Genomic DNA, 115,343 nt, shown 5'->3' on the forward strand with positions numbered 1-115,343 from the left:
TAAGGATTTCGTCGTGCCTTTGGCACTAGAAATCCAAACGTACAAAGCAAAAAAAGACTACCTTGCCTGGTAATCTTTTAAAGTATAATTAGATTTAATTTTTAAAGGGACAAAAGGGTATCCTAGCGATATGCTAGGATACATTAGAGCTAGACGACGTAGCCTTTTCCTACGCATTTCAAGCACTCTTTTGCCAAAAAAATTAGTTTAAATTCTTGTTGTATGTGTTGTTTAGTTGTGTGTGTATGTAGTATGTTATTGTTGTATGAAAAATTTTTATTAAACTAATTCTATAATAGCTGTTTCTGCACCATCACCTTTACGTGGTCCAACACGTAGAATACGAGTGTATCCACCGTTACGGTCAGCATATTTAGGTGCTACTTCTTCAAATAATTTTTTAAGAGCTAATTGACTCTTACCTTCTTCAGTTGCTACTGCAACAGGTTGGATGAATTTAGCTGCATTACGTCTTGCTGCTAGATCACCTTTTTTACCTAATGTAATCATTTTTTCTGCTAATGAACGAACTTCTTTCGCTCTTGTAACAGTTGTTTCAATTCTACCGTGTACTAGTAGAGCAGTTACTAAGTTTCTTAACATCGCTTTACGGTGAGCTGATGTACGTCCTAATTTTCTGTAACCCATTAGTGTGCCTCCTTGTTAGTATTATTCTTCTTTGAATCCTAGTTCTAACTCTTGAAGTTTAATTTTAACTTCTTCTAGAGATTTACGACCTAAGTTTCTTACTTTAATCATTTCTTGTTCTGTTTTGTTAGCTAATTCTTGTACTGTGTTAATTCCTGCACGTTTTAAGCAGTTGTAACTACGTACTGATAAGTCTAATTCTTCAATTGTCATTTCTAACATTTGAACTTTATTATCTTCTTCTTTAGCTACCAATATTTCAGCAGCTTTTGCTTCTTCAGACATTTCCATAAATAATTCTAAGTGCGAGATTAGAATTTTAGATGCTAATGCTAAAGCGTCGTTAGCTGTAATTGAACCATTAGTAGTAACGTCTAAGATAAGTTTATCAAAGTCAGTGCTTTGTCCTACCCTAGTTTTTTCTACTGTATAGTTAACTTTTGATACTGGTGTGTAAATTGAATCGATTGGAATAACTCCGATTGGTAAGTCACGCTTTTTGTTTCCATCAGCTGGTACAAATCCACGTCCTTTTCCAACGTAAATAATCATTTCAAATTGTCCACCTTCAGATACTGTTGCAATGTGTTGATCAGTATTTACTACTTCGATATCTGAATCGATAGCGATGTCTGCTGCTGTTACAACTGCAGGACCTTTAACACTGATTGATACTTGTTTTTCTTCTTCAGAATGAACTACAAACGCAATGTTCTTAACGTTCATAATGATTTCAGTAACATCTTCTACAACACCTTTAATTGCTTGGAATTCGTGTTGAACTCCTTCAATATCGATGCTTCTTGCTGCTGCTCCTGGTAATGATGAGATTAACATTCTTCTCAATGAATTACCTAATGTAGTTCCATAACCACGTTCAAGTGGCTCAACTACAAAGCGACCAAATCTTTTATCTGATGATTCTTCAATGATTTGAATTTTTGGTTTTTCTATTGCTAACATTATGTTAAACCTCCTAAATTTTGTCTATGTTATTATTATACACGACGACGTTTAGGTGGGCGACATCCATTGTGAGGAACTGGAGTTACGTCTTTGATTGATGTAACTTCTAATCCAGCAGATTGTAATGCACGAATAGCTGCTTCACGTCCTGCACCTGGACCTTTAACTGTTACATCTACATATTTCATTCCGTGTTCCATAGCTTGTTTAGCTGCTGCTTCACTTGCCATTTGTGCTGCGAATGGAGTAGATTTTCTAGAACCTTTGAATCCTAGTGCTCCTGCACTTGACCATGATACTGCATTACCATGTTCATCTGTAATTGTTACGATTGAGTTGTTGAATGTAGAACGAATGTGTGCAACACCATTTTGTATATTTTTTTTCACACGACGTTTACGTGATTGTTGTTTACGAGCCATAGTTGTGTTTCTCCTCCTATCCTAATTATTTTTTCTTGTTCGCAACTGTTTTCTTAGGACCTTTACGAGTACGAGAGTTGTTTTTAGTGTTTTGCCCTCTTACTGGAAGTCCACGACGGTGACGAATTCCTCTGTAACATCCGATTTCCATTAGACGTTTGATGTTTAATGAAACTTCACGACGTAAGTCACCTTCTGTTTTGTAGTTATCTACGATTTCACGAATTTTATCTAATTGATCTTCTGATAAGTCTTTAACTCTCACATCTTCAGAAACTCCAGCTTCTTTTAAGATTTTTTGAGAAGTTTTTAAACCTATACCATATACATAAGTTAGAGATATAACAACGCGTTTTTCACGTGGAATATCTACTCCTGCTATACGTGCCATTAAGTTTGCACCTCCTAATTAATTATCCTTGTTTTTGTTTATGTTTTGCGTTTTCGCAAATCACTAATACTTTACCACCACGACGAATTACTTTACATTTGTCACAGATTTTTTTTACTGATGGTCTTACTTTCATCGTTATTTCCTCCTTGAGTTTATAACTTACTTGAATCTATAAGTTATTCTACCTTTTGTCAGGTCATACGGACTCATTTCTACTGTAACTTTATCACCTGGTAAAATTCTTATATAATTCATTCTGATTTTTCCAGAAACATGAGCTAAAATAATATGACCATTTTCTAATTCTACTTTAAACATTGCATTCGGCAAGTTTTCTACTACTAAACCTTCTACTTCAATGACATCTTTTGCCATACTTTTCCTCCCTGACTATTTCAGTTTGTCTAATATATTTTGTACGTCTTGGAAAACTACTTTGATGTCTTGGTCACCATTAACATTTTCAACTACGCCTTCTTTTTGACTGTAGAAGTCTAAAAGAGGTTTTGTTTGTTTAATGTTAACTTCTAAGCGATTAGCAACTGTTTCTTCGTTGTCATCACTTCTTTGGTATAGTTCACCACCATCATTATCACAAACACCTTCAACTTTTGTAGGGTTGAAAAGTAAGTGATAAGTGTTTCCACATTGTTTACAGATTCTTCTACCTGTTAAACGAGGTAACAGAATAGCTGGATCTACATCGATATTTAGTACTTTATCGATTTTTCTATTAGTTTTTGCTAAAATTTGATCAAGGGCTTCAGCTTGTTCTACTGTTCTTGGAAAACCGTCAAGTAAAAAGCCTTCTTTTGCATCTTCTTGATTCAATCTTTCTTCAACTAATCCTATAGTTACACTGTCAGGAACAAGTTGTCCTTTATCAATATAACTTTTTGCTTCTTTTCCAAGCGGAGTCTCATTTTTAATAGCAGCTCTAAACATATCTCCAGTAGAAATATGCGGAATTGGATAATTCGCTTTAATTTGCTCTGCTTGAGTACCTTTACCCGCTCCTGGTAATCCCATTAAAATAATATTCATCATGATTATTTACCACCTTTTCGTCCTGTAATGAAACTTCTATAGTTCTTCTCTGTTAATTGAGTATTAAGTTGTTTAACTGTCTCTAGCGCTACACTGACAACAATTATTAAACTTGTACCACCAATTTGAACAGATGCTGGTAATTTAGCAATGCTTGTGAATATTGTTGGAAGAACCGAAACAGCTGCTAGGAATATTGAACCTACAAACGTTAGTCTGTATAAAATACCTGTAATGTATTGTTCAGTTTTTTTACCTGGTCTAACCCCTGGAACAAAACTTCCTTGTTTTCTTAAATTATCAGCCATTTTTTCTGGGTTAACTTGCACCATTACATAGAAGTAACAGAACGCAATAATTAATACTACGTATAATGTTAATCCTAGAACATGACTGAAATCGAAATATGATACAATTTTTTGTAACTTTTCGTTATTAGGTGCGAATATCGCAATAGTTCTAGGTAATTGTAAGAATGCGATAGCGAAGATTACTGGGATAACCCCGGCACTGTTCACTTTAAGAGGCAAGTAAGTTGATCTTGCTCCTAACATTCTACGACCTGCTCTCGCTTGAGAGTATTGAATAGGAATTTTACGAATTGCTTCTTGCATGTAAACAACAGCAGCAACAATTCCTATAACAATGATTGCTACAATAACAATTTTTAAAATTGCTAATGCAAGGTTTTCAGCATCTTTAATTTGAGATTCATATACTTGAATGAATTCCATTGGTAAACGAGCGATAATACCCGCTAAGATAATGATAGAGACACCATTACCTACACCATATTGTGATATCTGATCCCCTAGCCATAGTAATAACGCTGTACCAGCAGTTAATACTAAAGCTACTGTTATGAATCCTATAACTGATGTGTCTTTAATTAATCCTTGGTAAGCATTATTAAATCCATAAGACATAATAAGCGATTGGATAAATGCTAAGACAATAGCTAAGACTCTTGTTAATTTTTGTGTTTTCTTATGTCCTACTTCACCTTGTTTTGACCACTCAGTTAATGTAGGAATAACATCCATTTGCATAAGTTGAATTACGATAGATGCTGTAATGTATGGCATGATACCCATAGCGAATACAGAAAACTGTTGTAAAGCCCCTCCTGCAAATGTATTAAATATTCCGAATAGTCCAGATGCATCTTGACTTTTAAGAACATCTGCATCTACTCCAGGTATCGGTAAGTAAGAACCGATACGGAATAGGAATATACCAAATAAGGTAAATAAAATTTTGTTACGAGTTTCTTTAACTTTAAATAGATTTAGTGATGCACTAAACATATATTATAGCACCTCGCAAACTCCTCCAGCTGCTTCGATAGCTTCTTTTGCTGAAGATGAGAATTTGTGAGCTTGTACAGTTAATTTTTTCTCTAATTTACCGTTAGCTAATACTTTAACACCTGAAAGTTCTTTTTTAATAACTTTAGTTTCTAATAATAGAGCAGGTGATACTACAGTACCATCTTCAAATTTATTTAAGTCGTTAAGATTTACAACTGCAAATTCTTTTCTGTTTACATTGTTAAATCCACGTTTTGGAATACGTCTGAATAATGGGTTTTGTCCACCTTCAAATCCTGGGCGAACTCCACCACCACTACGTGCTTTTTGTCCTTTTTGACCACGTCCTGAAGTTTTACCATTTCCTGATCCAATCCCACGACCTACTCTGTTACGCTCTTTACGAGAACCTTCAACTGGTTGTAATTCATGTAATTTCATTTAGACTAGCACCTCCTTGTATTAATAATTCTTATTTTTCTTCTACTGTTACTAAGTGTGAAACTTTGTTGATCATTCCACGAATCGCAGCGTTATCTTTGTGTTCTACTGTTTGGTGCATTTTTTTAAGACCAAGAGCTTCAACAACTTTTCTTTGATTCTTTGGACGACCAATAGTACTACGAGTTAGGGTTACTTTTAATGTCATGTTCTTTTCCCTCCTCTTATCCTAATAATTCTTCCACAGATTTACCACGTAAAGCTGCTACGTGTTCTACTGTTTGTAATCTTGTTAATCCTTCGATTGTAGCACGAACCATGTTAACTGGTGTGTTTGAACCTAGAGATTTTGATAAGATATTTGAAATACCTGATAATTCTAATACGGCACGAACTGGTCCACCAGCGATAACCCCTGTACCAGGTGCAGCTGGTTTAATTAATACTGAACCTGCTCCAAATTGTCCGATGATTTCGTGAGGTATTGTTCCATTAACTACTGGTACAGTAATTAAGTTATGTTTAGCAGCTTCAACTGCTTTTCTGATTGCATCTGGTACTTCTTGAGCTTTACCTGTACCAAATCCTACGCGACCATTTTTGTCACCAACAACTACTAAAGCAGAGAAACGGAAACGACGTCCACCTTTAACAACTTTAGCTACACGGCGAATGGCAACTACGCGTTCTTCAAATTCTTTTTTGATTTCTTCTTGACGCATCTACTTATTTCCCTCCTTATTAGAATACAAGTCCGTTTTCACGTGCTGCTTCAGCTAATGCTTTAACACGTCCGTGATATAGGTATCCTCCACGGTCGAAAACAACTTTTTCAATTCCTTTAGTTTTAGCTACTTCTGCGATTAATTTTCCAACTTCTTTAGCTGCTTCTACACTTGATTTAGAAACGTTTTCAAGTTTTAATGAAGAAGCTGATGCTAATGTAACACCTTTAGTGTCATCAATAATTTGTGCGTAAATGTTTGTGTTTGAACGGTATACGTTTAAACGTGGAACTTCTGTAGTTCCTTGAACTTTAACACGTACTCTTGCGTGTCTTTTTTTACGAACTTTATTTTTATCAAGTTTCGTAATCATATTTGAAACACTCCTTTCTGTTATCTATTATTTACCAGTTTTTCCTTCTTTACGGCGAACATATTCACCAACGTAGCGAATACCTTTACCTTTATAAGGTTCTGGAGGACGTACTGCACGAACTTTAGCTGCATATTGTCCTACTACTTCTTTGTTAATACCTTCGATACTAACTTTAGTGTTTCCTTCAACACCTAATTTAATTCCATCGATTTCTTCGAATTCAACTGGGTGAGAGTATCCAACACTTAGTACTAATTTTTTACCTTGCATTTGAGCACGGTATCCAACCCCGATTAATTCAAGTTCTTTTTTGAATCCAGTTGATACACCTTCAACCATGTTTGCTAAGATAGCACGAGTTGTTCCGTGTACTGTACGGTGACGTTTAGAGTCAGATGGACGTACTACTGTGATTTCACTTCCTTCAATGTTGAAAGTCATGTCTTTATCAAATTGTTGTTTTAATTCACCTTTAGGTCCTTTAACTGTTGCGAAGTTATCAACGATGTTAACTTCAACCCCTGCAGGTACTGTAATAACTTTATTACCTATACGTGACATTTAATTGGCACCTCCTTATAATATTACCAGATGTAAGCTAATACTTCTCCACCTGTGTTATTTTTACGAGCAACTTTATCAGTTACAACTCCAGTTGAAGTTGATACGATTGCTATTCCTAGTCCGTTTAATACTCTTGGCAGTTCATCTGCTTTAGCGTATACACGTAAACCAGGTTTTGAAATTCTTTTAATTCCTTTAATTACTCTTTCACCTTTTGAGTATTTAAGAGTAAGTTTAAGTTTTCCTTGTTTGTTGTCTTCGATGTATTCTACATCTTTAATGAAACCTTCTTGTTTTAAGATTTCTGCAATTTGCTTTTTAATATTTGACGCAGGTAATTCTAATGTTTCGTGTTTAACCATGTTAGCATTACGAATACGTGTTAGCATATCTGCGATAGGATCTGTCATTGTCATTAGGATAAATCCTCCTTTCTTCTACTAATATATTACCAACTTGCTTTTTTAACTCCAGGAATTTGTCCTTTGTAAGCTAATTCACGGAATTTAATACGGCTGATTCCAAATTTTCCAATGTATCCGTGAGGACGTCCAGTAATGCTACAACGATTGTGTAGACGAGCTGGAGCTGAGTTTTTTGGAAGTTTGCTAAGTCCGATGTAATCACCTTTAGCTTTTAATTCCGCTCTTTTAGCTGCATACTTGTCAACTAATTTTTGGCGTTTTAATTCACGCTCTACCATTGCTTTTTTAGCCATGTGTCTTTTACCTCACCTTTCTTATTTTGCGAATGGCATTCCACATTGTGTTAATAACTCACGAGCTTCTTCATCAGTGTTAGCTGTAGTTACTATAACGATGTCCATACCACGTACTTTACTTACTTTATCGTAATCAATTTCAGGGAAAATTAATTGTTCTTTAACACCTAGTGTGTAGTTACCACGACCATCGAATGCTTTTTTAGAAACACCGTGGAAGTCACGTACACGTGGAAGTGCTACAGTTACTAATTTATCGAAGAATTCATACATTCTTTCTCCACGTAAAGTAACTTTAGCCCCGATAGGCATACCTTCACGAAGTCTGTAAGTAGCGATTGATTTTTTAGCTCTTGTTACTAATGGTTTTTGACCAGAAATTAAAGCTAATTCTGCTACTGCGTTGTCTAGGGCTTTAGAGTTTTGCACAGCATCACCTACACCCATGTTAATTACGATTTTTTCAATTTTTGGTACTTGCATTACACTGCTGTACTCAAATTTTGTCATTAATTCTTTTGTTATCTCAGATTTAAATTTATCTTCTAAACGAGCCATCTAAAATAGTGCCTCCTTTCTTCAACTATTATTATATTTCTTTTCCTGATTTTACTGCGATACGTACTTTCTTACCATCTTTTGTTTCGAAACGTACTCTTGTCGCTTTTCCAGTTTCAGGATCTTGTAACATTACGTTTGATACGTGAATTGCTGCTTCTTTTTCAACGATTCCACCTTGAGGTGCATCTTGAGAATTCTTAACGTGTTTTTTAATGATGTTAACACCTTCTACAACAACACGATCTTTTTTAGGTTGAGCTTCGATTACTGTACCAACTTTACCTTTGTCTTTACCAGTAATTACTACAACTTTATCACCTTTTTTAATGAACATTTCTTGTTAACCTCCTTCTTTACTGTACTTTTTATATTATAATACTTCTGGAGCTAGTGATACGATTTTCATGTAGTTACCGTCTCTTAATTCACGAGCAACTGGTCCGAAAATACGTGTACCACGTGGGCTCTTATCATCACGGATAATTACACAAGCATTTTCATCAAATTTAATATATGAACCGTCGTTACGACGAGCTCCTGTTTTTGTACGAACGATTACGGCTTTAACTACTTCACCTTTTTTAACAACTCCACCTGGTGTTGCTTTTTTAACAGAACATACAATTACGTCACCAATGTTAGCAACTTTGCGTCCTGAACCACCTAGAACTTTAATTGTTAAAACTTCTTTTGCTCCTGAGTTATCAGCCACTTTTAAGCGTGTTTCTTGTTGAATCATGCGCTTTTTGCCTCCTTCTTAGGGTTTATCCTAGTTTTATTAGATTATAACTGCTTCTTCTACTACTTCTACTAAACGGAAGTTTTTAGTTGCAGATAATGGACGAGTTTCCATTATTTTAACGATATCATTTAATTTAGCAACATTGTTTTCATCATGTGCTTTGAATTTTTTAGAATATTTAACACGTTTACCGTATAGAGGGTGTTTTTTGTAAGTTTCTACTAAAACTGTGATTGTTTTGTCCATTTTATCAGAAACTACTTTTCCAACGTAAACTTTTCTATCATTTCTCTCAGTCATGTTTGCCTCCTATATTATTTATTCGCTAATTCTCTTTCGCGAATAACAGTTTTCATACGAGCGATTGATTTTCTAACTTGACTAATACGAGCTGTATTTTCTAATTGACCAGTTGCCAATTGGAAGCGTAAGTTGAAAAGCTCTTCTTTTAATTCTTTGATTTTTGTTTCTAACTCTTGTGAAGTTAATTCTCTAATCATTGATTTGAATTCATTTGTTTTCATTATGCTTCACCACCTGTTTCTTCACGTTTTACAAATTTACATTTAACAGGTAACTTGTGAGATGCAAGTCTTAGAGCTTCACGTGCAACTTCTTCACTTACTCCAGCAACTTCGAACATCACTCTACCTGGTTTAACGATTGCAACCCATCCTTCTACTGCACCTTTACCAGATCCCATACGAACTTCTAATGGTTTTTTAGTGTAAGGCATGTGAGGGAAGATCTTAATCCAAACTTTACCACCACGTTTCATATAACGAGTCATCGCTATACGAGCAGCTTCTATTTGACGAGAAGTAACTCTTGCTGCAGTAGTAGCTTGTAATCCAAATTCACCGAAATCTACTACGTTTCCGCCTTTAGATTTACCTTTTGTTGATTGTCTGTGTTGACGACGATATTTAACACGTTTAGGCATTAACATAAATTAGTTACCTCCTTTTTCAGATTTTCTAGTTGGTAATACTTCACCACGGTTAATCCAAACTTTAACTCCAAGTTTACCATATGTAGTATCTGCTTCTTCGTGAGCGTAGTCGATGTCTGCTCTTAATGTGTGTAGTGGCACTGAACCTTCTGAGTAGTGTTCTGCACGAGCGATATCTGCTCCACCAAGACGTCCTGATACTTGAGTTTTAATTCCTTTAGCTCCTGCTCTCATAGCTCTTTGGATAGCTTGTTTTTGAGCACGACGGAATGATACACGAGCTTCTAATTGACGAGCAATGTTTTCAGCTACTAATTTAGCGTCGATATCAACTTTTTTGATTTCAACTACATTAATGTGTACTCTTTTTCCAGTTAATTTGTTTAATTCTAATCTTAATTTATCGATTTCAGAACCACCTTTACCGATAACCATACCTGGTTTACCAGTGTGTACTGAAATGTTTACTTTCTTATCAAATCTTTCAATTTCTACTTTAGAAACTGAAGCGTCTTTTAATTGTTTACTGATGAACTCACGGATTTTGAAATCTTCGTGTAAGTTAGCAGCGAAATCTTTCTCCGCATACCATTTTGAATCCCAATCACGAATAACTCCAACACGTAAGCCTATTGGATGTACTTTTTGACCCACAGTTTGTAGCCTCCTTTAACTAGTTTAGCTTTTATAATTTCTTAATTTTTATTATTTGTTATCACTTAAAACGATAGTGATGTGACTTGTTCTTTTGTTGATTGAACTTGCAGCACCTTTTGCTCTTGGACGGAATCTTTTAAGAGTTGGTCCTTCATTTGCAAATGCTTGTGATACTACTAAGTCTTCTACATTCATTCCATAGTTGTGTTCAGCGTTAGCAGCAGCTGATTTAATAACTTTAGCTACTGGTAAAGAAGCTGATTTAGTTGTGAATTCTAAAATTCCTAATGCTTCGCCCACTTTTTTCCCACGTACTAAGTCTAATACTAGTCTTACTTTACGAGGAGCGATGCGGACTGTCTTAGCGATTGCTTTTGACTCCATGAATGTGCCTCCTTGATTTTACTAATTTCTAAATTATCTTCTTGTTTTTCTGTCGTCTGCAACGTGACCTTTGTAAGTTCTTGTTGGTGCAAACTCACCTAATTTGTGTCCTACCATATCTTCAGTCACATATACAGGTACATGTTTTCTTCCGTCATATACTGCAAAAGTAAGTCCTATGAATGTTGGGAAGATTGTTGAACGACGAGACCAAGTTTTAATTACTTGTTTCTTTTCTTGTTCGTTCATTTTTTCAACTTTTGCTAATAAGTGGTGATCAGCGAATGGTCCTTTTTTTAAACTACGAGCCATTGTGTTATCTCCTTTCCGATACTTTGCATACTTAAGGCTTTGGTAAAGAGCACTTGCTCCTCACCAACTAACCTTTGTTTAAATTTATTATTTAGTTCTAGCACGTACGATAAATTTGTTTGAACGAGCTTTTTTAGAACGAGTTTTCTTACCAAGAGTAGGTTTACCCCATGGTGACATTGGTGATTTACGTCCGATTGAAGTACGTCCTTCACCACCACCGTGTGGGTGATCGTTCGGGTTCATAACAGATCCACGTACAGTTGGTCTTTTACCTAACCAACGAGTTCTACCGGCTTTACCGATATTTACTAGTCCGTGTTGTTCGTTACCAACTTCACCGATTGTAGCACGGCAAGTTGCTAAGATCATTCTTACTTCTCCTGATTTAAGACGTACTAATACGTATTTACCTTCTTTACCAAGTACTTGAGCACTTGCTCCAGCAGAACGTACTAATTGTCCACCTTTACCAGGTTTAAGTTCGATGTTGTGAATTAATGTCCCTACAGGGATATTTGCTAGTGGTAATGCATTACCAACTTTAATATCAGCAGTTTCACCAGATACTACGATTTGTCCTACTTTAAGTTCTTTAGGAGCGATGATGTATCTTTTTTCTCCATCTACATAGTGTAATAGAGCGATGTTCGCTGAACGGTTTGGATCGTACTCGATAGTAGCAACTTTTGCTGGTACGTTGTCTTTATTTCTCTTGAAGTCAATAATACGGTATTGTTTCTTGTGTCCTCCACCGTGGTGACGAACAGTGATTTTACCTTGGTTATTTCTTCCCGCTTTTTTCGGTAGCGGCGCTAATAATGACTTTTCTGGTTTGTTAGTTGTAATTTCCGCGAAATCTAATGACGTCATGTTACGACGACCGTTAGTTATAGCTTTATATACTTTAATTGCCATTTGTCATTTTTCCTCCTTAATGGTATTTGTTATTCTTAAGCGAATAATCCTTCGATTGTTTGTCCTTCTGCTAACTTAACGATAGCTTTTCTACGTTTGTTAGTGTAACCACCGTATCTTCCAACACGACGGAATTTTGGTTTGTAGTTCATTACGTTTACTTTCTCAACTTTAACTCCGAAGATTTCTTCGATAGCTTGTTTAATTTGAGTTTTGTGAGCGCGTGTGTCTACTAGGAAAGTGTATTTATTTTCTTGCATTAATAAATAACTTTTTTCAGTTAGTACTGGGCGTTTGATAATATCGCGTGCTTCCATTATGCTAATACCTCCCCAACTTTTTCTACTGCATCTTTAGTGAATACAACTTTGTTGCTTCCTAAGATGTCTAATACGTTAAGACCAGTTGTTTCTACGAATTCAACTCCTGGAATATTTCTTCCTGATAAAACAGTATTTTCTTCTAGTTCAGTAACTACGAATAATACTTTTTTCTCTAGGCTAAGGTTTGATAACATTTCTTTAAAGTTTTTAGTTTTAATTGTATCAAATGATAAGCTTTCTAATGCAAATACTTCGTTAGCTGCTACTTTAGAAGATAAAGCAGAACGTAATGCTAAACGACGCATTTTACGAGGCATTTTGAAGCTGTAGCTACGTGGTGTAGGTCCGAATACAATTCCACCTCCACGCCATTGTGGTGAACGGATAGATCCTTGACGAGCACGACCTGTTCCTTTTTGACGCCATGGTTTGCGACCACCACCTGAAACTTCAGAACGTCCTTTTGTTTTGTGTGTACCTTGACGAAGTGATGCTCTTTGTAAAGTTACAGCTTGGAATAAAACGTGTTGATTTGGTTCAATTCCGAATACTGCTTCATTAGCTTCAACTGCACCAACTTTAGTACCGTCTTGTTTAAATAAATCTAATTGTGGCATTATCTAATTTCCTCCTTCCGTATATTTTCCGATTATTTACCAGATTTAACTGCTGATTGGATTTTTACGAAGCTTTTCTTAGATCCTGGAATACATCCTTTAACTAGGATTAATCCATTTTCTACATCTACGCTTACGATTTCTAAGTTTTGAGTAGTAACTGTAACTCCACCCATTTGACCTGGTAATGCTTTACCTTTAAATACACGGTTAGGTGCTACAGGTCCCATTGACCCAGGACGACGGTGGTAACGAGAACCGTGAGCCATTGGTCCGCGGCTTTGTCCATGACGCTTGATTGCCCCTTGGAATCCTTTACCTTTACTTACTCCTGTTACGTCAACTAAGTCCCCTGCTGCAAAAATATCAACTTGGACTTCTTGACCTACTTCATAATTAGCAACTTCTGCATCTCTGATTTCGCGTACGAAACGTTTTGGAGCAGTGTTTGCTTTATCTGCGTGACCTTGTTCAGGTTTGTTCGCAACTTTTACTAAACGGTCTTTACGTTCTTTATCGTAAGGGCGTTTGTCGTCGAATCCTAATTGGATTGCGTTGTATCCTTCAACTTCTTCTGTTTTCTTTTGTAATACGACGTTACCTTTCGCTTCAACTACTGTTACTGGAATTAATTCTCCATTTTCAGCGAAGATTTGAGTCATACCTACTTTTCTTCCTAAGATACCTTTGGTCATCGAAAGTCACCTCCTATAATTATAATTTTAATTCGATGTCAACACCTGATGGTAAGTTTAAGCTGATTAAAGCGTCAACTGTTTTTTGTGTTGGTTCAATAATATCGATTAGGCGTTTGTGTGTACGTTGTTCGAATTGTTCACGGCTATCTTTGTAAATGTGAACTGAACGTAAGATTGTGTATACTGCTTTTTCCGTTGGTAATGGAATTGGTCCAGAAACTTTTGCTCCAGAACGTTTTGCAGTTTCAACAATTTTCTCTGCACTTTGATCTACTAATCTGTGATCATATCCTTTAAGACGAATACGAATTTTTTGTTTTGCCATCATTTCTCCTCCTATACATTTATTCGCCGCTATCTAGTAGCGACTTCTCCACGAAAGTTCTCCAGCACGCCATGCCATGGCAAAGCGGCCGGGCGTGTCAGTAACCTTTCGCTTCAACGCAAGTCTTTTGCAAGACCAACATTTATTATTATACATGGTTAAAGCATATAATGCAAGAGTTTTGACGAAAAAATTTTAAAAAAATTTATGAATATGTTTTCTATTTTTTTATTCATTTTTCTCTTGCTAAAATAATCTATATTATATAGAAGAAATAATTTATTTTCTTCACCAAAAATAAAAAAACTTAGAGTTTTTTGACCCTAAGTTTTTCATTTATTTATTTTATTTTAACGGTAAAATATTATATTGTATTTCTAAATCAGAAGATAATAAGTGAGATACTTTACAACGTAGTTTAATATTATCTAGTACACCTTGTCTATCTCCAGAAGCTAGTTGCTCTTCTGTTCTATCTACATGAACATTAGCTACAATTTTTCTATTATCGTAATCAACAACCAATTCAGTTTCAATTACTAAATCTACTAATTCGTATGCTCTGAAGAAATATCCTTTTGCACACATACTAATGCATCCATTGTATGCTGTAGCAAATAGATCCATTGGACCATCTTTACTTTCTTCTATAAACATTTTATATTCTCCACCAAGCGGTGTAGTTGCATGTGAAGTAAATCCTTCTTTAATTTTTAAATTAGACGTATACATAACTGTCTCCCTTTGTATATTCGATTTTAAGATTTCTCTTAATAATTTTATTATACTCCTCTGATTAGTTTTTGTATACTATTTATTCTCAACAATTTCTTTAATTGTTTCAACTAAATCTACATCTTTATATTTATAATCCACTCCTGTGAAGTCCATATGTTTTGTAATATCATTTGTTTGTAGGATTAATGTTGCTCCTGAGGCTACTGCCCCTAAAGCACCTGGACGTGAGTCTTCTATAGCTATAGAATTATTTATGTTTGCACCTAACTTCTCAGCAGCTAGCAAATAAATATCTGGAGCAGGTTTCGGATTACTTACTTCCGCTTTTGTTGTAATAGCAGAAATATATTTCTCAAAACCTTTTCTTTGTAGCCCAGTTTCTATATGCTCTCTCTTCCCATTTGATGCAACTGCCATCTTAATTCCTTTGTTATACAGATATTCCATAAGTTCTGCAATTCCTGGTAATACTGGAGCATTATGATAATTATCTAGAATACGCTTTGTAATCTCCGCTTCGAAATCATCATAATCTTCACTCGACATACCATATTTTTCTTTATAATATCTTTTACTTGTTTCTTCATTCGTTCCAGAAACATTTTGAATGTAATCCATCTTATCAAGTTTTTGACCTAGTACCTCTTTAGTTAGATCTCTCATATTTTCATAGTACACTTTCTCTGTGTCTACAATAGTTCCATCAAAATCAAATATTACCGCTTCTAATTTTTCCACTTTATTTCTCCTTTTTTATACATATATTTACTATTTTATAATGTATTTCCTAAAATTCAAAATGATTTGGACGAAATAAAGAGCAACTTTGAAACTGAAACTTCAAATTTCACATAGTTGCTCCTTTTTATATTTTTGATATTTATAGAAAAAGTACCATTATATTATTCAAATCTTACTAATTTTTCAGCCTTAATTCTTACAGACGGTCTTCCATCTTTTTCTTTTTTACCTAATGCGATTAGCATCACAGGCACTAAGTTTTCTTCTAACTCAAATAGTTCAGCTACTTTATCTCTCATAAATCCACCAATAATATTAGTGTCATACCCCTTAGCATAAGCTATATTAGTAAATTGCATCGTCCATAATCCGCAATCAAAGTAAACACCTTCTCTACTTTTATCAACTGGGATTTTTTCTAATTGAGGGACCATACCTTTTTCAAAGCCATCTTTGACTTCTTGAGTCATATAACCTTTTTCTACAGCTTCCCCATATATCTCATCAAACTTATTATAGTAGTTCAAATCTCCTAGTACGATAATCATCGCTGCAGAAGTGTCATTTTGAATTTTATTGTAGTTAGCACTACCTAACTTCTCTTTTCCTTCCGGAGTATCTACAACGATATATCTCCAAGGTTGTAAGTTACAAGATGAAGGAGCAATATTTGCTTCATCTAACATCTCTATAATTTCTTCACGTTTAATTTTAACATCAGCATCAAAATACTTAACTGATTTTCTTCCTTTTATCACTTCAAAAAACTCTGGACTTTTCTTACCTAATAGTGCATTAAAAAAGTTTCTCACTTATCTTCTCCTTCTACAAATTTTTTCTTCTTATATTCTCTATATAAAATTACCTTCTGATTTTAAACAACTTGTAAATTATACTATACTTGATAATTTCTATCAACTAATACAACTTGCAATATAAAAATTAAACAAGTAGCTAATAGTATTTCAATCAGCTACTTGCTTTAATCAATAATTTTATATCGTAATGATAATGTGTTCCTTTTACACATAATCGAATTTTCCATTATAAAATTTATCATAATTCTCTATTTCCCTAATAATATATCCAAGATCATCTGTGGTTTAGTTACCATAAGAAGATGATCTGACTCCTCTATTTGCGTATAATTCATCCCTATTAACTTGAAGTAAGAAAAAACTGAAACTTTATTAAACACAGTCCTACTTCTTTTTAATAGTTCTAAATTATCTACCCCCGCATACAAAGATAAATAATCATACTCTGTTTGCGAGCTCGGCCTTACCATATATTCACTACCTTCTTTTATGAGTTTTTTAAGAATTAACTCCACTAAAAACTCATCCCTCATCTCTTCTACACTAAGTGTCTTTGATAGATATTCTTCTTTACTAGTGAACTTTATCTCTGGTTCAAAATATGTTTTTAACACCGATTCAGGAGGTATAGGTTCTAAGCCCTCGATGATGATTAAATTAACGCCATCAAGGTATTCACTAAAAATCTCTAAACCGTTAAGTAAAACGACCGTACCATAAGAAGCAGTTACAATATAACCTCCTCTTTTTACTTGTGTCATTTTATTTAATAGTACCTGCTCAATTTCTTTTTTTGATATAGATTTAAAACTCTCTTCGGTAAATTCAATAAAATCAAAGGTTTGGTCTGGTATATTTTCTAAGACTCTCGCCCAAATACATCTATCCCAACCTAGTGGATTAATAAACAAGATATCTGTCATAGTAATCATCCTTTCAAATATCTATACTAAAATCCTAATTCGTCACCAAAATCCTCTAATTTATTTACAAGTATCGCCCCCTCTTTAATGTACTCGTTCATTGCATAACTCATCTTATCGCCAAATTTCCCCGGTAGGCAGAATACATCAGAACCTACATCTAGGGCGAAATCCACCGTTCTCTGTGTACCACTCCTTTTCGCTGCCTCAGTTACTAATAAAGCACTAGAAAGACCAGCGACAATCCTATTTCGTTCTAAAAACTTATATTTTCTTATAGGCGAAGTTGGAAAATACTCAGATATAATAAGATGGTTTCGTTCTAGCTCCTTATAGAGCTTATAACTTTGTTCCGGATAAATAATGTTGTGCCCATGAGCTATTACACCAATAGTGTACCCTTTACTTTTTAAAGCTCCCTCATGAGCAAGGCTATCAACACCTGTAGCAAGACCACTTACTATCACAAAATTATTCATCGTTAAATACGGTATTATACTCTCGAGAGCTTCTTTTGAATATGAAGTATTATTTCTACTACCTACTATAGAGATTTTTCTCCTAAACAACAGCAGATCCTTGTTACCTCTATAAAAGATAACGTACGGATAATCATAAACCCTAAAAAGCTCCTTAGGATAATAAATATCATCACAAAACATATACTTCACATTATAAAATTCAAAATAACTCTCGAAATCAAACTCCATATTATTATGAAGTTTGGTATAGATTTCCTCAGCATTACTTCCAAAATATACAGCTAACTCTGGTATAGATAAATCTAAAATCTTCTCTATACCATTTAAATCATTAAATACCCTATGTAATTTAAGAGTAGTAACCTTCTCAATTGCTACTAATGAAAGTAGCACTCTTTTTTGTTCTTCTGTAAAATTTCCACTATACTCCCACATAGCTTTATCCTCTTACTTGTCATTTTCTACTAACAAAGTATAATAAGTTTTGAATACTTTTAAGAAAATTTCCCCTTGTTGAATATTATTTATATAAATACTATCTTTAAATTCTATAATATTACTCATTATTCTTATAAGTTCAGAATAACTTTTACCTTCTTTATAAAATCTATACATTAATCCTTGCCAATAGACAAGCGGCGTTCTAATAAGCACCTGCTCTAACATGTTAACACCAATTACTTCAGGAATATTATTCAACTCTATATGTTGATTATAAAACATGCTTAAAACTTTATTTTTCACAGTCTTATCAAACTTAATTTGTTCATAGACATAATTCTCAACATCTGATGGATATAATTTCGACGTTAAATCTTTGTCCAGTAGTTTTAAATCAAGTGGTACATCAAACTCATCAATACTTAATGAAGTTTTTATACAAACAGCATTTCGTTTTTTTAGATTATGAGCCCAGATTTGATAGAATTCAAATCTTTTGTTTATATTATCCCAACCGTAGAAGAATACTTTCCCTTGATAATAATTCAAAAAATTATCCACAAATGGCGAATATCTAATATAACTTATACCATCGTAACTTTTTAATTCTTTTATAAATTTGTTTGTATCAATTAACCAAATTAGCTTTAAGCCAGCCCTCATATACCCTCTCGTTCTAGCTTTAATAAGGTCAAAAGGAATAACTGATCTTTGATACTCAAAAGCAATGCTATTATCTTTAATAAATACATCAGCTATTTGAATATCATTTCTTTCCCCTGTTTTAAAAATATGTTCGACTTCCACATTACGATATTTTTTTCTGAAATGCTCGTAAAGATCTTTCTTCGCTTCTAAATGCTCACTACTCTCCTTCTTATAAGTTTCAAACTCACAAGAACAATTTTTAGCATGAGCAAAATGTGATTGAATCTTCACTCCCTTTTTGAAAATTACTTTCCCCCCACATATCGGACAGTGATACTCCTTATTTTTTTCTATATCCTTATCCAATGCATTAAAAACTTCGTCTTTACTATCGTATGCTACGTACATAATGTTTCTCCTCTTTTTTTCTGTACTACACTTTCAAACTACTTCTAACACCTCTTATTCAATTGTCAATTTACTTTAGATACCTATATTTTCTATAAACAGAATCATCTACTTCTACTTCTATAAAATTCGTAAGATCCATCCACGTAATCTCATTTTCATGATTATCACTGTCTACTAAGTAAATCTTACTACCTTTCTTACATAAGTAAAAGTTTTTCTGTCTGTCATACATCCCTTGCATAAAGTCCATATCCTCTTCTAACGAAAAGTCAAGACATCTTTTATACCAAGGTACCTTCGCATGTTTTTTTACCTCTACTACATGATCGTATTTACTTGCGTTCATAATATCTCCTCCTTCATAATTTTCCCCTTTATTAAACTTATATTACCTTTTACAAACTAAAAGCTCCAAATCTATCGTAATTTCTTTTAGTTTATCTATATCAGCATCTGTGATAACTTTAGAAAATGTTAAAGGTGTCATTTTTAGAAAACTCGCTGCTTGAGCCTGTGTTAATTCAAATGTATCACTCACCGTTATCCTCTCCACGATAGTACAATTCTCCTCGATCAAACTCACAGTATCACTATTCGTATATTCCTTACCACCGATCAATTCTCTAATTTCTCTTAGATAATTAGCATTCGGAATAACCTTAATCAAATATCCTTCATCTCCAAGCACTCTGAAAAATTCTTCATAATTCGCTGGTGTTAATATGTTCAAGATGCACGAAACACTACCATCTTTAAACGGGAGATTAGCTAAGTTAGCGACCATGTACGGATTTAACTTATCCTCTCTAACAGCTAACTCTATCGCGTCCTTGCTATTATCTAGACCATAAAAATATTTCTCAGGAAATACCGTCTTTAACTTCTTGATGTAATAACCTTCTCCACACCCGATATCCAGCACAATATCTCTAGCATATTTTTCAACTAAATTTTGGATATTTTTTAAAACATTCACATAAAAATCATTACCAAAAACTTCACTACGAGCTATAAACAACTCTTCACTATATTTTGTAGGCTTATAATTATTTATTAAATGGATATATCCTTTTTTAGAAAAATCATAACGATGATTATTACTACAAACCAAGCTAATATTCTCTATACAAGATTCTGATAAACACTTTGGACAAAGGTATATTTTTTCTTGATTAAACTTCTTTATTACATTCTCTATCTTCATTAAAACGCCTCTATACTTTCTAAGTTTATTGTATCAAATTTTTTAAAATATTGGTAGCAAAATACAGCTAAAATATTAGAAAATTTCATCTTTTTCAGTTTTCTTCTAAACTTTATTTTTATTAGCTAATTACCGATTTCATTCCACTATTTTTAAATAAAAAATGACGACAGTTTCCTACAGAATGTTTTTATCGTCATTATATTTATATATTAATATTTTTTATTATTTCATAGTTGAGATTTTATCATTTTAAGCTTTATGAATATATTAAAGTATTATTTCTTTTTCTTCTCTCTTAACTCTTTAAAAAAGTTCTTCATTAGCATAGAGCACTCTTCTTCAAGCACCCCAGAGATAACCTTAGCTTGGTGATTAAATTTGTTTTCACCTACTAAATCAATACAACTTCCGCAGCAACCGTATTTAGGATCACTCGCTCCATAAATAACATTTTCAACTCTAGCTTGAACAATTGCCCCACTACACATAACACACGGCTCTACCGTAGTATATAAGTAACTATTATCAAGCCTCCAAAAACCTTGTTTTTCACAACCTTCTTTAATAACTAGCATTTCCGCATGATTTAATGCCTGTTGATTTTCTTCACGAGTATTATGAGCCTTTGCGACAACCTTATCATCAATAACCAACACAGCTCCAATCGGAACTTCTCCTTTAGAGTACGCTCTCCGCGCTTCTTCTAACGCCAACTCCATATAATAAGAATGACCTTTCACACCACTACATCCTTCCACAAATACTTTTTTTCATCTTATTATATCATATTTAGAAATTAATAGGGATGGTAAGTTGCATATAACAATTAAAAAGGAGTGACCCAAAAATTGATTTCTCCAAAATCACGATTTTCAGATCACTCCTAATCAAATTAAAAATATTGGCTTCTTACCTATAATTAATCCAATAATATATTTCCACAAATAGAACAGCTGCTATAAAGAAGAATGTCAAGATACCTAAGACTATAGCGTGTATTTTTCTTTTGAAATACAGATATCCTATAAATTCTCTAATAAATGCATTAAGACTGAAATAGAACTTTGTCGGAGCCCCATAACCAATACATCTAAATCCTAGAGTTCTTGCTTGAACCAATGCTCGGTAGACGTGATAATAATTCGTCACCACAGCAAAACTTTTATCAGCTGGAATAAATTTCTTTGAAAAAATAATATTTTCTTCAGTACGCGTCGATTTATCTTCCAGGATTATATCTTTTTCATCAACCCCCTGCTCGAGAGCATAATTTTTCATCGCGAATGCTTCAGGTACTACTTCATCAGGACCTTGACCTCCTGACATTATCAATTTACTTCCAGGATTAGCTTTATAAACTTTTATCCCTTTTCTAATTCTGCTAGCAAGAAGTGGAGTTACTCTCTCACCAATCAATCCTGCACCTAAAACTACTACATAATCAATCTTTCTCGGCAAGATATTAATGAAGTTTAAAACACTTGATACCAAGTAAGACATTGCTATACATAGAAAATATAAAACTACTAAACTAACATAAACATAAAGTGTATTTAACGCAATATTGTCACGTGTATAAGTAGCAACACGTGGCCAATAAACTATATAACCTACAAGCAAGAAAAACGTAGCTAAACTCAGTAAGTTACCTACTCTTAAACCTTCTCTTCTAATAAGCATAAATGAATTATATAAAAACATTATTACTACTGCAATTGGTAATAATGTGAATATTACAATTGCAATGACAAGTAATACTACACCTAAATTATAAACAAAGTTATTATCTGTTGCATTATTAGTAATAAGAGTCATTACATAAAAAATAAAACTTAAACCTGTCGCTATAAAAAATATTCCTAAAAATAGATTTCTTCTATCGAAATACAAAACAAATAAAAACAGCAACAGAAATACTGTAAAACTTATAAAAGAACCTATTACCATAAAAACCTCCTTCTTGCATATGTATATTATAAATTATATTGCAAAATTAGTATACGTGTCAATCATACCTAAGAATAACCTATATCTTCCTCTCGAAGTTACCTTCACATTAAATATAAAAACGAGGAATATTAGATTCATTATAATAACCAAAAGTTACATTTTTTCACAACTTCCCGATTAATACACAATCTGCTATTCCTCATATTATTTTTTATTCAGTTCTCAACGCTTCTACCGGATCTTTCTTCGCAGCTATTCTCGATGGAATAATACTAGCAATAAGCGTCAGTATTAAACTAAGCAATATTAGTCCAATTGATGATTGAGCATTTAGCGATGCAGTAAATGCTTCCACTTTTAGCGCCTTAGCAATACTTCCACTTATTGGAACAGATAAAAGCATAGTCACCCCTACACCTACAGCACCAGAAATAAATCCAATTAATCCTGCCTCTGCGATAAAGATTCTTGTAATATCTTTTTTACGAGCACCAATCGCACGTAAAATACCAATTTCCTTCGTTCTTTCTACTACAGATACATATGTTAATATCCCGATCATAATAGATGATACGATTAGCGAAATTCCCGCAAAAGCTGATAATATTAATGAAATTGTATTAATCATCTGCGACATAATCGTCGTCATTTGCTTAGCTAAATCTGCATATGTGATACTATACTTGTGATAATCTGAGCTATTCGGACCATATTTATCCGCTACTTTCTTGTTAAAATCATTAATAACTTCCGCTATTTTATCACGATCATTGAAAGATTTTGGATAAATATTAATTGCACTCGGAGCAGTTTTTGCTCCTAACGTTGCAAGAATTTGTTCCGCAGTGTCACTATCCATCTTCTGATTAGTTATAATATTTCTAGTTTTGTCTTTTTGTTGAGCTACTACGATATCCGACTTCGCTTCTTTTTCAATCATCGCTTTTTGTAAAGCCCTTGTGTAACCAATCGTCATCTGTGGTCTAGTAAAACTATCTTTAGCTTTTAAAATAGCCACTACCTTAACCTTAGTTCCAGAATCATACATCTTAGCATCCACATCACGTGGCACGAATCTATCTGCTATTTTTCTGTAATAGTTGTTATTTTCTACAACACTGAACTCTTTTCCGATAACATCTTCATACTTAACTTTCGCATTTTCATCAAAGCCTAATGCCTTTATCGTAGCTTTGTCAATTTCGTTATTCTTAGCAGTAAATAACACAACTTCATTATTGCTAGGATATTCAAAACTATCTTTAGATGATTTCACCACTTCATATTGATTCATAATTAGGTTCTTATCTTCTGGTAACACTCCAAAAATACTATCATTAAATGAAGTTTGTTCTTGTTTTACAGCAACTACTTCGCCTTTTGCATTTTTAGTTAGTGCTTGTAATTTATAACCTTCTGCAAAATCAATCGCAGAGTAATAATCCTTAGCGTTATTTTGAATATAGTTTATAAATGTTTCTCCATTCCCTAATGAATCAACTGAGTATAAATTTCTATGTACATCTCGACGCGATTTTGGTACCAATTCTGAGCCATTAGAGTCTTTTTCTGAATTGTCATCATCAACACTAAGACCAAAGTTTATCTGATTCGCACTTATCATAATTGGCATTGATGATAAATTTTCATTTTGCATCGTTTGAATATACTTATCCATTCCCGATGAAATAGCTAATACTAAACCTATACTAATAATCCCTATACTACTTGCAACAACAGTCATAAGCGTACGGAATTTTTTCGTAAGAAGATTTTTAAAACTAGATTTAATCGCACTACTAAATACCATGGCTGTTTTTTTCAAAACAAAGCCATCATCAGTAACCTCTTTAGCTACATAAGGATTTGTATCTTCTTGAATCTCACCATCTTTAACTCGTACTATTCTATCACTGTACTCTTTTGCAAGTTCTGGATTGTGCGTTACCATTATAACTAACTTCGTCTTACTAATTTCTTTAATAAGTTCCATAATCTGAACACTAGTCTTACTGTCTAGCGCTCCTGTAGGCTCATCAGCAAGAATAATCTTTGGATCAGTTACTAATGCACGAGCAATCGCAACCCTTTGCATCTGACCACCAGAAAGCTGATTAGGTTTTTTATAAAGATGCTCCGCTAATCCAACATCTTCCAGTACTTTTTTCGCTTTCTCATCATTTTCTGCATTCGAATGACCTGAGATAGATAAAGCTAATTTTACATTTTCAATAACACTTAAGTGAGAGATTAAATTATAACTTTGAAAGACAAAACCTATAGTACCATTTCTATAACTATCCCAATCTCTATCTTTAAATTCCTTAGTAGAGCGTCCCATAAGAGCCATATCACCCGATGTGTATTTATCCAAACCACCTATAATGTTTAATAGCGTCGTTTTTCCACTTCCACTAGCACCTAAAATCGAAACAAATTCATTTTCTCTAAAATGAATATTTACAGATTTTAGTACTTCTACTTCACTACCACCAGTATTATACTTCTTAACTATATTTTTAAGTTCTAACACTCTATGTCCTCCTAATTTATTATTAGACAAACTTAAACTTTTCTTTACATAAAACTTCTCGTGTATGTAATTATAGCATACAACATATCCCTATTAAAAGAATACTCTCTTCTAAGGATACGTGTATGCTATAACATTTATTTAATTACTACTTTTATATTTATTAACCAAGTAAAAAGGTAAAACTGTAGAGAAAATCGCAATAACAACTATTAAAACTAGCGCTACTGTTGAACTAAAGAATCCACTGATGAATATAACAACTCCACTAAAAGTCATATACAACGCGTAAGCTCTAACTACTTTTTGTTCATTAACACCTTTTTCTAAACCAAAAAGATTAAAATTGTATTTTCCCCAAAACTCTTTTTTAGGAAGATAGTTACCAAGTATAATAAGCACTATTCCGATAACAAACACTGTTAATTGTGGTACATTGAAATTATTATCTAAAGCATATGCTACTATGCCACCTTGAACTAGAACACTTATCAAAGGTATAATTCCCTTAGCTATTAGCGCACCTTTTTTCGGAGTTTTATCAAAATCAACTACTAGCGAAATTATGACCTGAACTATAGCAAAGAATATAGGAAGTTCGATAATCGCACGAGTTCTACTTACAAAATTATCCGGCTCTCCGCTAACATTGAAGTGCACAGCTATTTGTTCAGGTAATGCATCATAATAATAAACTCCTATTAATATCGGCAATAAACAAATAGCAACACTTAGAAACAAACTTTTTTTATCTACTCTCATTGTCTTTTCCTCCTAAACCATAGATCCAAACCAGAACTTCCTCGAATACACTGGAGTTTAATTCATAGTATATGAAATTCTTATGTCTAGATTCTAATATTAAACCTGCTTTTTTTAATTGTGTTAGATGATACGATACAGTAGCACCAGATAGATTAAATTCCGAAGCTAATTCTCCAGCGCTTTTCTTATCTTCTTTCAACATTTCTAGTATATTTCTTCTTACTGGATCAGATATCGCTTTTAAAGTTTCACTCATCCCATTTTTATCACCCCTTTAAAGATTTGAATTGCAATTCTATTTAGATATCTTTCTAAATAGATTATAACTCTACTTTATATTTAAGTCAATAACTATTTAGAAAAATTTCTAAATAGTTATTATAATTTGTTTAACACACCCTGTTAACTGTACTACAAATTAAAATATTTTTATAATCGTATTTTTAATAAATATAATAATATTTATTTCTATAATTATTAATTTAATGTTCTTTTTCAAAACTACAATCTTTATCAATCAACTTTTCATTCAATATTTTCATATTATTTTGACTATCTAGTTTTAAACAGATGATTATTATTATTTAATATATTTTCTGTATCATATTTCTATTGCTGTTGACAAAATTTGCTATTCTGTTAAAATAAAAAATGTAAACGTTATCTTTTTTGAGCTGTATATTTCCCTTAACTTTATATTTTAGCTAAATACTAGATACTCTTAATTTTTAATTTAATACAATATTCTAATCTAATATTCAGCTAAAATATAAAAAAATTAAAAGGAGATTTATTATGAAATTAGCACTATTTAACTTGAGAGAAGATGAAAGACCATTTGTTGACGCATGGTTAAAAGAACATCCAGAGGTGGAAGTTGATCTACACGAAGGGGAGCTTCAAGCAGAAACAAAACACCTATTAGAAGGAAAACAAGGGGCAGTAATGTTCCAAAATAGACCATTCGCAAAAGAAGTTTATGATTACGCTAAAGAGCAAGGTGTAAAAGTTATCGCAAACAGAATGGCTGGATTTGATATTTACGATATTAAATACATGCGTGAGTTAGGAATTAGTATGACAAACGTTCCACGATACTCACCTAATGCAATTGCAGAGCACGTTGTGACAACTGTTTTATACATAAGCAGAAATATTAGAAAAATTTTAAATAACGTTGAAAAACATGATTTCACATGGAATAAAAATATTATTTCTAGAGAGCTACAAACTCTTACTGTAGGTGTCCTTGGAACAGGGAACATTGGACGTCAAGCAGCAACTTTATTCAAAGGATTAGGTTGTAAAGTTATTGGTTATGACTTATACCCTTCTGATGCAGCTCGTGAAGTATTAACGTATGTTGATACTATCGATGAATTATTAGCTCAATCTGACGTTGTGACACTTCACGTTCCAGCTACAAAAGAATACACACATATGGTAAATGACGAATTCTTTAGTAAAATGAAAGATGGATCTATCTTCGCTAACGCTGCTCGTGGTATTCTAGTTGATACTAAAGCTGTTATTCGTGCTTTAGACAGCGGAAAATTATTAGGAGCTAGTCTTGATGTATACGAAAATGAAGGAAATTATGTTCCAAAAGACTTCTCTAATAAAAAGTTTGACGACAAATTAATGCAGGAATTAATTGACAGAGATAATATCGTCTACACACCACACACTGCCTTCTACACTGAAACAGCAGTTAAAAACCTTGTAGAAGGAGCTTTAAATGCTGCAGTAGAAGTAATAACTACTGGAGATTCTCCTAATATTGTTAATAGATAATATAGAAATTAAAAATCACTGCAGATCCTATAACACGAATCTAAATTGATTTTGTAATATTTAAACATACCACTCTCTATACGAGGAGAGACCAGAAACTGAGTTCTTAAATTTATGCTTCTAGTCTCTCCTCTTCCTTATTTTTTATCATATTCCAACTTATAAATTTTATAATTTTATTATTTTGTAAATACCATTATTTGTTAGTTTGCATATACTACATATTTTTATTTATTCTTTAAATTTCAGCTTTTTAAAATGTATATACATATAAAAGAATAAGAATATATTATTTCAACTTAATATTTACATCCTTGACGAACGCTTACAATATGATAAAATAAAAATATAAACAGTTAATAAGATAATTTTATCATTAAAATATTTTGGTATAATTAATATTATTTAATTTCTTTTCAATTATACTATTTGTTGCATTTGATATTAATTATTACTGAAGTATCTATATTGTGGGAATAATTCAAATTAAATAAATTAACCAATATTTCAAGAGTTAACCATTTTCCCAAACAATATGTGGTATTATTACATGAGTTAATAGGTAATGGAGATATATCTATATATCTCATACAATCAATTTGGTTGTTCTTAAAACTGCGGAAGACTCTTTCAGCTTCCATTTTAACGACTATAATACTATAGTCATATATTTCCTTTTGATTGTTAAATTTATTTAACAATAAACTTTTAATTTAATGTCGGAAGAAATTCCGATCAATACTACAAAATAACAATTTACCCTAAATTTTATTTTGTGTTCATATAACGAAAAGCGGTCCATTACGGGCCACTTTTTGTTTTTACTTTATATTTTCTTATATTTTTGAAATTACAAAGAAATATATATAAAAAGAAGAAATAGGATTTCCTCCTACTTCTTCTTTAATTTTATATTAGTCGATTACAGAAACTTTTAAGAAGTTTGTAGTTCCAGCGTTACTTACTGAAGTGTTGATACCACCAGTAATTACGATAGCATCTCCAACTTTAGCATATCCTGAAGATTTAGCAATTTTCGCTGCTGTTACTAACATTTCATCTGTAGATTTAGCTTGTTCTGAGATTTGAGCATCAACTCCCCATACTAAGCTTAATCCACGAGCAACTTTAGCACTTGGAGTTACAGCTAAAATAGACGCGTTTGGACGGTATTTAGAAATTAATCTAGCTGTTTTTCCTAATTCAGTGTAAGTTACGATTGTGTGTAAGTCTAAGTTTAGAGCTGTGTATCCTACAGATACCCCAATTGCGTTTGTAATATCTTTAGATACAACTTTCTTAGAACGTTCTTTTAAGATACGAGAGTAATCTTGCATTTCTTCAGTACGTTTAGCAATTGTAGCCATAGTACGAACTGATTCGATTGGGTAAGCACCCGCTGCAGATTCTCCTGATAACATGATTGCATCTGTTCCATCGTAAATTGCGTTAGCTACGTCAGATACTTCGGCACGTGTTGGACGTGGATTTTTTTGCATTGAGTCTAACATTTGAGTAGCTGTAATTACGAATTTACCAGCTTCGTTACATTTAGCAATGATATCTTTTTGCATAATTGGTACTTCTTCAGCTGGTACTTCAACCCCAAGGTCTCCACGAGCGATCATAATACCATCAGATACTGAGATAATTTCATCGATGTTATCGATAGCTTCTTGACATTCGATTTTAGGGATGATTTGAACGTGTTCACATCCTTCTTCTTTAAGAATACGTCTAACTTCTAGTACGTTTTCTTTTGTACGAACGAATGAAGCAGCAACGAAGTCGATATCTTGTTTACATCCGAAACGAATATCCTCTTCATCTTTTGGAGTAATACCTGGTAATTTTGTAGATACACCTGGTACGTTAACTCCTTTTTTGTTTTTAAGTACTCCACCGTTTTGAATAGTAGTGTAGATTAATCCACCTTCAGCATCAACTTTGTTTACAGTTAATCCGATTAATCCGTCGTCAAGTAAGATTGTATCTCCAGCTTTAACGTCGTGTACTAGTTCACCATAAGTGATTGAGAATTTTTCTGTTGTTCCAAGAACTTCTGTCATAGAAACGATAACGTCTTTTCCAGTTTCTAACATGATTGCATCATTTTCCATGTTGTGAGTTCTAATTTCAGGACCTTTAGTATCTAAAAGGATAGCTAAATTAGTTCCTGTAGCTTCTCTAACTTCTTTGATTGTTTGAATTCTTGCACCGTGCTCTGCGTAGTCACCGTGTGAGAAGTTAAGACGACAAACGTTCATCCCTAACTCTACCATTTGAGTTAATGTTTCTTTAGCTTCAGACTTAGGTCCAATAGTACAAATAATTTTTGTTTTTTTCTGTATCATAATATACCTCTTAATTTTTAATCTTTTATTATTTTAACTTATTTCCAATAAATTTTCAAATACTTTCCTAAAAAATAGTTGTTTTTAAGAATGAAAACGTTTTTCAAGGCTAGATTGAAAGTTGTTTAGACACTTCATAGATATTTAAATCTACATTGTGAACATCACCAAATACATCTTCAAATTTAGTACTTACAAGTTTATTATTTTGGATACCTACAGCACGCCCTGATTTACCAGCTAATAATAATTGAACAGCATAGTTACCTAATCTTGAAGCTAATACTCTGTCTTGAGCTGATGGAGTTCCACCACGTTGGATGTGTCCTAGAATAGTAGCTCTTACTTCTTCTCCAGTACGTTCTTTTAATTCTTTAGCTAATTCTTGTCCACCCATAACACCTTCTGCTAGAACGATGATTGAGTGTTTTTTACCACGATCTTCCCCTGCTTTAATACGAGCAACTACTTCTTCGATATCTTCTTTTTTCTCAGGGATTAGAAGACTTTCACTTCCTCCAGCAATACCAGCAAATAATGCTAAGTCTCCTGCGTTACGTCCCATAACTTCGATAATAAATGCACGCTCGTGACTTGATGCAGTATCACGAACTTTGTCAATTGCGTCTACGATAGTGTTAAGTGCAGTATCGAATCCAATTGTGAAGTCAGTACAGCAGATATCGTTATCGATTGTTCCTGGTACACCGATAGTTTTAATGTTCATTTCATTACTTAAAGCCATAGCTCCACGGTATGAACCATCTCCACCGATTACTACTAGTCCGTCAATTCCTAGAGCTTCTAAGTTTTTAATAGCACCTTTTCTAACTTCTGGGTTAGCGAATTCTGGTAGACGAGCTGAGTATAGCATTGTTCCACCACGGTTAATGATGTTACCAACATCCCCAACTTCAAGTTTTTTAATGTTGTTTTCTACTAATCCTTTGTAACCTTGATATACTCCATAAACTTCTAATCCATTGTAGATTGCTGTTCTTACAACAGCACGCACAGCTGCGTTCATTCCCGGTGCATCTCCACCACTAGTTAAAACTGCGATTTTTTTCATGTAGTCTTACCTTCCTCATAATTTATTATTAATTATTTTTAAATTTACCTATCAACAATATCATATTTCTAGGATTTTTTCTAGTAAAAACAGAATTTTGTTTTGTTTTTGTTCGATTATTTTTGTTTTTTTATTTATATGAGATTTTTATGCGTTTTCCAGGGAATTCTTCCAAAAATTTCTGAACAAATTCTTGTTCGTTATTGATTGTTATTGTTTTTCCTTTTGTAGAATCATTATCAAGTAAAGCTATTACTTTAGCTTCTCCATTATCGATTTGATATTTTCTTAAAAGTTCTAATATCTCTTCATCAATGATTGTATAAATAATTTTTATATTACTTAAGCAGTACTCTCTATAATTTCTTAAACTAGCGATTTTTTCTAAGATATATTGCTCTCTGCCATTACGAAGTTGTTTTTTCAAGGTCATAACAGCAAAACCACCTACTTTTATAAATACATTAGCATACTTAAATACACTTGGAAAAACAGTGACATCATAATCATTTTTCCCATCATTAACGGTCAGAAATGCCATAGAATCACCATTCTTTGTTCGAATTTCTTTTCTAGTGATTATCTCCACATAACTATCACTCACTTCTCCACCGACATACTGCAATGGTAAATACGAGTATTTCTCTTTTTCTACTTGGACTGGATGTTTTAAGAAATATGTCCCAGTAACTTCTTTTTCCATTTGGATTCTTTCTGTGATTGAATAATCTTCTACCTCTTCTACCTTTAATGTTAGGCCACTCTCAGCAGACAACGCAACACGTACATTGTTTATAAACTGTCTATTATCTGAATAATAGTCATTTACCTTTTTCATCAAAGTAGCTCGATTATAACCAAAAGTATCTAAAGCTCCTGCTTTAACTAATGAAATTGCGGCCTGATGGTCAACCTTCTTATTCATTCGTTTTAAAAAATCATCGATATCTAAATACGGTCCGAAATTGATTCTGTCTTGAACTATCTCATAACCACTTCTATAACCAACATTTTTTATCGCGGTTAATGCAAATACTATATCATTTTTGAATACTCTAAAGTTTGATAAACTTCTATTAACATCAGGTTTTACAAGATTAATTCCTAGATTCATAAGCTCTTGTTTATACTCATTAATCTTCTTCTCACTGCTTATTACGTTATTTAATAAGGCTGTCATAAAATACTTAGTATAGTAAACTTTTAAATACGCTAAGCGATAAGCTAACATACTATAAACAACAGCATGACTCTTATTAAAACCATAATTCGCAAAGGTAACGATAAGATCAAACAGTTTCTCGGCGACTTTTATGTCATAACCAGCAGCAACACTTTTTTCTATGAAGATTCGCCCATAATATTCAAGGTCTTCTTTTTTCTTCTTACTTACCGCTCTTCTCATATTATCCGCTTCATTAAGACTCATATGAGCAAAGTTCACCGCAATTAGCATAATTTGCTCTTGGTAGACTATTACCCCATAAGTATCTTTTAATATTTTTTCTAAATGAGGGTGTGGGTATACTACTTGCTCTTCTTTATTTTTTCTACGTACATAGACCTCTATCTGAGCCATTGGCCCCGGTCTATAAAGAGCATTCATCGCAACAATATCGTTGAATTCAGTAGGTTTTAATAGATTTAGCTTCTCTTTCATCCCACTTGATTCAAACTGGAAGATACCTTCTGTCTTACCTTTTGCAAATAGTTCATAGACCTTCGGATCTTGATAGTTTATTTTTGTTATATCAAATGTCGGGTTCTCTTTTCTAATTTCTTCAACAATACTTGATACCATAGTTAGATATCTAATACCTAAAAAATCTATTTTTAATAAACCTACACTCTCTACGTCGTCCATCGTCCACTGTGTTAAGTACTTCGTCATATTCGATTCAGCAAGTGGAGCATAATTAACGAGTGGCTTATCATCACTTATTACTATCCCAGCTGCGTGAACAGATGGATTCTTCGGTAAATTCTCTAAACTCAGCGCTATACTGAACCAACGTTTATTAATATTACTCTGATTAATAAAACTTCTAAGAGCTTCTGAAATTTCATAGCACTCTTTTAAAGTTCTAGTAGAACTAATATTACTACTAATAAATTTCAATGTCTGCTCATCGAATTGTAGTATTCTTGCCGCTTCTCTAGCAGCACTTTTCGATTGGAATGTTGTAAAAGTAATAATCTGTGCGACTTTATCCGAGCCATACTTTTCTTCTACATATTTTATAACTTCATCACGTCTAGTATCTTGGAAGTCTATATCTATATCCGGCATAGATATACGTTCTTTATTTAAAAATCTTTCAAACAGTAGATTATATTCCAACGGATCCGCTTCTGTTATATCTAGTAAATAACATACTAAACTCCCAGCGGCACTACCACGTCCTGCTCCTACTAAAATCCCATTATCTTTGGCGTATTTTACAAAGTCATGTACTATTAAGAAATAGTCGTTGAAGCCCATTTCATCAATAATCTTCAGCTCATAGCCATAACGTTTTTGATACTGATATACATCTTTGCCTACTAACTTTTCCTTAACACCTTTTTGAACTAAGTAATACAAGTACTCTTTAGAAGATAACTTTTCGAATATCTCTTCTTTTTCTCCGTAGATATACTTAGGCAAATGATATCCCGAAAAATTCAATTCATATTTACAGCTATCTATTATTAATTTTTGATTGGCAAATGACTTTTCAAAAATAATGTGTAATTCTTCATCACCAAGAGCTAAAATCTCTTCAAAATCCTTTTGTTCTCTGACAAAGTCTTCTCCTGAGATAGTCGTAAGTTCCTGTATATTAAGTTTTTTGTTATCGCGAATAGCACGGCTAACAATGACTTGCTGGTAGTGCTCTTTATTTAAATAATAACTTGACCTTGTGTAGACAATATTATCGTAATCACTATAGATACTAACCTGGAAACTCTCATTAAAACCGAAATAAAAATCATACTTACTTAGTAAATTTTTTAAATAAGAAAATTCCATGCTATCCCTAAGTTCATCAACAACAATCAAGACAAAGTCTTCTCTATAATCGATCATGTCATTAGAAAAATCTTCAACAGTCCACTCTTCTCCGTTCATAAACTTCGTTGAAATCTCTAATAATTTATAAAACATCTTCTCCGTCTTACAAAGTAAATTGAATTTTAAAAGCCCTATACCGTATCCTAAGTTAACTTCTAGACCTTGAATTAAGTTTACTCCTGCTTTTTTAGAAGCTTTATACGCTTTAATAGCACCGTACATATTTGGATCTACTATAACAACTGAATTTTGATTATCTTTCACCAGTTTTGAAAATAGACTCTCGTACTTAATTGTACTATTCAATAAGTCATATGCACTATGTACTTGCATATTGTAATACATACTAATATCCTCCTTTCTTCGTTATTTTTATACCATCTATAAGATATTATCCGCAAAGTGGATTATATTCATCCTCATCTGAAGAACAACCCATATTTTCTCCATGGTTTTTGCTCGCTTCATTGAAATAACGATATACTCTCTTGTTATCATCACCCATAAAGTAAATTGGATTAAACTGCGTATATTTCATATTTCCATCTTCATCTAAAAGATTTTCACACACTACTCTACGTTTTATAGATGCTACAAAATTTGTATATTTCCCATACTCTGAGATATTTTCAACTTTACACTCAAGTGACAATATACATTCATCCATAATCGGAGCATCAATATATTTTGCTGGATCATATGTCATATCAGCCATACCAATTTTATTCTGACCTGAATGGAAACCAGCAATCTCAACCTTACTAAGTATTTGTTGACACGGTACGTTAACAGTGAACTCTCCATATTCTTTAATATTATCTACCGCATTACTATCTGTTGTAAGGCCAACTGTAATCATATCACCTAATGAATATGATGAACTACACGCTGTCACATTGTACTTCCATTTTTTATCCTTATAACCTATTAATATTACAGGAAATCCGTAATATAACTTACTGGTTTTAGTTTCTAATTTCATCTTCTTCTGTCCTTTTTCTTATTTTCCTTTTATATTTAACCTTCCCTATTTTATCTTTTCGCTATAAAAGCCAATGTCTTTTCATCTGAATTTTTTTCGTTATATTCAAAACCATCAAATTTGATCTGTTTCATTTCGTCTACCGAAGAAACTTTATTTTTTACAAGCTCAGTTAAGAACTTACCTCTAGCTTTTTTCGATATTGTAGAGTGGACTTTTAACACTCCTTCTTTTTCTTCCATAAAGCTAATTCTAGTAAACCTATCCCTCTGTTCTTTTGAAAATACCTCTTCAAATTCACTAGAAAGTAATGACACGATTAATTCTTCATCCTTAATACTCTTATCATAATCTTCACGCCAGAAATTTTTCAATGACTGATTTGCGATTTTTATATTTTGTAAAAAGTCTAATCTATGCTCTTGGATTAAATCGTAAGCACCTATTACGCCATATAAAGATGTTGTAATAAATACATTTTCTTTTATATATTTTTTATCCGTCTCATCAAAATCAGCACGAGCTATATTTCTATACATTAGACCATTAAATAGCTCTAACGCCTCAAAACTTTTTGCTGTTTTGTTATTTATTTTTTCCCAACGAGAAAATTCTTCCACAGCCTTTTCTTCTTTGATTTTGTAGGCTTTCGCCAAGTCTTCTATACTTAATTTAGCTATTTGGCTTACTATTTCAGTACTTTTGTCACTTAGACATACTGTATCATTTGGAATAGCTTTCTTATTTAATTCTTTGGCTGTTGGTATTAAGATTTTCATTATTATTCCTCTTCTTCTGGTAACTCTAAGAAGCTATTTTCGATTAAACTTTCTACTTCCATTAGTACAAAGTTGTACTCTGTTGCTTCTATAGCTGGATCGATAATTAATGTGTTAAAGTACCCTACTACGAAATCACGGTTAGCAATCTCTAGTTTGAACATATATTCACTGATTTCATCTACTAAAAATGCTGTTTCTTTAAGTACTTTATCTTCATAAGTGTTAGCATAGTGAACTGTTTCTAAAAGTCTGCGAATTTCTAAGTCTGCGTGCTCTTTAGCAAAGCGATCACGAATGTGTTTTGCAAGTTCCTCAGCTTTAAGGTCTTCTGTGTTAATATTTTCTTTTTTTAGTACGTCTTTCTCTTCTAATTTTGCTAATAATGCTGTTAAAGATTGGTGTAATGTTTTCATTTAATTTTCTCCTATATTTACAATAAATTTTTTAAAACTTCTTCTATATATTTTATAAGAAAAACTTGAAAAACGCTAATAATACGCTACATACACAACTACGCTAGATTTCAAAGAAAACTATATTATCTACTGTTATTTTATTATTGTAGTAGAACTGATCAGACCTAAAAACTACTACTGAAAATTATCACATAAATAAATACATTTCTCACTTTTTATTGTTTTGACAACGCTTTCTTTAAATGTTATAATATAAGTAAGATATAATATATTTTACTATACATTTAACATTATTATAAGATAGATTTGCTATAAAAAAAAATTTATTATCAACAAATTAAAATAATCTAAAAAATTATGGAATTAATTAGGGAGCTTTAACTATAAGTTAATTTCAGGAATTTTAAAAAGGGGGATTTTATATGAGCAATGATGATAGATTAAAAACAACAATAATAATATTATTAGTAATTCTGATTTTAACGATATTTTTTTGCACAATAGCTATAATTGAAAAATTAGACTTGGTCCAACACACTCCAAGTCTTGTGAGAATTGTAGGATAAACGATGTCCTTAAAGCACTTAAAAACGCAGATAAAACATAATTTTTGTCTGCGCTTTTATTATAAAAGATGGTATAATATTAACGAAATAATTATTCGAGGTGAAGTATGAAAAAATATGTAATGGCAATTGATCAAGGCACTACAAGTTCTAGAGCGATAATATTCAATAAAAAAGCAGAAATAATAACAAGTAGCCAAAAGGAATTCCCCCAAATTTTCCCTAAGTCTGGTTGGGTTGAACACGATGCTAATGCAATCTGGAATTCAGTACAATCAGTCATTGCAGAAGCATTCATCGAAAGTGGTATAAAACCGAATCAAATAGATAGCATTGGAATTACAAACCAACGTGAAACTACCGTTATTTGGGATAGAGAAACTGGACTACCTATTTATAATGCAATAGTTTGGCAAAGTAGACAAAGTGCTGATATAGCTAATAAACTAGTTAGTGATGGTTATAAAGATATGATTCATCAGAAAACTGGTTTAGTCGTCGATGCCTATTTCTCTGCTACTAAAATACGTTGGATATTAGATAATGTCCCTGGAGCACAACAACGTGCCGAAAATGGTGAGCTACTATTTGGAACTATCGATACATGGCTAGTTTGGAAGCTTACAGGTGGAAAAACTCACGTTACCGACTATACAAACGCAGCGAGAACAATGTTATTTAATATTAAAGATTTAACTTGGGATAAAGAAATATTAGAAATTCTAAATATTCCAGAATCTTTATTGCCAGAAGTTAGATCAAACTCTGAGGTGTACGGAAAAACTACAGATTATCATTTTTATGGTGGCGAAGTAACAATAAGTGGACTAGCTGGAGACCAACAAGCAGCGCTTTTCGGGCAACTTGCCTTCGATAAAGGAATGATAAAAAACACATACGGCACAGGTTCATTCATTATCATGAACACAGGTGAAACTATGGAACTTTCAAAAAATAATCTATTAACTACTATAGGTTTTGGAATTAATGGAAAAGTTTATTATGCTTTAGAGGGATCAATTTTTATCGCTGGAAGTGCAGTTCAGTGGTTAAGAGATGGATTACGTTTAATTAAAAAGTCATCAGAAACACAAGCATTAGCTTACAATTCTAAAAGCAATAACGAAGTATATCTAGTGCCCGCCTTTACAGGACTAGGTGCCCCATATTGGAATCCAGATGCTCGTGGAACTATCTTCGGTTTAACACGTGCTACTACTAAGGAAGATCTAGTAAAGGCTACATTGCAGTCAATCGCCTATCAAGTACGAGATATTATCGATACTATGAAAATCGATGCTAAGGTAGAAATTCCTCTTCTTAAAGTCGACGGCGGTGCTGCAAACAACGATTATCTCCTAGAATTTCAAGCAAACATCCTGGGTGTTAAAGTAGCTCGTGCAGAAAACTTAGAAACTACAGCTCTAGGTGCTGCATTCTTAGCGGGACTAGCTACTGGATACTGGGAAAGCTTAGATGAGCTTAAGAATCTAAACACTGCAGGAAAACTATTTGTTCCTACTATGGAAAAAGAAGAACGAGAGAAACTTTACAAAGGCTGGAAACGTGCAGTAAAAGCTACGCAAATTTTTGCGGAAGAATAGTTACCAATAAAATAAAAGCTAAGAATTATAAATTTTACAGAAATTTATTTCTTAGCTTTTTTTATAAATATAACTTTAACTACACCTATGAATAACCTAGCCAATTTCTTGAAATAACATTTTCACAGTGCTATAATTAAAGTTATAGGTGAAAACGTTTGCCTTAAATTGTTAAACTAACCAAGTTATGATTTTTATAGAAGAGGTGGTTTTATGAAGATAAATAATTTTACAAAATGCACACTAGCTGTTGCATTAGGCTTTGGCCTTAACTCTCTTACTGTTGCAGAAGCAGCAGATAACAATGTGGAAAGTCCAGCAAGCGATAAGATAAACAAAAGTTTTATCGAACAGTTTCCTTTCGCTGAAAAATTCACAGATAAGGATGGAATTACAGCCGTAAGAATGAAGAGTCCTGACGTACCTTTAGTTAACAAAGAAAAGGGTTATTCTAGAGAAATCGTTAGGGTTATTAATTATAAACAGGGAACAGATAAAACTGTAATTAACAGAATTTATCAATATGTTAGATTCTACGGCGCACCTGTACACGAGATTCCAAAAGACTCTCCAGTTAATGATGTGCCAGAATACAATGGTGGGGCTAATCCTATCGATCCACCTATTTTGGAAAAATCGGAATATAACGGTGGGGCTAATCCTATTGACCCACCTGTTTTGGAAAAACCGGAATATAACGGTGGGGCTAATCCTATCGATCCACCCGTTTTTGAAAAACCAGAACTAAAAGTTCCAAATACTCCGGAAAAACCAAAAACACCAGGAATATCTACACCAGAAAAACCAAAAGCAGATACTCCTAGCAATTTACCTAAACCAAATCCAAAAGAGAACAATCCACAAAATAACAATAAAGTTCTCCCAAATACAGGTTTAGAAACAAGTTCAAGCATGACCATTATCGGAACTTTAGCTTTATCAATTATCGGACTTACAATTTTAAAACGAAGAAATAATTAATAATTCTTTTTTACTCAATATCAGAAAAGAAGATTATAAGATAGCCTCATCGCCTTTGATGAATCTCATTCTTATAATCTTCTTTTAATATTCTTATCCTAATAACTCTTCGTATATTTTTTTATCTAAATCTTTAAACACATTGAATACTACTTTTAAATCAGCAGCAGGGTTTTCTCTAAAGAATTTCTTAATCTCAGCTACCGCTATTTCAGCAGCAAGATCATTTGGAAATCTAAATTCTCCCGTACTTAAACAGCAAAAAGCAATGCTCTCAAGATTATTCTCCAAAGCAAGTTTTAAACAATTTCTATAAGATAATGCGAGTAATTCCTTATCATCGTCTTCAACAACACGATATATTATTGGTCCAACTGTATGAATAACATGTTTAGCTGGTAAGTTATAGCCAGCTGTTATCTTAGCTTGCCCTGTTTTTTCAAAACTTCCTTGCTCTTTTATTATTTCATCACATTCTTTTCTAAGTTGTAATCCTGCTTGCGTGTGAATAGCATTATCGATACATCTGTGTAGCGGAATTAAACATCCTAATAGAGCTTTGTTCGCAGCATTAACTATAGCATCTACTTCCAATGTAGTAATATCACCTTGCCAAAGGTAAATATTCTTATCAATTTCAGTTAAATCTTCTAATCTTGTTATTCCTTTAGCACTTAGAACCTCTTGCAAATATTCATCTTGAACTTCATAAAATTCACTCGGTAACTCCGAAACTTTCCACGTGTTCATTAATGATCTAAATAAATCTCGCTTTTCTTGTTCCGTCTCCGGTATTTCTATTTCTGAATTTAGTGTTTTTATTAAATAATCTAGTTTTTCCATAATCTAAATACTTCCTCCATGTCACTTATTATTATATACCTTACTTAAACATGTGTCTATAATTGAGACATGCTATAATTTTTTCAGAGGTTAACGAAAAAGCTCCAGATTTGTAAATAAGTTCGTATGAGAACTCTTAGCACCACTGATTTATTAATAAAAATACGACTTCAAAAATTAGAGAATACACTCTAACTTTTGAAGTCGATATATTTTATCTTATTTTTGTCTACGACGTTTTACGTAAACAGTTAGTCCTACTAAAGCTAGAACTGCAATTCCAGCATAAGCTGTTGCATTATTATCTAATCCTGTTTTTGGTAATAATGAATTAGATTTTGAAACTTTTCCGAAATCTTCATCTACATTAAATGTGTTTTCTTTCTTAGTTTCTTTTCCAACAAAACCACCTAGGATATCTTTGATTGATTTTTTAGAAACTTTTTTCTCCGCTTCTTTCAACGCTTCTAATGCTTTATCTACTTCTTCTTGAGTAGCTGTTGCTGAAGCTAATAGTTCTTGTGCTTTTTGAACTGCATCTAGATAAGCTTTCTTATCTTCCGCACTTGCACTTTCAAAACTATCTTTCTCTTTAACTTCTGCTAAATGACCTAGTTGTTCATTTAGTTTTTTCTTATCTACTTTTGGTGCTTCAGGTTGCGGTTTGTTTCCTTCTTCTTTCTTAGGTTCTTCAGTTGTTGGTTTCGGCTCTTCTTTCTTAGGAGTTTCAGTCGCTGGTTTTGGTTCCTCTTTCTTAGGTTCTTCAACCGCTGGCTTCGGAGCTTCTACTTCTTTACCATCAAGAGCATTTTCAGCCTGTTGTAATTTTTCTAGCACAGCTGTAACTTCTTCTACAGTTGCATCTTTGTTATCAAGAACTGCTGTCGCTTCTTTTATAGCATTTACGAAGTTATCTTTTTTATCTTGTCCTGAATTTTTGAATTTAACCTCAGTTTGAAGTTTTTCAGTTTCTTTTAATTTTTCAATTAATTTAGCTTTGTCTACTTCTTTTTTCACTTCTGGTTGTTGTGAATTAGCTAATGTTACTTTAGCTGCGTTTAGGCTTGCTACCGCACTGTTTACTTCTTCTTGAGTTGCATTTTCGTTTTCAAGAACTTTCTTAGCTGCCTCTAATGCTTTGTTATATGCATCTTTAGCCTCGATAGTTGCATTTTTGTACTCTTTAGTTTCATCTAACGCTTTGTCCGCTTCTATTGCTTTTTGAAGCTCTGCTTTATTCACTTCTGCTTTTTTCTCTACTGGGGCATCTTTTGGAGTCAATGCTACGAAGTTACTGAAGCTATCAGTAGTAAATGTTAGCTTACCATCTGCATAATTAACACTGCTTACAGCTGTTAATTTTCCATCTTTTTCGTGGAAGAAACGCTCTGGAGCTTTCGCTAAATCTAAAGTTACACTTCTATCACCAGGAACTTTAACTTCTTTTCCTGTTGCATCTACAATATGAATGTTAAAGTATTCAACATCATATTTGCTTAAGTCTACATTACCTTCTGTTAATTGTTTTTGGATATTTGTTTTCTCTTCTGCAGTTGGTTCTGTTACAACAAGTTTGTAATTATTGTAAAGTTTTTTCTCAGTGAAATCCACTGTACCTTGTGCTTTAGAGTTCTCTGTAGTTCCTACACTTGCTACTTTTTCTGCAATATTTAGAACAACTTGTTTCTTATTGTGTCCATCTTTTACTACTAATTCAAAATTATTTTCCGCTGGAGTATATCCTTCAGGTGTTACTATTTGAATTGTGTATGTTCCATTTTCTAAGTTTTTCTGGAAGGCATTTTTTCCATATAAACTTGCTGGAAGTGATATTTTAGTACCATCTTGGGCTACTGCATAAACTTTTGTTCCTGCTGGAACTGGTTTATCAAAGCTGATTTCTGTGGCATTTCTGCTGATTTCATCTACTCTAAATTCAACCTCTTTTGTTGGTTTATCTTTAGTTATTTCGAAGTCAACTTTTGATGGTGTAAGTAGTTTGTACTCTCCATCAACCATAACTACTTCCACAGTATATTTACCGAATGGTAATGCTTGATATGTACGTTTGTTTCTAGAGAAATCTTCCCCTACGATTTCACCTTTTTCATTAGTGATCTTGTAACGCAAGCGACGTGAATTGTTTCCAGTTCCATCACCTTTTTTAACTTCTACTTCAAGACTTCCTTTACCATTACCTTCAACATTTGATAAGTTAATACTGTCTTTGTTATCTGCAAAGTCTTTTACTTCAAAAGTAAGATCTTTTAATTCTACACCTTCTGGAATTGTATAACTTCCATCTTCATTTGCCGCAATAGTATTTTTACCATAGCTTAATTTTTTGTAGAATACTCCACTTCCATCTTCTAATACTGGATATGGTGTGAATTTACGAGTTGCTTCATCGTAGTAACCACCGTTAGCACCCGTGATTTTCGGAGCTTTTCTATCGATTACTACATTGAATGTTGTTTCTTGCATATCTGCACCACTTACTGCTGCACTATAAGAAACTACATATTGATACTCACCGTCTGGAAGAGGGTTACCGTTATTGTCAACACCTTTCCAGTTTGTCATAGTTAATGATGTGTATTTTTTACTTGTGTTGTTGTAGAAGTTTTTGTTACCAGAACCATTACCATTTTGGTAAAGTGGGTTCTTACGTTCTACATCGTCTTTAGCATATACTGAAAGTTTTAGGTTCTCGAAGTTTCGGTAGAATACCCCTCTCATTCCTATTTCATCATAATTCTCATCACCGTTTGGCGAGAAGAAAATTTTATCAGTAAAGAATCTCTCACCAGTAACAGGATTTACATACGCTCCCGCTAGTGTTCTCTTGTCTTTTTTATCTTCTTTATAAGTTGTTAACACTCCTGTGAAGTTCATTTCTGTTAATGAATCCCAGTTATTAGGGTTAGAAGTATAACCATACTCATATGTTGGTTTTTCTCCATTTTTCATAGAATAAATTGGTTTTTCTAATACTGGTAGATTTTGGAACTGACCTTTAAATCCTACGAATGGAATGTTTGCTTTTAATGCACTTTCTTCATCATAGAAAGTTACAAATCCTTCTAGATAATATCCATTAGTAAATACTTTTTCTAGTTCTCCTTTGAAGTCCGTAGCATCAACTGTGATTTCTACTTCTTTTTCACCTTTTGCAGGAACTTCAACTGAAGCCCAAGCAGTCGTCAATAACTTCTTAGGTGTCATTGTCAGTCTTCCACTCCAGTCAGCACCAGCATCTTCACCATAATAGTTATCAGTAGTTAAGTGAGCTGCATATTGTAAGTTTTGAGCTTTGTCTGATAGATTATGTAATACTAATTTAAAAGTAAATTTATCGCCAACATTTCCTAAAGAAACACTTCCGTAGTTGTTTTCTCCAGTTACATAAAGATCTCCATATGCTGCTTTATTAGCATCGATTAGACCTGCACCTTGAAGACGTGGTGATCTATATGCTGTTGTGTATCCATCAGAATATACCTGTGGATTGGCCGTACTCATGATTAATCTCTTCGCTAAGCCTTGAATTTCTTCTGCACTTAAGTTCGGGAATCTTTCTGATAATACTTGTTTCACAAGAGTTATAGCTCCCGCAACGTGTGGTGAAGCCATACTTGTTCCACTATCTAGACCATATCTTCCATCATTATAAGATGATAAGATATCTCCTCCTGGTGCTGTTACGTCAGGTTTTAAGTATCCATCAACACTCATTCCCCAACCAGTAGATTCATCAAATTCACCTTTTTTAGGATTATCTTGTTTATCCCAAGTACCATTAAATGTTATTTTATATTCCCCTTCATGTGCAGAAAGTTCATTACCGAATTTGTAGTAAGTTGTAACTACAGGGAAATCTTTATCTTGTCCATTTAATGTCAGGTTGTAAATAGTATCTCCTTCATTGAAGTAGATTACCGCTCCAGCTGCCCCGTATTGTTTAGCTAGTTTAACTTTTTCTTCAAAGCTATTACCACCACGTTGGATAAGGGCGATTTTTCCAGTTAAATCTTTATCAGCGTAGTTCTCAGCTTTACCAACTCCAACATACACATAGTCGTATGCTCTCTTCTCGAATTGTTTAGTATAGCTGAAAATTGGCATTTTCCCATTATCAAAGTCAGCGTTGTCTTTAAGCTGCTCGATATTCGCCACTTCTCTGTTAAGAACGCTGTTGCTTATGTTCGCTACAGAAATCGCATCTTCAGAAACAGATGGTCTTCCTACAGTTCCGTAATCTGGGTTAGCTGCACTTGGGTTTGTTTGTCCACTAGCGAAGAATGCATTGTTTCCAGCTGCTGCAACTATATTAACACCAGCTTTTTTCGCAACATCCATCGCACGAACTAAACCGTCACCTACTTCTACTACTGAACCGGCTGGAGAACCTAAACTTAGGTTTATCGTATCAGCTCCAAGTTTAATAGCATCTTCTATCGCTTTTGTATAGATATAAGATTCTGTTCCTGCATTTTTAGTATCCGAGAATACACGCATGAAAATCAGCTGTGCTTCTGGCGCTATACCTGTTACGTAATCACCATTTGTGAATTTCTCCTTAGGATTACCTACTGCAGTCCCAGCAACGTGCATACCATGTGATTTATAGGCACTTTGTTTGATATCATTATTCCAGTCGTTATAGTTGAATGCAAATGGTAATTTTTCACTATACCACTTACCGTAGTCTATACCCGCTTCTTTTTTTATTTTTTCAATTTCATCTTTAGATTTATATTTAGATTTTGAATTATCTGATAATCTAAGTACTGGATGATTAGGATCAAGCCCAGAGTCTAATACTGCAACAACTTTCCCTTGTCCTCTATATCCTTTATTCCAAAGAGGTTGTATATTAATAAGATTATAACTATCTAAAGCTTTAGAAAAATCATTAGCTTCCGTGCTTTCTTTTTTCTCTTCTTCGCTCGCTACATTTTCTGGTTTATTGTAGCTAACACTCATTTCAACAGTATCTACAAAGTCTAACTCTTGAATTTTTTTAGCATTTGAGAATGTAGTTTCTAAGGCAAAACCATTCATTAATGTATCGTATTCAAACAGTTTTTCATAATCGATACCTTTGTCTTTAATCTCTTTTAATGCCTTTTCCCTAGGTGCTTTTGTTGATTCTGTAACTTCTTTAATTCCTTCTTTAGTTTTTAACTTATTAGGATCAACATCACCTTTTAATTTAACAATAACTTTTACCTTATCATCATTTTGAAACTTATGTTCTTCACTTTTTGAAACATTCGATAGCTCATCTTTTTTTTCTTCTTGGGCTAGTGTTATTTTTGATGATACTCCATAATTAAATGTACTGATATTTCCTAGTAGTAATGCTGCACTTAGCACACTTACGGCTGTCTTTTTAGTCAGTGTCATTCCTTCTTCTCCTATCTTTTCTAAGTGTATTTAAAGTATATTTCTATATTCTAACATATATTATCTGAAAAACAAAGAATATTTTCAGATAAAAACGCTTTAACACATCAAAATAGATTATGTTTTTTAATATTTACAATAAGCTCATTAGAGAAAATTAAAAAACCAAGCACATCTTCTATGCCTGGTTTTATAATAAAAAAGTTAATAAACGACTTGTAATACGATTTTTTAATCATTTAATACTTTAGTTAAACTAAACACTGTCGTTTATAGTGTAACTATATAAATTAATATTAACAATATATACATCTTAATTATTTCATATTCTTTGAACTTTGTCAAAGCCTAATCTAACAGTATAATTTAAATTATACTCCACCTGATAATAAATACAAATTGAATTGTTATCTTCAACTTATTTTCCTAAACAAAGATACCTTTATCCCCATATCTTATAGAATTGGAAACAGTATTCTTCTCAAAAAAATACAACAATATTATTTATTAAGATTTTTTAATACTCAAAAAGATATTTCCTAGGAAATTAGCCACACTTTAATTTCACAAACTATAATAAAGTATGTTAAAATAAATACTAATTAAAAATATAGTTATGACGGAGGTAAAATGAAATATTTAACTAGTGAAGAAGTAACTAAAGCGAAAAAAAATATTAGTGAAATAAAACCTTATAAAACTACTAAAGAGATTATCTTTTCTAATATTTTTACTTTTTTCAATGCTATGAACTTAGTTTTGGCAGCATTTATAGCTACAACACTTAGATTTGAAAATATGTTGTTTTTAGGTGTAATTACTATAAATACTGCAATTGGTATCTTTCAAGAAGTTCGTTCGAAAAATGCCCTTGAAAATTTGAGTTTGCTAGGTAGAAGTAAATATCGAGTAAACCGTGATAATGAAACAATAAATATAGATTCTGAAGAAATCGTCCTTGGAGAATATCTACATTTAAATCTTGGTGATCAGGTTCCTGTTGATGCTGAAATCATTGAAGGTAGTATCGAGGTCGATGAATCACTATTAACTGGTGAAAGTGATAATATCTTTAAGACTGCTGGTGATAAAGTAATGAGTGGGAGTAACGTAGTTAGTGGTAGTTGCTTAGTAAGAGCTATTGCTGTCGGAGAGGATAGCTATATTAACAAGCTTGCTAAAAGTACTAAAGAATTCAAGAAATATCCATCTAAACTTCGTGACTATATGGATAAAATCTTAAAAGTTATATCTATTCTGTTAGTTCCTGTTGCAATTATGCTATACATGCGTGGTGCTAGTCTGGGACGTGGTTATGTGGAAATAGTTCTCCGTAGTGCTGGAGCTTTAGTAGGTATGATCCCAGAAGGGCTAATCCTTCTTGTCAGCGTCTCTCTTGCGGTTGCTGCGATGAAACTTGCTAAAAAGAAAGTTCTAGTTCAAGAATTATACTGCGTAGAGACTCTTGCTAGAGTAGATGTCCTTTGTTTTGATAAAACTGGAACTATCACTACAGGTAATATGAACGTTGTAGAAATTGATGATGAAGTTGCAGAAAAATTATCAAGTTACCTTGCATATTTCGATGATGAAAATGCAACATCTAGAGCCTTAAAGAATCATCTAACGTGTAAAAAACAATGGGATGTAGAAGAATTAGGTGCCTTTTCTAGTAAAAATAAATATTCATTTATAAAACTACAAAATGGTGGAACATATTTCTTCGGAGCATATGAATTTTTAGGATTCTCAGACGAAATGGATGGGTATTATGAGAATCTAAAAAAAGAGGGTTATCGAATTTTATCGCTAGCTTATACTGAAGATAGTACAAATGTTCCTACTAATATGAAACTCGTAGGACATGTCGTTCTATCAGATGAAATAAAAGAAAACACAAAAGAAACATTCAAATACTTTGAATCACAAGGTGTTGAAGTGAAAATAATCAGTGGAGATAACCATATAGCCGTATACGGTGTCGCTAAAAAAGCTGGTTTCAAAGAAGATGCTAAGGCTATCGATATGACTAAAGTGACTGATGAAGAGTTTGAAAAAACTGTTCTTGAAAATGATATTTTCGGACGTGTTACCCCTGAACAAAAACAAAAAATGGTAGCAGTACTGCAAAAATCTGGAAAGACTGTCGCTATGAGTGGTGACGGTGTTAACGATGTTCTTGCCTTGAAAAAAGCTGATATTAGTTTTGCTATGAATGGTGCTACTAGTGCCGCAAAAAGTGTATCAAACATTGTATTCTTAACGGATGATTTCGGAGTATTCTACGACATACTTATGGAAGGTCGTCGTGTTATTAATAACATTCAGAAGGTAGCTTCACTATTCCTAACAAAGACATTCTTCTCGATTGTCTTCTCAATACTTAGTGTAATCTTTGCCTTGGAGTTTGCATTTATACCGATTCAATTCACGATAATTTCAGCGATAACAATCGGTATCCCATCCTTCTTCCTAACTTTCGAAGCGAATAAGGAAAAAGTAAGCAATAACTTCATGAAGGACATACTGACAAATGCTGCGATTGGTGGTGGTATATTAGTAGCTACAGTACTACTGACAAACCTTGCTATCACAGACAATTCACAAGCCAAATTCATCTGTTTCCTTCTTGCGTTAATAAATGGATTATGCATGGTTGCGAAGGTCAGCTTACCTCTAAATAAATACAAGATTGCACTACTTTCTATGTTAAGTATCGCTGCAATTATAGGTGTAGGAGTTAATATATTTATCTTGAAAAATCACTTTACACCATTAGTATTTTCTCAAGTGATTTATATAATTATTCTCGCAATAGTGATTTCAACACTTCACTTCTTTACGAGAAGAAAAACAAGATAAAAAAATAAAAGATATCAGAAAGTTAATTAAATCTAGATTCGATTTTTATGTTTCTCTCTGATATCTTTTTATTTATTTTTTTAACGAGTATCTTCTATCTCTATTTTCTCCATGAGATTCCAGTAATTCATACTCAACAAATTTTGCAATATATCTTCTAACAGTTGGCTTAGACTTTTCGATTAGTTCACAAACTGTTGCTACCGTAATATATTTCTCATTTTTCAAATACTCTTTTATCTTTTCAAAAAAATATTGTTCTGCTTTAGACAATTCTTTTGTCTTATCATCAGACTCCTTATATGCCAGTAATGTTTCTAATATGACACCTAACATAAATTCAATGAACACTGTTGAATTATTGTTTCTATCTGCCTGTGCTAAAGCCTTATAATACTGTTGTTGATTTTCATATATTATTGTTTCGATAGGAATCCAACTAAACAAGGGATTCCAATTAGCTAATATAACATTTTGCCATAATCTTCCCATTCTTCCATTTCCATCTTCAAAGGGGTGAATCATCTCTATTTCATAGTGAAATACACAGCTCTTAACAAGTGCTGGAGTGTCATCTCTACCTCCCCATTCAAATAATTCACCCATTAAATCACCAATAAACTGAGGTCTTGCACCTAGATGAACCATATTCCCCTGTTCATCGAAAATCCCTACGTCTGAATTTCTATATTTTCCCGATTGTCCCACTATTTCTGTAGTTAATAATTTATGAGCAAGTAAAAAATCCTTCTCACTATAGGGGTCTAAATTCAATATCTTTTCATAAGCTTCATACGCATTCTTTACTTCTTTTATTTCTTTTGGATCTCCTAAGACTCTCTTCCCATCAATAATCGCTGTAATTTGTTCTATTGATAAACTATTATTTTCTATTGCTAAAGATGAGTGAATAGATTTTATTCTATTTTCTTTTCTTAAATGTAAGTTTTTCTTTGTTTCTATCTCAAGATTACCTAATACTTTAGAAATCTCTATAAGATAATTAAGAATAGTACTCGTAATGGTAAATGGTGGTTTCATAGCCTTCTCCTATCAATGTCTTATAATTATTATATCATAAATAAAAATTTATCGCTCATTTATCGCTCATTTATCGCTCACTTTTCAATGTAAACACCGATTAAATATTGCTATAATAGCACTTCAAAAGAGTATAACAAAACCCTAGACTTGGTCAATTCCAAATCTAGGGTTTATTTTTTTATTCTTCGTCAGAAGGTTTATTTTCTGGTTTTTCGTCTTCTAGGTCTTTTTCTTCAACCTTTTCAACTGTATCTTCCTCGTTTTCAGCCTCTTGTTGAGCTTTTTTCTCAGCTTCTTCTTTAGCCTTACGAGCTTCTTCTTCGTAGTATTTCTTATTAACTACTTTATCTAGTTGATCTGCTTCTCTTTCATCTAAGTCTTTTGGCATTTTTCCAAATTGGTAAAGAGCAACGATTTCTTTTCTATCGATTGTTTCAACTTCGATAAGTGTTTGTGCGATAAGTTCTAATTGATCTCTGTGAGTCTCGATAATGTGAAGAACTTTTGCATAACATTCGTTAATAATTTTACGAACTTCGTTATCGATTTCTTTCAGCATTTCTTCTGAATAGTTACCGATACTTGAAAGTTGACGACCACCATATGGATCGTGGAATGGGGCTTGCATTGGTCCTACAGCATCACTCATACCGTATTCTGTAACCATCGCACGAGCAATAGCTGTTACTCGTTCGAAGTCATTGTGAGCTCCTGTAGATACTTCGTTAAAGAAGATTTGCTCAGCAGCACGTCCACCAAGTAATCCACAGATTTTGTCGATTAAATCTGTACGAGTTTGGAAGTACTTTTCTTCTTCCGGAATCATAAGGTTATATCCACCAGCATCACCACGTGGGATAATAGTAACTTTTTGTACTTTATCAGCACTATCAAGTACCATACCTACGATTGCGTGACCTGCTTCGTGGTAAGCTACTAAACGTTTTTCTTTTGGAGTGTATACTCTACTACGTTTAGCTGGACCACCGATTACTCTGTCCATAGCTTCATCTAGATCTTCTTTATCGATACTAGATTTATTTTCACGAGCTGCTAATAATGCCGCTTCGTTAAGGATGTTAGCAAGATCAGCACCAGAGAATCCTGGAGTTTTTTCTGCTAATGAACGAAGGTCAACACCTTTAGCAAGTGGTTTGTTTTTAGCGTGTACTTTAAGAATAGCTTCACGACCTTTTACATCAGGTGTAGAAACTTTAATTTGTCTGTCGAAACGACCTGGTCTTCTAAGGGCGTTATCTAATACATCAGCACGGTTAGTAGCTGCAATTACGATAATACCTTTTTCACCATCAAATCCGTCCATTTCAACAAGAAGTTGGTTAAGAGTTTGTTCACGTTCGTCATTTCCTCCACCTACTCCGCTTCCACGTTTACGTCCTACAGCATCAATCTCATCGATGAAAATGATACATGGCGCATTTTTTTCAGCTTCTTTGAATAGGTCACGAACACGACTTGCCCCAACCCCTACGAACATCTCAACGAAATCAGATCCTGAGATTGAGAAAAATGGTACTTTTGCCTCACCAGCTACAGCACGAGCTAGTAAAGTTTTACCAGTCCCTGGAGGCCCCTCTAGTAGGACACCTTTAGGGATTCTAGCACCCATCTTAGTGAATTTACGGTGATCTTTTAAGAACTCAACCATTTCAGCAAGTTCTTGTTTTTCTTCATCAGCTCCAGCTACATCATCAAATGTAACTTTTGCTTCTCCACCATCGATTTTTTTAGCTTTAGATTTTTGGAAGCTCATTACTTTGCCTCCACCGCCACCTTGCATTTGTGTCATAAAGAAAACTAAAACACCCATAAACAAGATAAGTGGAATAATGTTACCTAAGAATGATAGAATTGCTCCAGTTTTTTCAGCTGGTTTATATTCTACTACACTTAATTTTCCATCTTTAGCTTTTTCATTAATTTGTTTTTGTACTTCAGAATCAGATGCTGCAACTACACTCTCGAAGTTCTTATTACCATCTGTGTAAGTACCTTTAACATTGTAGTTCTCATCTTTTCTTTGTAGACTTATTTCTTTAACCTTGTCATCTTTAATAGTCTGAACAAGTTTAGCATAGTCTATTTTTTCAGTTGTCCCAGGTAAATCTTGCTGCCAATATGCAAATAATCCGATCGCGATTACGATTAACGCAAGCATACCAAGGATAGGGTTTTGTCTTTTTTTATTATTCATATAGACATTCTTCCTCCTATCATTTTTCTAAACATAATTTATTTTACCATATGTAACTAAAGTTTGACTAATATTTTGACCTTTTTTGATTAAAATATTATTATGAATAAATCTCTTCTTTTAGAATACCGATATAAGGTAAGTTTCTATATCTTTCATCATAATCTAAACCAAATCCTACTAAGAATTCGTTTGGTGAAACAATACCGATATAATCTGCTTCAACATCAACTACACGAGTTTCTGGTTTATCTACTAATGAAGCACATGCTACAGAAGCAACATTTCTTCCTTTTAAGTTTTCAATAAGAGCTTTAAGAGTTCTTCCTGTGTCTACGATATCTTCAACGATAATTACGTGACGTCCTTCAATATCCATTCCACAATCTTTTTTGATTTTGATTACACCAGAAGATTCAGTTCCTCCGTGATAACTAGATACATCCATAAAGTCAGTAACTACATGAATATCAATGTGTTTCATAAGTTCTGCCATAAAAGGTAATGCACCTTTTAATGTACAAATTAGAACAGGACATTTATCTTTATAATCCTCTTCAATTTGTTTAGCAATTCTTTTACTAGCAACTACGATTTCCTCGTGTGTAAATAGAACTTTCTCGATATCTTTTAATAAATTTTCCACTGTTTTATCCTTTCGTGTTTATATAATAATCATATTTTTTGTTTTTGTTAACTTTAGTATTTATTCCTAAAACTCCTAAAATCCCATCTTTGTTGCGAATTACTGGAAGTTTGTCCCTAAGTTCCTTGGGAATCTTTTCATCGATAAAAAGACGTGAAAGTTTTTTGCTAACCTTACCTCTTTGAATTCTATCGCCATCCCTCTTAGTCGTAACTATTAAAGGCAAATCTTCTTCATTAAATCCAACCTCAGATGAGTTGTTAGTTGTCGTTATTAGAAAATTACTCTGATGAAATGTATAAACTTTATTAATATCCACTTCATCTATTATTAATTCTATCTTATCATTATACCATTTTTTTTCGATTTTATGAATATAAATACTATTATATTCGCTAATAATTTTTAAATTATTTTTCAAATCATAACTTTTATTGTTATTTCCACTTTTTAAGTCATCTATTATTGTAAAAAGAGCCCTTTGTTTTACATCAAAAATACCGAAATTATTTGCTAATATGTCTCTTAGCAAGAAATAAATTTCTTCTTTTGTATTTTTTAATAATTTTTCTTTGTTTAATGCGAACTTACCTTCTATTTCAGAAATCACATAGTCAGCTTTGTTTTCTAATACTTTATTTTTTAACTCAGCATTAATATTTTGATAATAACTAGAAAAATTGATTAAATTATCAAAACTCGCAGCATTTACATCATTCAACAATGGTACAATATTGTGCCTTATATTATTTCTTGTATAATCAGTATCGAAGTTTGTTGAATCTACATAATATTTTAAGTCATTTTTATCTGCATATTGCTCAAGATCTGATTTTAATACATTTAATAATGGACGATAAACCGCTAGCTTCCCAATAGTCTTCTTCTCTTCTATCATCAAGTTATAATCCATACTGCGTCCACTAAGGAGCCTCATAAGGATATTCTCTACCTGATCATTTTTGTGATGAGCAGTTATTAACTTCACACCACCTTCTAATGAAGACATCTCCTCGAAAGCTTCATAACGTAGTTTTCTTGCGAGCATTTCCTCTGATGTATGGCTATCTCTTATCAGCTCATTCATGTTCAGCTCTTTTTTGTAAAACTTAACATTATAGTTTTTGACAAAATTCTCTACGAACTCGGCTTCTTCATAAGACTGCTCTCTTAGACCATGATTTATGTGAAACGCCACTAATTCTTTATAACTCTCTTTGTACTTTGTAACAAGTAGATGAAATAAAGCTATAGAATCCACGCCTCCAGATAGACCTAGTGCTATTTTATCAGTTTTTTGCCATAAAATATTAATGTCCATCTAGATAACCTCTCTCTTGAAGACCTTTCTTAATTTTTTCGAACTTATCTTCAGCTTGCTTTGTCGTCGCAATTATGTCTTCTAGTAATCCTTCTGGTGCTGGTGGAATTTCTTTTTTCTCTTCTTTCTCCTCAGATAGCTCGGTAATATTACTCTTCTTACCTTTTCCTACAGAAATCTTCATATTCCCTATGAATTGAAGTTTTTTCAAATCTTTTAGAGTTTTTGTCTCCTGTTTAGGTTCCTGGTTTTCTTCCTTCACTTCTTGTTTTTTCTGAACTTCAGGTTGTTCTTTAGCTTCTTTTTTTATTGGAGATTTCGGTTTATTTTTCTTTTTATTCTGTTTTTCTTTAGAGTTTTTCTCTACTTTTTTCTTCTCACCTTCAGCTTGCTTCAACTCTTTTTGTGTTAAAATCACTAAAGAATCCTTTGTACCTTTCTCCTCAGCTTTAATAACAAAACCAACAGAGAAAATCTCCTCTAGTTTCTTCTTTTTACCTATAAACATATTTTCCTTCGGTAAAAATGCATCTTTGCCATTTTCTAGTTTGATATATAATCCTTTGCTTTCAACTTTTGTTACCTTACCTGCAACTTTACTCATTTAATCACCTCACTACCAATTTAGATGTAAACTATGTAATCTTAATAGTTTAAACCTCTTAAATCATTCCTATTTATTTCACTTAAATATTATACCACACTATATTCTTCTATTGAAATAGCAAAGACAATCCGAGGTAATAATATACCTACAACCTAATCCCGATAACTAAAAAACACCAACTTCAAAAAGTTATTCTTCCTGAAATCAGCGCTCAATTATTAAATCTTCTTCTACAATAATGTTATGTTAACTATCTTTAGTAAAAAAACACTACTAACCTTTATTATACCATAAAAATAAACAATTTATCAGTCTTTAATTTTTAAAATTTTTATGTTATGTTAAAGATACTAAAGGTGTATGTTTCATATCATATATACTTATTTCATAGTAAATACGCAATACGCGATTTCAGGGAGGTTACTATGTTAAATGAAGAAAAAATTAAAAAAATCAAAAAAAGATATCTTATATTTATAGTATTCTATGTTTTATTTGGTATCGCACTATCATCAATATTACATAGAGAACTTAGTTCAGATTTCAAACAAAAATACAAAATCATATTATTTGTGATTGAAGTTTTTTTTATGAATTTACCTATGTTGTTAGCTTTGATTATAAATAACTATATAGCTAAAAGAACTAAAACCGTAGAAAAATAAGAAATTACACTCTCTAAAACTAGCTATACTAAAGTTCCCTTGTGTAGCTAGAAAGAGCGACTCAAAAATAATTTTGAATCGCTCTTCTTTTTTTATCCGTTATAACAATTTATTATCTCAAATAACTTGCTACGAATTTCTTCATTTGTTGAATGTCCTAGCATTGATTTCAACTCTATTAGTTTTTTGTCTAGTTCTTCTACATCAATGTCTAAGGTTGTATTTTTATAAATCATTTTGTTATCAGTCTTTTCACTACTTTCGTAATCAAGAGATAACTCTTCATACATTTTCTCACCAGGTCTTAAACCAATCTCTTCGATATCTATATCTTTATACGGTTCTAATCCTGATAGTTTAATTAAGTTTGTCGCAAGATCTATAATCTTCACAGGTTCCCCCATGTCTAATAAGAATATTTCTCCTTCACTTGCATAATATCCTGCTTGTAGTACTAATTGCGCCGCTTCTGGAATCGTCATAAAGTAACGAATAATATTTCTATGTGTAATTGTGATAGGTCCACCTTTTTTAATCTGTTCTTTAAAGATAGGAATTACAGAACCATTTGAACCTAATACATTACCAAATCTAACTGCAGCAAATTTCGTTTTGTACTTATTACCTTTTGATTGTAAGATAATCTCTGTTAGACGTTTTGAAGCACCCATCGCATTAGTTGGATTTACCGCCTTATCAGTAGAAATCATAATAAATCTTTCTACTTCTTTTTCAATAGCTACATCCATAACATTTTTCGTTCCGAAAACATTATTTTTTATAGCTTCTTGTGGACGACGTTCCATTAATGGTACGTGTTTATGAGCTGCAGCATGGAATACAACGTTCGGTTTATACTTATCAAACACCTCAGCTAAAGCATCTTTCTCACGAATACTTACTATTTCAGAGATATAGCTTATATCATCATAGTCCCTACTGTGTGACTTTTCAAAATCTAAATCACGCTCTAGCATGTATAAGGCATTCTCGTTAACATCTACTAAAACAAGTTGACTAGGTTTGAATTTGAATATTTCTCTTACAATCTGGCTTCCAATCGAACCACCAGCACCAGTAACAAGGATACTCTTTCCTTTAATGTAAGAACGAATCTCCCCTTGAGAAAGTTTCACTTCTCCACGTCCTAATAAGTCTTCGATTGATACATCTTTCAAGTGTTTAGAAATACTCTCCCCGTCTTCTACAGCAATTCCAGAGCTCATTACCTTAACACTAACATTGGCTTCTTTCAGAACATTTAATATTCTATTTTTATTATAAGCACTAATCGAAGGAATCGCCAAGAATACTTGCTCTACTTCATATTTCGGAATAAGTTTTAGTATTTCATAAGTCGTACCAACTACTGTAACTCCACTGATTACAGAATTTTTTCGATTATCATCTATAAGTCCAACTACATTAGCACGGAAAATATTATTTTTAGATAATTCTTTTAATAATATGTATCCCGCATCCCCTGCACCAATAATAAATGTATTTTTATAAGTGCTAGCTCCATACTTACCAGCTTCTCTTTCACGTAAGGCACGATATAACATTCTTGTAAACATCATACCCGCTATTATTAATAAAGGTGAAAAGATAGCAAATCTGACATTTGAGAATGTATCAGGTAACATATACTGATACAGAATACTCGTAATCAAATCCCCTAGAACTACTGAGATACAAATATTTACTATCTCATTAACACCCAAGTATGACCATAATGATTTATTAGTACCAAATAAATAAAAACTAATTGCATATACAATAAGTGAAATCACTAAAAATTCTAATATCTCAGAATGATGGCCATTGAGCATCGCAAATGGATCCGATGCCTTACCTAAAAATATCGATGCTACTACACCTAATGCAACAGTCAATAAGTCTAGCAACATAATAAGTTTAAATCTATGATTTATATATATTTTTGATGAAAATAGTCTATCCATAACATCTCCTACAAATTTACCAAAGAGCATTAGGGTCGACTAAACCCAAATTCTAAGTAATCACAATAGTTTATCCACATCTAAACATCTAATAAAGATGTTTGTGACAATCAATAAACTATGTGGGGAACAACTCGAAAAAAATTTTTTCGAGTCGCTCCCTCTGCTCTTCTACATATTTTAAAACAATCTATAACCAAAGTAACATGTTGCAGCAATAATAATACATAATATTAAAATGCTGATTTTTCTAGTCTCCTTGATTACTTTTATCTCTACTATTTTTTGAACTATTAATATAGTTATAGCTACGAAAATCGCAGTAGTTTTAACCCTTTGATTTTCTATAAACATCGTCGCAATTATTATAGCTAAACTAAAAACTGTAATAAGCATATTAACAGCCATAAATATTAATTTTTTATCCGCCATATTTATTTTTTCCTTATCTTGATTGTTACTTTAACAATCGGTGTATCCGTCGCAATTCGAATGTTTTCTTTAGGATAAATCTTCAAATTACTTCGTTCTTCTGTTTCTTCTTTAACATCACTTAAATCGACATCAACGAACATCTCTGATACTCTAGCCAATGCAGCTTCATCTTCTGCCCTAATAGCTACTTTCGAAACATCAGCAGTCGCACTAATCAACTCAAATCCTGAAGGAAGACTACCTATAGTATTCACTTCTAGTGGAACTTCTTTTTCTATATTTTTAAGCTCTATATTCATAACTGTTGAATTTGGTTCTATTTGAATATCTTCGATTTTATTATAGTCACTATCGTAAGCCACTAGTTTTGCTTCTTCTCTAGTATTTCTATTAAGTTTCGTACGAGTATCACTCTCAGCACGAACCTCGTTTATTCTATTAAGACTCTCTATCGCACCAGAAATCTTAACAGTTTCATTTGTCACACTAAGATTATCTACTTCATATCCAATCAATAGACGTTCTTTCTTAACTACCGGTGTAACTTTAAATTCTTTTGTTGCTTTTTCTCTAATAGATATCGTTATAATAGAGGGTTCTGCGGTACCATCAACACCTTTTTCTAAACCATCTATCTCAATTCTAACCTTTTGATCATCACCTATTTGAGCATTTCTAAGATTCAACTTTGCCTTAAAGTTTTTAGCAACACTTTCTTTCTGAACTTTCGTTTTAGTTCCAGATAATTTCACAGATACGGTATTAGGAATACCTACTACATAAAGCTTATCTCTATCATAATCAACATCCAATGGTACATCACTTACCCAAGCTGTTGTATTATCACTAGTGTTATCTCCAAGAACCGAAAGGTTTTTAAAATTCTCATTCACCGATAAGAACAATAGTATCGCTATTAAAAATGATATTAACTTTAACTTATTATTTTCTTTTAGTTTCATAATATCACCTCTTATTTAATTATTTTTTCTTGTTGTTTCCAATTTTTCGTCAAGTAGTCCGTTAACTCGTCCGTTGTGTAATCTGAAGTTAAGATTCCATTTTGACAAACACTAATCTTCCCTGTTTCTTCAGATACAGCGATTATTATAGCATCTGTCACTTCAGATAATCCTAGAGCCGCACGGTGTCTTGTTCCATAACTACTAGCTATCGATCTATTATCCGAAAGAGGAAGTACACAACTTGCAGCGCGAATCTTATTCTCATCGATTATCATAGCACCATCATGCAAAGGTGTATTTGGAATAAAAATATTAATTATAAGTTCATTTGTCACCTCGGCATTGACCGTAATACCACTTTCAACGTATTCGTCAAGACCTGTATTATTTTCTAGTACGATAAGTGCACCTATTCTTCGTCGTGCCATATGTCTAGATGAATCAACAACAGCTTTTATTATATGTTCGGTCGAATCTTTTTCAACATCTTTATAATTAATATTGAAGATATTAGACAGCTGTACCCTTCCTATATATTCAAGAGCTCGTCTCAATTCTGGTTGGAATATAATCATTATTCCCAATACTCCCCAAGTTACTGCTTGTTCAAATATATATGTCATCGTTCTAAAACCGATGAAGTTAAAGAATATTTTTAATCCTATGACGATTAATATACCTTTAACAAGTTGCATACCACGAGTACCTTTTAATAAACTCAATAGTTTATAAACTAAGAACCAAACTAATAATATATCCAATAAATGAATAATTAATGTCAGTGTACTTACCCCTGATAAGTATTCAGCTATCATAAATATTCTCCTTCCTTTAATTAATAATATCGTTATTACACATAATACTCCTATAGTTATACGTATAACAATCCACACTTAATTATATCATAAAATGCAAGCGTTGTGCTATTTTTTATGGAAGAAAGAAGAAGATATTTTACAATTAATACATGTAAAATATCTTCAATATAATTTTTTATAATTTTAGATTTTAGTTACACCTCACTAAATAGTAGGTTATAACCTTTGTAGTCTTAGGTTTTTCACTTATAAACTATTATTAATTAACTAGTCAACCTTACTTACATATACAAAATCTGTAGGTGGTACAGTACCTTTTCCTGTATCTGGTTGTCCTGCAGTTATCAAGATAAGATCACCAACTTCCGCTAATCCAACTTTTTTAGAATATGAAGAAGCGTTACTTAGCATCTCTTCCATGCTTAACATCTTAGGTTCAATATACGGTACTATTCCTCTAGTAATAACTAACTTTCTAGCACTTTCTCTATCAGGTAAAACGGCTAGCACAGGTACATTTGGGCGATATCTCGCAATGAAACGAGCTGTTGTTCCTGATTTCGTGTAAGTTACAATACTTTTTACATCGACTGCTTCTAAAAGATGTTTTGTCGTCATAGAGACAGCGTGTGAGATACTCATTTTATATCCTTCCACTTCGAATCTTTCAGCATCAACAGCATTATTTTTTTCAACAGTTCTTATAATTCTATCTACTGTTTCTAACGCTTCACATGGATAATCACCAATCGCAGTCTCCTCTGTTAACATTACAGCATCAACACCATCAAAAATTGCGTTCGCAACATCAGATACTTCGGCTCTAGTCGGTCTTGGATTGTAAACCATAGAATATAACATTTGAGTAGTTAAGATAACGACTTTCGCAGCTTCATTAGCTCTTCTTACTATTTCCTTTTGAATTCCAGGTAGATCTTCATATGAAATATCTACACCAAGTTCATCACGATTAATCATAATCGCATCCGCAATTTCTAGTATTCCATCAAGATTGTCATAACCATCTTTACAATCTATCTTAACAATAATCCCTATATTTTTTCCATGAGACTTAATAAGCTCTTTCACCTTCGTAATCTCTTCTAGGTTCCCAACAAAAGGACACGCAACAAAATCTACATCATTTATGCAGGCAAAATTTACATTCTCCTCATCTATTCTTATAAGTTTATACTTATTTTTTGCATAAATATGATCCACATCATAAATTATAGCTAAGTCTCTTTCCACTTCTTCTCTTAGAGATTTAACCTTCTCTATTCTTTCAACATTTTGTTCATTATTCCCATAATAAGAATCTATCAATACAGCATCCGCTGCACCTCCCACTATTTTTCGTAATACTTTATCTGTAGCATCACCTAAAGTAGCTATTATTTTAGAATTTCTAATCATAATCATATACCTATCCATATTTTAATTTTCATTTTTATTATAGCACAGCAAATTGTAACATGCCACATCCTAAAAATTATAACAGATTTTCACGGTATTTATTAATATAATAAATATTTTTACTAAAGAGCAATAGTTTAGTTATATTAAAATTCTATAATTACAATAACTTTATTTTCAAATTCCATTTCAAATTATTATAAATTAAAAAAATATAACTATATATATCGTTTTCACCGAGAAATTTAGTCAACTAAATAAAAGAAAAATCCTTACCTATTTTGTAAGGTTTTTTCTTACATTTTAGCCTACATTTGTAGCTGTTTTCAGATGAAAATTATGAAAAATATTTACAAAGTTTATTTTCATAAAAATGCTGTATTTTACTAGAATACAAACATCTATAAATTATGTTCTAAGAAAAAAATAATATTACCTAATATTTAAAAAACTATTGACAACCTCCACTCTGTAGTATATAATTTTACATGCTGATATAACACATAGTTTTCAGTTATTAAAATTTATATATAAAATAATTTTAGGAGGAACATATTTTATGTTATCATTTTTAAAGCCTAAAGCTAAATCATACACAGTTCCTGCCGATAAAGTTATGCCAACATATAAGAAATTAAGATTTATTTCTTTCCTTGGGGTATTCCTTGGATATATGGCATTCTACATTGTTAGAAATAACATCAGTTTATCGAGTAGTGACCTTAAAGCATCTTTAGGAATTTCTAAAACTCAAATGGGTGCAATCATGAGTTACATGTTACTTGCATACGGATTAAGTAAAGGATTTATGAGTAGTTTATCGGATAAAGCAGATCCTAAAAAATATATGGCTCTTGGTCTTTTCCTTTGTGCAACTGTAAACTTAGCACTTGGAGTTAGTCACTCTGTATTCTTAGTATCAATCTTAGTTATTTTACTAGGACTTTTCCAAGGTATGGGAGTTGGGCCAGCATTCATCACACTTGCAAGCTGGTACCCTAAAAAAGAACGTGGTCGTATGACTGCTCTTTGGAACATTTCTCACAACGTTGGTGGAGGAATCGTAGCAAGTGTTGTTACTTTAGGATTCTTCATCTTTGGTAAAGAACACTGGAAATTAGCATACTATGTATTCCCAGCGATTATCGCTATTATCTTCGTTGTCATCATCCTTGCTTTAGTTAAAGGAAAACCAGAAAACGAAGGTCTACCAACTATGGAAGAAATCACTGGTGAAACACAAAAAGTAGAAGTAAAACACGTACCAGAAGAAGCTGCAAACTTAAGTGCAAGACAAATCTTCGTAAACTACGTATTAAAAAACAAACACGCTTGGTATGTATCTCTAGTTGATACATTCGTATACTTAATCCGTTTCGGATTAATCTCTTGGCTTCCAATTTACTTATTAGAAACTAAAGGATTCACAAAAGGACAAATGGGTATCGCCTTTACATTATTCGAGTGGGCTGCTATTCCATCAACACTTCTTGCTGGATACCTGTCTGATAAAGTATTCAAAGGTTACCGTATGCCTCCAGCAATCGGTGCAATGGTTATCATTTTCTTCTGTCTAATCGGATATTGGGAAAGTACTTCTCTAGTATGGGTAATCGTATTTGCCAGCCTTTCTGGATGTCTAATCTACGTACCACAATTCTTAGCATCAGTTCAAACTATGGAAGTTGTTCCATCATTTGCTGTTGGTAACGCAGTTGGTCTAAGAGGATTCATGAGTTATATCGTGGGTGCTTCATTCGGTACTTGGTTCATCGGATTCGTTGTTGACCGTGTAGGATGGTCTGGAGGGCTTTACGTACTTCTAGCATCTGCAGTTCTTTGTATCGTATTCGCAGTACTAAGTCACCGCGGAGCTAAAGAATTAGCACACAAATAATTAACAATTGAAAACATCAAAAAGCACTGAACAAATCGTTCAGTGCTTTTTCTTCTAGCTATGTTAATATCCTTACTTACGTATTATATAGTTTTCGATATTATAATCTTGTGGATCTAATTCTATATCATTACCTAAAATAATATTCGCTATACTATAGCCAATTATCGGACCTGTAGTTAACCCTGAAGAACCAAGACCGCTAATCGCATAGACATTTTCCAATGTTGGAACTTCACCAAAGAATGGAGAATAATCACTAGTATAAGCCCTGATTCCAACACGTTCATTTATTATTTGTGCATTTTTCAATTCACCTAAGAAGTTCTCCGCTTCTTCACCAAAAGCATCAAGTTGCTGTTTATCAACAGTTAAATCAAATCCCATATCATTTTCGTGTGTCGCTCCAACACTAACAACACCTTTTTCAAATGGAATAATATCCAATTCACCCTCAGGCATAATAACTGGATAAGATCCTGTATTTTCATCAGAAACTTTATAATCCCTTAGTTGACCTTTTTGCGGACGAACATCAACTTCAAATCCAAGAGGCGCTAGTATATCTTTTAACCACGCACCAGTCGCAAGCACGACTACATCAAAAACCTGTCCATTAATCTCGTATTTATCCCCCACAACCTTTAGACTAACTTTCTCTTTAACAACATTAGCTTTCGAGGCATTAAGTAAAGTATTAACGAATCTCTCTCCTTCTACTCGTCCTCCACCACTCGCATACAATACGTCTCCATTGTTATCAAAGCTAGGAATAACCTTTTGTACCTCTTCTTTTGAGATTATCTCTAAATCTCCTATCATCGGTGATAATTCTTTACGACTTTCAGCAAGTTCTTTTAACTCAGGTAGCTTATCTTCATTTTTTTTCAATAAATACACTCCACATTGTGAATAAAAGTCAGTATTGTAGCCATCATCTTCTAAATCTTTAACTAATTTCAAATAAAAATCAGCACCTAGTCTAGCCATCTTATACCAAGGTTTATTACGTCTTTTAGAAAACCACGGACTTATAATCCCAGCCGAAGCTTTTGTAGCTTGACCTACACCATAATCAAAAACTACTATTTCATTTTTTTGTTCTTTTGACAAATAATAAGCACATGTAGCTCCTACTATTCCCCCACCTACTACTGCTATTTTCATAAGATACCTCGCTTTTTTTAATAAATCTACTAATTAAAATTATAACCTAAAAAATTTGTAGAGTAAACTTTAACTTTAACCAATATTTCTCAAATCAACTTATATTAACGCTGTGGAAACTTTACTTCTATATAAATTTCTCAATAGTCTTTATAGCTATCAATATTATATAGACTTATACTACATATCATATTATAATAGTATTTAAGTCAAACGACTATATAATTATAATTTGCAGGAGGTAAACTATGACTGAAATGAAATTAATACCAAGAAATGAAGTCGAAGAGAAATATACTTGGGATATGACTCTTCTATACAAAACTGATGAAGATTTTAAAGCAAGCCTTGAGAATATTAAAAAGGAAATCTTAGATTTCAAGGCTGCTTACGAAGGAAAATTAGCGGATCACGCGACTTTAGATACTGCCGTTAAAAAATATGAAGAACTATATGAAGAATATTATAAACTATCTCACTACGCTGAATTACCAATGGCGGTGGATAGATTTAATGACAATGTTGTACAAAATGTAACACTATTTGAAGATGTTTCTACTTTATGGGCGGGGAATTTAAGTTTCTTCGATACTGAACTTGTAGAACTAGATGAACAATTCATCAAAGATTTCGTGAAAAACTATCGTCCTGATTTAGAATACTACTTCGAAAAAATCATTCAGGAGAAAAAACATACATTATCAAAAGAAGCTGAACAAGTAATCGCAAACTACGAGAGTCTTCCTGGTTACTACAATCTATACGAGGTAACTAAGCACGAAGATATGCAATTCGACAGCTTCGAAGCAAATGGAAAAACTTTCGAAAATAGCTTCGTACTATACGAAAACTTACACGAAATGGACAACGATACTGAAGTGCGCCGCAATGCTGCGAAAAGTTTCTATAAAACATTAAATACTTATAAAAACACTTCAGCAAATGAATATATTTCACAAATCAAAAAAGAAAAAATGCTAGCTACAATGCGTGGTTATGATAGTGTTATCGACTACCTATTAGCAGAGCAAGATGGTAACCGCGAATTATATGATCGTCAAATTCGTACTCTTATGACAGATTTAGCACCTCATATTCGACGTTACATTAAGCTTCTAGCTCGCGAACACAAAATTGAAGATATGCAGTTTGCAGACTGTAAAATTAACCTTGATCCAGATTTCGAAGTTGATATGACTATCGACGAATCTCGTTCTTACCTTAAAAAAGCACTTGGTGTTCTTGGTGAAGACTACGTTAAAATGATCGATGAAAGTTATGATAAACGTTGGACTGACTTCCCTCAAAACATCGGGAAAAGTACTGGTGGATTCTGCGCAACAGTTCCTAATGTAGCTGGATTTATCCTACTTTCTTGGACTGGAAAAATGAATGAAGTTTTCGTTCTTGCTCACGAACTTGGACATGCGTATCACTTCATGAGTACAGGTAAACACCAAACAATGTTAAACAACGATTGCCCACTATACTTCGTTGAAGCTCCATCAACTTGTAACGAGGTTATCGTATCTAACTACCTACTAAAAACTAACACTGATGCTCGTTTCAAACGTTGGGTTATCAGCAACATGATTAGTAGAACGTACTTCCACAATATGGTAACACACTACTTAGAAGCTGCTTATCAAGATAGAATCTACAAAATGGTAGATAACAACGAAATGTTAACTGCTGATGTTCTTTCTGAAGTAAAACGCAACGTTATGGAAGAGTTCTTCGGAGATAGTTTAGTAGTAAATGAAGGGGCAGAACTTACTTGGATGAGACAACCTCACTACTACATGGGACTATATCCATACACTTACTCTGCAGGATTAACAATCGGTACAGCTATCGCTAATAAAATCGATAATGATAGTTCTTATGCCGACACTTGGTTAAATGTTCTTTCTAAAGGAAGCAGCATGTCAGCACTAGATCTTTCTAAACTTGCAGGTTGTGATGTAAGTACTGATGAGCCACTTAAAGAAGCTATCGCTTATGTTGGTCACCTAGTAGATGAACTTTACAACTTAACAGATGAATTAAATAAATAAGGAGTGACTCAAAAATCGTTATTTCGTAGAAATCGATTTTGTCGAGTCACCCTCGCACAGTTTATTAGATATCTAAAAAGCTTCTATAAAGCGAATTTAGATATCAATAAACCACTGCGTTTATAAGGAGTGACTCGATAATATTGATTGTAAAAAATTAATTTCATCGAATCACTCCTATTTTATTATATATTTAACTATGATATACTTTAACAAAGTAGTAATTTAAAGGAGTTTTATATGCATAACAGTTGGAATGAAGTAATAAAAAATTATCCAAAAATAGATGAACTTAATAAATTGATAGAAAAAATAGATGAAAAACGTCTTACTACAACAATCTACCCTACAAAAGAGCAAGTTTTTAGGGTTTTTGACTTAGCATTAGAAGATATTAAAGTCGTAATATTAGGGCAAGATCCTTATCATAATCCCGATCAAGCTTGTGGATTAAGCTTTTCTGTAAATGATGGTGTGCCACTTCCTAAAAGTCTTATAAACATTTACAAAGAGCTTCATGATGACTTAGGTATAAATCCAGCAAAAACAGGAAATCTCGAATCTTGGTTTAATCAAGGGGTCTTTCTTCTTAATGCGGTTCTTACTGTTGAAAAAAATTCTCCTGCGAGTCACAGCAAGATGGGCTGGGAAAATTTTACGGATTACATAATTGAAACTATTTCTGAAAAAAATGAAAATGTAGTCTTTGTTTTATGGGGAGCTTACGCAAGAAGTAAAAATAAACTAATTGATTCTTCTAAACATTTGATTATTGAATCAGCACATCCGAGTCCACTATCCGCATACCGTGGCTTTTTCGGAAGCAAAGTCTTCTCTCAAATCAATGATTATTTAGTCTCTCACAACAGGGGAAAAATAGACTTTGAATTAAAAATGAAAACAAACAAGCAAATTTCATTTTTTTAAAATATTTTTAAAAAATTTAAAGTATATTTTAAGTAAGAGGTATATAATGAGTACCTAAACAAAAGTAATGAAATTTCATTCTTAACGACACTTGTCGTTTCTCCCTTTTAAGTTTGAAATTATTTTTGTTTAAACCAATATTTCGGTTAATTCTTTATGATATTAACAGATAATAAAACTTTTTAATTTTTTTCATAATGTGGCTTGTCGCTCCCTAGGCAAGCCATTCTCCCTTTTAAAGAGTTGAAAGACTCTTTTGTTATTTGTATATAAGATTAGATATAAACAAGCAAGAAATTGCTTAGAACTTAATTTAGTTCACCCGAAAAACGTGTTCCCCAAACACGTTTTTTTATTTTTATTGAAAAAAAGACCTCAGACATTTCATCTGAGATCTTTCGTCTATTATGCAGCTCTTCTATACCCTGCTTTTTGAGCAGCTTCTTCTGAATTAAAGACCAATAGGTTGGTAGCTGCAACATTGTTATAAGAAGGGTGTGTTGGAGTATAGTAGTAACCACTCTTTTTACTAGCTCTAACGATAACCTTTCTAGGTTGTTGTAACTGTTGTTGAGGTTGTTGGTTTTGAGCTACTTGAACAACTTCTTTTTTCTCATTATCACTTTCATCTATTCTTTTTTTAGATGGAGGTGGTGGAGCTATTTGTTGTTCTTTATTTTCTGTTGAATTTTCTTCTTTTTTCTCTTCAGAAGATTGTTCTTCTACTTTTTTATCACGTTCTTCTTTTTTCTCTTGGAAAGTTTTTCTTTGTTCTTCTTTTCTAGCTTCACTAAAATGATTTGTCATTAGCATTGTTAACATCATAACAAGCGCACTTACAGCACCTAATACAACTTTTTTCAAACGCGTTTTTCGTTGAATAAGTTTTACAATAGGTGGACATAATAGTATAAAACTTAATACAAATACGACAATAGCGTACCTAATACCATGAGTAAACACCATGCTAAGTGATATTATCATAAATACTAAAAAGATAAACCACAAAATAACTTGTCCATGTTCTTTCATGAATTTATTCACAATATTTCTCCTTAAAAATAATCACTTGTCTATTTTAACACTTTCTTAGCTAATAGACAATTATTTTTATAAAGAACTTTAACTTTCATGAGATTTAAGCCTTTTCATACGGAGCTGAACCTAATATTTTGGCTTTTTAAAAAATTTCATAGTAATCAACAGTTTATAGATATCTAAATTTGTTTTTAAAAGTTTTTCAAATATCTAATAAACTTTGCGGAGGATAATTCGAACAAAATCGATTTCTACAAAATCACAATTTTCGAATCACTCCCTGTAATTATTTTCTAGAAACAACCATAGAGATACCTTGACCCCCACCTATGCAAAGTGAGCATAGTCCTTTTTCTTTGTTGTCTTTAATTAGTGCATGAACTAATGTAACTAAAACTCGACAACCGCTCGCCCCTATTGGATGCCCTAGTGCTATTGCACCACCACGCGTATTAACCTTAGTCGTATCTAGGTTTAATAAACGTGTTACAGCTATAGATTGTGCCGCGAAGGCTTCATTCATTTCAAATAAGTCAATATCTTCAATATTTAAACTTAATTTTTCTAGAACTTTTTGTGTTGCAGGTACTGGCCCTAGTCCCATTACTTTATTATCTAAACCTGCAGAGGCATAACCTTCAATGTAACAAAGAACATCTAAACCTAGTTCTTTGGCACGTTTTTCATTCATTAGAATTACACAAGCAGCTCCATCATTAATTCCTGAAGCATTCCCCGCTGTTACAGTTCCATCTTTTTTGAAAGCTGGACGTAGTTTAGCTAGGGTTTCTAATGTTGTATTTCCTCGGACATATTCATCTGTATCGAAAACAATCTCCTCACGTCTTGTTTTAATAGTTATCGGAGCAATTTCCTCAGAAAATAGATTATTCTCGATTGCTAAAGCTGCCTTTTTTTGACTTGCTAGAGCAAATTCGTCTTGTTCTTCTCTTGTAATTTCGTATTGTTCTGCGATATTTTCGGCAGTAATACCCATGTGATAATTCTCAAAAGCATCAGTCAGACCATCATTGATTATAGTATCTTCTAATTCAAAGCTACCTAGTTTTTGACCAAAACGAGCATTTTTCGTATAGTGTGGCGCCGCACTCATATTCTCTACTCCACCGCAAACTACGATGTCATTATCTCCTACCATAATAGATTGAACTCCAAGAACAACGCTCTTTAGTCCTGATCCACAAACCTTATTCACAACAAAGGCGCTTTTCTCTTTTGGAATACCTGCATTAACAGCAATTTGTCTTGCTACATTCTGACCAAGACCAGTCTGTAAAACATTACCGAATATAATTTCATCAACAAGATTTGGATCTAAATTTACACTTTCTAATGCTTGTTTCACAAGATCTCCACCGATTTTCGCAGCAGAAACATCTTTTAAACTTCCTCCAAAACTTCCTATAGCAGTTCTTTTTGCACTTACAATAGCAACTCTATTCATGTTTTTTATCTCCTAAATTTATTTTACTAGTATATTTTACTATAAAAAATAGACTTCATCAAATAATGCAACAAAACTAGGCTGATCCAAAAAATTACACCATTGTAACATTCATTAAATATCTTTGTAATAAAAATGTAATATTTTTGTAATAAAAGGTTGTTTTTTGTAATTTAGAGATGTATAATATGAATATAAAGAAGTTATACAAAAGAAGGTGGAGAATATGAACAAACTTCTAAAAACAACAGGTATATTTATTTTAGGAATCGGACTTATGACTGGTTGCACAGACAAGGTTGCACAAAAAATTGATAACAACAACAATAATAATGCAACTAGAGAAGTAGCAACTACTGAAGAAACACCAACTTCTTTAGCTAACCTACAAAAAGAAGTTGATCATATTAAACAAACACATACCAACGTTAATACAAATATTATTAATAACAAACCTACAGATCAGATAGCAATTCCTACTAGAAAAAACACTACAAGCCAACAAATTACTCAAAATGGAAAACACAACCTAGCTAAAGCAGGGGAAATTCTACAACCTATGGCATACGGAATGTTAAATCTAAAAGGTAGCAGTCCTGCCAATGTAGTAAGATTTATCGCTAGTAACGACGGTAGCAATAACGTAGTAAAACAAATAAACTTAACTAAAGTATTAGATTTACTAAATACATACAATGCACAAACATTCCATAAACAAGATGTGCTACAAAGATTACAAAATGATAAAGACATAGAATTTGTTCAATTAAATAATAGAGTTACTGATTTCAGCAAACAAAACTTAGAAAAATTGATGAATCATAAAAATAAAGTTGTATACTTCGCTAAAGATCAAGTCTTCTTAACTAAAAGTGATATTGGTTACGGTGGAGCTACTGATGCAATCTTTATGCCGGTGGAAAAATGGGAAGTTAAAGGTGACAGAGTCCTTATCCCATACGTAAACATAGCTACTAGAAAACCTGTGGGTATGATGACACTTCGCTTGAACAATAAAAACTACGAAAGCGGAGCAAATAGAACTATGTACTACGTAGAAAGATTCGAATTATATTAAAAAATAGAACATCGTCATTTCACATGGCGATGTTTTTTGTGTTAAGTTAAAATCGATATCCAACGGAGTCCCTTTACTAAAATTATATAAAAATAGGTAACCGACTTAAGTTCTACTTTTGCCAGTTACCTATATAGATTCCTATTTAATATTGCTTAGATTTACTAATTTTCTAAAAAAATTCAATAAATAATAGTCTTATTATTTAACCATTTTCTTTACATCTTCAATAGCATCTTCAGCAGCTTCTTTTACATCTCCTGCCACTTCTTTCACTTTAGAAAATAGTTTTCCAGCAAACCCTTCTTCTTCAACAACTTCTTTAGCATCCTCTGCTTTTTCTTCTACAGCATCTTTTACGTCTTCTGCTTTGTCTTCTGCTTCATCTTTCACGTCTTCTGCTACTTCTTTTGCGTCTTCTACTTTATCTTCTACAGCATCTTTTACATCTTCTGCTTTGTCTTCTGCTGCGTCTTTTACGTCTTCCGCTACTTCTTTTGCGTCTTCTACTTTATCTTCTACAGCATCTTTTACATCTTCTGCTTTGTCTTCTGCTGCGTCTTTTACGTCTTCCGCTACTTCTTTTGCATCTTCTACTTTATCTTCTACAGCATCTTTCACATCTTCTGCTTTGTCTGCTACTGCGTCTTTTACGTCTTCCGCTACTTCTTTTGCATCTTCTGCTTTATCTGCTGCTGCGTCTTTTAATTCTGATGCTTTTTCTACTACTGCATCTTTAACGTCCGCTGCTTTATCAGCTACTACACTAGCTACATTTTTTACACCGTCAAATGCATCTCCTGCTGCTTCTTTTACTTTTGAAACTACTTTTTCTGCAAATCCTTCAACTTGTAATTTTTCATTACCTGTTAATTTTCCTAATCCTTCTTTTACTGAACCTTTTAATTGATCAAATTTGTTTTCTAATGACATAATAGTGCCTCCTAAATATTACTTTTTATTTATCTTTTTTTACCATGTTTTTTACGCCGTCATAAGCATCTTCTACGGCATCTTTAGCATCCTCTGCTGCTTCTTTCACTTTTGAAAATAGTTTCCCCGCGAATCCTTCAGCTGACTTATCTGATACTACTTCTTTCGCTTCTTCTACTTTGTCTGCAGTTGCTTCTTTTGCATCTTCTGCTTTTTCTACTACTGCTTCCTTAGTTTCTGTTGCTACTTCTTTCGCTTCTTCTACTTTGTCTGCAGTCGCTTCTTTTACGTCTGATGCTTTTTCTACTACTGCTTCCTTAGTTTCTGTTGCTACTTCTTTCGCTTCTTCTACTTTGTCTGCTGCTGCATCTTTTACGTCTTCCGCTACTTCTTTTGCTTCTTCTACTTTGTCTGCAGTTGCTTCTTTTGCTTCTTCTGCTTTTTCTACTACTGCTTCCTTAGCTTCCGATGCTACCTCTTTCACTTCTTCTACTTTGTCTGCAGTTGCTTCTTTTACATCTGATGCTTTTTCTACTACTGCCTCTTTCACATCTACAGCTTTGTTTACCACTGCATCTTTTACATCTACAGCCTTCTCTACAACTACTTCAGTTGCATCTCCGACTTTCTCTTTAACTGTTGAAAATCCATCACTTATACCTGCTTTAGCTGATGTAAAGGTATCAGATGCGAATTCTCCTGTTGATTCAACAACATTAGACACACGATCTTGTAAACTTACTGAATCTGCTTCATGTTGTTCTTTAGTTTTAATATCGATTACATTGACATTAACTTCTACAACTTCTAATCCAGTCATTTTGTTTATATCAGTTGTAATCACTCGTTTAATTTCCTCAAAGATTTCAGGAACATTTTTTTTATATTCTACTATGATATTTAAATCAACAGCTACTTGTTCCTTACCTACTTCAATATTAACACCTGATGTAACATTATCAGTATTAATTAATTTATCTGTTAAATTTGAGAAAAAACCTCCATCAACTGCTAGTAATCCTGAAACATTTTCTAAAGCTTGACCGATAATTTTTTTAATTACATCATTATCAAATGTCAATTCTCCTCTAGCTTCACTATTACTTGTAGTTGACTCTTTTTTTTCTACGTTATTTTCATTTGGATTAGACATATATCTTTTCTCCTAATTACAAATTTTTATATTTTGTTCTTTATATAATATCCTGTTACAATTCCTAGTACAGTGAAAATCAAAACAAAAATAGTTTTGAAAAATCCTAAGAACAGAATTAAAAAAGCTAGAAATGCTCCCAATAATCCTGATACAACAGTGTATTGATGTTTTTTTAGCCATTCCATAATTTATGTCCTCACTTTACACGACTTGTACTCTTTTTAGCTACTTTTTTCTGAATATCTGAAACAGAAATCTTAAGTTTTACAGCTTTATCTATACCGAAAAACTCAACCAATCCATCTTTTATTCCTTCTCGAATCTGATCACTCTTCTGAATAATACTCTCTGAAGATGCTGATTCTCCTTTTACATTAATAATGCATTTATTTCTTCTATTATTTATTTTTATCGATGGATTATTAATTAATCCTTGCTCAATAACTAAATTTTTAACAAATCCTTCAATAGCTGAATTTGTTAGTGATAATTTACCACCTTTATCAGATAGTTTTACTTCTAAATGTTGTTTAGGATAAAATGCTATTACTAATATTGAAAGAATTATCAATGTTGATAATACTAATGCTCCCCAGAAAATATATCTAGAAAGATAAAATTCTAAGAAAGAAAATTGTTTCCAATCGAATAATTGTAAATCTAAAAATTGTGGATCTAGTCCGCTAACATTATGATACTCTATCATAATAGGAACCATAACCGTTAAAGCTAATAGACAAACAATAATAGAAATTATTTTTTTTGTTTTAGACATTTTAAACCTCCTTTCAAAAATTGACTATTCATTTTAGAAAAAAATTATTTAAGATTTTTTCCCAAAGAATATTGATACTATAGTTACTACAATTGCCGCACCTAAGATAGAAGGAATTAACGCCATTCCACCTAGGCTTGGACCCCAAGCTCCAAATAATGATTGTCCTACTGATGAACCTACTAAACCTGCGATAACATTAGAAATAATACCCATGGCCCCGCCTTTTTTTGTGATTCCTCCAGCTACAAACCCTATGAAACCACCTACTATAATTGACCAAATCATATTTATTTCCCCTTTCTTTAATTATTTTATATAAATATTTATACACTAATAACAAATATTTATTATAGATATGATATATCACTTTTAATTTTAAATCAATATAACTGCTCACAAAATTTAAAAAAGTTTTATAATTTATGTTGAAACATTAATTAAACTTTGATTAAAACAGTTTTTATCATAAATATATATTTGAAAAAATAAATCAAAATTTACTATAGAAATAAGATTTATACAACTTTAAAATTATTATTTTTAATATTTTAATTAGAAACAAATAATAAATATTAATATAAAACAGTTTTATTGATTTTAATTTATAAATATTTTTTAGGAATATTTGTGATTAACGTAATTATTTATTACCCTTTAAAAATTTGTATAAAAAAATAGGTGATCGGCCAAGTGTTCTTTACTTCCGCCAATCACCTATAGTACAAAAATATTGAATCTCTTCCTTCGTTACTTCAATTTATCCATATCCTAACAAAAGAATTCAATAAACATTCGTCTTATTTTAATTTATCTTTAACGCTGTCAATAGCGCCTTCTACTGCATCTTTAGCACCTTCTGCAGCTTCTTTCACTTTAGAAACTACTTGTTCTGCTAATCCTTCAACCTCTATTGATTTATCTCCAGTTAATTTTCCTAAACCTTCTTTAACTGATCCTTTGATTTCGTCGAATTTGTTTTCTAATGACATTATTTTGCCTCCTGTATATTACCTATCAATTTTTCTATAAATCGAAATTAAATATACTTTTCTTTAAATATTTTTCATAGATATTAATTTGTTAATTTCTATATTTTATATAATATATCATTTTTAATCATTAATCAAAGTAACTGCTCACAAATTTGAAAAAATTTTATTATTTATCATAAAACAGAGTAAAAAGTTAGTAAAAACAGTATTCTTACCACATTAATGCAACAACAAAAAATCTTACAACACCGGCAATTCCAATTTGTATTTTAAATATTTCTACTATAAACAGATTCCTCTATTCTTTTTTAACAGTTTATTGAGATTAAATTTATTAATCTTTTTTAGGATTATTCATAAAGAAGATAGTTCTTACTAGAATTATCAAATAAGAGAGACTAGACATCCTAATCTCTCTTGAATATTATTTATTGTATTTCTCTACTATTTTCTTAGCACTAGCTAAGTTCATATATTTTTCTTTTCTAAGTTCTTCTACGATTAATTCAATATTATCATTAGTAGCTCCAGCTAAAATCGCTAAAGATTTTGCGTGTAGTTTCATATGACCTTTTTGAATTCCGTCTCCCACCAACGCTTTTAGCGCCGCTAGATTCTGAGCTAATCCGGCAGAAACGAGTATACTCGCTAATGTTTTCGCGTCAGGATTGTTTAGTAATCCTCGTGCTACTTTTACAGTTGGATTTATTCCGATAGAGCCACCTACGCTGGCAACCGGCATTGGTAAAGTGATCTCACCTTCAAGCACCTTAACTTCTTCATCACAACGCCATGTAGATAACCCTTGGTACTTACCATCTTTGGCTGCGTAACTCTGACATGCCGCTTCTATGGCTCGCCAGTCATTTCCGCTAGCTATTACGACACTATCGATACCATTGAAGATACCCTTGTTGTGAGTAGCTGCTCGGTAAACATCAGCTTTAGCAAATTTACTAGCCAGTTCGATTCTTTTCGCAAGATACTCTCCATTTTCTCCTAAGTTTTCAAATGGAATAGTACATCTCGCTGTAACTAGAGAGCGTGTCGCGTAATTTGATAAAATCGCCATTAAAGCTACACCCTCAGTTAGTGATTCTAACGAAACTTTAAGTGCCTCTAGCATAGTATTTAGCATATTCGCCCCCATCGCCTCTAAAGTATCAACGATAAGGTAAACAACTACGAAGTCTGTCCCATCTTCTGATAGAACTTTAACCTCAATATCACGAGCACCTCCACCACGAGCTACGATAGACGGATAAGCCTCATTCGCTGTTTTTAAAAGTAAATCTTTACTTTGTAAAATACGTTCGACCGCTTCATCAGTGTTAGCTATATTATATAAAGCTACATGTCCTACCATCTTCCTATCTAGGACTTCTGTTTTAAAACCACCAGACTTCGCTACGATTTTTCCAGCATTACTACAAGCAGCAACTACCGATGGTTCTTCCGTAACGAATGGTACCACATATTCTTTATTATCAACGACAAAACTTGGCACAACACTAAAAGGTAGCGAGAAAGTTCCTATTACATTCTCAACCATATTATTAGCCGTATCAAAGTCTAAAACCTCATTATTTTTTAAAACAGAAAGATACTCTTCACTTAAAATATCAGCTTGTTCAATAACCTCTAAGCGTTCATTAATATTTTTTTTATAAAAGCCACTCCAAATTTTTCCCATGATTTCCTCTGTTAAAATTGTTTTTTATATACTCGCTTGTGATTTTCTATTTTTTCTAAGACAAATCTGCTTTCATCTTTAATATCAGAAATATCTAAGTTTCCTTCTGCGTCAACTGTAGTATCTCTGAAGAATATTTTTTCATATTCATCTACTGAAATACGAGTTCTCTTATCAAAGTCTTCAAAACGATCATTTCTTAGTTGGTCTTTATAACCGTCAACTAGAGTTAAGCTGAACACTTCCGAAACAGCTCCACTTCCATAACTGTATAAAGCAATTTTATTACCCGCTTCTAAAATAGTATTATTTTCAAGTAATGATAATAATCCCAAGAATAAAGATCCAGTATAAATATTACCTACACGTTGGCTATATAAAATAGATTCATTAAAACGAGCAAGTAATTCTTCTTTTTTATCCTCATCGGCTTGTTCCAATAACAAACTTAACCCTTTTAATCCTAATTTAGGATATGGTAGGTGTAAACAAACTGCTGAGAAATCACTAAGTTTATTCTGAGATTTTTCAACAAATCTACCCCAAGTCGTTGTTAAACAATCAAGGTATTGTTCAGTAGAAAATCTTCCTTCTACAAATGCATATTGTGAATAATTTGGACGCCAGAAATCCATAACATCACGAGTTAAACAAACATTATCATTGTTGAACTCTAAAATTCTTGGATTACTGCTTACTAACATCGCACAACTTCCTGCACCTTGCGTAGATTCTCCAGAAGATTTAACACCGTATTTCGCAATATCACTAGCGATAACTAATACTTTTGATTCTGGATTATTCATGACATGATTTTTAGCGAAATCTAATGCCGCAGTCGCTCCGTAACACGCTTCTTTAACTTCGATAGCACGCACGAATGGTTGAATATCTAATAGGCCATGAATAAATACTGAAGAAGCCTTACTTTGGTCAATACCTGACTCTGTTCCCACGATAATCATATCAATTTTTTCTAAATCTTCTTCATCTAAAATTTCATATGCAGCTTGCGCTCCAAGCGTTACTATATCTTGTGACACAGGAGGAATACTCATCTCTAGTTGTAATAAACCTTTTGTGAATTTATCAGGTTCAATTCCTCGAGCTGTCGCTAAATCACGAATATCTAAATAATAATTTGGCATAGCAAAGCCAATCTTATCAATTCCTATTTTCATTATCAAATTCCTTTCGATTAATTTCGAATTATTTCTAATTATCTATCTATACAAATTTTCCAATTTTATTATACTATTAAATATTTAAAAATTAAAGTTTAATAGCTATAAACTTCCTATCATGATTAAAAATTCTCATGCAATACTATTGTATAAAATTTTTTCAAATTAGTCTATAGATATCATTAAAAATTGAAACTCTTAATGATATCTATTATAAAATATTACATATAATATAAGTAATTTCTCTTCCTGTTTAAAATTTTAATACTAATATCCAGCATTTAGATAAAGTGAAAAATAGTTTCTATACAATAAAAAAAATTTTTTGTAAGCATTTTTGTTGTTTATTTTTAATATTTTTCTTATAATTATAATATATTTATAAATAACCCTGGGAGGACTATTACTATGACATTTAAATTACCTGAATTACCTTACGGATTCGATTACTTAGAACCAGTTATCGACGCTAAAACTATGGAAATTCACCACGACAAACACCACGCTGCTTACGTTAACAACTTAAACGCAGCTTTAGAAAAACACCCTGAATTCGAAGCTAACTGCATCTGTGGTCTATTAAAAAACATCGATAGCGTACCTGCTGACATCCGTCAAGCTGTTATCAACAATGGTGGTGGACACCACAACCACAGCCTATTCTGGCAATCACTAACTAAAGCAGATTCTTCTGAATTCGCTGGATTAGTTAAAGAAAAAGTTGAAGCTGAACTTGGTGGATACGAAGAGTTCGTTAAGAGCTTCTCAGCTGCAGCTGCTACAAGATTCGGTAGTGGTTGGGCATGGCTAGCTTTAGATAAAGAAGGTAAACTAGTTGTTACTTCAACAGCTAACCAAGACTCTCCATACTTAACAGGTCTTACTCCAATTCTTGGATTAGACGTTTGGGAGCACGCTTACTACCTAAACTACCAAAACCGTCGTCCAGACTACATTAAAGAATTCTTCCGTGTTGTAAACTGGGATTTCGTTAACGAACGCCTAGCTAAACACTTAGAAAAATTAGGTAAATAATTACATAGATAAACAAAAAGCTGTTGTATGACGGCTTTTTGTTTTTTTCTTTTTACTTATCTCATCTCCTTACCAACCTAATTTAATGACAATTTAAGCTAGATAATGTATAATGAAAAGCACTCTGTTAGGGCTGACCCAAAAGTCCTAAATTTTAAAAAAGTGTATATGATAATTCATAGCCTCAGCAGTAGACACAATCCAATCAGTTTCGTCTTATGACTCACTTCTTGGTGTGTCCTTGCATACGTTATACGTAAGAATTTTAACGTGTCTTTGGCACTAAAAATTCTAACGTACAACGCAAGTGGTTTATTCATATCTAAATTCGCTTTATAAAAGCTTTTTAGATATCTAATAAACTGTGCGAAGGTGACTCAGCAAAATCTTGTTTCTTAAGAAATCATGATTTTTGAGTCACTCCCTTACATTTGTTATTAAATAGATTAAAGGAGAATTGATATTGAATAATTGGAAATTTATCGCCGGCTTTATCGGTGTATTCGCAGTATATGAAATACTTGTATTTCTGATGTGGCTAGGCTTAAAATGGATGATCTCACCTTTTGTTCCCTCTAAGGTTAAGCTAGCTATTGCTATTGCACTATTTATCATTGCTAACTTTTCTATTATAGCTTATATGTTAAGATTAGGAGCACCTTGGGTAAACTACGGAAACGTTTGGTACTTTTACTTCCTAAACGGTGCTGTTATAGGTGTTATCTTATTAGTTGCTAAGTTATTACTGAAAATCTTTAAATTAAATCTTTCTCAAGGAACTAGTTTAAGTATAACTGTTCTATATTTATTGGGTATGACTGCTCTTGGATTATTCTGGGCATACTCACCTACTGTGATTAATAATACTATCAAGGTGGATAAACACATTGAAAAACCTATTAAAATCGCCATGGTCTCTGATCTTCATCTAGGGACATTTTTCTCAAATCCTCAACTTGAAAAACTAAATGATATTGTTGATGAAGAGAAACCAGATGCTGTAGTTATCGCAGGAGACCTTATGGACGATGATATGGTTATGTACAAAAAACGCAACATGCAAGAAAATCTAAGTAAGCTAAAAGCTCCGCTAGGCGTTTATACTACAATGGGAAATCACGACCGTGATGCACTAGAAATAGTAAACGAGGTTAAAAAGACTGGGATTATCCCACTATTCGATGAAAGTATTACACTTAATAATGATATAACTCTAGTTGGTCGTAAAGATAAGAGTGTCAGTCGTGATAGACTTGATACTGCCGACCTGCTTAAGAACGTTGATTTAAATAAGACTATCGTTCTTGTCGATCATCAGCCTGATGCTGTCGATTATCACGCTACATTACCTATAGATATTCAACTCTCTGGGCATACTCACCGCGGACAACTATGGCCGTTAAACTTTATCACAGATGTAGTTTATACTCTAGATCATGGCTACGCGAAGATTAATGGTAAACATTTCTTCACTTCTGCGGGTTATGGTTTCTGGGGTCCACCTTTCAAAACTTCAGCTCGTAGTGAAGTATGGATGATTACTATTGAAGGAAAATAAAATATAAAAAATACCCCAAAAGTTAGTATATTCTAACTCTTGGGGTTAAATTTTATTCATATCTTGAAATATTATTGTTTAACCTCGTCTCTGATGCTATCCCATAGTTCTTTTGCTTGCACTAAATCTAAACCATAGTGCTCTCTAATAATTTTAATATTTGCAATATCACCAACATCTGGATTAACAACTTCTTTTATATCAGTATAATCACTAGCAATTGACTTTTTAACTTGTAATGCACGTCTGTTTAAAGCATCTTCTTTCATAGCTTCCCATAATGCTTTTGCATCATACAGTACTAGATCTGTATATCTATCTCTTATCATCTTAACATTATGAATGTCTCCTTTAGAAGCATCGACTACTGAAAGTACTTCTTCTCTATTAATGTCTTTTACAAGCTCATTAAATTTTTCTTTACTCACTTTTTGTTTTTCTGCCCATTCTTCTTTTGACTTACTGTTCCTAGTTGAGAAGAACATAAAAATCGCTATTGCTAAAATAATAATTAATGCTATCTTCATAATTAAATCCCTTTACTTCTTTTTACAATCTCTATCAGTTTTTTCGCATCTTTTCCATTTAAAAAGTATGCTTTTCTTAATGCTGCAATGTTAAATGCATCATCTTGGCTTAAGTTTATAACCTTTTCTAATTCTTTTTTATAAGCAGGACTCTGTAGTCTTTCAAATGCTTCTTTACTCTTTTCATCACGCTTTTTTATCTTGTCTCTTGTGCTAGCAATCATGGCATAGACAAATATAAATCCTAGCATAATGTACAATGTATTCATGTTCATCGCAATTACTTCCTTTTTTTATTCTATATAAACATTATATAGGTTTTGTAGACGCTTGTAAACCTTTTAATTAACTTATTTATCGTCCATTTCTTCTAAAAATTGATTTTTCTACTATAATTTGTTATGATTAAGTGTACTTTAGTTAAAGGATTATTGAATAATGAAATTTTTAACAAATATTAACGATGAAAAATATACTGAATTTATAAAAAATCACAAACATGGTAATATGATGCAAGCTATCGAGTGGTCTCACATTAAAAATACTTGGGGGGCTGTAAGAGTAGCTGTCGCAGATGAAAATGATAATATTGTAGCTGCTGTACAGATTCTAACTCGTCAAGGATTATGGTATGCACCACGTGGTCCAATTCTTGATTATACTAATACTGAGCTACTTAATTTCTTTTTAACTAACCTTAAAAAATTCGCCAAAGACAAAGGTGCTAAAATGGTTAAATTAGACATCCCTACTGCGGTAAAAGATGAGAAGTTAGCAGTGTTTAAGGATGTTGAGGTAGATAGAGAGAACAACAGTCTTATTAAAGTATTCAAGGAGAATGGCTATAAACACAAAGGTTTCAACCTTGATATGAGCAGTACTATCCAACCACGTTTTAACACAGTTACGAAACTTGAACAAGAAGTCCCTGATCTTTTCCCAAAAGATACACGTCGCTTAATTCGTGATGCAGAGAAAAAATTCGTTGAAGTTAGACGTTGTGGTAAAGAGAATCTTGATGACTTTCTTTTCGCACTAGCTTGTACTGAAAAAAGAAAAAACATCTCTCTTCGTGGACGTGAGTATTTCGAAAACTTACTAGATACATTTGGTGATAATGCTTTATTATACATTTCATATATAAATGTAGAAAAAGCTGTAAAAGAATGCCATTCTAGAAAAGAAGCTCTTGAAGATGAAATTGAAGCTCTTGGAGAAAAATCACCGAAGAAAAAACGTACTCTTCTTGAACAAGTAGCTGGAATTGAAAAACTAATCGTTCTATTTGATAGCTTAGAGATAGAAGATAAGAGCAAGGATCAGGTTATAAGTGCTGCGATTACTATTGCCTATGGTAACCATGCAGAAATTATTTACGCTGGTATGAATGAAGATTTCGCGAAGCTTCCTGCCCAGTATAAAGTCTTTTCTGATACGATGAAAAAAGCTCAAGAAATGGGTGTTAAAGAAGTATCTATGGGTGGTATCGAAGGAGATTTAAACGACAGTTTACTTGGTTTCAAATCAAAATTCGCTCCTAATATCGTAGAATACTACGGAGAGTTCGATTTAGTAATCTCTCACGTATTCAATTTAATGTACAACTACGGATTACCACTAAGAAGAAAAGTATTAAAACTAATAAAAAGATAAAAAACAAGTCTGTAAATCACTATGGTTTACAGACTGTTTATTTTAATCTACTGTTTTTAGGGTAACTTATGACACTTTGTTATCACAATTTCCAAGTAATTTTGTTCATTATCCATCCTAATATAACGGCAACTGCTGCAATAATAAAAATTATATGTAATCCTTGATATGAGTGTTCTATACTGTTAATGCCATTAACTTGGCTAGCATATACTAAACCATAAATTGATGCCATAAGAGTTTGGCCTAATGTTCTTAATAATAAGCTAAAAGTAGTTGCTATATTAAGTTGTTCTTTAGGTACAACTTCTTGGAATGCTACTTGGGCTGATGGGAAAATCAAACCATGGCCGAGTCCAAGGAAAGCACCACTAATCGAAATATAGTAATAAGAAACACCTATTGGTGCAAAGGCCATCATAAATACTGAAACAGACATCGCTATAAAACCTATATTTATAAGTTTTTCAAACGACCATTTACTTATAAATTTAGCAGAAAATCTCGTTGCTAACATAACTGCGATAGAACTAAAAATCTGTGTCCCACCAGCCATAGTTGCACTAGTTCCTAATACAACCTGCGCCCACATTGGAGCGTAGATACTATATCCGATAGCAAAAGCATAGACCAAAACCATAATTAGATTTTTCGTAATGTAAGACATATTCTTTAACAAACTGATCGGAAGAATCGGTTCTGTTTCCTTCTTTTCCCACTTCCATAGTATATAACCACTAACAATTACAAATATTGCTAGTAAATTATTCATAAATATATTAAGCTTCGGAAGATTACTAATCCAATAAAGAATAACACCCGAAATAATCACTAATAACCCACTACCAATGTAATCAACTCTTGGTTTTTGTGAAATTACAGTTTCCTTATAAAAAATTTGGATTAACACTAAAGAAACTACTGAAAATGGAACAAGGCTAAAAAATATCCAAGACCATCCTAATACATCAACTACAAAACCTCCAGCAATAGGACCTAAGATACTTGCCACACCATAGAAGGCTGTAACCCATCCCAAGGCAACCGCTCTTTCTTTAGCATCAGGGAAAAGCTTAGCATATATTACAAAAGGAATTGAAATCATTCCTCCTATACCGATACCCATTAGCCCTCTAGCAAATACCATCATCCAGATATTCACAGAAAATCCTCCTAAGATAGAAGCTATTGTGAAGATTAAAATTGATAATTGAAATGCTTTTTTATTACCTATAACTTCTCCAAGCTTACCCCAAAGAACCGTTGTCATAGCTATAAAGAATAATAACATAGAAGTTAATAGACCTAATTGATTTATACCATCTAAATCCTTTATAATTTGCGGTAATGCTGTATTCAACATTGTTGTATCTAGTCCACCTATAAAATTAGCTAAAAGTAAAGCTATCATAGATAAATGTTTTTGAATTTTCGTCATTGTATTTCCTTTCATTCTTTTCAATTTATTTTCAAAACATTTATTTATTATATACTATATTTTCTATTTTCGGAAGATTAAGCATATATAATAGGAAATGACTCAAAATCGTGATTTCATAGAAATCGATTTTATCGAGTCATCCTCGCAAAGTTTATTAGATACCTAAAAAGCTTTTATAAAGCGAATTTAGATATCAGTAAACCACTTGCGTTGTACGTAAGAATTTTTAGTGCCAAAGACACGTTAAAATTCTTACGTATAACGTATGCAAGGACACACCAAGAAGTGAGTCGTAAGACGAAACTGATTGGATTGTGTCTACTGCTGAGGCTATGAGTTCTCATATACACTTTGTTAAAATTTGGGTCTTTTGGGTCAGCCTTTTCCTCGATAAAATGCAACAGCATTTTATTTCTACCACTATAAAGAACAAATGAAAATATATAAATTATAAAATTGTTAGTTATCTACTATAATAATGTGCTAGCAAATTAGAATCCTTTTTTAATAATAGAAAACTTTGTATTTAGTTTAAATTTTAACTTATTTTTCGCTACTGTTTTGGAGTAGCTGAAGTAAAATACTTTAGTGTTTTACTAGGAAAATTCGAGATTACAAGCTCGAATTTTAACTGGAAAATCCTTTTGTGATAACAAAAGATTTGGAAGTGTCCTAAGCTACATTAAAAACAGTAGAATTTAAAAAATGACGCCTCACATATAAATTAAAAGAGCTGTCCTCTTTAGTGATTTCATCAAAATCATACTATTGAGTCAGCTCTCTTTGTATTATATTTTTTTAACGAATTCAGATTTTAGTTTCATAGCTCCGAAACCATCAATCTTACAATCGATGTTGTGGTCTCCATCAACTAATCTGATATTTTTAACGCGAGTTCCTTGTTTTAATGTAGAAGAACTACCTTTAACTTTTAAATCTTTAATTACAGAAACTGTATCTCCATCTTGAAGTACATTTCCGTTAGCATCGCGGTAAACTTTTTCCTCTTCTGCTCCACTAGTATCTTCTGGTGACCACTCGTGAGCACACATAGGACATACTAGCATATTTCCATCTTCATAAGTATATTCACTTTTACATTCTGGACAATTAGGTAATGTCATTTGTTTCCTCCATAAAATTTCATATTTGTACAAAGGATATTATACCATAATGAGAAGCAATATCAAAATAATATCAAAAAATTATTTTCTTTAAAACGTTGATATTACAACGATTTCATCCAACAACATATTCAATAAAAGAATTTTTTTTGAAAAATCGTCTACTTTTGTAGGCAAAGTACTTGAAATTTTAAAAAAGTAAGAGTAAAATATGAATTAAATAGTTTTCATTTATATTTATTATACAGATATAAAAAATAAACAATAAAAATTTAATGTAAAAGAGGAATCAAATTATGGTTAAATATGATTTATTAGTAGTAGGATTCGGTAAAGCCGGAAAAACTTTAGCAGCAACATTCGCTAAAGAAGGAAAAAAAGTAGCAGTAGTTGAAGAAAGCAGTGCAATGTACGGTGGTACTTGTATTAACATCGGATGTATTCCAACTAAAACTTTAATCGTAGCTGCAGATAACAAAAAAGACTTCGCAGAAGCTAAAGCTACAAGAGATGCTGTTGTATCTAAACTTAACGCTAAAAACTTCGCTATGTTAGACAATAGTCCAAACGTTGATGTTTACACAGCTCACGCTAAATTCGTTTCAAACAAAGTAGTAGAAATTTCTGCTAACGGAGAAACTAAACAACTTGAAGGTGAAATCGTAGTAATTAACACTGGAGCTAAAAACAATGTATTACCAATTCCAGGATTAACAACATCTAAAAATGTTTACGATAGCACTGAATTCCAAAAATTAGAAAAAGCTCCTAAAACTCTAGGAATTATCGGTGGAGGTAACATCGGATTAGAATTCGCTAACCTATACGCTCGTCTTGGAGTTAAAGTTACAGTTATCGACTTCGCTCCTGGAATCTTAGGAAGAGAAGATAAAGATATCGCTGAACTTGCTCAAGGATATTTAGAAGAAGCAGGAATCGAGTTCAAATTAGGAACTGCAACTAAAGAAATCCGCAACAACGGAGAACTTGTAGTTGTTGATACAGAAAAATATGGTCCACTAGAATTCGAAGCAGTATTACACGCAACTGGACGTCGTGCTAACACTGAAGGATTAGGATTAGAAAACACTGACATCGAATTACGTCCAAACGGAACAATCGTAGTTGACGAATTCTGTCAAACAGCTGTAGAAAATGTATTCGCAGTTGGTGATGTTAACGGTGGATTACAATTCACTTACGTATCATTAGACGACTTCAGAGTAGTTAACGGATACTTACACGGTAACAAAGAATACACAACTGCTGACCGTAAAAACGTACCTTACTCAACATTCATCTCTCCAGCATTATCTCACGTTGGATTACACAAAGAAGAAGCTGAAGCAGCATACCCTAACGTTGCAGTAGCATCATTACCAGTTGCTAACATGCCAAGAGGAGCTGTTAACCAAGATCCACGTGGATTATTCCGTGTAACTGTAGACAAAGACACTAACTTAATTCTTGGAGCTACTTTATTCGGTAAAAACTCAGAAGAAATTATCAACCTAATTAAAATGGCAATTGATAACAAAATTCCTTATACTTACATCAGAGATCAAATCTTCACTCACCCAACAATGGCTGAGAACTTAAATGATGTATTCAAATTAATCTAATAACTGCAAAAAGCTTAAAATCTCAATAATAATTTGAGGTTTTAAGCTTTTTTTGTTTATTTCAACTGTATTTCTACTATATAAATTTATAAAATTTTCAAATAAATAAAAAAATATGTCTCAATCCCTTTACAAATCAATGGTTTTCTTGTATAATGTACACATGTCTTTTTAAAAAATACAATAAAATAAAGAAGGAGATCGAACAATGAGTTTATATAAAAGAATTCCATTAATAGCAAAACTTATTATCGCTGTAACATTAGGGATAATCTTAGGAAGTACTCTACCAACGTCAATCATTAGAGTTTTCGTAACATTCTCATCTATTTTCAGCGCATTCTTAGGATTCACAATTCCACTTATTATCGTAGGATTTATCGTACCAGGTATCAGCCAAGTTTCAAACAACGCTGGTAAATTACTTGGATTATCAACAGGGGTTGCTTATATTTCTACAATTATCGCAGGAACATTCGCATTCCTAACAGCTCAAGCAGTATTACCAAATATCTTAGCTAACGCTACATTACAATCATTCAAAAACCCAGAGGATTTATTATTAAAACCTTTTATCGAGTTTAAAATGACTCCAATTTTCGATGTTACTACTGCGCTTATTATCTCATTCATCTTAGGAATCGGGATTTCAGCAACTCAATCAGAAGGACTTAAACAAGGATTCGCAGATTTCGGAGAAATCATTGAAAAATTACTTGCTACAGTAATTATTCCACTTCTTCCATTCTACATCCTAGGTGTATTCATGAACATCACAGCTTCTGGTGAAGTATTCAAAATCTTAAAAATCTTCGCTATGGTATTCGTAATTATCATTATTATGCACGTAATAATCATTATTATTCAATACTTCGTAGCTGGAACAGTTAACGGAAGAAACCCATTCAAGATGCTTGTTAACATCTTACCAGCATACATGACTGCAATCGGTACTCAATCATCAGCGGCTACTATTCCAGTAACACTGAAAAGTACTAAAAAAATGGGTGTTGATAAAAATATCGCAAACTTCACTATTCCATTATTTGCAACTATCCACTTATCAGGAAGTACAATCACATTAACTACATGTGCATCTGCAGTATTCTGGTTACAAAACGGTGCTGCATTCCCATCAGCTGCAGTAATGATTAAATTCATCTTATTACTTGGAGTAACAATGGTAGCTGCTCCTGGTGTTCCTGGTGGAGGAGTTATGGCAGCTCTTGGATTATTACAATCAGTTCTTGGATTCAACGAAATCATGTTATCTCTAATGATCGCATTATACATCACTCAAGATAGCTTCGGAACTGCATGTAACATTTCTGGAGACGGAGCTTTATCAGCAATCGTTGATAAACTAAACAAAATCTTCTTCAAAAAAGAAGTAAATCAACAAGCATAAAAAACTATCCCGCAAACATAAGTTTGTGGGATTTTTCATATTCAATTAGTTGAAGATGTCTCGCTCCACAATCAAAAGAACATTAACTTTTAGGAGAGGCCTTCAACCCCTAAATATTATAATTAAATTCACCTACTGTTTATAGTAGCTGCAGTAAAACTTATAGTTTTACTTAGAAAATCAAAGACTACAGGCTTTGATTTTAGCCGGAAAGTCCTTTTGCATTGCAAAAGAATTGGAGGCGTCTAAAGCTACATTAAAACAGTAGGTTTTAGAATTTAACCTATCAAAAAAGCGACTCTTTGAACTTAATCTCCGAGCCGCTTCTTTTATTCTATTTTAGTTTATATCTTAGTTTTACCGGGTTATGATCACTATATCTATACTCTTGATTTAGCGTCTCTACCCCAAGTACTTCTATATTTTCACTCGCGATATATCCATCGATAATAAAGCCATAAGTACCTTCACTATCCTTCACATAAGGCTTATTATTAAGTCTTGCCGAATTTTTACTCTCATCATATACTAAGTTAAATCCTGCAGGTAACATACTCTTATCTAAATTCTCAGCACGCCATAATTCTTTTGGCACAACGTTAATTTCATCTTGAGTTAAAGTTTTTAATGACTGATTGAAATCTGCTCCGACAAGAACATAATTACCTTTCTTATACTCATAATCGATAAACTCAAGAAGTTGTTTCATCTGAGCTTTTTTACCAGAATTACCTTTATCATAAGCATCTAAGTGAGCATTAATCAATACTAGATGTTTATCACTATTTTCTACTTTTGTATAAATAACAGAGAATCCTCGTTTTAAATTAGCAAGTCTCTCTGGGAATGTGAATGGAATCGCCATTTGGAATCTTCTTGCATTCTCCACGTTGAAACTAGTCGCAGTATAAATACCACTCTTAACTTTACCTAACGGCGGTACTGGATAAGGCACATATCTAACCTTGAAGTTATACGCTAAAATACTATTTAAACCTAGTATCTCATCAAATTTAGTAACCTGATTGATATTGTAGCTACGTTTTGAATCCTCATCTATCTCTTGAATAAAATTGACATTAGCTTTTTCATTTTTTACTATCTCTGTAATATTTTTTAGATTTTCTTCAACATGAGCTTTATCTAGTGGTAGAACCATCTTCCCACCATCCAGAAAGAAGTCTTCATCTTTATCAAGACCAGCATATCCTATGTTCCAGTTAAGAGCTGTATACTCTGTTCCTACCTTAGCAGTTTCCGAAGTACCTTGTTTAGTTACCTTCAAACTCTCAACCCCATTAGGACTATATTCTGTAGCCCATAAATATCCAACTAATCCTGCAAACCCTAAAATCCCCATAAGCACTAACCCTAATACTATCTTTAATATTTTTTTCATCTTTAACCTCATAAAAAATAGAAGGAGCAAGGAAATCTATTTATAAATCATGATTTTCAAGCTGCCCTCCATTAAATTTCATTGTAAATTATTTAATTACTCTTTTTTGTCTCGTAGTTGTGAAACTATAATACCTACGAAGACGATAAGCATACCTATTCCTTCTCTTAGGCCTATATGCTCACCAAGAATAAGAACCCCACCTATCGCAGCTACAACAGACTCTAAACTTAATATTAGCGATGCTGTATGCGGTGGTACATCTTTTTGTCCTACGATTTGTAAAGTATATCCTACTCCACTAGAAAGCACCCCTATCGCAAGTAGTGGCCAAATAACGCTCATTATATCTGCAAAGACGATTGTTTCCTTGAAAGTTGCTAATCCTAAGCTCAATATAGATACAACTACTAATTGAACAAGTGATAAGAACATTGAATTAACTCTAGCAGCTGAATAGTCAATAACAATAATGTGAATCCCGAATAGAACCGCACTGATCAGGACGATAATATCTCCCATCTCTAAAGCAAATTCTTCTTTTACCGATAAGAAATAAAAACCAATTACAGATAAAATTAATCCTATAATAAAGAATTTATTAAGCTTATTACCTAAGAATACCCCGATAAACGGTACTATACAAATGTATAACACTGTAATAAATCCAGCTTTCCCTGCTGTTGTCATCCCGATACCTATTTGCGAAATATACATTGCAAAAAATAATACTATTCCACAGATACCACCAAGTATCCAACTTTTATTTTTTGTTATTGGCTCTGCCAAAATCTTAGGATCCTGACTTCTATATAGACTTGGAATCAGAAGTGCTACAGCACCAAGAAATACTACTGCGATTACTGATCTTATACCTACAACTGTAAGAGGCCCTAGAACCTTACTCGCAATATTTTGCCAAATAAAAGCTAATCCCCAAATAATCGTAACAATTATTAACAATAACTCTGAAATAAATTTTCTCATTAATACACCTTTCCTATAAATTTTCTATGAATTTTAAAATTCTAAAAGGGAGTGACTCAAAAATCGTGATTTCGTGGAAATCGATTTTGTCGAGTCACCCCCGCACAGTTTATTAGATATCTAAAAAGCTTTTCTAAAGCGAATTTAGATATCAATAAACTACTGCGTCTATGAGTTCTCATATGAACTTTGTCAAATTTTAGAACTTTTGGGTCAAACCCAGTATACTTTTATAATTTTATACGTTATTTACAAAAAATTCAACTGTTAGCATTCCATACTCTAGTATTATTAAATACAACTTCTCACAGTCACTATTTCCTCGGAAATACTCTAAAATTTCTATTGATAATTAGAAAAGAGCAACTCAAAGACATCTATTTCAAACGAAATATTAATCTTCAAGTTGCTCTTAGTTATTTTAATTTAATATTTTACAATCTAAACAATTATACACGTCATAATAATCTAATAAAACGAGGTTTTATTTATGTTTTTTTGATTAAAGTTCATCTTCAATCACTATATATTATTTTTCAGGAGCCTCTTTTGTTAGTTCTAGATTTTCCACACTTAAACGTCCCTTTGTGAAATCTTCAACATTGAAGTGTTTTACTCTCTTGTTAACATAAGTGATTTCTGTATCCCAGCTTAGCCCAAAGAATGGCAATTCATCTGCGATTAAATCATCGAATTTGTTATATGCTTCTTTTAATTTATTATCATCAAACATTTCATCTGATCTTTGTTCTTTGAAGGCTTCATCGATTTTATCACTAGTATATCTAAAGTAGTTGAATTGTGACTGACGTCCGAATAGTTCTTGACGACTAGGGTCTGATCCGTGATGACCTGCACCTAAGAATAAATCGATCTCTGGGTCATCTCCTAGTACTCGTTGATCCCATTCTTTTTTACCCATTAGCTTATTGTCTAGTAACTTGACATCTAGACCTACTTCTTTCCATGATTTAATAAATGTGTCGGCTAGGGCTTGGTCATAGTTATTTCCACCTTGGAAGGCAAAGTTGAATACTAGTTTATTCCCTTTATTATCTTCTCTTAATCCGTCTCCGTCTACATCTTTGTAACCAGCTTCATCCAATAATTTTTTAGCTTTTTCTACATCTTTTTTAACAACAGTAGCTTTTTCATTTCTTAATTTTCCTACTGTTGGTGGATATAGTGCTGATCCAGTTGGTGTGAAACGTAGGCCTTTATAGATTTTCTCATTAATTTGATCACGGTCAACTGCATATAAGAAGGCTTGTCTTACATTTTTATTATTAAATTTAGTGTTTTCTAAAGGTACATTTTCTTTTTTCTCTTTATCGTATTTACCAAATTTAAATCCTACAAATGACATGAATGAAGATGGTTGTCCTAGTAGCTCACCATTTTTCGCATCTTTTAATCCTTCATAGACTGTTGTGTTAATGTCAGTTAGATAGTCTATTTCACCATTTTTAAGTATTTGACTCGCTTGTGCTGGTGCTACTGCTTTAAATTCAACTTTAGGTACTTTTATCTCATCTTTTTTATAGTAGTATGGATTAGCCTCAGCTATAACACTTTCTCCCTGTACTTCTTTAGTTATTACATAAGGACCGTATGACAATGGGCGTTTTGTTAATTCAGCTTCTCCAAATCTTGCAAAGTCAGTTACTTTTGCGATTTGTTTTGCGTTAGAGAATGCGTAGATAAATCCATCTCCCCATAACATTGAAGGTGATAACTTACTATATTTAATAACTACTGTTTTATCATCTTTCGCTTGAATACCTGAGATTGTCTTAGCTTTTCCTTCATGATAATCTTTCATACCTTCGATAAGCTCAAACGAACCGTTATATCTTACATTTTCTGTGTATTTTGGATTTCCTAGCAGTTCATAACTAGCGATTATATCTTTTGATGTAAGATCTTCACCATTATTCCATTTCACTCCATCATGAATCGTTAAGGTTGCTTCATTTTTATCTTTATCAATGTGTAATTTTACAGGTGCGTCGTTGTCATCTAACTTATATTTCAACGCATCATCTACTGGAAAAGTTTTTCCGAATACTGTTTCTGTAATAACCCCATCAGCCTTGTTAGCGTGTAGTACTGGGTGGAATAATCCAACAAATGGGCTATTTGTTAGTATTCCATATTTGAATGTAGCATCCTTAACTGTACTCCCTCCATTATCCGCAGATACTTTGAAGTCTACTTTCGCTTTAGTTTGATTTTGGTTACTGCTATTTGAGCCTGTAGAACATCCTGCTAATAAAATTGATAGTGCAAATACAGAACTGAATACTGATAATATTTTTCTTTGTTTCATAGTTAATTTTCTCCTGAATAATAGTGTTAATTTTAAGACGTTTATATATTTAACCTACTCTAAAAAGAGAAAAAATACCGCATAGTTTACTTTACTATGCGGCACTATCGAATTTTAAGTACATTGTATAATTACAAATTTCCTACCTTGCCGACATAGACACTTTTTAGAGCACGCTAAAATTGTGTCTATGTCGTTAAAACATACACACAATATTATCTACGCCATTGCCAAGATTGAATATTGAAATTTTGTTTCATGGTAGTCCTCCTAATCATTAAGTTTTTCATTTTAGTTATAATGAAAAATCTTTTGTACTTTTTGTTATATTTATTTTACTACTAATTGTATAAAAAATCAAGAGTTTTTTGAATTTTCTTTCAATTATGAAAAAATAAACGACATAGACAACCGAAGTTATCTATGTCGTAAGTTAATTTTTATTATTTAGCACCTTCGTTAGCTGTTAACTCAATGTCATAAAGTTTGAATTGGTTTTTCTTAGCTTTAGCTAAATCGTATGATTTAATACGTTTGTTGAAGAATGAGATACTTGTATCCCAGCTTAATGGGTAGAATGGTAATTCTTCAGCTACTTCTGTATCAAATTTGTTGTAAGCTGCTTTTAATTTAGCTTCGTCAAACATATCTGCTGATCCTTGAGCTTTGAAGCTGTTTTCGAACGCTTCAGTAGTGTAACGGTATAAGTTTAATGGAGCTTTTTTACCTAGTAACTCTTGACGGTTAGGGTTTGTTCCAAATTGCCAAGCTGCTTGGAAGATATCGATTGATGGATCATCTGCTTGTACACGTTGAGAGAAGTCTTTTGGAGACATAAGTTTTCCGTCTACTAATTTAACATCTAATCCTACTTCTTTCCAAGATTTAACGAATACATCAGCTAATGCTTGGTCATATTCAGCACCTGTGTTACGGATTGCGAAGTTGAATGAAAGTTTGTTTCCGTTTTTGTCTTCACGTAGTCCGTCACCATCTTTATCTTTGTATCCTGCGTCATCTAATAATTTTTTAGCTTTTTCTACATCTTTTTTAGCTGCAGTTGCATTTTCGTTTACTAATTTACCTACAGCTGCTGGGTACATACCAGATCCAGTTGGAGTGAAACGTAATCCTTTGAAGATTTTTTCATTGATTTGGTCACGGTCAACCGCATATAGGAATGCTTGACGTAAGTTTTTGTCAGCTAGTTTAGAGTTAGGATCAACTACGTTTTCACCTTTTTCTTTGTCGAATTTACCTAGTTTGAATCCTACATATGACATGTAACGAGAAGTATCACCTAAGAATGTTCCGTTTTTGATATCTTTTGCTCCTTCGTAAACACTTGGAGTAACGCTATCAAGATAGTCAACTTCTCCATTTTTGATTACTTGGCTAGCTTGAGCTGGAGCTACTGTTTTGAACTCGATTTTTTTAAGTTTCATCTTGTCTTTGTTGTAGTAGTGAGGGTTTTGTTCAGCAAGAACACTTTCTCCGTTTACTACTTTAGTGATGTAGTAAGGACCATATGATAATGGTTTTTTGTTTAAGTCTGCTTCAGCAAATTTAGCGAAGTCTTTAGAAGCTTCTTCTACTTGTTTAGCGTTTAAGAAGTCAGTAACTAAACCTTCACCCCATAGTAATGATGGACGAACATCAGTATATTTAATTACTACAGTTTTGTCATCTTTAACTTGAAGTCCTGAGATGTTTTTCGCTTTTCCAGCGTGGTATTCTTTCATACCTTCGATGAATTCGTATGACTCATTATAACGAGTATTTGTAGTGAATTTAGGGTTACCCATAAGTTCGTATGTAGCTACGATATCTTTAGAAGTGAATGCTTCACCGTTGCTCCATTTAGCACCATCGTGAATAGTTAATGTAACTTCTTTCTTATCACGATCTAAGTGGAATTTAACAGCATCGTCTGCATTATCTTGAAGAACACGACCTTCTTCGTCAGTAGAGAATGTTCCACCCATAACAGCTTGGTTTACGTATTGGTCTTCTGCTTTATCTGAGAATACAGGGTTCCAAAGACCTGTTAATGGTTGAGCTGATAAGATACCATATTTTAATGTAGCACCATCTACAGCTGATCCACCGTTATCAAAGCTTGTTTTAAATTCTACTTTTGCTTTAGGAGCGTTTTTGCTTCCAGAATTACTTGATGTTGAACATCCAGCTAAAATTACTGAAAGAGCCATCGCTGAACTAAATACTTTTAGAAACTTATTCTTTTTCATTTTATTTCCTCCATGATATATAAAAACTTATTTTCAATTATTTATGAAATAAGTTTAACATTATTTTAAAAATAAGTCAAGTGAATTTTCAGAAAATAATAAAAAAATAACAAAATTCTTTTTTGAAATTTCTGTTCGTTTTTTTAAAAACATAAATTTAATATCAATAAACTATCTTGTAAATTATTATTTATAAAACGTACATATCTTTTACTTTACTTACATATCAAGGATATTCAGCATCCATAAACTATTTATTCTTTTCAAAATTTTGTTAAATTGATATATTTATTTTCTTATATAAAAAAGGACTACTCAAGTTATTTCTTGAGTAATCCTTCTTTCAACATAAACTTAATATAAAATTTTTAAATTATCCTTTAGCACTATCTTTATTAGTAAGCTCTAATGCATATAGTTTTTGTTCACCATAAGCGTATTTTTTAACATCGAAGTTTTTGATACGTTTATTTACCCATGTGATATCTGTACTCCAGCTAAATGGTAACCAAGCAGCTTCTTCTGCAAAGTCTTTATCAAATTTCTTGTATGCTTCTTTTCTCTTAGCATCATCTAGCATTTCTTTAGAGTTGATTGTTTCTAAGTCTTTTTTAAGCACATCACTCATATATCTTTGATAGTTAACTTTAGCTTTATCACTTAGTAAACGCGCTGGGTTAGGGTTAGTACCCAAGCTCCACGCCCCTTGGAATAAATCGATAGATGGATCATCACTCGTTACACGTTGTGTCCAGTCTTTTGATGACATTAATTTTCCATCAGCTAGTTTTACATCTAGCCCTACTTCTTTCCATGACTTAATGAACGCATCAGCAAGAGTTTGGTCATAGTCTTGACCTGTATTACGGATAGCAAAGTTAAATGTTAATTTTTTACCATCTTTATCCTCTCTTAATCCATCTCCATCAACGTCTTTAAGTCCGGCTTCATCAAGAAGTTTTTTCGCTTTTTCTACATCTTTTTTGAACTTGAATCCATCTTTATCGTAATAGTCTTCTGAACGTGTTGGATAAATACCTGAGTTTGTAGGTGTAAAACGAAGTCCTTTGTAAATTTTTTCATTTAATTGATCCCAGTCTACCGCATAACCGAATGCTTGACGTACACGTTTATCCGCTGCTTTTGCGTTTGGATTTACTTTAACTTCATTTTTTTCTTTATCCCATGTACCTAGCTTAAATCCTACATATGAGATATAGAAATCTGGTTGTCCTAGTAATGTCCCATTTGAGTAGTCTTTTACCGCACTCCATACATTCGGAGTTACTTGTGACATGTAGTCAATTTCACCATTTTTAATTACAGAGCTTGCCTGAGCTGGCGCAACTACTTTGAATTGGATTTCTTTTACTTTTACATCATCTTTTTTGTAGTAGTATGGATTTTGTTTAGCAAGTACGCTTTCTCCATTTACTACTTTATCTAAGTAGTATGGCCCGTAAGATAATGGTTTTGTATTTAATTCCGCTTCTACAAATTTGCTGAAGTCTTTTGATGCTGCAGCTACTTGATCTTTATTAAGGAATGTTGTTATGAATCCACTTCCCCAAAGAAGAGCTGGTTTTACATCTTTATATTGAATAACTACTGTTTTATCATCTTTTTTAGTAAGACCTGAGATTTTTTCAGCTTTACCTTCATGATAATCTTTTAGACCCTCTATTGTTTCAAATTCGCTCTTATAACGAATATTATCTTTATACTTAGGATTAGCCATAAGTTCGTATGTTGCGATAATATCATCCGCGACTACGTCTTGATTATTACTCCATTTTAAATCTTTACGGATAGTAAGTGTTACCTGTTTTTTATCCTTATCTAAATGGAACTTAACCGGTGCGTCTTCATCATCTTCTTTTAATTTATATGAATGATCAAAAGCGAATGTGTGTGCCATAGTATCTTCCATTACTGCATTGTCTGTTGCTTGTAGGTGAAATACTGGGTTAAACATACCTGTTAATGGATCAGCACTTAAGATACCAACTTTTAGCACAGAATCACTTACTGCACTTCCACCGTTATCAACAGATGTTTTAAATTCTACCGCTGGTTTACCATCTTTCGATGATTTTGATGATGTTGAACATCCTGCAAGAATGATTGATAGTGCCATTGCTGAACTGAATACTTTTAAAAATTTATTTTTCTTCATTTTTTCCTCCAATATAACTCTAGTTTGTCGATAATTAAAAATAACAAAATTTAAGACGAAGTATCCTTGCTACATTAAAGCACGATACTTCGCCTTAAATTTATGTAAAATTGTAGCTCTACATATTTAATTAATATGATTTAAGGAACTTATATCCTTTAAATCCTTACATTTTAAGTTATATCTATTTCTAATTAATATTTCTATAATATAAACTGTATATTCATATTCTCAAAGTTGAGAGGGCTTCAATCAAAATATTCTATGAAATTTTAATTTTCCATCCCTCTCAAAATTAATTGAAAATAAAATGAAATATAAGTTTATTAGGGGGAGTTTTAACTAAGTGCCCTTAGCCAAATCTCATTCCTAAACTAAATTAATTTTTCGCTGGTGCGTCAGCAGTTAACTCTAAACCGTAAACTTTTTGTTCACCAGTTTTTAGTTTCGCTAGATCTAATGATTTAACACGTTTGTTAACCCATGTCATTTGTTGTTGCCAGCTGAATGGTAACCAAGCAGCTTCTTCTCTGAATTGTTTATCGAATTTTTGATATGCATCTTTAAGTTTAGCATCATCAAACATGTCACTGCTTCCCATTGCATCTAATGATTTTTGTAGTTCTTCAGTTGTGTAACGTTGTAAGTTAAGTGGTGAAGTTTTTCCTACTAATCCACTTGGGTTAGGGTCACTTCCTAATCCCCAAGCTCCTTGGAAGATATCGATTTGTGGATCATCTGCTTGTACACGTTGAGACCAATCTTTAGATGACATAAGTTTTCCATCAGTAAGTTTAACATCTAATCCTACTTCTTTCCAAGATTTAACGAATGTATCTGCTAATGTTTGGTCGAAGTCTTGACCTACGTTACGGATAGCGAAGTTGAATGTAAGTTTTTTACCGTTTTTATCTTCTCTTAATCCGTCTCCATCTGTATCTTTAAGACCTGCTTCATCAAGAAGTTTTTTCGCTTTTTCTACGTTCTTAGTATATTTCTCACCGTCTTTATTGTGGAACATTTTAACAATCGGTGGATAGAATCCAGAACCAGTTGGTGTGAAACGTAATCCTTTATAGATTTTTTCATTGATTTGATCCCAGTCTACTGCGTAACCGAATGCTTGACGTACTCGTTTGTCAGCTGCTTTAGCGTTTGGATCTACTTCTACTTCACCTTTTTCTTTGTTGAATTTACCTAGTTTGAATCCTACGTATGATACATAGTAGTCAGATTCTCCTAAGATTGTTCCGTTTTTAGCATCTTTAGTACCATCCCAGATACCTGTAGTTAAAGCATCCATTAAGTCTACATCACCATTTTTAAGAACAGCACTTGCTTGAGCTGGTGATACAACTTTGAATTGGATTTCTGGAATTTTTACGTCAGATTTTTTGTAGAAGTAAGGGTTAGCTTTCGCTAATACACTTTCCCCGTTTACTACTTTATCTAAGTAATATGGTCCATAAGATAATGGTTTTTTATTTAATTCTGCTTCAGCAAATTTAGTGAAGTCTTTTGATGCAGCTTCTACTTGAGCTTTGTTTAAGAATTCTCCGACGAATCCATTACCCCATAATAATGCTGGCTTGATTTCTTTGTACTTAAGTACTACAGTCTTGTCGTCTTTTTTAACTACACCAGAGATGTTTTTTGCTTTTCCTTCGTGGTACTCTTTCATACCTTCGATTACTTCGTACTCATCACTGTAACGAACGTTTTCTGTATACTTAGGATTCCCCATAAGTTCATAAGTCGCAACGATATCGTCCGCTTTTACGTCTTCTCCGTTACTCCACTTAAGATCCTTATGGATAGTTAATGTAACTTCTTTTTTCTCACGATCAACGTGGAACATAACCGGTGCTTCTTTATCATCTTGTTTTAGACGGTTTGCATCGTCAGTCGGGAACGCTCCTGCCATTGTATATTTCATTACATCATTATCTGTTGATTGTAAATAAAATACTGGGTTGAACATCCCTGTTAGTGGATCTGCAGAAGCAATACCAATTTTAAGTTGTTGACCACTTACGGCATTTCCACCATTGTCTACAGCTGTCTTGAACTCGACAGCAGCTTTGCTTCCTTTAGAACTGTTACTTGCGCTTGAGCATCCTGCAAGTAACATTGTGAGAGCCATAGCTGAACTAACTACCTTTAACATTTTTTTCTTTTCCATTATCTTATCCTCCATGCTGTATTGTATACAGCCTTTCTTAAATATTTATTTTTAGCAATTATATCAGAAAAAATTACATGCGTCAAGTAATTGTCAGAAAATTTTACGATGTTTTTTTAATTTTCACTGAAATGAAATTTTATATTTACTGAAGACTTAACAATACACCTCTTAATCCACTGTATTAAATCAGTGCTTAACCCCTGATAATTAACAATATTTAAGATTTTTTAATTAAACACTATCTTTCTTATTAATTATATTTCTATAACAGTAAAATAAAATATTATTTGAAAAAATTTCTTAACATCATAAAAAAAACGGTCATGTAGAAAATCTCTACATGACCTATTAAATTATAATCTTTGTCTAGCATCTAAACTACGTCTTAATGCTCCACCGATAGAGTTGATGCATAAAACGATAATTAAGATCGCAAGGGCTGCTGGCAGCCAAATATACATTTTGTTAATAAGTACGTCTGCATCTTTTGCGTAAGATAACATAGTACCGATACTTGGTGTTCCTGCTGGAAGACCGAATCCAAGGTATGTTAAACCAACCTCGATACCCATATTAGCCGCTAACGATAACGTAGCTTCTACGATAATGATAGAACTAATGTTAGGTAAGATTCCTTGTAACATGATTTTCCAATCAGGTGTCCCCATTGTTTTTGAAGCTAATACGTAATCACGACGTGATTCTGATAAAGCTTTACTACGTACTAAACGAGTTGACCCCATCCATGCGAATGCTGATAAGATCAAGATGAACAGTACTAGACCATAGTCACGTTTGATACTTACGAATACGATGATTACCATCAATGTTGGGATAATTACCATAAAGTCTACGAAACGCATCACAATATTATCAACACGTCCACCGTAGTAAGCAATAACTAATCCTACTGCAGTACCAAAACCAATCGTAATTGCTGTTACTGCTACTGCGATAAGAATAGAGTTAAGCATCCCCATCATTAGCCATCCAAATACTGAGTGACCACCTACGTCTGTACCTAATAAGAATCCATCCTCACCAGGTTTTAAGAAAATATTTAATAAATCTACATCAAAGTAAGTACTGTATACACCACTTACGCGAATGTAAATATTGAAAAGTACTACGAAAATCAAGATAGCACTTAGTGTAATTAAAGCTGCAAATGCACCTTTATCTTTTTTAAACTCACGAGCTACAACTGAAAATCCAGAAGGAGTTTTAGTTATAACTTTTTCTTCTTTTGCTTTTGTCATTGTTCAACTTCCTCCTAGTCCAATTTAATACGTGGGTCTACAATCGCCATAATAATATCACTTAATGTACTACCAAGTAGTGTTAAGAATCCAGAGAATAACATTAATGTTGTAACAACACTATAGTCTCTATCTTGAATACTTTGGTAGAACAGTTGTCCCATTCCTGGGTAACCGAAGATTGTTTCTACGAAGATACCACCACTGAATAATCCAGTAATAGAGAATCCGAAGAATGCTGCGATTGGTAAAATAGAGTTTCTGAAGATGTGTCCTGAGTAAACTTTTTTAACTGGTACACCTTTAGAACGAGCTGTTTTTACATAGTCACTTTGTTTCGCATCGATAACTTCATTACGTAAATATTGAACAGTTGATACAGTTGATAGTAACGCTAAACAGATACCAGGTAACACTAAGTGTTGTAGTTTGTTTATATAATAAGTGAATGTTCCTGGATCAAGGTTAACATCTACAGATCCACTTGTTGGGAACCATCCTAAACCAAAACCGAATAATGCGATCATGAATAAGTATAATACGAATGATGGAATCGCTAAGAAGAAGAAGTTATAAAAGTTTACGAATTTATCGAATTTAGAACCGTTATAACGCCCTGCATACATCCCCATAGGAATTGCGATTGCATACATAATTACCGCTGTAAATAATGACAGGTTGAATGTATTAAAAATTCTTTCTCCTAAAAGCGTTCCTACTGATTTACCAGTAGTATAACTTAGTCCGAAGTCCCCGTGCATAAAGTTTTTCAGCCAAGTTAGGTATTGTTGGTACCAAGGCTCATAGAATCCACTCGCTTGACGAATCGCTTCAATTTGCTCTTGAGAAATTTTTGGATTTTCTGCTAAACCACTAAATGGATCCCCAGGCATAAGTTTAGCTAGACCAAACACTAGTACACTAAGGATGAATAATTGTGGTATCATTACTAAAAATCGTTTTAAAACTACTTTCCACATTACACTTCTCCTCCTTTCATTGCTACATAGTGTGTTTCTGTTAATTTTTTAAGTGGATATACTCTTCCATCTTTATCAAAATAATCGTTATAATGTTTTTGATATTCTTCTTCAACAGCTTGTCTTATTTCTTTTACTTCTTTAGCTTTATCTAAGTTAGTACTTGGAATAGCTGCAATAAGACGTTTTGTATAAATGTGTTGTGGATTATTGTAAATATCTTCACGTGTTCCACGTTCTACGATACGACCACGGTACATGATATAAATGTAATCACACATGTGTTTAACAACCCCAAGGTCATGAGAAATGAATAGATAACTTATATTAAAGTCTTTTTGGATTTTTTTCATGAAGTTTAGAACCTGTGCTTGAACCGAAAGGTCAAGAGCTGATACTGGTTCATCGGCTACGATTAGACGAGGATTACATGCAATCGCACGTGCAACCCCGATACGTTGACGTTGTCCACCTGAGAATTCAAATGGATATTTATACATAGCTTCTTCACCCATACCAACGATGTTTAAAAGTTCTAAAACTCGTTTTTTTGTATCTTCTTCAGATAAGTTTTCAAAGTTACTAATAGGCTCTGCGATAATATCTATAATACGTTTCTTAGGATTTAAACTAGACATTGCATCTTGGAAAATCATTTGAACATCGCGATTATATTTTAGTTTTTTACGAGCTGCTTTTTTAGTAACATCTTCTTCTTTGTAAATAATCTGTCCATCAGTTGCTTTTTCTAAACCTAGAACTACTTTACCAACAGTAGTTTTTCCACTACCACTTTCCCCGATTAGTCCATAAGTTTTTCCAGCTTCGATTTCAAGATCAACGCCATCTACCGCGTATACATGGTCTTTAATTGTATTAAAAAATCCACCACGAATAGGATAATGCACTTTTAGATTTTCAACTTTAAGCATTGTTCTCCTCCCCTTCAAATTCAAAGTTTCTGTAACATGTACAACGTACATGGTGTCCTTCTTCTACTTCATGTAGAGTCGGATTATGTTCGTGATGTTCATCTTTAATCCAAGGAATACGGTTTGCAAAACGACATCCTTGTCTGTCTAAAGTTTTTAAAGATGGAACCATCCCTTGAATAACATAAAGTTCTTCTCCAACTTCCTCGTCATCAATTTGAGGAATACTACGTAATAAACTACGAGTATAAGGGTGCTGTGGATTTTTAAAGATCTGCTCTGCTGTTCCGATTTCTACTACTTCTCCGGCATATAATACGGCTACTCTATCCGCCATCTCAGCAACTACCCCAAGGTCGTGCGTAATTAGGATAATACCAGCATGCATCTCTGCTTGAAGTCCTTTAATAAGGTCTAAGATTTGCGCTTGGATCGTAACATCTAGAGCTGTTGTTGGTTCGTCCGCGATAAGAACACTTGGTTTACAACTCATCGCCATCGCTATCATTACACGTTGACGCATACCACCAGATAATTCATGTGGATACTGTTTTGCACAACGTTCAGGATTTGGAATACCAACCTGTGTTAATAACTCAATAACACGTTTTTGTCTTTCTTCTGCACTTAGTTCAGTATGATAAATTAGAGCCTCTTCAATTTGTTTCCCAATTCTGTGTAGTGGGTTTAATGAAGAAAGAGGATCTTGGAAGATCATCCCAATATCTTTTGTTCTAATTTTATTCATCTCATCTTCTGTTAAATCTAGTATGTTTTTCCCTTTGAAAATAATTTCTCCAGTAGACTTCGTTAGATTTTCATTGTGAAGACGCATAATTGTTGTCGCTAATGTCGACTTACCACAACCACTTTCTCCAACGATAGCCAAAACTTCGTTTTTATATAGGTCTAAACTAACTTTATCAACAGCGTTAAAATAATCATCTTTAATTCTAAATGCTGTTTCTAGATTTTTAATCTCTAATAGTTTTTCCATTCGCCTATCTCCTTCCAATAACATTACTCAATAAATTAATACAATTTTAAACTTTATTTCATTTATTTTCATTTTATCTTGTCTTTCACAAGCATAATTTATTTTATGAATTATAACTTAGTAAAAAACTACATAATACTATATTATAAAATTTTTAGAAAAAAAGCAATAAAAAAATAAAAATTTAACGCGAAAAAACTAGAATTTTCTGAATATTTACAGAAAAGGTTCTCATTTTCATATAAAAATTACTCAATATGATAATTCATTTTATATAGTAGAAAAAAATAAGATCAACTACTAAAACTAATTCCTTAGAAACTATTTTTATAAGTTGACCTTATTTCTTATTATATTTCTATTATCTTAGTTGGAATTACTGGATCAGTATCCATTATAACTATTTTATCATTGCAATCGATAGTCTTATCAGCTTCTAGAATACAATCTATATCCTTATGTTTAAGCGTCATATCCGCTGCCATACGAGCTAGTTCCTTCGTATTGTTTTGCTCACTTAAATGGGCTAAAAAGACATTCTTCGTATTATCTCCTACTATTTTCGTTAAATAATTAGCAGAATCTGTATTTGACAAGTGACCCATATCTGATAATATACGTTGTTTTGTAGTCCATGGATAAGGTCCACTAAGTAGAACATTCTCCTCATGATTACTCTCATAAACAATCGTATGAGAATCCTTCACATAATCAATCATCTTATCAGATACATAGCCCGTATCTGTAAGGATACTTACCCTTTTCCCTTCACACTCAAAAGTATAAAACTGCGGATTAATCGCATCATGACTAACTCCAAAACTATTAACTACCACATCATCAAAAACTTTACTTTCTTCTTTTTCAAAATGAAACTTCAAGTCAGAACTAATCTCACCACATTTCGACATATTCTGCCAAGTAAGTGCGTTGGCATATATCGGAATATTGTACTTTCTAGCTAATACTCCTACTCCTTTAATATGATCTATGTGCTCATGCGTTACAAAGATTGCATTTATATCTTTAATATCACGCTCTATTTGCGCTAAGTTCTCTACTACTTTTTTCCCAGTCAGTCCAGCATCTACTAAACATCTAAAATTATTATGCTCTATAAAAATACTATTTCCACTACTACTGCTGGCTAATACCGATAATTTCAAATTGCACCTCCATACTTAAATTTTACACCTTTATATTATACCACTTTTACAATGCTTTAGGTAGAAAGAACTACAATCTTGAACATTCCTAATCATCTCTCAATATATTTTAAATAAACACTCCTTTAGAATCTTGTTACAATAGGCTACTTGTGTAAATTGTCAGAAAAATTTAAAAAATTACAAAAAAAGACTTGCATTCTGAAAAAATAATGTGTATAATAAAAACAACAAAAACGAGAAGGAGGAACTACAAATGAAACAAACAACAACTTTAAACTCTTGGCAAAACTGGCGTAGATAATGTTGTGTGTATGTTTTTATGACGTAGACGCAACTTTAGTGTACTCTAAAAAGTGTCTATGTCGGCTGTAGAAAAATCGTTTTAAATTTCGCAAAAGGGCCGTATAGAATTCTATACGGTCTTTTCTTTTTAGGGTGAAATACAAAAATCAAAATAATCTTATAGACAATTCGAAAGGAAATAAACAATTATGACAAACTTAGAAAATAACTTAAACAACTTAAAAGGATACTTTGGAGAATTTGGGGGAAGCTTCGTACCTGAAGTTGTACAAAAAGCTCTTGATGAACTAGAAGCAGCTTACGACAAATACAAAGATGATGAAGAATTTTTAGCAGAATATGCTCACTACTTAAAAGATTACTCAGGCCGTGAAACTCCACTATACTACGCTGAAAGTTTAACAAACCACCTTGGAGGAGCAAAAATCTACCTTAAACGTGAAGATTTAAACCACCTTGGAGCACACAAACTTAACAACGTTATCGGACAAATTTTACTTGCAAAACGTATGGGTAAAAAGAAAATTATCGCTGAGACAGGGGCAGGTCAACACGGTGTAGCTACAGCTGCTGCCGCTGCGAAATTCGGTATGGAATGTGAAATCTACATGGGAGCTCTTGATGTAGAAAGACAAAGACTAAATGTATTTAGAATGGAAATGCTAGGAGCAAAAGTTCACGCAGCTCAAGAAGGAGAAAAAACTCTAAAAGAAGCTGTTGACGCTGCATTCAAAGCATGGATTGAAAACATCGACGATACTTTCTACGTACTAGGATCTGCAGTAGGACCTCACCCATATCCTACTATCGTAAAAGACTTCCAAAAAGTTATCAGTCAAGAAGCAAAACGTCAAATTCTAGAAAAAGAAGGACGTCTTCCTGACTTAGTAGTAGCCTGTGTAGGTGGTGGATCTAACGCAATCGGTGCTTTCGCTGAGTTCATCCCTCACGAAGAAGTAGCGTTACTAGGGGTTGAAGCAGCTGGTCGCGGTCTTGATACAGATCGTCACGCAGCAACACTAACACTTGGTACTGTTGGGGTTGTTGATGGTATGAAAACTTACGCATTATTCAATGAAGACGGTTCAGTAAAACCTGTTTACTCAATCTCTCCAGGATTAGACTACCCAGGTATCGGACCTGAACACTCATTCCTAAAAGATGCAAAACGTGCTGAATACGTGAGTGCAACTGATGATGAAGCTGTCGATGCTTTACTTCTATTAACTAGAACAGAAGGAATTATCCCAGCAATCGAAAGTTCACACGCACTTGCAGAAGTAATCAAACGTGCTCCAAAACTAGATAAAAATAAAGTAATTATCGTTAACGTATCTGGACGTGGAGACAAAGACGTAGCTGCAATTGCAGACTACTTAGAAAATAGAAATAAATAATACAAAAACATCGCATACTAGGTTTTCTAATATGCGATGTTTCTTTTCTATTATTTTTTGAATTTCTTATGTAATTCTGTATAGAATAATAATCCTATTAACGTTAAGGCAATTCCTCCCATAGCTAATGATGTTTGTGAGATTAAAGTACTTACTAAAGTATAAACTCCACCAAGAATAGCTATTATAGGAACTATTGGGTATAAAGGTACTCTATATGGTCTTTCTAATTTTGGTTCTTTTTTACGTAGTATAATTACCGCAAGGAATGTTGCAGTGTAGAAGAACCACATTACGAATACTAATAGGTCAGTTAACATATCAAAACTACCTGTTAACATCATTAAGAATGCTATTACTAAAAGTAATAGTCCTGCATTTACTGGCACAGCTCCTTTATTTAACTTCGTCCATACATTTTTTAATGGAATCTGTTCACTTTTCGCCATCGCATAAGGAACTCGAATTCCAGCCATTGAGAATCCGTTAATCGCTCCATATACACTAATAAGTATACCAATCGTAATAATTTTACCACCAATACCACCGAATAACTTAGTAGCTACTTCACTGGCTACAGTTTGATTACCTGCAACATGATCTAATGGTAAAGTCATAAGATAAGCAACATTTATAAGTACATATACAACCATAACAACCGCAAGCCCTAAGAAAATTGCTCTTGGTAAATCTTTTTTAGGATTTTTCATCTCACCTGCCATACTTCCTACGTTCGTCCAACCTTCATAGGCGAACATCGCAGCAAGTAAAGCTCCACCTAGCCCACTAGCGAATGAAATATCTTTCCCCGCTTCTATAGGGAATAATTGTAGCGGTTGTGAGTTAGTTTGAAATAATCCAAATGCAATAATTACTATTAATGGGATTAACTTACAAATAGTGGCTACCGTCTGAATCGTTCCTCCGATTTTTCCACCTAAAAAGTTTAAAAACATTAATGATGCCGCTGCAGCAATGGCTATAGGAAGATGCCAAGTCTTATCTAAATTTAATAAATTTAAAACTTGTGTAGAGAAGATAACCGCAAGAGCTGCAATCATCGCAGGGAAATAAATTACCGACTGCGCCCATCCTAGTAAGAATGCTGCAGTTTTTCCATAAGTTCTTTCTATCCAAACGACCATTCCTCCAACTTCAGGAATAGATGCCGCAAGTTCCGCAACTGTAAGACCTGCACAAATTGTAATAATACCGGCAAGCACCCAAGCTAGTAACCCTAAACTCATCGTCCCTGTAGTCTTATAAATAACAGCCGCTTTGAAAAATACTCCTGCTCCTATTACTGAACCTATTACCGTCATAAAAGCCGGCATAAAGCCTATCGTTCTTTTCAGTTCACTCATTAAATAATCTCCTTATTTTACAGATTTTTTTATACCTAATTATAACCTTTTATGCACTAAAAAGAAAAAAGAAAAGACTCAAAATTTGAATCTTTTGAATATTACTTCTATCTCACCAAAAAGACACTTTTTTTAAATATATAATTAAATTTTAAATATTTATATTTTATTGATTTTTCATACAGTAATTATCTCTGTTACAATTATCATTTTCATATAATTCTTACTATTATTAACAATATTAAAATAATAATATTAATTTCTTAAAATCATTGATAATCACTAATTAATCTGATATAATCAAAATCGGAGAGAGAAGTTAGATGAGGTAATACCTTCTATAAAGATGGTGGCTACTTTTCTACGAAAGGAGTTGGTGCTATGCTCACATACACTAAAAACTTGAAGAAGGGAGTAGCAAGTTGTCTGCATACGAAATTGTACAAACAATTATTGGAATAAACCTTTTAATTGTTTCAATAGTTAGTGCATGCATTATGGCATTAAAAAAAGACAATAAAAAATAACCATCTTTAAAACTTTGAACGGTTAAGACAGTTATTTTTAACTATAATTAATCAGAGTCACCGTCTTTAAAACGGCTCTCTCTTTATGATTTTATTTTAACATAAATATAAAATAAGTGCAATGAATAATTAATACTACAAGTTAATTTATAAATAACAACACATACTAGATAATCTAATATGTGTTGTTGCTTTATTTTTCCCTACTTTCCAAATAATAATTTGAAGAAGTTTAATTTTTGACCGTATCTTAATGTCGCTAATCTATATACTCTAACACTCGCAAATGCTACAAGTAATGTAGTTACAGCTAATATACCATAAGATAATCCTAATTCTTGAATAGATACATTGCTTATTGCATAGCGCGTAAACATTACAAAGTATGATGTGAATGGAACATATGATAAAATCTCCGCAAGTTTAGTGTCTCCTGTTGATCCCATAATATAGTAGTTCACGAAGAATGCACCCATAAATGTTAACATCGGTAAAGTTATCGCTCCGTTGACATCTTCAATCTTACTTACTAATGAAGCGAATGCCGCGTACATGAACATAAACATCACAAATCCAGTTAAAGCAAATGCTAATCCTACACCAAGAACTTTTAAGTCCACATTTTCTATAATATGTTTGATATTATCGCTATATCTAGAACCATTGATTTTTAACCCAGCGAATAATCCACCAATAATTAATCCCATTTGAACAAGTACCGCAACCGATAAGGCTAGTACTTTTCCTAAAATTAAGGTTCTAGGATTTACAGTAACTACTAGTAATTCCATCGCTCTATTGCTTTTTTCTTTAACAACATTTGTCGCAACTACACTACCAAATTGGATTACTGTCATGTAAACGATGAATGTAAGAACATAAACTACTACTACGTTGACTACTTGAGTCTGAGCATCAGAATCTCCACTTACGTTCACAGGTACAGGTTGAGGTAAATGTGATTTCACGTTAGTTACTTTATCATAATCTAAACCATTTTGTTTATAGACTAATTTCTCTACATTTTTTCCAAAAGCTTCTTTAAATTCGCTACTACCTTTACTAAAAATAGATTGTCTAGATAAATATTCATAACTATCTTTAGTTAAAACGATACCTTCATCTAATTTTTTAGCTTTAATGTCTTTTTCTAAAGCCTCTTTACTATCGTATTTTTTAGCTTCTTTTAGATCATCTAACTTAACATTTACATCTTTTACAACATACGCACTACGTGTGAAATTATCATTACTTTCACCTTTAAAAATGTTACTATTAGCAATCGATGGTACAAATGTTATACCTATAGCTATAATGAAATACAATGCCATAATAACTTTTGTCGCTTTTTTCGCGAAAAATTGTTTAAACTCAAAATTAAATACTGTACTAAAATTTTTCATAATTACTTACCTACCTGTTCTTTGAAAATATCTTCTAACGAAGGTTTATAAAGTTTAAATTCTTCTATATTAAAACTACTTCCTGCAAGTTTTGCTAATAATTCTTTTTTAGCACCCTCTTCTTTGAAATCAAGAAGCACTCCCTCTGGAACTAATGAATACTCAATACCTAGTGGTATAGATTTAAGATTAGCTAGCAGTTCATCTTTCTCAAAACCACTAACACTCAAGATCATTTTTCCGTGTCCTAATTGTTTTTTAATATAATCTAAATTACCACTTAGAGTAATTTTCCCTTTTTCTAGTATATTAATATCCTCACAGAATGTTTCCACAACTGGCATTTGGTGAGATGAGAAAATAACAAGTTTATCTTTTTTAATAAAATCTGTAATTATTTCTTTTAACTTCGATACGTTCACCGGATCAAGTCCACTGAATGGTTCGTCAAAAACAAGAATATCTGGATCATTCATTACACTTTGGATAATTTGAATTTTTTGCGCATTCCCTTTAGACAATGTTTTTAATGCTTGTTTATTATCCTCTAATTCAAAGTACTCTAACCATTTTTTCGCTTCTGTTTGTGCTGCTTTCTTCTTCATACCTTTTAGCATTCCGAAGTACGTAAGCTGATCTACAAGCCCAACACCATCGTACATTCCACGTTCTTCTGGAAGGTACCCAATTTTCACCTTACTGTGATCTAGAGGTTTCCCATCTAGTAAAATCTCCCCTTTATCCGGCTTGAATATGTCTAACAGAATTCTAAAACTCGTAGTTTTACCACTACCATTTCGTCCTAAATATCCATTAGCCACACCACTTTTCGCTGTGAAACTAACTCCTTTAAGAACCTTTTTATTACCAAAGCTTTTCTCTACATTTTTAAATTCTAAAATCATAGCCCTTACCTCATTTCCTAACTTTTTAAAAGTTATATCCCTTTTTTATTCATCATTATTTTTTATTTCTTTTGTTAACTTGAAATATTTCGGTAAAAACATTCCAAGTCCACTTATACAGTAACCAAATATACCACCTATCAATCCGCCTAGTAACATAGCTAGCACATCAGGTATTCCACTATTAATTACCCATTTAATATTAGTAAAATACAATACCCCTATTATATTTATTAAAATAAACAAAACTATAAATCTTAACAATCTGTACCTAATAAATTCTAATTCCGTCTCAGTATCAGTATATATTGGATACGAACTAGAAGTCCCTTCAGCTAGCCTAAACAAATTATAAAATTGAAACTTATGAAGCTTCCAACCACTTGCCTTATAAAACTCTTCTATCTCTGGTGTAAAGTTTTTATCAAAAATAAACTTATATTGCTTGTCACTAATCTCAGAGACTTTCTTCATTCTAATTGCCACTATAGCCTCTTTATCGTATTCATATCCCTGAGCAGCAAGATTATTCATTTTATCTGCTACTTTATCATAGCTTATAAATACCGGAACATATTTATACTTCATAAAGTCAATCCTTTCTTCTCTTTAAAAATATATATTTTATAAAGAACGCTATATTTACAGCACCTAGTCCTAAACCAAAGCCAAAAGACATTCCTGTAATAAAATCAATTACTTCAGATGGCATTAAAAATTTATTTATTAAATGTGTAATCAAAGCTAGAAAAAAGCATCCTAACATGATTTTTCCATTAAATCTTATTCTATATAGCCACATGTATTCTTCACTCAAATTATCTGTATATAGTGTGGTTGCCGTAGGTTCACCACGTAATATCTGCCAAAAAATACCATTTCTAACTACTTCCCAACCGTTAAACTTATAAAAGTCTTCACGTTCAGCATCGAACTTTTTATCATATACCAGTTCGTATTTATAATCGGTTCTTTCTCCTTTTTCTAATAAAATTAAGAACCCCAGAAACTTTTTAAAATGCCACCCCTTAGCACTATATCTCTCTAATTTTTTCATGAGTCTCTTATTTGTTAAAGCGAATGTATGTATCACCTTATAATTACTCATCACTTCCACCACCTATAAACTTCATAGCCACATCTAGTAGAAACTGTCGAAGTTTTAAATTTTTCTCCAAAACTTCCATGCCTTTTGGAGTAATATGATATTCTTTTTTTGAATTATCGATTTCTTTATCTTCAATCCAGCCAACAGAAACCATTTTACCCAAAGTCGTGTACATTGTCGCAGGTCCGATAATAATTTTATTATCTGTAATCTCTGCCACCTTTTGCATTATCAAGTATCCATGAATAGGTTCTGTTAAAACTAGAAGTGTAAAAAATATACTATCTGTTAATTCGCCCGTCTCATAAGGGCTTACCTTTGCCATTTTATCCCTCCTAACTTAATTAGAGATATTCTTTATCTATATCCATTATTGATATATCCATCTTTGATATAATTGTATATCAATCATTGATATAAGTCAATAGATTTTTTATTATTTTCATAAAAAATATTAGATAAAAATATCCTTCTTAATTTATAACCTATATTATTTATTACAGATATTTAAAAAATGAACCTATAATGTAGTAATATAAGTTATAATATGATAGAATATCTCTATAAAATTAAATTTATAAAAGTAGATTTTTTGTGATTAATTAATCTATTTACATTAACATTAAGGAGAGCGACATGACAAAATCATTAAAAAAATATCTATTGCTTATTGCAACGGTTATTCTTTCAGTTACTCTTGCTGCTTGTGGCACAGGAGCTTCTACAGAACAAATCGTTAATAAATCAGTAGAATCATCAAAAAACATAAAAAGTACAGATTTCGTAGCGACTAACAGTTCTGAAATTTTAGTTGGTGAGCAAACTCAAACAGTTGAAAATACTGTATCAGGATCATTGATCATCGATCCTCTAGCAATTAAAGCTACTACTGATGTGAAAGCTCAAGGTCAAAGCCAAACACTAGAATTATACATTAAAGATGGAACTGCTTATGCAAAATCAACAGGACAAGATGAGTGGGTTAAAAGCTCAAGCAGCAGCATTACTGCTCAATTCGAAAATCTTAAAAAAATCGCAAACTCAGAACAAATCTTAGAATTCTACAAAAAAATTGCTAAAGACTTCAAGAAAACTGAAGAAAACGGAAACTACGTTCTAACATACACAGGAAGTGGAGACCAATTTAAAGATCTTATGGTTGCTGTAGCAAACGCATCTTCTGGAAACGAAGTAAATGCTAGTGCATTCAACAACGTTGATTTCAAAAATGTTACAATCAAACTTGTTGTTACTAAAGATTACACACCTGTAACTAACGAAGTAAACATGGAGCTTGCTACTAAAAACACATCAACTCCAACAACAATGAAAATCAAACAAAACATTCAATACTCTAACGTAAACAACGTTAAAGAAATCAAACTACCTGATGAAGTAAAAAATGCTAAAGAGGTAGCTGCTGATACTCAAAAATCACAATAATAATATTACCTACTTACTCAAAAAGTAAGTAGGTTTTTTATTAATCAATTTTGTATTTCTACAATTTAAAAATTAAGGTTAAATTTTTAGATACTTTATTTTTATATTTGAGTTTATGTAAATATATCCTTTCAGTTTACAATGCGCTTTTCATCTAGTATAATAATATGTGCAATTAAAATATTAGGAGGTAATTTGAATTTATAATTATAGCGCCCGAACTAAGTTCTAAAGGTTAAATTGAATTTAGTTGACGAGGAAAAAAGTTATCGAAAATTCGGCGGATGCTTTTTCGGAACCAGAGAGTTTCGTTAGATAATGTACAATGGGGTGTACCTTTGTATCTTTAGGAACGCAGTGACGACAAGATACTTAGGTACAGCGTATGCAACAGCAACTTAGTTTTTAAGGAAGAATGACACAAAAAACTTTAGTTGCCACTGCTGGGGTGTACCTTTGTATCTTTAGGAACACAGTGACGACAAGATACTTAGGTACAGCGTATGCAACAGCAACTTAGTTTTTAAGGAAGAATGACGCTAAAAACTTTAGTTGCCACTGCTGGGGTAGATCTTAATATTTCTAGGAACGAAGTGACGACAAAATACCCACCCTTCAAAATCATTATCCCCTCTCTATAGGCTCATTATGTCTTCTTTTAAGGTTTACATAAACTTGATTAAGTATAATAAACTTCAAGAAGTATAATATTTTTGAGCATAGGTATAAAAACTTTATAGTACTTTCTATAAAATAAATTAAAGAAAAAAGCGAGGAATTTTTAATATGTGTGGAATTGTAGGATTTGTTGGAGAAGCAAATGGAGTTAAATTTTTAATCGATGGACTTAGCAGCCTTGAGTATCGTGGATACGACTCAGCTGGTATTGCTGGTGTTGTTAATGGAGAAGCTAGCGTTACTAAGTCTGTAGGTCGTATTAAAAATCTAGAAGCCCTAATCCCTGAAGGACTTCACCTAGAATTAGGTATTGGTCATACACGTTGGGCTACTCACGGTGGAGTTAACACAACTAACTCTCACCCTCACCAAAGCTTCAACAAACGTTTTATTTTAGTTCACAATGGAGTTATCGAAAACTTCCAAGAACTTAAAGAAAGATTTTTCAAAGGTGTAGAACTTGTTTCTGAAACTGATACTGAAGTTATCGTTCAATTAGTACAAGTTTATAGCGATCGTGGGCTTAACACTAAAGAAGCTTTCAAAAAAGCTGTATCTAAACTTCAAGGTTCTTATGCCCTTTGTTTAATCGATACAGAAGATAAAGACACATTATATGTTGCAAAAAATAAAAGTCCACTTCTTATCGGACTAGGAGAAGAAAATAAAAACTATGTTGGTAGTGATGCTTTAGCAATGATTAAGTACACTAACAACTTCTTAGAAATCAACGATGGTGAGTTTGTTATCGTGAAGAAAGATAGCGTAACTATCGAAGATAAAGAAGGTAATGTTGTAGAGCGTGAAAGTTTCTCAACTAACTTAAATGCTGGGGAAATCGATAAAGGTATCCACGAGCATTACATGATTAAAGAAATTCACGAACAAGTAGGAGCTATGCGTAATATCATCTCTCACTACTTCGATGGACATGATATTAATATTGATAGCGAAATTATTAACAACGTAAAAGATGCAGATAGACTATACATCATCGGATGTGGTACAAGTTACAACGCTGGTCTAGTAGGAAGAAACTACTTCGAAAAATGGGCTGGTATTCCTACAGAAGTACACTTAGCATCAGAATTTGCTTACAATGTACCATTATTATCTAAAAAACCAATGTTCATCTTCCTTTCTCAATCAGGAGAAACAGCTGATTTACGTGCAGTACTTACAAAATTACGTAGTGTAAATGCAGATTACAAATTCTTAGTACTTACTAACGTTGATGCTTCAACCCTATCTCGCGAATGTGATTATACATTATTACTTCACGCAGGTGTTGAAATCGCCGTTGCATCTACTAAAGCATATACTGCTCAAATCGCAACACTAAGCATACTAGCTTACGAAGTAGCTAAACAACTTTCAAGACAACCTAAATTTGATATCGAGCAAGAATTATCAGTAATTACTTCTGCAATCGAATCAATCTTAGATGATACAAAAACTATCAAAGACTTAGCTAAAAACTTATTCACAGAGCGCAATGCATTCTATATCGGACGCGGAATCGACTACTATAGTGCATGTGAAGCAGCTTTAAAACTTAAAGAGGTTTCTTACATTCAAACAGAAGGATTTGCCGGGGGAGAATTAAAACACGGTACAATCGCTCTTATCGAAGAAAGAACACCTGTAGTAGCTCTTATCACAAGTGCTAAACTAGACTTAAATACACGCAGTAACGTAAGTGAAGTAGCTAGCCGTGGTGCTAATACTCTAATCATTACATTAGAAAAATTAGCTCGTAAAGGTGACTACGCAATCCCTAACGTAAACGAAGATCTTGCTCCAATCGCAAGTATCGTAGTTACACAATTATTCGCATACTACGCAGCTTACACTAAAGGACTAGATGTGGATAAACCACGTAACTTAGCTAAATCAGTAACAGTAGAATAATTTTAAAAACACAATATTTGAGCAGCTCGGAAAATTATTTCTGAGCTGCTTTCATCTATTTTTTTTAAGAAGTTAAGCCTTTTCTCTTTACAACTTAGAGACTTCAGTTTATAATAAACGTATAAATAATAAATTTAATTATCTTCGGGGCAGGGTGAAATTCCCGACCGGCGGTCAAAGTCCGCGAGCGCAAGCTGATTTGGTGAAATTCCAAAACCGACAGTACAGTCTGGATGATAGAAGATATAGAATAAATAAACTTACACATGCAGTCTATTACGTATGTATTTTCGTTGTACCGCTTATAGTGTAACGCTTATTTTTCATACCTTT

The 115,343-nt window shown here is 32.9% G+C and carries 109 protein-coding genes and 1 riboswitch; of the genes, 17 read left to right on the forward strand and 92 right to left on the reverse strand.

The genetic code is table 11. The features are described from left to right. Window positions 1-279 precede the first annotated feature (279 nt). The 42 genes from rplQ to O3801_RS03635 all read right to left on the reverse strand — a co-directional run bounded on the left by rplQ (window position 280) and on the right by O3801_RS03635 (window position 26,016). Window positions 280-648, reverse strand: coding sequence for a 50S ribosomal protein L17 (rplQ, locus tag O3801_RS03430; protein WP_003144119.1), 369 nt, complete (start codon window positions 646-648; stop codon window positions 280-282). A gap of 21 nt (window positions 649-669) precedes the next feature. Beyond that, the gene (locus O3801_RS03435) at window positions 670-1,611 is read right to left on the reverse strand and encodes a DNA-directed RNA polymerase subunit alpha (RefSeq protein WP_003144079.1); all 942 of its coding nucleotides are present in this window, start codon (window positions 1,609-1,611) and stop codon (window positions 670-672) included. A 35-nt stretch (window positions 1,612-1,646) separates the two neighbouring features. Next, a complete protein-coding gene (rpsK, locus tag O3801_RS03440) occupies window positions 1,647-2,036 on the reverse strand; it encodes a 30S ribosomal protein S11 (protein ID WP_003144405.1) in 390 nt (129 codons plus the stop codon). Window positions 2,037-2,061: 25 nt separating this feature from the next. Beyond that, the gene (gene rpsM, locus O3801_RS03445; RefSeq protein WP_060914797.1) at window positions 2,062-2,427 is read right to left on the reverse strand and encodes a 30S ribosomal protein S13; all 366 of its coding nucleotides are present in this window, start codon (window positions 2,425-2,427) and stop codon (window positions 2,062-2,064) included. A 22-nt stretch (window positions 2,428-2,449) separates the two neighbouring features. Further along, window positions 2,450-2,563: a 50S ribosomal protein L36 gene (gene rpmJ, locus O3801_RS03450; RefSeq protein ID WP_003144208.1), complete on the reverse strand. Its 114-nt coding sequence runs from the start codon at window positions 2,561-2,563 to the stop codon at window positions 2,450-2,452. Window positions 2,564-2,589: 26 nt separating this feature from the next. Continuing rightward, window positions 2,590-2,805, reverse strand: a complete 216-nt coding sequence (gene infA, locus O3801_RS03455; protein WP_003144387.1) for a translation initiation factor IF-1 — start codon at window positions 2,803-2,805, stop codon at window positions 2,590-2,592. Between the two features lie 15 nt (window positions 2,806-2,820). Continuing rightward, a complete protein-coding gene (locus tag O3801_RS03460; protein WP_294683240.1) occupies window positions 2,821-3,474 on the reverse strand; it encodes an adenylate kinase in 654 nt (217 codons plus the stop codon). Between the two features lie 5 nt (window positions 3,475-3,479). After that, window positions 3,480-4,784 (reverse strand): preprotein translocase subunit SecY, encoded by a 1,305-nt coding sequence (gene secY, locus O3801_RS03465; protein WP_294683203.1) that lies wholly within the window; start codon window positions 4,782-4,784, stop codon window positions 3,480-3,482. A gap of 3 nt (window positions 4,785-4,787) precedes the next feature. Further along, a complete protein-coding gene (rplO, locus tag O3801_RS03470; RefSeq protein ID WP_003147635.1) occupies window positions 4,788-5,228 on the reverse strand; it encodes a 50S ribosomal protein L15 in 441 nt (146 codons plus the stop codon). A 31-nt stretch (window positions 5,229-5,259) separates the two neighbouring features. After that, window positions 5,260-5,436: a 50S ribosomal protein L30 gene (gene rpmD / locus O3801_RS03475; RefSeq protein ID WP_003144406.1), complete on the reverse strand. Its 177-nt coding sequence runs from the start codon at window positions 5,434-5,436 to the stop codon at window positions 5,260-5,262. A gap of 16 nt (window positions 5,437-5,452) precedes the next feature. Next, window positions 5,453-5,950: a 30S ribosomal protein S5 gene (gene rpsE, locus O3801_RS03480; RefSeq protein WP_003144191.1), complete on the reverse strand. Its 498-nt coding sequence runs from the start codon at window positions 5,948-5,950 to the stop codon at window positions 5,453-5,455. Window positions 5,951-5,969: 19 nt separating this feature from the next. Then, the gene (gene rplR / locus O3801_RS03485) at window positions 5,970-6,326 is read right to left on the reverse strand and encodes a 50S ribosomal protein L18 (RefSeq protein ID WP_003147634.1); all 357 of its coding nucleotides are present in this window, start codon (window positions 6,324-6,326) and stop codon (window positions 5,970-5,972) included. A gap of 27 nt (window positions 6,327-6,353) precedes the next feature. Beyond that, window positions 6,354-6,890 (reverse strand): 50S ribosomal protein L6, encoded by a 537-nt coding sequence (rplF, locus tag O3801_RS03490; protein WP_294683201.1) that lies wholly within the window; start codon window positions 6,888-6,890, stop codon window positions 6,354-6,356. Window positions 6,891-6,913: 23 nt separating this feature from the next. Next, entirely contained in the window at window positions 6,914-7,309 is a 396-nt protein-coding gene (gene rpsH, locus O3801_RS03495) for a 30S ribosomal protein S8 (protein WP_060914795.1), read from the reverse strand. Window positions 7,310-7,341: 32 nt separating this feature from the next. Continuing rightward, entirely contained in the window at window positions 7,342-7,611 is a 270-nt protein-coding gene (gene rpsN, locus O3801_RS03500) for a 30S ribosomal protein S14 (RefSeq protein WP_003144337.1), read from the reverse strand. A gap of 21 nt (window positions 7,612-7,632) precedes the next feature. Then, window positions 7,633-8,172: a 50S ribosomal protein L5 gene (rplE, locus tag O3801_RS03505; RefSeq protein ID WP_003144426.1), complete on the reverse strand. Its 540-nt coding sequence runs from the start codon at window positions 8,170-8,172 to the stop codon at window positions 7,633-7,635. A gap of 31 nt (window positions 8,173-8,203) precedes the next feature. Then, window positions 8,204-8,509, reverse strand: a complete 306-nt coding sequence (gene rplX, locus O3801_RS03510; RefSeq protein WP_003144415.1) for a 50S ribosomal protein L24 — start codon at window positions 8,507-8,509, stop codon at window positions 8,204-8,206. A gap of 36 nt (window positions 8,510-8,545) precedes the next feature. After that, a complete protein-coding gene (gene rplN / locus O3801_RS03515) occupies window positions 8,546-8,914 on the reverse strand; it encodes a 50S ribosomal protein L14 (RefSeq protein WP_003144098.1) in 369 nt (122 codons plus the stop codon). 39 nt (window positions 8,915-8,953) lie between these two features. Continuing rightward, on the reverse strand, window positions 8,954-9,217 hold the full coding sequence (gene rpsQ / locus O3801_RS03520; RefSeq protein ID WP_003144356.1) for a 30S ribosomal protein S17: 264 nt from the start codon (window positions 9,215-9,217) through the stop codon (window positions 8,954-8,956). A gap of 14 nt (window positions 9,218-9,231) precedes the next feature. Beyond that, on the reverse strand, window positions 9,232-9,441 hold the full coding sequence (gene rpmC / locus O3801_RS03525; protein WP_003144404.1) for a 50S ribosomal protein L29: 210 nt from the start codon (window positions 9,439-9,441) through the stop codon (window positions 9,232-9,234). Beyond that, window positions 9,441-9,866: a 50S ribosomal protein L16 gene (gene rplP / locus O3801_RS03530; protein ID WP_003144099.1), complete on the reverse strand. Its 426-nt coding sequence runs from the start codon at window positions 9,864-9,866 to the stop codon at window positions 9,441-9,443. Before rplP ends, rpmC begins: the two co-directional genes overlap by 1 nt. 3 nt (window positions 9,867-9,869) lie before the next feature. Continuing rightward, window positions 9,870-10,523, reverse strand: a complete 654-nt coding sequence (rpsC, locus tag O3801_RS03535) for a 30S ribosomal protein S3 (RefSeq protein ID WP_003144348.1) — start codon at window positions 10,521-10,523, stop codon at window positions 9,870-9,872. A gap of 51 nt (window positions 10,524-10,574) precedes the next feature. Beyond that, the gene (gene rplV, locus O3801_RS03540) at window positions 10,575-10,910 is read right to left on the reverse strand and encodes a 50S ribosomal protein L22 (protein ID WP_003144105.1); all 336 of its coding nucleotides are present in this window, start codon (window positions 10,908-10,910) and stop codon (window positions 10,575-10,577) included. Between the two features lie 33 nt (window positions 10,911-10,943). Then, window positions 10,944-11,222: a 30S ribosomal protein S19 gene (rpsS, locus tag O3801_RS03545; RefSeq protein WP_003144310.1), complete on the reverse strand. Its 279-nt coding sequence runs from the start codon at window positions 11,220-11,222 to the stop codon at window positions 10,944-10,946. 87 nt (window positions 11,223-11,309) lie between these two features. Beyond that, window positions 11,310-12,140 (reverse strand): 50S ribosomal protein L2, encoded by an 831-nt coding sequence (gene rplB, locus O3801_RS03550; RefSeq protein WP_294683200.1) that lies wholly within the window; start codon window positions 12,138-12,140, stop codon window positions 11,310-11,312. Between the two features lie 35 nt (window positions 12,141-12,175). After that, window positions 12,176-12,457: a 50S ribosomal protein L23 gene (rplW, locus tag O3801_RS03555; RefSeq protein ID WP_003144216.1), complete on the reverse strand. Its 282-nt coding sequence runs from the start codon at window positions 12,455-12,457 to the stop codon at window positions 12,176-12,178. After that, window positions 12,457-13,080 carry a 50S ribosomal protein L4 gene (rplD, locus tag O3801_RS03560; RefSeq protein ID WP_048802796.1) on the reverse strand — a complete coding sequence of 208 codons (624 nt, stop codon included), beginning with the start codon at window positions 13,078-13,080 and terminating at the stop codon, window positions 12,457-12,459. The genes rplW and rplD overlap by 1 nt, the downstream gene beginning before the upstream one ends. A 32-nt stretch (window positions 13,081-13,112) precedes the next feature. Continuing rightward, complete coding sequence (gene rplC / locus O3801_RS03565) at window positions 13,113-13,775, reverse strand: 50S ribosomal protein L3 (RefSeq protein WP_003144195.1); 663 nt, start codon at window positions 13,773-13,775, stop codon at window positions 13,113-13,115. A 19-nt stretch (window positions 13,776-13,794) separates the two neighbouring features. Further along, on the reverse strand, window positions 13,795-14,103 hold the full coding sequence (rpsJ, locus tag O3801_RS03570) for a 30S ribosomal protein S10 (protein WP_003147624.1): 309 nt from the start codon (window positions 14,101-14,103) through the stop codon (window positions 13,795-13,797). 345 nt (window positions 14,104-14,448) lie between these two features. Beyond that, on the reverse strand, window positions 14,449-14,835 hold the full coding sequence (locus O3801_RS03575) for an OsmC family protein (protein WP_314395699.1): 387 nt from the start codon (window positions 14,833-14,835) through the stop codon (window positions 14,449-14,451). 78 nt (window positions 14,836-14,913) lie between these two features. Continuing rightward, window positions 14,914-15,579: an HAD family hydrolase gene (locus O3801_RS03580; RefSeq protein ID WP_371454066.1), complete on the reverse strand. Its 666-nt coding sequence runs from the start codon at window positions 15,577-15,579 to the stop codon at window positions 14,914-14,916. A 164-nt stretch (window positions 15,580-15,743) separates the two neighbouring features. Next, window positions 15,744-16,394, reverse strand: a complete 651-nt coding sequence (locus tag O3801_RS03585) for a nitroreductase family protein (protein ID WP_371454067.1) — start codon at window positions 16,392-16,394, stop codon at window positions 15,744-15,746. Between the two features lie 254 nt (window positions 16,395-16,648). After that, on the reverse strand, window positions 16,649-17,323 hold the full coding sequence (locus tag O3801_RS03590) for a hypothetical protein (RefSeq protein WP_371454068.1): 675 nt from the start codon (window positions 17,321-17,323) through the stop codon (window positions 16,649-16,651). 26 nt (window positions 17,324-17,349) lie between these two features. After that, window positions 17,350-18,240, reverse strand: a complete 891-nt coding sequence (dprA, locus tag O3801_RS03595) for a DNA-processing protein DprA (protein WP_371454069.1) — start codon at window positions 18,238-18,240, stop codon at window positions 17,350-17,352. Window positions 18,241-18,252: 12 nt separating this feature from the next. Next, a complete protein-coding gene (locus O3801_RS03600) occupies window positions 18,253-19,302 on the reverse strand; it encodes a competence protein CoiA (protein WP_371454070.1) in 1,050 nt (349 codons plus the stop codon). Between the two features lie 70 nt (window positions 19,303-19,372). Beyond that, window positions 19,373-19,651: a hypothetical protein gene (locus O3801_RS03605; protein WP_371454071.1), complete on the reverse strand. Its 279-nt coding sequence runs from the start codon at window positions 19,649-19,651 to the stop codon at window positions 19,373-19,375. 42 nt (window positions 19,652-19,693) lie between these two features. Further along, window positions 19,694-20,509, reverse strand: coding sequence for a methyltransferase domain-containing protein (locus O3801_RS03610; protein ID WP_371454072.1), 816 nt, complete (start codon window positions 20,507-20,509; stop codon window positions 19,694-19,696). A 278-nt stretch (window positions 20,510-20,787) separates the two neighbouring features. Then, window positions 20,788-21,252 (reverse strand): tRNA adenosine(34) deaminase TadA, encoded by a 465-nt coding sequence (tadA, locus tag O3801_RS03615; RefSeq protein WP_371454073.1) that lies wholly within the window; start codon window positions 21,250-21,252, stop codon window positions 20,788-20,790. 169 nt (window positions 21,253-21,421) lie between these two features. Next, a complete protein-coding gene (locus tag O3801_RS03620) occupies window positions 21,422-22,459 on the reverse strand; it encodes a YdcF family protein (RefSeq protein WP_371454074.1) in 1,038 nt (345 codons plus the stop codon). A gap of 214 nt (window positions 22,460-22,673) precedes the next feature. Then, window positions 22,674-24,995: an ABC transporter ATP-binding protein/permease gene (locus O3801_RS03625; RefSeq protein WP_371454075.1), complete on the reverse strand. Its 2,322-nt coding sequence runs from the start codon at window positions 24,993-24,995 to the stop codon at window positions 22,674-22,676. Window positions 24,996-25,136: 141 nt separating this feature from the next. Then, window positions 25,137-25,757: a DUF1648 domain-containing protein gene (locus O3801_RS03630; RefSeq protein ID WP_294683188.1), complete on the reverse strand. Its 621-nt coding sequence runs from the start codon at window positions 25,755-25,757 to the stop codon at window positions 25,137-25,139. After that, the gene (locus O3801_RS03635; protein ID WP_294683187.1) at window positions 25,744-26,016 is read right to left on the reverse strand and encodes an autorepressor SdpR family transcription factor; all 273 of its coding nucleotides are present in this window, start codon (window positions 26,014-26,016) and stop codon (window positions 25,744-25,746) included. Before O3801_RS03635 ends, O3801_RS03630 begins: the two co-directional genes overlap by 14 nt. Before the next feature lie 539 nt (window positions 26,017-26,555). Here O3801_RS03635 and O3801_RS03640 point away from each other — a divergent pair. Beyond that, the gene (locus O3801_RS03640; RefSeq protein WP_371454076.1) at window positions 26,556-27,554 is read left to right on the forward strand and encodes a D-2-hydroxyacid dehydrogenase; all 999 of its coding nucleotides are present in this window, start codon (window positions 26,556-26,558) and stop codon (window positions 27,552-27,554) included. Window positions 27,555-28,468: 914 nt separating this feature from the next. Here O3801_RS03640 and pyk read toward each other — a convergent pair. From pyk to O3801_RS03670, 6 genes are all read right to left on the reverse strand, one after another. Next, a complete protein-coding gene (gene pyk / locus O3801_RS03645; protein WP_371454077.1) occupies window positions 28,469-29,908 on the reverse strand; it encodes a pyruvate kinase in 1,440 nt (479 codons plus the stop codon). A 109-nt stretch (window positions 29,909-30,017) separates the two neighbouring features. Further along, the gene (gene pfkA, locus O3801_RS03650) at window positions 30,018-30,980 is read right to left on the reverse strand and encodes a 6-phosphofructokinase (protein WP_294683184.1); all 963 of its coding nucleotides are present in this window, start codon (window positions 30,978-30,980) and stop codon (window positions 30,018-30,020) included. Between the two features lie 130 nt (window positions 30,981-31,110). Further along, entirely contained in the window at window positions 31,111-34,380 is a 3,270-nt protein-coding gene (locus O3801_RS03655; protein ID WP_371454078.1) for a DNA polymerase III subunit alpha, read from the reverse strand. Window positions 34,381-34,426: 46 nt separating this feature from the next. After that, window positions 34,427-35,017 (reverse strand): flavin reductase family protein, encoded by a 591-nt coding sequence (locus O3801_RS03660; RefSeq protein ID WP_371454079.1) that lies wholly within the window; start codon window positions 35,015-35,017, stop codon window positions 34,427-34,429. Window positions 35,018-35,067: 50 nt separating this feature from the next. Next, complete coding sequence (gene yaaA / locus O3801_RS03665; RefSeq protein WP_371454080.1) at window positions 35,068-35,796, reverse strand: peroxide stress protein YaaA; 729 nt, start codon at window positions 35,794-35,796, stop codon at window positions 35,068-35,070. A gap of 2 nt (window positions 35,797-35,798) precedes the next feature. After that, window positions 35,799-36,212 carry a hypothetical protein gene (locus O3801_RS03670; RefSeq protein ID WP_294683180.1) on the reverse strand — a complete coding sequence of 138 codons (414 nt, stop codon included), beginning with the start codon at window positions 36,210-36,212 and terminating at the stop codon, window positions 35,799-35,801. A 676-nt stretch (window positions 36,213-36,888) separates the two neighbouring features. On the opposite strand from O3801_RS03670, the gene glpK reads away from it, so the two are divergent. Continuing rightward, complete coding sequence (glpK, locus tag O3801_RS03675) at window positions 36,889-38,385, forward strand: glycerol kinase GlpK (RefSeq protein WP_371454081.1); 1,497 nt, start codon at window positions 36,889-36,891, stop codon at window positions 38,383-38,385. Window positions 38,386-38,598: 213 nt separating this feature from the next. Continuing rightward, entirely contained in the window at window positions 38,599-39,366 is a 768-nt protein-coding gene (locus O3801_RS03680) for an SIALI-17 repeat-containing surface protein (protein ID WP_371454082.1), read from the forward strand. A 93-nt stretch (window positions 39,367-39,459) separates the two neighbouring features. On the opposite strand, the gene O3801_RS03685 is transcribed toward O3801_RS03680, so the two are convergent. Beyond that, the gene (locus O3801_RS03685) at window positions 39,460-40,209 is read right to left on the reverse strand and encodes a protein-ADP-ribose hydrolase (RefSeq protein WP_371454083.1); all 750 of its coding nucleotides are present in this window, start codon (window positions 40,207-40,209) and stop codon (window positions 39,460-39,462) included. Between the two features lie 219 nt (window positions 40,210-40,428). Beyond that, a complete protein-coding gene (locus O3801_RS03690; protein ID WP_371454084.1) occupies window positions 40,429-45,618 on the reverse strand; it encodes a S8 family serine peptidase in 5,190 nt (1,729 codons plus the stop codon). Between the two features lie 630 nt (window positions 45,619-46,248). Here O3801_RS03690 and O3801_RS03695 point away from each other — a divergent pair. Next, window positions 46,249-48,480, forward strand: a complete 2,232-nt coding sequence (locus O3801_RS03695) for an HAD-IC family P-type ATPase (RefSeq protein ID WP_371454085.1) — start codon at window positions 46,249-46,251, stop codon at window positions 48,478-48,480. A gap of 72 nt (window positions 48,481-48,552) precedes the next feature. Here O3801_RS03695 and O3801_RS03700 read toward each other — a convergent pair whose 3' ends face one another. The 5 genes from O3801_RS03700 to O3801_RS03720 form a co-directional block, all read right to left on the reverse strand. Next, on the reverse strand, window positions 48,553-49,521 hold the full coding sequence (locus O3801_RS03700) for a Fic family protein (protein WP_371454086.1): 969 nt from the start codon (window positions 49,519-49,521) through the stop codon (window positions 48,553-48,555). A 181-nt stretch (window positions 49,522-49,702) separates the two neighbouring features. Next, window positions 49,703-51,739, reverse strand: a complete 2,037-nt coding sequence (ftsH, locus tag O3801_RS03705) for an ATP-dependent zinc metalloprotease FtsH (protein WP_371454087.1) — start codon at window positions 51,737-51,739, stop codon at window positions 49,703-49,705. Window positions 51,740-51,839: 100 nt separating this feature from the next. Then, the gene (hpt, locus tag O3801_RS03710) at window positions 51,840-52,385 is read right to left on the reverse strand and encodes a hypoxanthine phosphoribosyltransferase (RefSeq protein ID WP_294683173.1); all 546 of its coding nucleotides are present in this window, start codon (window positions 52,383-52,385) and stop codon (window positions 51,840-51,842) included. 4 nt (window positions 52,386-52,389) lie between these two features. Beyond that, entirely contained in the window at window positions 52,390-53,706 is a 1,317-nt protein-coding gene (tilS, locus tag O3801_RS03715) for a tRNA lysidine(34) synthetase TilS (protein ID WP_371454088.1), read from the reverse strand. Further along, window positions 53,696-54,310, reverse strand: a complete 615-nt coding sequence (locus O3801_RS03720) for a S1 RNA-binding domain-containing protein (RefSeq protein WP_371454089.1) — start codon at window positions 54,308-54,310, stop codon at window positions 53,696-53,698. Before O3801_RS03720 ends, tilS begins: the two co-directional genes overlap by 11 nt. 428 nt (window positions 54,311-54,738) lie before the next feature. Between O3801_RS03720 and O3801_RS03725 the strand changes: the two genes are divergently transcribed. Beyond that, entirely contained in the window at window positions 54,739-54,978 is a 240-nt protein-coding gene (locus O3801_RS03725; protein WP_371454090.1) for a hypothetical protein, read from the forward strand. A 92-nt stretch (window positions 54,979-55,070) separates the two neighbouring features. Here O3801_RS03725 and O3801_RS03730 read toward each other — a convergent pair whose 3' ends face one another. From O3801_RS03730 to O3801_RS03750, 5 genes are all read right to left on the reverse strand, one after another. After that, window positions 55,071-56,942, reverse strand: coding sequence for a polysaccharide biosynthesis protein (locus O3801_RS03730; RefSeq protein ID WP_371454091.1), 1,872 nt, complete (start codon window positions 56,940-56,942; stop codon window positions 55,071-55,073). A gap of 180 nt (window positions 56,943-57,122) precedes the next feature. Further along, the gene (locus O3801_RS03735; RefSeq protein ID WP_294683167.1) at window positions 57,123-57,374 is read right to left on the reverse strand and encodes a hypothetical protein; all 252 of its coding nucleotides are present in this window, start codon (window positions 57,372-57,374) and stop codon (window positions 57,123-57,125) included. A 2-nt stretch (window positions 57,375-57,376) separates the two neighbouring features. Next, window positions 57,377-58,339 (reverse strand): CdaR family protein, encoded by a 963-nt coding sequence (locus O3801_RS03740; protein ID WP_294683166.1) that lies wholly within the window; start codon window positions 58,337-58,339, stop codon window positions 57,377-57,379. An 11-nt stretch (window positions 58,340-58,350) separates the two neighbouring features. After that, the gene (gene cdaA, locus O3801_RS03745) at window positions 58,351-59,157 is read right to left on the reverse strand and encodes a diadenylate cyclase CdaA (RefSeq protein ID WP_294683165.1); all 807 of its coding nucleotides are present in this window, start codon (window positions 59,155-59,157) and stop codon (window positions 58,351-58,353) included. Between the two features lie 270 nt (window positions 59,158-59,427). Beyond that, entirely contained in the window at window positions 59,428-60,594 is a 1,167-nt protein-coding gene (locus O3801_RS03750) for a pyruvate kinase (RefSeq protein WP_371454094.1), read from the reverse strand. A gap of 541 nt (window positions 60,595-61,135) precedes the next feature. Between O3801_RS03750 and O3801_RS03755 the strand changes: the two genes are divergently transcribed. Further along, window positions 61,136-62,473 carry an MFS transporter gene (locus O3801_RS03755; RefSeq protein WP_294683163.1) on the forward strand — a complete coding sequence of 446 codons (1,338 nt, stop codon included), beginning with the start codon at window positions 61,136-61,138 and terminating at the stop codon, window positions 62,471-62,473. Window positions 62,474-62,545: 72 nt separating this feature from the next. Here the strand turns inward: O3801_RS03755 and O3801_RS03760 are convergent, their stop codons facing one another. Further along, the gene (locus tag O3801_RS03760) at window positions 62,546-63,640 is read right to left on the reverse strand and encodes an NAD(P)/FAD-dependent oxidoreductase (RefSeq protein ID WP_294683162.1); all 1,095 of its coding nucleotides are present in this window, start codon (window positions 63,638-63,640) and stop codon (window positions 62,546-62,548) included. Window positions 63,641-63,888: 248 nt separating this feature from the next. Between O3801_RS03760 and pepF the strand changes: the two genes are divergently transcribed. Next, the gene (pepF, locus tag O3801_RS03765) at window positions 63,889-65,697 is read left to right on the forward strand and encodes an oligoendopeptidase F (RefSeq protein WP_371454096.1); all 1,809 of its coding nucleotides are present in this window, start codon (window positions 63,889-63,891) and stop codon (window positions 65,695-65,697) included. A gap of 240 nt (window positions 65,698-65,937) precedes the next feature. After that, a complete protein-coding gene (locus O3801_RS03770; protein WP_371454098.1) occupies window positions 65,938-66,624 on the forward strand; it encodes a uracil-DNA glycosylase in 687 nt (228 codons plus the stop codon). A 405-nt stretch (window positions 66,625-67,029) separates the two neighbouring features. Here the strand turns inward: O3801_RS03770 and O3801_RS03775 are convergent, their stop codons facing one another. Then, window positions 67,030-67,668, reverse strand: coding sequence for a sunset domain-containing protein (locus O3801_RS03775; RefSeq protein ID WP_371454099.1), 639 nt, complete (start codon window positions 67,666-67,668; stop codon window positions 67,030-67,032). 280 nt (window positions 67,669-67,948) lie between these two features. After that, complete coding sequence (locus tag O3801_RS03780) at window positions 67,949-69,127, reverse strand: acetyl-CoA C-acetyltransferase (RefSeq protein WP_294683158.1); 1,179 nt, start codon at window positions 69,125-69,127, stop codon at window positions 67,949-67,951. A 226-nt stretch (window positions 69,128-69,353) separates the two neighbouring features. On the opposite strand from O3801_RS03780, the gene O3801_RS03785 reads away from it, so the two are divergent. Beyond that, entirely contained in the window at window positions 69,354-70,205 is an 852-nt protein-coding gene (locus tag O3801_RS03785) for a hypothetical protein (protein WP_371454100.1), read from the forward strand. A gap of 201 nt (window positions 70,206-70,406) precedes the next feature. On the opposite strand, the gene O3801_RS03790 is transcribed toward O3801_RS03785, so the two are convergent. The 8 genes from O3801_RS03790 to O3801_RS03825 all read right to left on the reverse strand — a co-directional run bounded on the left by O3801_RS03790 (window position 70,407) and on the right by O3801_RS03825 (window position 76,938). After that, window positions 70,407-71,138 (reverse strand): CsbD family protein, encoded by a 732-nt coding sequence (locus O3801_RS03790; RefSeq protein WP_371454101.1) that lies wholly within the window; start codon window positions 71,136-71,138, stop codon window positions 70,407-70,409. Between the two features lie 25 nt (window positions 71,139-71,163). Continuing rightward, complete coding sequence (locus O3801_RS03795; RefSeq protein WP_371454103.1) at window positions 71,164-72,291, reverse strand: Asp23/Gls24 family envelope stress response protein; 1,128 nt, start codon at window positions 72,289-72,291, stop codon at window positions 71,164-71,166. 26 nt (window positions 72,292-72,317) lie between these two features. After that, the gene (locus O3801_RS03800; protein WP_294682755.1) at window positions 72,318-72,479 is read right to left on the reverse strand and encodes a DUF2273 domain-containing protein; all 162 of its coding nucleotides are present in this window, start codon (window positions 72,477-72,479) and stop codon (window positions 72,318-72,320) included. Window positions 72,480-72,490: 11 nt separating this feature from the next. Next, entirely contained in the window at window positions 72,491-73,069 is a 579-nt protein-coding gene (amaP, locus tag O3801_RS03805; protein WP_294682753.1) for an alkaline shock response membrane anchor protein AmaP, read from the reverse strand. 48 nt (window positions 73,070-73,117) lie between these two features. After that, window positions 73,118-73,357, reverse strand: a complete 240-nt coding sequence (locus O3801_RS03810) for a GlsB/YeaQ/YmgE family stress response membrane protein (RefSeq protein ID WP_371451950.1) — start codon at window positions 73,355-73,357, stop codon at window positions 73,118-73,120. A gap of 512 nt (window positions 73,358-73,869) precedes the next feature. Continuing rightward, entirely contained in the window at window positions 73,870-74,061 is a 192-nt protein-coding gene (locus O3801_RS03815) for a CsbD family protein (protein ID WP_371454104.1), read from the reverse strand. A gap of 427 nt (window positions 74,062-74,488) precedes the next feature. Continuing rightward, a complete protein-coding gene (locus O3801_RS03820; protein ID WP_371454105.1) occupies window positions 74,489-75,757 on the reverse strand; it encodes a hydroxymethylglutaryl-CoA reductase, degradative in 1,269 nt (422 codons plus the stop codon). Window positions 75,758-75,768: 11 nt separating this feature from the next. Continuing rightward, window positions 75,769-76,938 (reverse strand): hydroxymethylglutaryl-CoA synthase, encoded by a 1,170-nt coding sequence (locus tag O3801_RS03825; protein WP_371454106.1) that lies wholly within the window; start codon window positions 76,936-76,938, stop codon window positions 75,769-75,771. 411 nt (window positions 76,939-77,349) lie between these two features. On the opposite strand from O3801_RS03825, the gene O3801_RS03830 reads away from it, so the two are divergent. Both O3801_RS03830 and O3801_RS03835 read left to right on the forward strand, forming a co-directional pair. Beyond that, window positions 77,350-77,976, forward strand: coding sequence for a superoxide dismutase (locus O3801_RS03830; RefSeq protein WP_060914609.1), 627 nt, complete (start codon window positions 77,350-77,352; stop codon window positions 77,974-77,976). Window positions 77,977-78,439: 463 nt separating this feature from the next. Continuing rightward, window positions 78,440-79,534, forward strand: a complete 1,095-nt coding sequence (locus tag O3801_RS03835) for a metallophosphoesterase (RefSeq protein WP_371454107.1) — start codon at window positions 78,440-78,442, stop codon at window positions 79,532-79,534. 71 nt (window positions 79,535-79,605) lie between these two features. Here the strand turns inward: O3801_RS03835 and O3801_RS03840 are convergent, their stop codons facing one another. Together O3801_RS03840 and O3801_RS03845 are read right to left on the reverse strand one after the other, a co-directional pair. Further along, a complete protein-coding gene (locus O3801_RS03840) occupies window positions 79,606-80,061 on the reverse strand; it encodes a hypothetical protein (RefSeq protein WP_371454108.1) in 456 nt (151 codons plus the stop codon). Window positions 80,062-80,063: 2 nt separating this feature from the next. Then, window positions 80,064-80,330 (reverse strand): hypothetical protein, encoded by a 267-nt coding sequence (locus tag O3801_RS03845; protein WP_371454109.1) that lies wholly within the window; start codon window positions 80,328-80,330, stop codon window positions 80,064-80,066. 169 nt (window positions 80,331-80,499) lie between these two features. On the opposite strand from O3801_RS03845, the gene O3801_RS03850 reads away from it, so the two are divergent. Further along, on the forward strand, window positions 80,500-81,714 hold the full coding sequence (locus O3801_RS03850; RefSeq protein WP_371454110.1) for a lipid II:glycine glycyltransferase FemX: 1,215 nt from the start codon (window positions 80,500-80,502) through the stop codon (window positions 81,712-81,714). An 82-nt stretch (window positions 81,715-81,796) separates the two neighbouring features. On the opposite strand, the gene O3801_RS03855 is transcribed toward O3801_RS03850, so the two are convergent. Next, window positions 81,797-83,152, reverse strand: coding sequence for an MFS transporter (locus O3801_RS03855; protein WP_371454111.1), 1,356 nt, complete (start codon window positions 83,150-83,152; stop codon window positions 81,797-81,799). Between the two features lie 791 nt (window positions 83,153-83,943). Further along, window positions 83,944-84,279: a zinc ribbon domain-containing protein YjdM gene (locus O3801_RS03860; RefSeq protein WP_003147532.1), complete on the reverse strand. Its 336-nt coding sequence runs from the start codon at window positions 84,277-84,279 to the stop codon at window positions 83,944-83,946. A 296-nt stretch (window positions 84,280-84,575) separates the two neighbouring features. Here O3801_RS03860 and O3801_RS03865 point away from each other — a divergent pair, with 296 nt between their 5' ends. Next, window positions 84,576-85,901 (forward strand): FAD-containing oxidoreductase, encoded by a 1,326-nt coding sequence (locus tag O3801_RS03865; RefSeq protein WP_271987063.1) that lies wholly within the window; start codon window positions 84,576-84,578, stop codon window positions 85,899-85,901. Between the two features lie 208 nt (window positions 85,902-86,109). Continuing rightward, entirely contained in the window at window positions 86,110-87,309 is a 1,200-nt protein-coding gene (locus tag O3801_RS03870) for a dicarboxylate/amino acid:cation symporter (RefSeq protein ID WP_294682878.1), read from the forward strand. Window positions 87,310-87,643: 334 nt separating this feature from the next. Here the strand turns inward: O3801_RS03870 and O3801_RS03875 are convergent, their stop codons facing one another. The 11 genes from O3801_RS03875 to O3801_RS03925 all read right to left on the reverse strand — a co-directional run bounded on the left by O3801_RS03875 (window position 87,644) and on the right by O3801_RS03925 (window position 103,968). Continuing rightward, window positions 87,644-88,708 carry an endonuclease gene (locus O3801_RS03875; protein WP_371454112.1) on the reverse strand — a complete coding sequence of 355 codons (1,065 nt, stop codon included), beginning with the start codon at window positions 88,706-88,708 and terminating at the stop codon, window positions 87,644-87,646. A 96-nt stretch (window positions 88,709-88,804) separates the two neighbouring features. Next, window positions 88,805-89,695 (reverse strand): DMT family transporter, encoded by an 891-nt coding sequence (locus tag O3801_RS03880; RefSeq protein ID WP_371454113.1) that lies wholly within the window; start codon window positions 89,693-89,695, stop codon window positions 88,805-88,807. Window positions 89,696-90,224: 529 nt separating this feature from the next. Next, window positions 90,225-92,024, reverse strand: a complete 1,800-nt coding sequence (locus O3801_RS03885; RefSeq protein WP_294682884.1) for an ABC transporter substrate-binding protein — start codon at window positions 92,022-92,024, stop codon at window positions 90,225-90,227. Between the two features lie 443 nt (window positions 92,025-92,467). Next, complete coding sequence (locus O3801_RS03890; protein ID WP_371454114.1) at window positions 92,468-94,273, reverse strand: ABC transporter substrate-binding protein; 1,806 nt, start codon at window positions 94,271-94,273, stop codon at window positions 92,468-92,470. A 373-nt stretch (window positions 94,274-94,646) separates the two neighbouring features. Further along, the gene (locus O3801_RS03895) at window positions 94,647-96,449 is read right to left on the reverse strand and encodes an ABC transporter substrate-binding protein (protein ID WP_371454116.1); all 1,803 of its coding nucleotides are present in this window, start codon (window positions 96,447-96,449) and stop codon (window positions 94,647-94,649) included. Window positions 96,450-96,828: 379 nt separating this feature from the next. Then, a complete protein-coding gene (locus O3801_RS03900; protein ID WP_371454117.1) occupies window positions 96,829-98,631 on the reverse strand; it encodes an ABC transporter substrate-binding protein in 1,803 nt (600 codons plus the stop codon). Window positions 98,632-98,987: 356 nt separating this feature from the next. Beyond that, complete coding sequence (locus O3801_RS03905) at window positions 98,988-99,893, reverse strand: ABC transporter permease (RefSeq protein ID WP_060914623.1); 906 nt, start codon at window positions 99,891-99,893, stop codon at window positions 98,988-98,990. A gap of 14 nt (window positions 99,894-99,907) precedes the next feature. Beyond that, entirely contained in the window at window positions 99,908-100,873 is a 966-nt protein-coding gene (gene opp4B / locus O3801_RS03910; protein ID WP_060914624.1) for an oligopeptide ABC transporter permease, read from the reverse strand. Next, entirely contained in the window at window positions 100,873-101,805 is a 933-nt protein-coding gene (locus tag O3801_RS03915; protein WP_060914625.1) for an ATP-binding cassette domain-containing protein, read from the reverse strand. Before O3801_RS03915 ends, opp4B begins: the two co-directional genes overlap by 1 nt. Then, a complete protein-coding gene (locus O3801_RS03920) occupies window positions 101,798-102,802 on the reverse strand; it encodes an ABC transporter ATP-binding protein (RefSeq protein WP_371454118.1) in 1,005 nt (334 codons plus the stop codon). Before O3801_RS03920 ends, O3801_RS03915 begins: the two co-directional genes overlap by 8 nt. 350 nt (window positions 102,803-103,152) lie before the next feature. Beyond that, window positions 103,153-103,968 (reverse strand): MBL fold metallo-hydrolase, encoded by an 816-nt coding sequence (locus O3801_RS03925; protein ID WP_371454119.1) that lies wholly within the window; start codon window positions 103,966-103,968, stop codon window positions 103,153-103,155. A 494-nt stretch (window positions 103,969-104,462) separates the two neighbouring features. Between O3801_RS03925 and trpB the strand changes: the two genes are divergently transcribed. Beyond that, window positions 104,463-105,671, forward strand: coding sequence for a tryptophan synthase subunit beta (gene trpB, locus O3801_RS03930; protein WP_371454120.1), 1,209 nt, complete (start codon window positions 104,463-104,465; stop codon window positions 105,669-105,671). A 50-nt stretch (window positions 105,672-105,721) separates the two neighbouring features. On the opposite strand, the gene O3801_RS03935 is transcribed toward trpB, so the two are convergent. The 6 genes from O3801_RS03935 to O3801_RS03960 form a co-directional block, all read right to left on the reverse strand. Next, a complete protein-coding gene (locus O3801_RS03935) occupies window positions 105,722-107,035 on the reverse strand; it encodes an APC family permease (protein WP_371454121.1) in 1,314 nt (437 codons plus the stop codon). A gap of 730 nt (window positions 107,036-107,765) precedes the next feature. After that, window positions 107,766-108,965 carry an ABC transporter permease gene (locus tag O3801_RS03940; RefSeq protein WP_371454122.1) on the reverse strand — a complete coding sequence of 400 codons (1,200 nt, stop codon included), beginning with the start codon at window positions 108,963-108,965 and terminating at the stop codon, window positions 107,766-107,768. 2 nt (window positions 108,966-108,967) lie between these two features. Further along, window positions 108,968-109,870: an ABC transporter ATP-binding protein gene (locus O3801_RS03945; protein ID WP_003144141.1), complete on the reverse strand. Its 903-nt coding sequence runs from the start codon at window positions 109,868-109,870 to the stop codon at window positions 108,968-108,970. Between the two features lie 45 nt (window positions 109,871-109,915). Then, window positions 109,916-110,458 (reverse strand): hypothetical protein, encoded by a 543-nt coding sequence (locus tag O3801_RS03950; protein WP_371454123.1) that lies wholly within the window; start codon window positions 110,456-110,458, stop codon window positions 109,916-109,918. A gap of 4 nt (window positions 110,459-110,462) precedes the next feature. Continuing rightward, a complete protein-coding gene (locus O3801_RS03955) occupies window positions 110,463-110,978 on the reverse strand; it encodes a DUF2812 domain-containing protein (protein ID WP_371454124.1) in 516 nt (171 codons plus the stop codon). Then, window positions 110,971-111,303 carry a PadR family transcriptional regulator gene (locus O3801_RS03960; RefSeq protein ID WP_371454125.1) on the reverse strand — a complete coding sequence of 111 codons (333 nt, stop codon included), beginning with the start codon at window positions 111,301-111,303 and terminating at the stop codon, window positions 110,971-110,973. The genes O3801_RS03955 and O3801_RS03960 overlap by 8 nt, the downstream gene beginning before the upstream one ends. Before the next feature lie 311 nt (window positions 111,304-111,614). Here O3801_RS03960 and O3801_RS03965 point away from each other — a divergent pair, with 311 nt between their 5' ends. Together O3801_RS03965 and glmS are read left to right on the forward strand one after the other, a co-directional pair. Beyond that, window positions 111,615-112,421 (forward strand): DUF6612 family protein, encoded by an 807-nt coding sequence (locus tag O3801_RS03965; protein ID WP_294682912.1) that lies wholly within the window; start codon window positions 111,615-111,617, stop codon window positions 112,419-112,421. A 786-nt stretch (window positions 112,422-113,207) separates the two neighbouring features. Further along, complete coding sequence (glmS, locus tag O3801_RS03970; protein WP_371454126.1) at window positions 113,208-115,010, forward strand: glutamine--fructose-6-phosphate transaminase (isomerizing); 1,803 nt, start codon at window positions 113,208-113,210, stop codon at window positions 115,008-115,010. Window positions 115,011-115,146: 136 nt separating this feature from the next. Next, a riboswitch (FMN riboswitch) is annotated at window positions 115,147-115,259 on the forward strand. The last annotated feature ends 84 nt before the right edge of the window (window positions 115,260-115,343 follow it).

Origin of the sequence: Gemella sp. 27098_8_149 (assembly GCF_041433745.1) — a bacterium.
In the GTDB taxonomy this organism is placed as follows: Bacteria; Bacillota; Bacilli; order Staphylococcales; family Gemellaceae; genus Gemella.

What these genes read in the sequence shown, in the direction of transcription:
- rplQ (WP_003144119.1), bottom strand. Translation starts at nt 648, where the DNA reads ATGGGTTACAGAAAATTAGGACGTACATCAGCTCACCGTAAAGCGATG.
- O3801_RS03435 (WP_003144079.1), bottom strand. Translation starts at nt 1,611, where the DNA reads ATGTTAGCAATAGAAAAACCAAAAATTCAAATCATTGAAGAATCATCA.
- rpsK (WP_003144405.1), bottom strand. Translation starts at nt 2,036, where the DNA reads ATGGCTCGTAAACAACAATCACGTAAACGTCGTGTGAAAAAAAATATA.
- rpsM (WP_060914797.1), bottom strand. Translation starts at nt 2,427, where the DNA reads ATGGCACGTATAGCAGGAGTAGATATTCCACGTGAAAAACGCGTTGTT.
- rpmJ (WP_003144208.1), bottom strand. Translation starts at nt 2,563, where the DNA reads ATGAAAGTAAGACCATCAGTAAAAAAAATCTGTGACAAATGTAAAGTA.
- infA (WP_003144387.1), bottom strand. Translation starts at nt 2,805, where the DNA reads ATGGCAAAAGATGTCATTGAAGTAGAAGGTTTAGTAGTAGAAAACTTG.
- O3801_RS03460 (WP_294683240.1), bottom strand. Translation starts at nt 3,474, where the DNA reads ATGAATATTATTTTAATGGGATTACCAGGAGCGGGTAAAGGTACTCAA.
- secY (WP_294683203.1), bottom strand. Translation starts at nt 4,784, where the DNA reads ATGTTTAGTGCATCACTAAATCTATTTAAAGTTAAAGAAACTCGTAAC.
- rplO (WP_003147635.1), bottom strand. Translation starts at nt 5,228, where the DNA reads ATGAAATTACATGAATTACAACCAGTTGAAGGTTCTCGTAAAGAGCGT.
- rpmD (WP_003144406.1), bottom strand. Translation starts at nt 5,436, where the DNA reads ATGACATTAAAAGTAACCCTAACTCGTAGTACTATTGGTCGTCCAAAG.
- rpsE (WP_003144191.1), bottom strand. Translation starts at nt 5,950, where the DNA reads ATGCGTCAAGAAGAAATCAAAAAAGAATTTGAAGAACGCGTAGTTGCC.
- rplR (WP_003147634.1), bottom strand. Translation starts at nt 6,326, where the DNA reads ATGATTACGAAACTTGATAAAAATAAAGTTCGTAAAAAAAGACACGCA.
- rplF (WP_294683201.1), bottom strand. Translation starts at nt 6,890, where the DNA reads ATGTCACGTATAGGTAATAAAGTTATTACAGTACCTGCAGGGGTTGAA.
- rpsH (WP_060914795.1), bottom strand. Translation starts at nt 7,309, where the DNA reads ATGACAATGACAGATCCTATCGCAGATATGCTAACACGTATTCGTAAT.
- rpsN (WP_003144337.1), bottom strand. Translation starts at nt 7,611, where the DNA reads ATGGCTAAAAAAGCAATGGTAGAGCGTGAATTAAAACGCCAAAAATTA.
- rplE (WP_003144426.1), bottom strand. Translation starts at nt 8,172, where the DNA reads ATGGCTCGTTTAGAAGATAAATTTAAATCTGAGATAACAAAAGAATTA.
- rplX (WP_003144415.1), bottom strand. Translation starts at nt 8,509, where the DNA reads ATGTTCATTAAAAAAGGTGATAAAGTTGTAGTAATTACTGGTAAAGAC.
- rplN (WP_003144098.1), bottom strand. Translation starts at nt 8,914, where the DNA reads ATGATTCAACAAGAAACACGCTTAAAAGTGGCTGATAACTCAGGAGCA.
- rpsQ (WP_003144356.1), bottom strand. Translation starts at nt 9,217, where the DNA reads ATGACTGAGAGAAATGATAGAAAAGTTTACGTTGGAAAAGTAGTTTCT.
- rpmC (WP_003144404.1), bottom strand. Translation starts at nt 9,441, where the DNA reads ATGAAAACAAATGAATTCAAATCAATGATTAGAGAATTAACTTCACAA.
- rplP (WP_003144099.1), bottom strand. Translation starts at nt 9,866, where the DNA reads ATGTTAATGCCTAAACGTGTTAAATATCGTCGTCAACACAGACAATCA.
- rplV (WP_003144105.1), bottom strand. Translation starts at nt 10,910, where the DNA reads ATGGAGTCAAAAGCAATCGCTAAGACAGTCCGCATCGCTCCTCGTAAA.
- rpsS (WP_003144310.1), bottom strand. Translation starts at nt 11,222, where the DNA reads ATGGCTCGTAGTTTAAAAAAAGGACCATTCGCTGATCACCACTTATTA.
- rplB (WP_294683200.1), bottom strand. Translation starts at nt 12,140, where the DNA reads ATGGCAATTAAAGTATATAAAGCTATAACTAACGGTCGTCGTAACATG.
- rplW (WP_003144216.1), bottom strand. Translation starts at nt 12,457, where the DNA reads ATGGAAGCACGCGATATTATCAAACGCCCAGTACTAACTGAAAAAAGT.
- rplD (WP_048802796.1), bottom strand. Translation starts at nt 13,080, where the DNA reads ATGCCACAATTAGATTTATTTAAACAAGACGGTACTAAAGTTGGTGCA.
- rplC (WP_003144195.1), bottom strand. Translation starts at nt 13,775, where the DNA reads ATGACCAAAGGTATCTTAGGAAGAAAAGTAGGTATGACTCAAATCTTC.
- rpsJ (WP_003147624.1), bottom strand. Translation starts at nt 14,103, where the DNA reads ATGGCAAAACAAAAAATTCGTATTCGTCTTAAAGGATATGATCACAGA.
- O3801_RS03575 (WP_314395699.1), bottom strand. Translation starts at nt 14,835, where the DNA reads ATGTATACGTCTAATTTAAAAATTAAAGAAGGATTTACTTCACATGCA.
- O3801_RS03590 (WP_371454068.1), bottom strand. Translation starts at nt 17,323, where the DNA reads ATGACAGATATCTTGTTTATTAATCCACTAGGTTGGGATAGATGTATT.
- dprA (WP_371454069.1), bottom strand. Translation starts at nt 18,240, where the DNA reads ATGTGGGAGTATAGTGGAAATTTTACAGAAGAACAAAAAAGAGTGCTA.
- O3801_RS03600 (WP_371454070.1), bottom strand. Translation starts at nt 19,302, where the DNA reads ATGTACGTAGCATACGATAGTAAAGACGAAGTTTTTAATGCATTGGAT.
- O3801_RS03605 (WP_371454071.1), bottom strand. Translation starts at nt 19,651, where the DNA reads ATGAACGCAAGTAAATACGATCATGTAGTAGAGGTAAAAAAACATGCG.
- O3801_RS03610 (WP_371454072.1), bottom strand. Translation starts at nt 20,509, where the DNA reads ATGAAGATAGAGAATGTAATAAAGAAGTTTAATCAAGAAAAAATATAC.
- O3801_RS03620 (WP_371454074.1), bottom strand. Translation starts at nt 22,459, where the DNA reads ATGGTAATAGGTTCTTTTATAAGTTTTACAGTATTTCTGTTGCTGTTT.
- O3801_RS03630 (WP_294683188.1), bottom strand. Translation starts at nt 25,757, where the DNA reads ATGAGAGTAGATAAAAAAAGTTTGTTTCTAAGTGTTGCTATTTGTTTA.
- O3801_RS03635 (WP_294683187.1), bottom strand. Translation starts at nt 26,016, where the DNA reads ATGAGTGAAACTTTAAAAGCGATATCTGATCCAGTAAGAAGAAATATA.
- O3801_RS03640 (WP_371454076.1), top strand. Translation starts at nt 26,556, where the DNA reads ATGAAATTAGCACTATTTAACTTGAGAGAAGATGAAAGACCATTTGTT.
- pyk (WP_371454077.1), bottom strand. Translation starts at nt 29,908, where the DNA reads ATGATACAGAAAAAAACAAAAATTATTTGTACTATTGGACCTAAGTCT.
- pfkA (WP_294683184.1), bottom strand. Translation starts at nt 30,980, where the DNA reads ATGAAAAAAATCGCAGTTTTAACTAGTGGTGGAGATGCACCGGGAATG.
- O3801_RS03655 (WP_371454078.1), bottom strand. Translation starts at nt 34,380, where the DNA reads ATGTATTACAATATGCAAGTACATAGTGCATATGACTTATTGAATAGT.
- O3801_RS03660 (WP_371454079.1), bottom strand. Translation starts at nt 35,017, where the DNA reads ATGAAATTAGAAACTAAAACCAGTAAGTTATATTACGGATTTCCTGTA.
- yaaA (WP_371454080.1), bottom strand. Translation starts at nt 35,796, where the DNA reads ATGAAAATCTTAATACCAACAGCCAAAGAATTAAATAAGAAAGCTATT.
- O3801_RS03670 (WP_294683180.1), bottom strand. Translation starts at nt 36,212, where the DNA reads ATGAAAACATTACACCAATCTTTAACAGCATTATTAGCAAAATTAGAA.
- glpK (WP_371454081.1), top strand. Translation starts at nt 36,889, where the DNA reads ATGAAAAAATATGTAATGGCAATTGATCAAGGCACTACAAGTTCTAGA.
- O3801_RS03680 (WP_371454082.1), top strand. Translation starts at nt 38,599, where the DNA reads ATGAAGATAAATAATTTTACAAAATGCACACTAGCTGTTGCATTAGGC.
- O3801_RS03685 (WP_371454083.1), bottom strand. Translation starts at nt 40,209, where the DNA reads ATGGAAAAACTAGATTATTTAATAAAAACACTAAATTCAGAAATAGAA.
- O3801_RS03690 (WP_371454084.1), bottom strand. Translation starts at nt 45,618, where the DNA reads ATGACACTGACTAAAAAGACAGCCGTAAGTGTGCTAAGTGCAGCATTA.
- O3801_RS03695 (WP_371454085.1), top strand. Translation starts at nt 46,249, where the DNA reads ATGAAATATTTAACTAGTGAAGAAGTAACTAAAGCGAAAAAAAATATT.
- O3801_RS03700 (WP_371454086.1), bottom strand. Translation starts at nt 49,521, where the DNA reads ATGAAACCACCATTTACCATTACGAGTACTATTCTTAATTATCTTATA.
- ftsH (WP_371454087.1), bottom strand. Translation starts at nt 51,739, where the DNA reads ATGAATAATAAAAAAAGACAAAACCCTATCCTTGGTATGCTTGCGTTA.
- tilS (WP_371454088.1), bottom strand. Translation starts at nt 53,706, where the DNA reads ATGGACATTAATATTTTATGGCAAAAAACTGATAAAATAGCACTAGGT.
- O3801_RS03720 (WP_371454089.1), bottom strand. Translation starts at nt 54,310, where the DNA reads ATGAGTAAAGTTGCAGGTAAGGTAACAAAAGTTGAAAGCAAAGGATTA.
- O3801_RS03725 (WP_371454090.1), top strand. Translation starts at nt 54,739, where the DNA reads ATGTTAAATGAAGAAAAAATTAAAAAAATCAAAAAAAGATATCTTATA.
- O3801_RS03730 (WP_371454091.1), bottom strand. Translation starts at nt 56,942, where the DNA reads ATGGATAGACTATTTTCATCAAAAATATATATAAATCATAGATTTAAA.
- O3801_RS03735 (WP_294683167.1), bottom strand. Translation starts at nt 57,374, where the DNA reads ATGGCGGATAAAAAATTAATATTTATGGCTGTTAATATGCTTATTACA.
- O3801_RS03740 (WP_294683166.1), bottom strand. Translation starts at nt 58,339, where the DNA reads ATGAAACTAAAAGAAAATAATAAGTTAAAGTTAATATCATTTTTAATA.
- cdaA (WP_294683165.1), bottom strand. Translation starts at nt 59,157, where the DNA reads ATGATAGCTGAATACTTATCAGGGGTAAGTACACTGACATTAATTATT.
- O3801_RS03750 (WP_371454094.1), bottom strand. Translation starts at nt 60,594, where the DNA reads ATGGATAGGTATATGATTATGATTAGAAATTCTAAAATAATAGCTACT.
- O3801_RS03755 (WP_294683163.1), top strand. Translation starts at nt 61,136, where the DNA reads ATGTTATCATTTTTAAAGCCTAAAGCTAAATCATACACAGTTCCTGCC.
- O3801_RS03760 (WP_294683162.1), bottom strand. Translation starts at nt 63,640, where the DNA reads ATGAAAATAGCAGTAGTAGGTGGGGGAATAGTAGGAGCTACATGTGCT.
- pepF (WP_371454096.1), top strand. Translation starts at nt 63,889, where the DNA reads ATGACTGAAATGAAATTAATACCAAGAAATGAAGTCGAAGAGAAATAT.
- O3801_RS03770 (WP_371454098.1), top strand. Translation starts at nt 65,938, where the DNA reads ATGCATAACAGTTGGAATGAAGTAATAAAAAATTATCCAAAAATAGAT.
- O3801_RS03780 (WP_294683158.1), bottom strand. Translation starts at nt 69,127, where the DNA reads ATGAATAGAGTTGCTATTGTAAGTGCAAAAAGAACTGCTATAGGAAGT.
- O3801_RS03785 (WP_371454100.1), top strand. Translation starts at nt 69,354, where the DNA reads ATGAACAAACTTCTAAAAACAACAGGTATATTTATTTTAGGAATCGGA.
- O3801_RS03790 (WP_371454101.1), bottom strand. Translation starts at nt 71,138, where the DNA reads ATGTCATTAGAAAACAAATTTGATCAATTAAAAGGTTCAGTAAAAGAA.
- O3801_RS03795 (WP_371454103.1), bottom strand. Translation starts at nt 72,291, where the DNA reads ATGTCTAATCCAAATGAAAATAACGTAGAAAAAAAAGAGTCAACTACA.
- O3801_RS03800 (WP_294682755.1), bottom strand. Translation starts at nt 72,479, where the DNA reads ATGGAATGGCTAAAAAAACATCAATACACTGTTGTATCAGGATTATTG.
- amaP (WP_294682753.1), bottom strand. Translation starts at nt 73,069, where the DNA reads ATGTCTAAAACAAAAAAAATAATTTCTATTATTGTTTGTCTATTAGCT.
- O3801_RS03810 (WP_371451950.1), bottom strand. Translation starts at nt 73,357, where the DNA reads ATGATTTGGTCAATTATAGTAGGTGGTTTCATAGGGTTTGTAGCTGGA.
- O3801_RS03815 (WP_371454104.1), bottom strand. Translation starts at nt 74,061, where the DNA reads ATGTCATTAGAAAACAAATTCGACGAAATCAAAGGATCAGTTAAAGAA.
- O3801_RS03820 (WP_371454105.1), bottom strand. Translation starts at nt 75,757, where the DNA reads ATGGGAAAAATTTGGAGTGGCTTTTATAAAAAAAATATTAATGAACGC.
- O3801_RS03825 (WP_371454106.1), bottom strand. Translation starts at nt 76,938, where the DNA reads ATGAAAATAGGAATTGATAAGATTGGCTTTGCTATGCCAAATTATTAT.
- O3801_RS03830 (WP_060914609.1), top strand. Translation starts at nt 77,350, where the DNA reads ATGACATTTAAATTACCTGAATTACCTTACGGATTCGATTACTTAGAA.
- O3801_RS03840 (WP_371454108.1), bottom strand. Translation starts at nt 80,061, where the DNA reads ATGAAGATAGCATTAATTATTATTTTAGCAATAGCGATTTTTATGTTC.
- O3801_RS03845 (WP_371454109.1), bottom strand. Translation starts at nt 80,330, where the DNA reads ATGAATACATTGTACATTATGCTAGGATTTATATTTGTCTATGCCATG.
- O3801_RS03850 (WP_371454110.1), top strand. Translation starts at nt 80,500, where the DNA reads ATGAAATTTTTAACAAATATTAACGATGAAAAATATACTGAATTTATA.
- O3801_RS03855 (WP_371454111.1), bottom strand. Translation starts at nt 83,152, where the DNA reads ATGACGAAAATTCAAAAACATTTATCTATGATAGCTTTACTTTTAGCT.
- O3801_RS03860 (WP_003147532.1), bottom strand. Translation starts at nt 84,279, where the DNA reads ATGACATTACCTAATTGTCCAGAATGTAAAAGTGAATATACTTATGAA.
- O3801_RS03865 (WP_271987063.1), top strand. Translation starts at nt 84,576, where the DNA reads ATGGTTAAATATGATTTATTAGTAGTAGGATTCGGTAAAGCCGGAAAA.
- O3801_RS03870 (WP_294682878.1), top strand. Translation starts at nt 86,110, where the DNA reads ATGAGTTTATATAAAAGAATTCCATTAATAGCAAAACTTATTATCGCT.
- O3801_RS03875 (WP_371454112.1), bottom strand. Translation starts at nt 88,708, where the DNA reads ATGAAAAAAATATTAAAGATAGTATTAGGGTTAGTGCTTATGGGGATT.
- O3801_RS03880 (WP_371454113.1), bottom strand. Translation starts at nt 89,695, where the DNA reads ATGAGAAAATTTATTTCAGAGTTATTGTTAATAATTGTTACGATTATT.
- O3801_RS03885 (WP_294682884.1), bottom strand. Translation starts at nt 92,024, where the DNA reads ATGAAACAAAGAAAAATATTATCAGTATTCAGTTCTGTATTTGCACTA.
- O3801_RS03890 (WP_371454114.1), bottom strand. Translation starts at nt 94,273, where the DNA reads ATGAAAAAGAATAAGTTTCTAAAAGTATTTAGTTCAGCGATGGCTCTT.
- O3801_RS03895 (WP_371454116.1), bottom strand. Translation starts at nt 96,449, where the DNA reads ATGAAGAAAAATAAATTTTTAAAAGTATTCAGTTCAGCAATGGCACTA.
- O3801_RS03900 (WP_371454117.1), bottom strand. Translation starts at nt 98,631, where the DNA reads ATGGAAAAGAAAAAAATGTTAAAGGTAGTTAGTTCAGCTATGGCTCTC.
- O3801_RS03905 (WP_060914623.1), bottom strand. Translation starts at nt 99,893, where the DNA reads ATGACAAAAGCAAAAGAAGAAAAAGTTATAACTAAAACTCCTTCTGGA.
- opp4B (WP_060914624.1), bottom strand. Translation starts at nt 100,873, where the DNA reads ATGTGGAAAGTAGTTTTAAAACGATTTTTAGTAATGATACCACAATTA.
- O3801_RS03915 (WP_060914625.1), bottom strand. Translation starts at nt 101,805, where the DNA reads ATGCTTAAAGTTGAAAATCTAAAAGTGCATTATCCTATTCGTGGTGGA.
- O3801_RS03920 (WP_371454118.1), bottom strand. Translation starts at nt 102,802, where the DNA reads ATGGAAAAACTATTAGAGATTAAAAATCTAGAAACAGCATTTAGAATT.
- trpB (WP_371454120.1), top strand. Translation starts at nt 104,463, where the DNA reads ATGACAAACTTAGAAAATAACTTAAACAACTTAAAAGGATACTTTGGA.
- O3801_RS03935 (WP_371454121.1), bottom strand. Translation starts at nt 107,035, where the DNA reads ATGAGTGAACTGAAAAGAACGATAGGCTTTATGCCGGCTTTTATGACG.
- O3801_RS03940 (WP_371454122.1), bottom strand. Translation starts at nt 108,965, where the DNA reads ATGAAAAATTTTAGTACAGTATTTAATTTTGAGTTTAAACAATTTTTC.
- O3801_RS03945 (WP_003144141.1), bottom strand. Translation starts at nt 109,870, where the DNA reads ATGATTTTAGAATTTAAAAATGTAGAGAAAAGCTTTGGTAATAAAAAG.
- O3801_RS03950 (WP_371454123.1), bottom strand. Translation starts at nt 110,458, where the DNA reads ATGAAGTATAAATATGTTCCGGTATTTATAAGCTATGATAAAGTAGCA.
- O3801_RS03955 (WP_371454124.1), bottom strand. Translation starts at nt 110,978, where the DNA reads ATGAGTAATTATAAGGTGATACATACATTCGCTTTAACAAATAAGAGA.
- O3801_RS03960 (WP_371454125.1), bottom strand. Translation starts at nt 111,303, where the DNA reads ATGGCAAAGGTAAGCCCTTATGAGACGGGCGAATTAACAGATAGTATA.
- O3801_RS03965 (WP_294682912.1), top strand. Translation starts at nt 111,615, where the DNA reads ATGACAAAATCATTAAAAAAATATCTATTGCTTATTGCAACGGTTATT.
- glmS (WP_371454126.1), top strand. Translation starts at nt 113,208, where the DNA reads ATGTGTGGAATTGTAGGATTTGTTGGAGAAGCAAATGGAGTTAAATTT.